The sequence below is a fragment of the Nonomuraea sp. NPDC050786 genome (genome assembly GCF_040654115.1).
Lineage (GTDB): Bacteria > Actinomycetota > Actinomycetes > Streptosporangiales > Streptosporangiaceae > Nonomuraea.
In genome coordinates this window covers 555,003-665,588 of sequence record NZ_JBFAHJ010000001.1, presented here as the reverse complement: position 1 = coordinate 665,588, position 110,586 = coordinate 555,003, and the positions used below count along the sequence as shown (strand labels likewise).

At 69.9% G+C, this 110,586-nt stretch carries 116 protein-coding genes and 2 pseudogenes (2 of these 118 running past the window's edge); 72 read left to right on the top strand and 46 right to left on the bottom strand.

Translation table 11 applies throughout. The features are described 5' to 3' along the window. Positions 1 to 114, top strand: the 3' end of a protein-coding gene (locus tag AB0H84_RS03475) for a WhiB family transcriptional regulator (protein ID WP_090771382.1). 183 nt of this gene lie to the left of the window's left edge; only the last 114 of its 297 coding nucleotides appear in the window; the start codon falls outside the window, past its left edge; its stop codon occupies positions 112 to 114. A gap of 51 nt (positions 115 to 165) precedes the next feature. Here the strand turns inward: AB0H84_RS03475 and AB0H84_RS03470 are convergent, their stop codons facing one another. After that, complete coding sequence (locus AB0H84_RS03470) at positions 166 to 1,293, bottom strand: ArsA family ATPase (protein WP_357597456.1); 1,128 nt, start codon at positions 1,291 to 1,293, stop codon at positions 166 to 168. Beyond that, on the bottom strand, positions 1,290 to 2,291 hold the full coding sequence (locus AB0H84_RS03465) for an ArsA-related P-loop ATPase (protein ID WP_357597453.1): 1,002 nt from the start codon (positions 2,289 to 2,291) through the stop codon (positions 1,290 to 1,292). Before AB0H84_RS03465 ends, AB0H84_RS03470 begins: the two co-directional genes overlap by 4 nt. A 77-nt stretch (positions 2,292 to 2,368) precedes the next feature. Between AB0H84_RS03465 and AB0H84_RS03460 the strand changes: the two genes are divergently transcribed. The 4 genes from AB0H84_RS03460 to AB0H84_RS03445 are packed head-to-tail and all read left to right on the top strand — an operon-like array spanning position 2,369 to position 4,586. Further along, the gene (locus AB0H84_RS03460; RefSeq protein ID WP_344998799.1) at positions 2,369 to 2,524 is read left to right on the top strand and encodes a hypothetical protein; all 156 of its coding nucleotides are present in this window, start codon (positions 2,369 to 2,371) and stop codon (positions 2,522 to 2,524) included. Next, positions 2,521 to 2,979, top strand: coding sequence for a RidA family protein (locus AB0H84_RS03455; RefSeq protein ID WP_357597450.1), 459 nt, complete (start codon positions 2,521 to 2,523; stop codon positions 2,977 to 2,979). Before AB0H84_RS03460 ends, AB0H84_RS03455 begins: the two co-directional genes overlap by 4 nt. Before the next feature lie 6 nt (positions 2,980 to 2,985). Then, positions 2,986 to 3,801, top strand: coding sequence for an NUDIX hydrolase (locus AB0H84_RS03450; RefSeq protein WP_357597447.1), 816 nt, complete (start codon positions 2,986 to 2,988; stop codon positions 3,799 to 3,801). Continuing rightward, the gene (locus tag AB0H84_RS03445; protein ID WP_357597446.1) at positions 3,798 to 4,586 is read left to right on the top strand and encodes an MBL fold metallo-hydrolase; all 789 of its coding nucleotides are present in this window, start codon (positions 3,798 to 3,800) and stop codon (positions 4,584 to 4,586) included. Before AB0H84_RS03450 ends, AB0H84_RS03445 begins: the two co-directional genes overlap by 4 nt. Here the strand turns inward: AB0H84_RS03445 and AB0H84_RS03440 are convergent. After that, positions 4,568 to 5,203: a Crp/Fnr family transcriptional regulator gene (locus AB0H84_RS03440; protein ID WP_225965682.1), complete on the bottom strand. Its 636-nt coding sequence runs from the start codon at positions 5,201 to 5,203 to the stop codon at positions 4,568 to 4,570. The genes AB0H84_RS03445 and AB0H84_RS03440 overlap by 19 nt on opposite strands. A gap of 213 nt (positions 5,204 to 5,416) precedes the next feature. Beyond that, a complete protein-coding gene (locus AB0H84_RS03435; protein WP_357597443.1) occupies positions 5,417 to 5,857 on the bottom strand; it encodes a hypothetical protein in 441 nt (146 codons plus the stop codon). 85 nt (positions 5,858 to 5,942) lie between these two features. Here AB0H84_RS03435 and nth point away from each other — a divergent pair, with 85 nt between their 5' ends. Both nth and AB0H84_RS03425 read left to right on the top strand, forming a co-directional pair. Further along, the gene (nth, locus tag AB0H84_RS03430; protein WP_357597440.1) at positions 5,943 to 6,665 is read left to right on the top strand and encodes an endonuclease III; all 723 of its coding nucleotides are present in this window, start codon (positions 5,943 to 5,945) and stop codon (positions 6,663 to 6,665) included. A 53-nt stretch (positions 6,666 to 6,718) separates the two neighbouring features. After that, positions 6,719 to 7,366, top strand: coding sequence for a CoA pyrophosphatase (locus AB0H84_RS03425; protein ID WP_357597437.1), 648 nt, complete (start codon positions 6,719 to 6,721; stop codon positions 7,364 to 7,366). Here the strand turns inward: AB0H84_RS03425 and AB0H84_RS03420 are convergent. Then, a complete protein-coding gene (locus AB0H84_RS03420; RefSeq protein ID WP_357597435.1) occupies positions 7,363 to 7,875 on the bottom strand; it encodes a HEAT repeat domain-containing protein in 513 nt (170 codons plus the stop codon). The genes AB0H84_RS03425 and AB0H84_RS03420 overlap by 4 nt on opposite strands. A gap of 81 nt (positions 7,876 to 7,956) precedes the next feature. Here AB0H84_RS03420 and AB0H84_RS03415 point away from each other — a divergent pair, with 81 nt between their 5' ends. Beyond that, positions 7,957 to 9,147, top strand: a complete 1,191-nt coding sequence (locus AB0H84_RS03415; RefSeq protein ID WP_357597432.1) for a MarP family serine protease — start codon at positions 7,957 to 7,959, stop codon at positions 9,145 to 9,147. Positions 9,148 to 9,166: 19 nt separating this feature from the next. On the opposite strand, the gene AB0H84_RS03410 is transcribed toward AB0H84_RS03415, so the two are convergent. The 7 genes and pseudogenes from AB0H84_RS03410 to acs form a co-directional block, all read right to left on the bottom strand. After that, complete coding sequence (locus AB0H84_RS03410; RefSeq protein WP_357597430.1) at positions 9,167 to 9,610, bottom strand: DUF309 domain-containing protein; 444 nt, start codon at positions 9,608 to 9,610, stop codon at positions 9,167 to 9,169. Continuing rightward, on the bottom strand, positions 9,607 to 10,527 hold the full coding sequence (locus AB0H84_RS03405; RefSeq protein ID WP_357597427.1) for an alpha/beta hydrolase: 921 nt from the start codon (positions 10,525 to 10,527) through the stop codon (positions 9,607 to 9,609). Before AB0H84_RS03405 ends, AB0H84_RS03410 begins: the two co-directional genes overlap by 4 nt. Continuing rightward, on the bottom strand, positions 10,517 to 10,957 hold the full coding sequence (locus AB0H84_RS03400; protein ID WP_357597424.1) for a phage holin family protein: 441 nt from the start codon (positions 10,955 to 10,957) through the stop codon (positions 10,517 to 10,519). The genes AB0H84_RS03405 and AB0H84_RS03400 overlap by 11 nt, the downstream gene beginning before the upstream one ends. 31 nt (positions 10,958 to 10,988) lie before the next feature. Then, complete coding sequence (locus tag AB0H84_RS03395) at positions 10,989 to 11,378, bottom strand: Na+/H+ antiporter NhaA (protein ID WP_357597421.1); 390 nt, start codon at positions 11,376 to 11,378, stop codon at positions 10,989 to 10,991. A gap of 85 nt (positions 11,379 to 11,463) precedes the next feature. Next, positions 11,464 to 11,790 (bottom strand): annotated as a pseudogene (locus AB0H84_RS03390) (Na+/H+ antiporter NhaA); the annotation flags it as partial. 14 nt (positions 11,791 to 11,804) lie between these two features. Next, positions 11,805 to 11,993 (bottom strand): hypothetical protein, encoded by a 189-nt coding sequence (locus AB0H84_RS03385; protein ID WP_357597418.1) that lies wholly within the window; start codon positions 11,991 to 11,993, stop codon positions 11,805 to 11,807. Positions 11,994 to 12,116: 123 nt separating this feature from the next. Beyond that, a complete protein-coding gene (gene acs / locus AB0H84_RS03380; RefSeq protein WP_357597416.1) occupies positions 12,117 to 14,090 on the bottom strand; it encodes an acetate--CoA ligase in 1,974 nt (657 codons plus the stop codon). Positions 14,091 to 14,359: 269 nt separating this feature from the next. Here acs and AB0H84_RS03375 point away from each other — a divergent pair, with 269 nt between their 5' ends. From AB0H84_RS03375 to AB0H84_RS03340, 8 genes are all read left to right on the top strand, one after another. Beyond that, entirely contained in the window at positions 14,360 to 15,142 is a 783-nt protein-coding gene (locus tag AB0H84_RS03375; protein WP_357597413.1) for an oxidoreductase, read from the top strand. An 844-nt stretch (positions 15,143 to 15,986) separates the two neighbouring features. After that, positions 15,987 to 17,027: a septum site-determining protein Ssd gene (gene ssd, locus AB0H84_RS03370; protein WP_357597410.1), complete on the top strand. Its 1,041-nt coding sequence runs from the start codon at positions 15,987 to 15,989 to the stop codon at positions 17,025 to 17,027. 40 nt (positions 17,028 to 17,067) lie between these two features. Continuing rightward, positions 17,068 to 18,219: a TadA family conjugal transfer-associated ATPase gene (locus tag AB0H84_RS03365; protein ID WP_357597407.1), complete on the top strand. Its 1,152-nt coding sequence runs from the start codon at positions 17,068 to 17,070 to the stop codon at positions 18,217 to 18,219. Positions 18,220 to 18,324: 105 nt separating this feature from the next. Further along, positions 18,325 to 19,056, top strand: a complete 732-nt coding sequence (locus tag AB0H84_RS03360; RefSeq protein ID WP_357597404.1) for a type II secretion system F family protein — start codon at positions 18,325 to 18,327, stop codon at positions 19,054 to 19,056. Between the two features lie 43 nt (positions 19,057 to 19,099). Further along, positions 19,100 to 19,885: a type II secretion system F family protein gene (locus AB0H84_RS03355; protein WP_357597401.1), complete on the top strand. Its 786-nt coding sequence runs from the start codon at positions 19,100 to 19,102 to the stop codon at positions 19,883 to 19,885. Between the two features lie 162 nt (positions 19,886 to 20,047). After that, positions 20,048 to 20,707, top strand: a complete 660-nt coding sequence (locus AB0H84_RS03350; RefSeq protein WP_357597398.1) for a DUF4244 domain-containing protein — start codon at positions 20,048 to 20,050, stop codon at positions 20,705 to 20,707. Next, positions 20,704 to 21,096, top strand: coding sequence for a TadE family type IV pilus minor pilin (locus AB0H84_RS03345; RefSeq protein WP_357597395.1), 393 nt, complete (start codon positions 20,704 to 20,706; stop codon positions 21,094 to 21,096). Before AB0H84_RS03350 ends, AB0H84_RS03345 begins: the two co-directional genes overlap by 4 nt. 26 nt (positions 21,097 to 21,122) lie before the next feature. Next, positions 21,123 to 21,527 (top strand): Rv3654c family TadE-like protein, encoded by a 405-nt coding sequence (locus tag AB0H84_RS03340; RefSeq protein WP_357597392.1) that lies wholly within the window; start codon positions 21,123 to 21,125, stop codon positions 21,525 to 21,527. A gap of 206 nt (positions 21,528 to 21,733) precedes the next feature. On the opposite strand, the gene AB0H84_RS03335 is transcribed toward AB0H84_RS03340, so the two are convergent. Then, the gene (locus AB0H84_RS03335) at positions 21,734 to 22,477 is read right to left on the bottom strand and encodes a class I SAM-dependent methyltransferase (RefSeq protein ID WP_357597389.1); all 744 of its coding nucleotides are present in this window, start codon (positions 22,475 to 22,477) and stop codon (positions 21,734 to 21,736) included. Positions 22,478 to 22,853: 376 nt separating this feature from the next. Here AB0H84_RS03335 and AB0H84_RS03330 point away from each other — a divergent pair, with 376 nt between their 5' ends. Continuing rightward, positions 22,854 to 24,542 (top strand): hypothetical protein, encoded by a 1,689-nt coding sequence (locus tag AB0H84_RS03330; protein WP_357597386.1) that lies wholly within the window; start codon positions 22,854 to 22,856, stop codon positions 24,540 to 24,542. A gap of 671 nt (positions 24,543 to 25,213) precedes the next feature. Next, the gene (locus AB0H84_RS03325) at positions 25,214 to 25,909 is read left to right on the top strand and encodes a transposase (protein ID WP_357597383.1); all 696 of its coding nucleotides are present in this window, start codon (positions 25,214 to 25,216) and stop codon (positions 25,907 to 25,909) included. Here the strand turns inward: AB0H84_RS03325 and AB0H84_RS03320 are convergent. Beyond that, positions 25,892 to 28,279 (bottom strand): DEAD/DEAH box helicase, encoded by a 2,388-nt coding sequence (locus AB0H84_RS03320; RefSeq protein ID WP_357597381.1) that lies wholly within the window; start codon positions 28,277 to 28,279, stop codon positions 25,892 to 25,894. The two genes, AB0H84_RS03325 and AB0H84_RS03320, sit on opposite strands and share 18 nt — an antisense overlap. 409 nt (positions 28,280 to 28,688) lie before the next feature. Between AB0H84_RS03320 and AB0H84_RS03315 the strand changes: the two genes are divergently transcribed. From AB0H84_RS03315 to AB0H84_RS03300, 4 genes are all read left to right on the top strand, one after another. After that, positions 28,689 to 29,039, top strand: coding sequence for an STAS domain-containing protein (locus AB0H84_RS03315; protein ID WP_043629845.1), 351 nt, complete (start codon positions 28,689 to 28,691; stop codon positions 29,037 to 29,039). Position 29,040: 1 nt separating this feature from the next. Beyond that, entirely contained in the window at positions 29,041 to 29,460 is a 420-nt protein-coding gene (locus AB0H84_RS03310; protein ID WP_357597378.1) for an ATP-binding protein, read from the top strand. Positions 29,461 to 30,189: 729 nt separating this feature from the next. After that, entirely contained in the window at positions 30,190 to 32,508 is a 2,319-nt protein-coding gene (locus AB0H84_RS03305) for a sodium-translocating pyrophosphatase (protein ID WP_357597375.1), read from the top strand. 238 nt (positions 32,509 to 32,746) lie between these two features. Further along, the gene (locus tag AB0H84_RS03300) at positions 32,747 to 33,214 is read left to right on the top strand and encodes a histidine phosphatase family protein (RefSeq protein ID WP_357597372.1); all 468 of its coding nucleotides are present in this window, start codon (positions 32,747 to 32,749) and stop codon (positions 33,212 to 33,214) included. A 7-nt stretch (positions 33,215 to 33,221) separates the two neighbouring features. On the opposite strand, the gene serB is transcribed toward AB0H84_RS03300, so the two are convergent. The 4 genes from serB to AB0H84_RS03280 all read right to left on the bottom strand — a co-directional run bounded on the left by serB (position 33,222) and on the right by AB0H84_RS03280 (position 36,903). Then, positions 33,222 to 34,439: a phosphoserine phosphatase SerB gene (gene serB, locus AB0H84_RS03295; protein WP_357597369.1), complete on the bottom strand. Its 1,218-nt coding sequence runs from the start codon at positions 34,437 to 34,439 to the stop codon at positions 33,222 to 33,224. 169 nt (positions 34,440 to 34,608) lie between these two features. Further along, a complete protein-coding gene (locus tag AB0H84_RS03290) occupies positions 34,609 to 35,139 on the bottom strand; it encodes a hypothetical protein (protein WP_357597366.1) in 531 nt (176 codons plus the stop codon). Between the two features lie 100 nt (positions 35,140 to 35,239). Continuing rightward, positions 35,240 to 36,250 (bottom strand): S-adenosylmethionine:tRNA ribosyltransferase-isomerase, encoded by a 1,011-nt coding sequence (locus AB0H84_RS03285; protein WP_357597363.1) that lies wholly within the window; start codon positions 36,248 to 36,250, stop codon positions 35,240 to 35,242. Continuing rightward, on the bottom strand, positions 36,247 to 36,903 hold the full coding sequence (locus AB0H84_RS03280) for an SDR family oxidoreductase (protein ID WP_357597360.1): 657 nt from the start codon (positions 36,901 to 36,903) through the stop codon (positions 36,247 to 36,249). The genes AB0H84_RS03285 and AB0H84_RS03280 overlap by 4 nt, the downstream gene beginning before the upstream one ends. A gap of 94 nt (positions 36,904 to 36,997) precedes the next feature. Here AB0H84_RS03280 and AB0H84_RS03275 point away from each other — a divergent pair, with 94 nt between their 5' ends. Both AB0H84_RS03275 and AB0H84_RS03270 read left to right on the top strand, forming a co-directional pair. Continuing rightward, a complete protein-coding gene (locus tag AB0H84_RS03275) occupies positions 36,998 to 38,113 on the top strand; it encodes a GAF domain-containing sensor histidine kinase (protein WP_357597357.1) in 1,116 nt (371 codons plus the stop codon). Further along, positions 38,110 to 38,724: a response regulator transcription factor gene (locus AB0H84_RS03270; RefSeq protein ID WP_357597354.1), complete on the top strand. Its 615-nt coding sequence runs from the start codon at positions 38,110 to 38,112 to the stop codon at positions 38,722 to 38,724. The genes AB0H84_RS03275 and AB0H84_RS03270 overlap by 4 nt, the downstream gene beginning before the upstream one ends. A gap of 22 nt (positions 38,725 to 38,746) precedes the next feature. Here the strand turns inward: AB0H84_RS03270 and AB0H84_RS03265 are convergent, their stop codons facing one another. Continuing rightward, positions 38,747 to 39,463: a hypothetical protein gene (locus AB0H84_RS03265; protein ID WP_357597351.1), complete on the bottom strand. Its 717-nt coding sequence runs from the start codon at positions 39,461 to 39,463 to the stop codon at positions 38,747 to 38,749. Positions 39,464 to 39,531: 68 nt separating this feature from the next. Between AB0H84_RS03265 and AB0H84_RS03260 the strand changes: the two genes are divergently transcribed. The 3 genes from AB0H84_RS03260 to AB0H84_RS03250 all read left to right on the top strand — a co-directional run bounded on the left by AB0H84_RS03260 (position 39,532) and on the right by AB0H84_RS03250 (position 41,628). Beyond that, complete coding sequence (locus tag AB0H84_RS03260; RefSeq protein WP_357597348.1) at positions 39,532 to 40,320, top strand: ABC transporter ATP-binding protein; 789 nt, start codon at positions 39,532 to 39,534, stop codon at positions 40,318 to 40,320. An 86-nt stretch (positions 40,321 to 40,406) separates the two neighbouring features. Next, positions 40,407 to 41,327 (top strand): SPFH domain-containing protein, encoded by a 921-nt coding sequence (locus tag AB0H84_RS03255; RefSeq protein WP_357597346.1) that lies wholly within the window; start codon positions 40,407 to 40,409, stop codon positions 41,325 to 41,327. Positions 41,328 to 41,421: 94 nt separating this feature from the next. Beyond that, on the top strand, positions 41,422 to 41,628 hold the full coding sequence (locus tag AB0H84_RS03250; RefSeq protein ID WP_357597343.1) for a hypothetical protein: 207 nt from the start codon (positions 41,422 to 41,424) through the stop codon (positions 41,626 to 41,628). On the opposite strand, the gene AB0H84_RS03245 is transcribed toward AB0H84_RS03250, so the two are convergent. The 6 genes from AB0H84_RS03245 to AB0H84_RS03220 form a co-directional block, all read right to left on the bottom strand. Beyond that, complete coding sequence (locus AB0H84_RS03245; protein ID WP_357597340.1) at positions 41,621 to 42,439, bottom strand: NAD(P)H-binding protein; 819 nt, start codon at positions 42,437 to 42,439, stop codon at positions 41,621 to 41,623. The genes AB0H84_RS03250 and AB0H84_RS03245 overlap by 8 nt on opposite strands. Positions 42,440 to 42,468: 29 nt before the next feature. Beyond that, positions 42,469 to 43,380: a Rieske 2Fe-2S domain-containing protein gene (locus tag AB0H84_RS03240; protein ID WP_357597337.1), complete on the bottom strand. Its 912-nt coding sequence runs from the start codon at positions 43,378 to 43,380 to the stop codon at positions 42,469 to 42,471. Between the two features lie 30 nt (positions 43,381 to 43,410). Continuing rightward, entirely contained in the window at positions 43,411 to 44,022 is a 612-nt protein-coding gene (locus tag AB0H84_RS03235; RefSeq protein ID WP_357597334.1) for an HD domain-containing protein, read from the bottom strand. Between the two features lies 1 nt (position 44,023). Beyond that, on the bottom strand, positions 44,024 to 46,204 hold the full coding sequence (locus tag AB0H84_RS03230) for a molybdopterin-dependent oxidoreductase (RefSeq protein ID WP_357597332.1): 2,181 nt from the start codon (positions 46,202 to 46,204) through the stop codon (positions 44,024 to 44,026). Between the two features lie 125 nt (positions 46,205 to 46,329). After that, entirely contained in the window at positions 46,330 to 46,977 is a 648-nt protein-coding gene (locus AB0H84_RS03225) for a hypothetical protein (protein ID WP_357597329.1), read from the bottom strand. Between the two features lies 1 nt (position 46,978). Beyond that, a complete protein-coding gene (locus AB0H84_RS03220) occupies positions 46,979 to 47,110 on the bottom strand; it encodes a hypothetical protein (RefSeq protein ID WP_357597326.1) in 132 nt (43 codons plus the stop codon). A gap of 735 nt (positions 47,111 to 47,845) precedes the next feature. Here AB0H84_RS03220 and AB0H84_RS03215 point away from each other — a divergent pair. The 3 genes from AB0H84_RS03215 to AB0H84_RS03205 all read left to right on the top strand — a co-directional run bounded on the left by AB0H84_RS03215 (position 47,846) and on the right by AB0H84_RS03205 (position 49,750). Next, positions 47,846 to 48,709: a helix-turn-helix transcriptional regulator gene (locus AB0H84_RS03215; protein WP_357597323.1), complete on the top strand. Its 864-nt coding sequence runs from the start codon at positions 47,846 to 47,848 to the stop codon at positions 48,707 to 48,709. A gap of 52 nt (positions 48,710 to 48,761) precedes the next feature. Next, complete coding sequence (locus AB0H84_RS03210; RefSeq protein ID WP_357597321.1) at positions 48,762 to 48,986, top strand: DUF397 domain-containing protein; 225 nt, start codon at positions 48,762 to 48,764, stop codon at positions 48,984 to 48,986. A 278-nt stretch (positions 48,987 to 49,264) separates the two neighbouring features. Continuing rightward, positions 49,265 to 49,750 carry a hypothetical protein gene (locus AB0H84_RS03205; RefSeq protein ID WP_357597319.1) on the top strand — a complete coding sequence of 162 codons (486 nt, stop codon included), beginning with the start codon at positions 49,265 to 49,267 and terminating at the stop codon, positions 49,748 to 49,750. Positions 49,751 to 49,801: 51 nt separating this feature from the next. Here the strand turns inward: AB0H84_RS03205 and AB0H84_RS03200 are convergent, their stop codons facing one another. Further along, positions 49,802 to 51,205: an MFS transporter gene (locus AB0H84_RS03200; protein ID WP_357597316.1), complete on the bottom strand. Its 1,404-nt coding sequence runs from the start codon at positions 51,203 to 51,205 to the stop codon at positions 49,802 to 49,804. A 133-nt stretch (positions 51,206 to 51,338) separates the two neighbouring features. Between AB0H84_RS03200 and AB0H84_RS03195 the strand changes: the two genes are divergently transcribed. From AB0H84_RS03195 to AB0H84_RS03180, 4 genes are all read left to right on the top strand, one after another. Beyond that, complete coding sequence (locus AB0H84_RS03195; RefSeq protein WP_357597313.1) at positions 51,339 to 52,157, top strand: helix-turn-helix transcriptional regulator; 819 nt, start codon at positions 51,339 to 51,341, stop codon at positions 52,155 to 52,157. 76 nt (positions 52,158 to 52,233) lie between these two features. After that, positions 52,234 to 53,307: a CapA family protein gene (locus tag AB0H84_RS03190; protein ID WP_357597310.1), complete on the top strand. Its 1,074-nt coding sequence runs from the start codon at positions 52,234 to 52,236 to the stop codon at positions 53,305 to 53,307. A gap of 52 nt (positions 53,308 to 53,359) precedes the next feature. After that, positions 53,360 to 54,196: an SDR family NAD(P)-dependent oxidoreductase gene (locus AB0H84_RS03185; protein ID WP_357597307.1), complete on the top strand. Its 837-nt coding sequence runs from the start codon at positions 53,360 to 53,362 to the stop codon at positions 54,194 to 54,196. A 44-nt stretch (positions 54,197 to 54,240) separates the two neighbouring features. Beyond that, entirely contained in the window at positions 54,241 to 54,909 is a 669-nt protein-coding gene (locus AB0H84_RS03180; protein ID WP_357597305.1) for a TetR family transcriptional regulator, read from the top strand. On the opposite strand, the gene AB0H84_RS03175 is transcribed toward AB0H84_RS03180, so the two are convergent. After that, positions 54,878 to 55,198: a hypothetical protein gene (locus AB0H84_RS03175; protein ID WP_357597302.1), complete on the bottom strand. Its 321-nt coding sequence runs from the start codon at positions 55,196 to 55,198 to the stop codon at positions 54,878 to 54,880. The genes AB0H84_RS03180 and AB0H84_RS03175 overlap by 32 nt on opposite strands. Before the next feature lie 172 nt (positions 55,199 to 55,370). On the opposite strand from AB0H84_RS03175, the gene AB0H84_RS03170 reads away from it, so the two are divergent. Further along, on the top strand, positions 55,371 to 55,901 hold the full coding sequence (locus AB0H84_RS03170) for a hypothetical protein (protein ID WP_357597299.1): 531 nt from the start codon (positions 55,371 to 55,373) through the stop codon (positions 55,899 to 55,901). A gap of 284 nt (positions 55,902 to 56,185) precedes the next feature. Here AB0H84_RS03170 and AB0H84_RS03165 read toward each other — a convergent pair whose 3' ends face one another. The 8 genes and pseudogenes from AB0H84_RS03165 to AB0H84_RS03130 all read right to left on the bottom strand — a co-directional run bounded on the left by AB0H84_RS03165 (position 56,186) and on the right by AB0H84_RS03130 (position 68,208). Beyond that, positions 56,186 to 56,851 carry a hypothetical protein gene (locus AB0H84_RS03165; protein ID WP_357597296.1) on the bottom strand — a complete coding sequence of 222 codons (666 nt, stop codon included), beginning with the start codon at positions 56,849 to 56,851 and terminating at the stop codon, positions 56,186 to 56,188. Positions 56,852 to 57,032: 181 nt separating this feature from the next. Further along, a complete protein-coding gene (clpB, locus tag AB0H84_RS03160) occupies positions 57,033 to 59,603 on the bottom strand; it encodes an ATP-dependent chaperone ClpB (protein WP_357597293.1) in 2,571 nt (856 codons plus the stop codon). Between the two features lie 74 nt (positions 59,604 to 59,677). After that, a pseudogene (locus AB0H84_RS03155) lies at positions 59,678 to 59,959 on the bottom strand (helix-turn-helix transcriptional regulator); the annotation flags it as partial. Positions 59,960 to 59,962: 3 nt separating this feature from the next. Next, positions 59,963 to 61,141, bottom strand: a complete 1,179-nt coding sequence (gene dnaJ / locus AB0H84_RS03150; RefSeq protein WP_357597290.1) for a molecular chaperone DnaJ — start codon at positions 61,139 to 61,141, stop codon at positions 59,963 to 59,965. Positions 61,142 to 61,162: 21 nt separating this feature from the next. Beyond that, on the bottom strand, positions 61,163 to 61,759 hold the full coding sequence (gene grpE / locus AB0H84_RS03145) for a nucleotide exchange factor GrpE (protein ID WP_357597287.1): 597 nt from the start codon (positions 61,757 to 61,759) through the stop codon (positions 61,163 to 61,165). Further along, on the bottom strand, positions 61,759 to 63,630 hold the full coding sequence (gene dnaK / locus AB0H84_RS03140; RefSeq protein ID WP_357597284.1) for a molecular chaperone DnaK: 1,872 nt from the start codon (positions 63,628 to 63,630) through the stop codon (positions 61,759 to 61,761). The genes grpE and dnaK overlap by 1 nt, the downstream gene beginning before the upstream one ends. A gap of 209 nt (positions 63,631 to 63,839) precedes the next feature. Next, entirely contained in the window at positions 63,840 to 67,649 is a 3,810-nt protein-coding gene (locus AB0H84_RS03135) for a LamG-like jellyroll fold domain-containing protein (RefSeq protein WP_357597281.1), read from the bottom strand. A gap of 115 nt (positions 67,650 to 67,764) precedes the next feature. Continuing rightward, positions 67,765 to 68,208 (bottom strand): hypothetical protein, encoded by a 444-nt coding sequence (locus tag AB0H84_RS03130; protein ID WP_357597278.1) that lies wholly within the window; start codon positions 68,206 to 68,208, stop codon positions 67,765 to 67,767. A gap of 68 nt (positions 68,209 to 68,276) precedes the next feature. Between AB0H84_RS03130 and AB0H84_RS03125 the strand changes: the two genes are divergently transcribed. The 5 genes from AB0H84_RS03125 to AB0H84_RS03105 are packed head-to-tail and all read left to right on the top strand — an operon-like array spanning position 68,277 to position 73,210. After that, positions 68,277 to 69,158 carry a proline dehydrogenase family protein gene (locus tag AB0H84_RS03125; RefSeq protein ID WP_357597276.1) on the top strand — a complete coding sequence of 294 codons (882 nt, stop codon included), beginning with the start codon at positions 68,277 to 68,279 and terminating at the stop codon, positions 69,156 to 69,158. A 9-nt stretch (positions 69,159 to 69,167) separates the two neighbouring features. Next, on the top strand, positions 69,168 to 69,962 hold the full coding sequence (gene proC / locus AB0H84_RS03120) for a pyrroline-5-carboxylate reductase (RefSeq protein ID WP_357597273.1): 795 nt from the start codon (positions 69,168 to 69,170) through the stop codon (positions 69,960 to 69,962). A 34-nt stretch (positions 69,963 to 69,996) separates the two neighbouring features. Next, on the top strand, positions 69,997 to 71,349 hold the full coding sequence (locus AB0H84_RS03115; protein ID WP_357597270.1) for an HlyD family efflux transporter periplasmic adaptor subunit: 1,353 nt from the start codon (positions 69,997 to 69,999) through the stop codon (positions 71,347 to 71,349). Further along, positions 71,346 to 72,029, top strand: coding sequence for an ABC transporter ATP-binding protein (locus tag AB0H84_RS03110; protein WP_357597267.1), 684 nt, complete (start codon positions 71,346 to 71,348; stop codon positions 72,027 to 72,029). Before AB0H84_RS03115 ends, AB0H84_RS03110 begins: the two co-directional genes overlap by 4 nt. After that, the gene (locus AB0H84_RS03105) at positions 72,026 to 73,210 is read left to right on the top strand and encodes an ABC transporter permease (RefSeq protein WP_357597264.1); all 1,185 of its coding nucleotides are present in this window, start codon (positions 72,026 to 72,028) and stop codon (positions 73,208 to 73,210) included. The genes AB0H84_RS03110 and AB0H84_RS03105 overlap by 4 nt, the downstream gene beginning before the upstream one ends. A 3-nt stretch (positions 73,211 to 73,213) precedes the next feature. Here the strand turns inward: AB0H84_RS03105 and AB0H84_RS03100 are convergent, their stop codons facing one another. The 4 genes from AB0H84_RS03100 to AB0H84_RS03085 form a co-directional block, all read right to left on the bottom strand. Then, on the bottom strand, positions 73,214 to 73,954 hold the full coding sequence (locus AB0H84_RS03100) for an ABC transporter permease subunit (protein WP_357597261.1): 741 nt from the start codon (positions 73,952 to 73,954) through the stop codon (positions 73,214 to 73,216). Further along, entirely contained in the window at positions 73,951 to 74,841 is an 891-nt protein-coding gene (locus AB0H84_RS03095; RefSeq protein WP_357597258.1) for an ATP-binding cassette domain-containing protein, read from the bottom strand. Before AB0H84_RS03095 ends, AB0H84_RS03100 begins: the two co-directional genes overlap by 4 nt. Before the next feature lie 80 nt (positions 74,842 to 74,921). Beyond that, a complete protein-coding gene (locus AB0H84_RS03090) occupies positions 74,922 to 75,575 on the bottom strand; it encodes a response regulator transcription factor (RefSeq protein WP_357597255.1) in 654 nt (217 codons plus the stop codon). Then, complete coding sequence (locus AB0H84_RS03085; RefSeq protein ID WP_357597252.1) at positions 75,572 to 76,693, bottom strand: histidine kinase; 1,122 nt, start codon at positions 76,691 to 76,693, stop codon at positions 75,572 to 75,574. Before AB0H84_RS03085 ends, AB0H84_RS03090 begins: the two co-directional genes overlap by 4 nt. A 102-nt stretch (positions 76,694 to 76,795) precedes the next feature. On the opposite strand from AB0H84_RS03085, the gene AB0H84_RS03080 reads away from it, so the two are divergent. The 9 genes from AB0H84_RS03080 to AB0H84_RS03040 all read left to right on the top strand — a co-directional run bounded on the left by AB0H84_RS03080 (position 76,796) and on the right by AB0H84_RS03040 (position 84,003). Beyond that, on the top strand, positions 76,796 to 77,959 hold the full coding sequence (locus AB0H84_RS03080; protein WP_357597249.1) for an acetoin utilization protein AcuC: 1,164 nt from the start codon (positions 76,796 to 76,798) through the stop codon (positions 77,957 to 77,959). 13 nt (positions 77,960 to 77,972) lie between these two features. Further along, a complete protein-coding gene (locus AB0H84_RS03075; RefSeq protein ID WP_357597246.1) occupies positions 77,973 to 78,755 on the top strand; it encodes a phosphatase in 783 nt (260 codons plus the stop codon). Positions 78,756 to 79,068: 313 nt separating this feature from the next. Then, a complete protein-coding gene (locus tag AB0H84_RS03070; protein WP_026214222.1) occupies positions 79,069 to 79,272 on the top strand; it encodes a helix-turn-helix domain-containing protein in 204 nt (67 codons plus the stop codon). Between the two features lie 175 nt (positions 79,273 to 79,447). Then, on the top strand, positions 79,448 to 79,546 hold the full coding sequence (locus AB0H84_RS03065; RefSeq protein ID WP_018654693.1) for an AURKAIP1/COX24 domain-containing protein: 99 nt from the start codon (positions 79,448 to 79,450) through the stop codon (positions 79,544 to 79,546). A 22-nt stretch (positions 79,547 to 79,568) separates the two neighbouring features. Further along, positions 79,569 to 80,564, top strand: coding sequence for an NAD-dependent epimerase/dehydratase family protein (locus AB0H84_RS03060; protein WP_357597243.1), 996 nt, complete (start codon positions 79,569 to 79,571; stop codon positions 80,562 to 80,564). 77 nt (positions 80,565 to 80,641) lie between these two features. Further along, on the top strand, positions 80,642 to 81,457 hold the full coding sequence (locus AB0H84_RS03055) for a lysophospholipid acyltransferase family protein (protein ID WP_357597909.1): 816 nt from the start codon (positions 80,642 to 80,644) through the stop codon (positions 81,455 to 81,457). A gap of 66 nt (positions 81,458 to 81,523) precedes the next feature. Next, positions 81,524 to 82,318 carry an oxidoreductase gene (locus AB0H84_RS03050; protein ID WP_357597240.1) on the top strand — a complete coding sequence of 265 codons (795 nt, stop codon included), beginning with the start codon at positions 81,524 to 81,526 and terminating at the stop codon, positions 82,316 to 82,318. A 114-nt stretch (positions 82,319 to 82,432) separates the two neighbouring features. After that, positions 82,433 to 82,969, top strand: coding sequence for an RNA polymerase sigma factor (locus tag AB0H84_RS03045; protein WP_357597237.1), 537 nt, complete (start codon positions 82,433 to 82,435; stop codon positions 82,967 to 82,969). Between the two features lie 2 nt (positions 82,970 to 82,971). Further along, positions 82,972 to 84,003, top strand: coding sequence for an LCP family protein (locus tag AB0H84_RS03040; protein WP_357597234.1), 1,032 nt, complete (start codon positions 82,972 to 82,974; stop codon positions 84,001 to 84,003). Positions 84,004 to 84,012: 9 nt separating this feature from the next. Here the strand turns inward: AB0H84_RS03040 and AB0H84_RS03035 are convergent, their stop codons facing one another. The 3 genes from AB0H84_RS03035 to AB0H84_RS03025 are packed head-to-tail and all read right to left on the bottom strand — an operon-like array spanning position 84,013 to position 86,240. Then, positions 84,013 to 84,885 carry an HAD-IB family hydrolase gene (locus tag AB0H84_RS03035; RefSeq protein ID WP_357597231.1) on the bottom strand — a complete coding sequence of 291 codons (873 nt, stop codon included), beginning with the start codon at positions 84,883 to 84,885 and terminating at the stop codon, positions 84,013 to 84,015. An 18-nt stretch (positions 84,886 to 84,903) separates the two neighbouring features. Then, positions 84,904 to 85,539 carry a DUF5667 domain-containing protein gene (locus tag AB0H84_RS03030; protein ID WP_357597228.1) on the bottom strand — a complete coding sequence of 212 codons (636 nt, stop codon included), beginning with the start codon at positions 85,537 to 85,539 and terminating at the stop codon, positions 84,904 to 84,906. Positions 85,540 to 85,598: 59 nt separating this feature from the next. Next, a complete protein-coding gene (locus AB0H84_RS03025) occupies positions 85,599 to 86,240 on the bottom strand; it encodes a sigma-70 family RNA polymerase sigma factor (RefSeq protein WP_357597225.1) in 642 nt (213 codons plus the stop codon). Between the two features lie 178 nt (positions 86,241 to 86,418). Between AB0H84_RS03025 and AB0H84_RS03020 the strand changes: the two genes are divergently transcribed. Continuing rightward, a complete protein-coding gene (locus tag AB0H84_RS03020) occupies positions 86,419 to 87,873 on the top strand; it encodes an antibiotic biosynthesis monooxygenase (RefSeq protein ID WP_357597222.1) in 1,455 nt (484 codons plus the stop codon). Here the strand turns inward: AB0H84_RS03020 and AB0H84_RS03015 are convergent. Beyond that, positions 87,863 to 88,099, bottom strand: a complete 237-nt coding sequence (locus tag AB0H84_RS03015; protein ID WP_357597219.1) for a glutaredoxin family protein — start codon at positions 88,097 to 88,099, stop codon at positions 87,863 to 87,865. The genes AB0H84_RS03020 and AB0H84_RS03015 overlap by 11 nt on opposite strands. Before the next feature lie 137 nt (positions 88,100 to 88,236). Between AB0H84_RS03015 and AB0H84_RS03010 the strand changes: the two genes are divergently transcribed. From AB0H84_RS03010 to ccsB, 13 genes are all read left to right on the top strand, one after another. Next, positions 88,237 to 88,914, top strand: a complete 678-nt coding sequence (locus AB0H84_RS03010; protein ID WP_357597216.1) for a redox-sensing transcriptional repressor Rex — start codon at positions 88,237 to 88,239, stop codon at positions 88,912 to 88,914. Next, entirely contained in the window at positions 88,911 to 90,167 is a 1,257-nt protein-coding gene (locus AB0H84_RS03005) for a glutamyl-tRNA reductase (RefSeq protein ID WP_357597213.1), read from the top strand. The genes AB0H84_RS03010 and AB0H84_RS03005 overlap by 4 nt, the downstream gene beginning before the upstream one ends. Positions 90,168 to 90,205: 38 nt before the next feature. Further along, complete coding sequence (gene hemC, locus AB0H84_RS03000; protein WP_357597906.1) at positions 90,206 to 91,078, top strand: hydroxymethylbilane synthase; 873 nt, start codon at positions 90,206 to 90,208, stop codon at positions 91,076 to 91,078. Positions 91,079 to 91,113: 35 nt separating this feature from the next. Beyond that, positions 91,114 to 92,634 carry a bifunctional uroporphyrinogen-III C-methyltransferase/uroporphyrinogen-III synthase gene (locus tag AB0H84_RS02995; protein WP_357597211.1) on the top strand — a complete coding sequence of 507 codons (1,521 nt, stop codon included), beginning with the start codon at positions 91,114 to 91,116 and terminating at the stop codon, positions 92,632 to 92,634. Further along, positions 92,631 to 93,614 carry a porphobilinogen synthase gene (gene hemB, locus AB0H84_RS02990; RefSeq protein WP_357597208.1) on the top strand — a complete coding sequence of 328 codons (984 nt, stop codon included), beginning with the start codon at positions 92,631 to 92,633 and terminating at the stop codon, positions 93,612 to 93,614. Before AB0H84_RS02995 ends, hemB begins: the two co-directional genes overlap by 4 nt. 133 nt (positions 93,615 to 93,747) lie before the next feature. Beyond that, positions 93,748 to 94,377, top strand: a complete 630-nt coding sequence (locus AB0H84_RS02985; protein WP_357597206.1) for a bifunctional DNA primase/polymerase — start codon at positions 93,748 to 93,750, stop codon at positions 94,375 to 94,377. A 346-nt stretch (positions 94,378 to 94,723) separates the two neighbouring features. Beyond that, positions 94,724 to 96,013 carry a glutamate-1-semialdehyde 2,1-aminomutase gene (hemL, locus tag AB0H84_RS02980; protein ID WP_357597203.1) on the top strand — a complete coding sequence of 430 codons (1,290 nt, stop codon included), beginning with the start codon at positions 94,724 to 94,726 and terminating at the stop codon, positions 96,011 to 96,013. A gap of 225 nt (positions 96,014 to 96,238) precedes the next feature. Then, on the top strand, positions 96,239 to 97,159 hold the full coding sequence (locus AB0H84_RS02975) for a LysR family transcriptional regulator (RefSeq protein WP_357597200.1): 921 nt from the start codon (positions 96,239 to 96,241) through the stop codon (positions 97,157 to 97,159). A 56-nt stretch (positions 97,160 to 97,215) separates the two neighbouring features. Next, positions 97,216 to 97,854, top strand: coding sequence for a histidine phosphatase family protein (locus tag AB0H84_RS02970; protein WP_357597198.1), 639 nt, complete (start codon positions 97,216 to 97,218; stop codon positions 97,852 to 97,854). A gap of 71 nt (positions 97,855 to 97,925) precedes the next feature. Next, the gene (locus AB0H84_RS02965; protein WP_357597195.1) at positions 97,926 to 98,492 is read left to right on the top strand and encodes a TlpA disulfide reductase family protein; all 567 of its coding nucleotides are present in this window, start codon (positions 97,926 to 97,928) and stop codon (positions 98,490 to 98,492) included. Continuing rightward, the gene (locus tag AB0H84_RS02960; RefSeq protein ID WP_357597192.1) at positions 98,485 to 99,207 is read left to right on the top strand and encodes a cytochrome c biogenesis protein CcdA; all 723 of its coding nucleotides are present in this window, start codon (positions 98,485 to 98,487) and stop codon (positions 99,205 to 99,207) included. Before AB0H84_RS02965 ends, AB0H84_RS02960 begins: the two co-directional genes overlap by 8 nt. Then, a complete protein-coding gene (locus AB0H84_RS02955; protein ID WP_357597189.1) occupies positions 99,207 to 100,766 on the top strand; it encodes a cytochrome c biogenesis protein ResB in 1,560 nt (519 codons plus the stop codon). The genes AB0H84_RS02960 and AB0H84_RS02955 overlap by 1 nt, the downstream gene beginning before the upstream one ends. Next, positions 100,756 to 101,724 (top strand): c-type cytochrome biogenesis protein CcsB, encoded by a 969-nt coding sequence (gene ccsB / locus AB0H84_RS02950; protein ID WP_357597187.1) that lies wholly within the window; start codon positions 100,756 to 100,758, stop codon positions 101,722 to 101,724. The genes AB0H84_RS02955 and ccsB overlap by 11 nt, the downstream gene beginning before the upstream one ends. Before the next feature lie 5 nt (positions 101,725 to 101,729). Here the strand turns inward: ccsB and AB0H84_RS02945 are convergent, their stop codons facing one another. After that, on the bottom strand, positions 101,730 to 102,020 hold the full coding sequence (locus AB0H84_RS02945) for a PLD nuclease N-terminal domain-containing protein (RefSeq protein ID WP_357597185.1): 291 nt from the start codon (positions 102,018 to 102,020) through the stop codon (positions 101,730 to 101,732). A gap of 136 nt (positions 102,021 to 102,156) precedes the next feature. Here AB0H84_RS02945 and AB0H84_RS02940 point away from each other — a divergent pair, with 136 nt between their 5' ends. After that, positions 102,157 to 103,152, top strand: a complete 996-nt coding sequence (locus AB0H84_RS02940) for a hypothetical protein (RefSeq protein ID WP_357597182.1) — start codon at positions 102,157 to 102,159, stop codon at positions 103,150 to 103,152. Positions 103,153 to 103,162: 10 nt separating this feature from the next. Next, positions 103,163 to 103,405: a hypothetical protein gene (locus AB0H84_RS02935; RefSeq protein ID WP_357597179.1), complete on the top strand. Its 243-nt coding sequence runs from the start codon at positions 103,163 to 103,165 to the stop codon at positions 103,403 to 103,405. A 141-nt stretch (positions 103,406 to 103,546) separates the two neighbouring features. Here AB0H84_RS02935 and AB0H84_RS02930 read toward each other — a convergent pair whose 3' ends face one another. Then, on the bottom strand, positions 103,547 to 103,768 hold the full coding sequence (locus AB0H84_RS02930; RefSeq protein WP_026214226.1) for a BldC family transcriptional regulator: 222 nt from the start codon (positions 103,766 to 103,768) through the stop codon (positions 103,547 to 103,549). Between the two features lie 257 nt (positions 103,769 to 104,025). On the opposite strand from AB0H84_RS02930, the gene AB0H84_RS02925 reads away from it, so the two are divergent. Continuing rightward, complete coding sequence (locus tag AB0H84_RS02925) at positions 104,026 to 104,244, top strand: DUF4229 domain-containing protein (RefSeq protein ID WP_349452567.1); 219 nt, start codon at positions 104,026 to 104,028, stop codon at positions 104,242 to 104,244. Here the strand turns inward: AB0H84_RS02925 and AB0H84_RS02920 are convergent. Continuing rightward, on the bottom strand, positions 104,241 to 105,446 hold the full coding sequence (locus tag AB0H84_RS02920; protein WP_357597176.1) for a hypothetical protein: 1,206 nt from the start codon (positions 105,444 to 105,446) through the stop codon (positions 104,241 to 104,243). The genes AB0H84_RS02925 and AB0H84_RS02920 overlap by 4 nt on opposite strands. Positions 105,447 to 105,544: 98 nt before the next feature. Here AB0H84_RS02920 and AB0H84_RS02915 point away from each other — a divergent pair, with 98 nt between their 5' ends. From AB0H84_RS02915 to AB0H84_RS02890, 6 genes are all read left to right on the top strand, one after another. Continuing rightward, complete coding sequence (locus AB0H84_RS02915; RefSeq protein ID WP_357597173.1) at positions 105,545 to 106,261, top strand: demethylmenaquinone methyltransferase; 717 nt, start codon at positions 105,545 to 105,547, stop codon at positions 106,259 to 106,261. Positions 106,262 to 106,423: 162 nt separating this feature from the next. Beyond that, complete coding sequence (locus tag AB0H84_RS02910; RefSeq protein WP_357597171.1) at positions 106,424 to 107,680, top strand: geranylgeranyl reductase family protein; 1,257 nt, start codon at positions 106,424 to 106,426, stop codon at positions 107,678 to 107,680. 64 nt (positions 107,681 to 107,744) lie between these two features. Beyond that, complete coding sequence (locus tag AB0H84_RS02905; protein WP_357597168.1) at positions 107,745 to 108,140, top strand: NADH-quinone oxidoreductase subunit A; 396 nt, start codon at positions 107,745 to 107,747, stop codon at positions 108,138 to 108,140. 2 nt (positions 108,141 to 108,142) lie between these two features. Beyond that, a complete protein-coding gene (locus AB0H84_RS02900; RefSeq protein WP_344998582.1) occupies positions 108,143 to 108,694 on the top strand; it encodes an NADH-quinone oxidoreductase subunit B family protein in 552 nt (183 codons plus the stop codon). An 86-nt stretch (positions 108,695 to 108,780) separates the two neighbouring features. Beyond that, on the top strand, positions 108,781 to 109,386 hold the full coding sequence (locus AB0H84_RS02895; protein ID WP_357597903.1) for an NADH-quinone oxidoreductase subunit C: 606 nt from the start codon (positions 108,781 to 108,783) through the stop codon (positions 109,384 to 109,386). Then, a protein-coding gene (locus tag AB0H84_RS02890; protein WP_357597165.1) for an NADH-quinone oxidoreductase subunit D crosses the window boundary here: on the top strand, positions 109,383 to 110,586 show its 5' portion. Its footprint extends 122 nt past the window's final position; the window shows 1,204 of its 1,326 coding nt (coding positions 1-1,204); it begins with the start codon at positions 109,383 to 109,385; its stop codon lies off the right edge, out of view. Before AB0H84_RS02895 ends, AB0H84_RS02890 begins: the two co-directional genes overlap by 4 nt.

Sequence of the window (110,586 nt, the reverse complement as noted above, 5' to 3'; positions counted from 1 at the left end):
GAACGCGAACGGCGTGCGCTGCTTCGACGGCGGCCCGACGTGGACTCGTGGCGCGACCTGCTCGAGTCGGCCAAGGAAGAGTACGAACGAACCAACGAGCTGATCGCGGGCTGAGTCAGGGCCCGGCGAGCCGAGTACGGCCGGCGCCGTCCGCCGGCCGTACTTTCATGCGCTCGCCAGCAGGTCCCCGATCTGCCGCAGACCCATGAGATCGTGGACATCCTCGGACATGGCGCGAACCTGCACCACGGGCACCGTGGGGTGGGCCGAGATGAAATGTTCCTGCTCACGGCCTTCGCGGGCCGCGAGCTGCATTCGACCGGCGTGCAGCCGCAGCACGGCGGCGGTCAGCTCGTGCTCGCCCTTCGACTCGAGATCTTCCGCGGCCGCGGCGCTACGGGCGGCCGAGAGGAGCGAGGCAGGCGACATGTGCACCCGGTTGACCACCAGGCCGGCCAGCGGCATGCGCTCCTCGGCGAGTCGTTCGACGAAGTAGGACGCCTCCCGCATGGCGTCCCGCTCGGGCGCGGCCACCACGAGGAAGGCCGTGCCGGGGGCCTGCAGCAGCTTGTACGTCATCTCGGCCCGCTGCCTGAACCCGCCGAAGACGGCGTCCAGGGCGGACACGAACGTCTGCAGATCCTTGATCACCTGTGCGCCGAGCAGCTTGGTCAGGACGCCTGCCATCAGCCCGAACCCGGCGTTGAGCAGCTTGAACGCACTGCGCCCTCCGGCCTTGGCGGGCGCCGTGAGCAGCCTGATGAACCGCCCGTCGAGGAAGCGGCCGAGCCGCTCGGGGGCGTCGAGGAAGTCGAGCGCGGAGCGCGACGGCGGCGTGTCCACGATGATCAGGTCCCACTCGTCCGAGCGGCGGAGCTGGCCCAGCTTCTCCATGGCCATGTACTCCTGCGTGCCGGAGAAGCTGGACGAGAGCGACTGGTAGAAGGGGTTCGACAGGATCTGGCGGGCCCGCTCCGGGTCGGCGTGCGCCTCGATGATCTCGTCGAACGTCCGCTTCATGTCGAGCATCATGGCGTAGAGCTGGCCGCCGCCCTCGGGAGAGGTGACCAGGCGCGGGGTGTTGTCCAGCTCGGTCAGCCCCATCGACTGGGCCAGGCGCCGCGCGGGGTCCACGGTGAGCACGACCGCGCACCTGCCACGCTCGGCCGCCCGCAGCCCGAGCGCCGCCGCGGTCGTGGTCTTGCCGACGCCGCCGGCGCCGCAGCAGACGATGATCCTGGTGTCCCGGTCGTCGAGAATCGCGTCGATGTCGAGCACTGCCCGCTTCTTCACGTCGCTCCTTGGGTGCGGATGCTCTCGGCCAGCTCGTACAGGCCGGCCAGGTCCACGCCGTCGGCCAGCAGCGGCAGCTCGTAGCTCTTCAGCCCCGCCTCGGCCAGCGATTCGCGCTCGGCGCGCTCCAGCTGCGTGCGGCGGGCGTGCTCGACGACCTCGTCCGCGAGCGCCTCGGCGAACCTCGTGGCCTCGGCGCCGTCGGCCACCCCGGCCGCCTTGAGCCCGAGCACGAGCTCCCCGATGTCGAAACGGCCCTTGACAGCCGTGTCAAGAGCGGCCTGTGGCAGCTGTGATTCCCGGACCATATTGACGAAAATTCCACCGGTGGGCAGCCCCGCCGATCGCAATTCGGAGATGCCGTCGAGTGTCTCCTGGACGGGCATCTCCTCCAGCAACGTCACGAAGTGCACGGCCGTCTCGGGAGATTTCACGACTCCGTGGACCAGATCGGAGTGGTTCTTGATCGGCCCGACCTTGGCCAGGCCGGCCACCTCCTGGGTGACGTTCAGGAAGCGCGTGATGCGGCCGGTCGGCGGCGCGTCGAGCACGACCGCGTCGTAGATCCTGCGGCCGTTCTTGCCCCGCCTGCGCACGGCCTCGGTCGTCTTGCCCGTGACGAGCACGTCGCGAAAGCCGGGGGCCACGGTGGTGGCGAAGTCGACGATGCCCATCTTGGTCAGCGCCTTGCCTGCCCTGCGCATCCCGTAGAACATCTCCATGTAGTCGAGCATGGCCTCTTCTGGATCGATGGCCAGCGCGTACACGTCGCCGCCCGACGGCGCGACGGCGATCTTGCGTTCCTCGTAGGGCAGCGGCGGCAGGTCGAAGATCTGCGCGATGCCCTGCCTGCCCTCGACCTCGACGAGCAGCACCTTGCGGCCGCCGGCGGCCAGGGCCAGCGCGAGCGCGGCGGCCACGGTCGTCTTGCCGGTGCCGCCCTTGCCGGTGACCACGTGCAGCCGCACGCCGGCCCAATCCGTGTCCGGAGACTCCACGACTCGAGGCTACCGAAGGGTCACTTGCGGAAAGCCGACGACCACCCTTTGAGATTGCTCACACTAATCTGGCCCTCATGAAGAAATGGGAGTACCTCACGGCCCCGGTGTTGATCCACAACACCAAGATGATCCTCGACAACTTCGGCTCCGACGGCTGGGAGCTCGTCCAGATCGTGCAGGGTTCCTCGCCCGAGCAGCTGGTGGCCTACTTCAAGAGGGAGAAGCAGTGACCCCGGAGCAGAAGATCGCGGAGCTCGGCTTGACCCTGCCCGAGGTTCCGGCGCCGGCGGGGGCCTACGTGCCGGCCGTGCGCACGGGCGACCTCGTCTACACCTCGGGCCAGCTGCCGTTCGTGGACGGCAAGCTGCAGCGGACCGGCAAGGTCGGCGCCGACCTGACCACCGAGGAGGCCGCGGAGCAGGCCCGCTTCTGCGCGCTCAACGCGCTGGCCGTGCTGAAGGCCGAGGTGGGCGATCTGCAGAAGGTCATGCGCATCGTCAAGGTCGTGGTGTTCGTGGCCAGCGATCCGGCCTTCACGGAGCAGCCCAAGGTCGGCAACGGCGCCAGCGAGCTGCTCGCCGAGGTGCTGGGCGAGCCGGGCAGGCACGCCCGGAGCGCGGTGGGCGTGGCCGCCCTCCCGCTGGACGCGCCCGTGGAAGTGGAGCTGATCGCCGAAGTAGCCTGAGGCCCTATGACCGATGTGACCGGATTGCCGCTTCCAGCCGAGCTCGCCGCGCGGGCGCGGGAGATCCTCGCGGGGCGGGCCGAGCCGGTCCCCACCCGGGACGCCGCCACGGTGGTGATCCTGCGAGGGGCGGCACCGGAGGTCTACCTGCTGCGCAGGAAGGCGACCATGGCCTTCGCGGCGGGCGCGTACGTCTTTCCCGGCGGCTCGGTGGACGCCCGCGACACCGACCAGGCCGTGGCCTGGGCCGGCCCGTCACCGGCCGCGTGGGGCGCGGTCTTCAACGCCGCCGAGGAGGTCGCGCGAGGGCTGGTGTGCGCGGCCGTGCGCGAGACGTTCGAGGAGTCGGGCGTGCTGCTGGCCGGTCCGGGCCCCGACTCCGTGGTCGCCGACACGACGGGGGACGACTGGGAGTCGGACCGGCTGGCGCTGATCGACAGGAGCCTGGCCTTCGCCGACTTCCTCGCCAGGCGCGGCCTGGTGCTCCGGTCTGACCTGCTCAAGCCGTGGGCCCACTGGATCACGCCGGAGATCGAGCACAGGCGCTTCGACACGCGCTTCTTCGTCGCCGTGCTGCCGGAGGGCCAGCGCACCCGCGACGTCGGCGGCGAGGCCGACCACGTGGCCTGGCAGCGCCCGGCGGAGGCGATCGAGCTGGCGCACCGGGGCGAGATCTTCCTGATGCCGCCCACGTACCATACGCTGACCGAGCTGTCGGCCCACGACAGCGTGGCAGGGGTCCTGGCCGAGCGCCGGGAGATCGTGCCGATCATGCCGCGGGCCGTGGAGATCGAGGGCGAGATGCGGCTGGTGACCAGATGAGCGGAGTGCACATCCCGATCGGCACCCCCGACGGCTCCCGTACCGAACACGCCGAGAACCTGCTCGCCCCCAACCCCTCCGCCATGACGCTCGACGGCACCAACACCTGGGTCATCGGCGAGCACGAGGTGGTCGTCGTCGATCCCGGGCCCGAGGACGAGTCACACCTGCGCCGCGTACGCGACCACCTCGGGGAGCGCCGCGTCACCGAGATCCTGCTCACCCACGGCCACTTCGACCACAGCGGCGGCGCCAGGCGCTTCGCCGAGATGGTGGGCGCCCCCGTACGCGCGCTCGACCCGCGGCACCGGCTCGGCGACGAGGGGCTCGCCGACGGCGACGTGATCACGGTGGACGGCCTGGAGATCCACGTGTACGGCACGCCGGGCCACTCGTTCGACTCGCTCTGCTTCTGGCTGCCGCAGGACCGCGCGATGCTGACCGGCGACACCGTGCTCGGCAGGGGCACCACGATCATCGCCCGCGACGGCGGCCTGGCCGACTACCTGCGCAGCCTCGACCGGCTGAGGGCGGCGGCGGAGAGCCTGGAGGCGCGGGCGCTGCTGCCCGGCCACGGCCCGGTGCTGCCCGACCCGATCGGCGCGCTCGACGGCTACATCGCCCACAGGCGCGAGCGGCTCGACCAGATCAGGGCGGCGCGCGAGCAGGGCGCGCGCACGCCACGCGAGATCGTCAAGGTCGTGTACGCGGACGTCGACCGCTCACTCTGGGCCGCCGCCGAGATGTCCGTCGTGGCGCAGCTCGACTACCTCGACCGGTTGTAGAGCCGGTCCATGTCGAGGATGACCACGGCCTTGGCCTCGATCCGCAGCCAGCCGCGCTGGGCGAAGTCGGCCAGCGCCTTGTTGACCGTCTCGCGCGAGGCGCCGACGAGCTGGGCCAGCTCCTCCTGGGTCAGGTCGTGATGGACCCGCAGACCGTCGTCGGTCTTGGTGCCGAACCGCTCGGCGAGGTCGAGCAGCTGCTTGGCCACCCGGCCGGGAACGTCGGTGAAGACCAGGTCGGCCAGCACGTCGTTGGTGCGGCGCAGCCGCTGGGCCAGCGCGCGCAGCAGGTGGAGCGCCACCTCGGGACGGCCGGTCAGCCAGGGCCGCAGGTCGTCGTGGCCGAGCCCGGCCAGCCGCACGTCGGTCAGCGCCGTCGCGGAGGCCGTGCGCGGCCTCGGGTCGAACAGCGACAGCTCGCCGAACATCTCGCTCGGGCCGAGCACGCTGAGCAGATTTTCCCGTCCGTCGGGTGAGGTGCGGGACAGCTTGATCTTGCCTTCCAGCACGACGTAGAGCCGGTCGCCGGTCTCGTTCTCGTGGAAGAGCGTCTGTCCCTTGGAGAGCTGGACCTCTGTGATGCTCGTACGCAGCGCCGCGGCGCTCTCGCGGTCCAGCGCGGCGAACAGGGGGGCCTTGCCCAGCACATCTTCGGTGTTCACTCTGCCTCCTCTGCTGCCATTGTGACTCACCCCACTCTGCGTGGCACTCACAGGTTATGGGAATGCTGGAGTGTTCTGCGCTTTTAGGACGAGTCGCATCCAGGGGAAAGTTACCGGATGCCCTCATTTCAGGGGGTTTCGGCCCCCTCGGGAGGCAGGCAGGTCCCCTCAGGAGGCCAGCAGGTCGTCCACCGAGGCCACGGCCGCCGCCACGGACTGGCCGAGCAGCACGCGGAGCACGTCGGCCGCCCGGGGGCGGGTGGTGGGGTCGGGCCGGCGGCACTGCCGTACCGCGAGGCGCAGGGCGGGAGGGAGGGCGGCGGTGTCGCCGTCCGTGCGGCCGGTGCCCGCGAAGACCACGAGGTCGGCCCAGGCCCGCATGTCCTCGGCGGCGGAGCCCGGCGTGATGCCGGGCTGCCAGCCGATCAGGACCTGCCCGTGGAGTCCGAGCGCGACGCTCTCATGGCTGAGCCCGAGCCCCACGTTGCCCCGTGCGTGCAGCTTGGCCACGGCGGAGGCGCAGGCCAGGGCCAGGTGATGCAGCGCCTGCCCGTAGAGCGGCCCCGACGTACGTACGAAGTCCGACAGCACCGCACCCTGACCGCTCATGGCCACCGCCTCCCAAGTCGCCAGGTTGTACGCGAGCAGGCCCGTCCTTGGTTCAACCGTTCGCGAGAGCTTCTAGTCTTGCGGCATGGCCACGAACGCGGCGGGGCGCAAGCCGGAGACCCAGCTCGCACTGGTACGGCGGGCGCGCAAGATGAATCGCATCCTCGCGGAGACCTACCCAGAGGCCCATTGCGAGCTCGACTTCGGCAACCCGTTAGAACTTCTGGTCGCGACCATCCTCTCCGCGCAGTGCACGGACAAGCGGGTCAACATGGTCACCCCCATCCTCTTCGCGAAATATCCGACAGTGGCCGACTATGCCGCCGCGGACCCGTCCGAGATGGAGGAGATCATCCGCTCGACCGGCTTCTTCCGCGCGAAGACCAACAGCATCATCGGCATGGCCACGGCGGTGTGCGAGCGGTACGGCGGAGAGGTGCCCGGCAAGCTGAAGGACCTCGTCACCCTGCCGGGCGTGGGCCGCAAGACCGCCAACGTGGTGCTGGGCAACGCGTTCGGCGTGCCGGGGCTCACCGTCGACACCCACTTCCAGCGGCTGGTACGCCGCTTCGGCTGGACCGAGGAGACCGATCCGGTCAAGATCGAGCACGTCGTGGCGGAGCTCCTGCCCAAGCGCGAGTGGACCATCTTCTCGCACCGGGTGATCTGGCACGGCCGCCGCATCTGCCACGCCCGCCGACCCGCGTGCGGCGTGTGCCCGCTGGCCGCGCTCTGCCCCTCGTACGGCACCGGCCCCACGGCGACGGCCGAGGCCGCGAAGCTCGTCAGGCCCGGCCCCTTCTCCTGATCAGGGATCTGATCAAGGGAAGTCATCGGAGCCCCGGCGTGTTGGAGGAATGCGTGACCGAAGTGCCCGACTGGCTCGACCGACTGGCGACGCAGGCTCAGCGGATCAGAGTGCCCCGATACCTGCGTCCGCCGGACGGAGCCGGGCGGGCCGCCGCGGTGCTGATGCTGTTCGGTGAGGGGCCGCTGGGCCCTGACGTCCTGCTCATCCAACGCAGCACGCGCGGGCGCAGGCACGCCGGCCAGCCCGCGTTCCCCGGCGGCGGCGTGGACCCCGATGACGGAGGACCCGTCGCGGCGGCCCTGCGCGAGGCCGAGGAGGAGACGGGCGTCGATCCCTCCGGCGTCCACGTGCTGTGCACGATGCCCGAGCTGTACCTCAACCACAGCGACAACCGGGTCACGCCCGTGATCGCCTGGTGGCGCGAGCCCTCCGCCGTGCACGCGGCCTCGCCCCACGAGGTCGACTCCGTGGAACGGGTGCCGGTGGCCGAGCTGGTCGATCCCGGCAACCGGATCATGCTGCGGCATCCCAGCGGGATGGCGGGGCCGGCGTTCCAGGTGCGGGGGATGCTCGTGTGGGGGTTCACGGCCATGGTCCTGGACACCGTGCTGCGCGAGGGCGGGCTCGAACGCCCGTGGGACCCCACGCGGGTGGAGGACCTGCCGCAGCACGTGATCGACCTGGCTTCGAGGGGTTAAGGGATCTCTCTGAGCGCCACGCCGAGCGAGGCCCAGCCGGCCACGTCCTTGTCGCTGTCGGCGGCCAACGCCCGCAGCGTCTCCAGGCCGGCCCGGTCAGGCGGGTCGCCGAGCACGTGCTGCAGCGCGTACGCGGCGCCGTACCGCACCCTGGCGTCGTCGTGCCCGGCCAGCTCGATCACCGACGGCAGCGACCGCGGGTCGGCCAGGTGGCCGAACGCGATCAGCACCGAGTAGAGGACCATGGCGTCGTGCTCGCTGGCGGCCAGGTAGCGCAGCACCGGCAGCGTACGGTCCACGAACGGCCGCAGCATCCCCATGATGTCCACGCCGAGCAGGCGTTCGGCCACGGTGTCCGCGGCGCACAGCCGGCGCGCCTCGATGAACGACTCCAGATCGCCGCGCTGGCGCAGCACGGAGATCACATGCCAGCGCAGCGGGCCGTCGGGGTCTGTGTCGCGCAGAGCTGCCTCGATGAGATCGCGCACTGTTCCCTCGGCCGGCGGCATACCGCCCAAGCTAGACATGCGGTAGCGCCGTCCTGGCCGAAGACGTGCACACTTGACCGTATCCCTGGTTACCTTTGAAACGTGCGCGGTGATCTGCTTGACCTCATCTTGATCGGCCTCGTGGTGGCCTTCGGCATCTCGGGTTACCGGCAGGGCTTCATCATCGGGGTCATGAGTTTCGTGGGGTTCGTGGGCGGCGCCGTGCTCGGCGTCTTCATCGCGCCGCCGATCTCCAAGGCGGTGGTGAGCGGCGACACGCCGCAGGCGCTGCTGGCCATCGTGATCGTCTTCCTCGCCGCCACCATCGGCCAGTTCGCCTCCTCGACCCTCGGCGCCGTCGTGCGCAGCCATGTGACCTGGGAGCCCGCCAAGGTGGCCGACGCGGTCGGGGGCACGTTCTCCAGCGCGCTGTCCGTGCTGGTCATCGCCTGGCTGATCGGCTCGCTGATCGTCTCGACGGCCTTCACCCCGCTCGTCGACCAGGTGAAGAACTCCGCGCTGCTGACCACGGTCGACGAGGCGATCCCGCAGGGCGCGCGCGACTGGCAGCAGCCGTTCAAAAAGTTCATCGACCGCTCGGAGTTCCCGCCCGTCTTCGACGCGATCGGCGCGGACCAGCTCATCGACGTGCCGCCGCCGGATCAGAGCGTGCTGCAGGGCTCCAAGCTGGAGCGGGCCAGGAAGGGCATCGTCAAGGTCCAGGGCAACGCCGAGAGCTGCAACAAGCACATCGAGGGCACCGGCTTCGTCTACGCCCCCGACCGGATCATGACCAACGCCCACGTGGTGGCGGGCGTCACCCGTGACCTGCAGGTCATCGACTCCACCAACACGCCGCACGCGGCCACCGTCGTGCGCTACAACCCGCGGCGCGACATCGCCGTCCTCTACGTGCCCGGCCTCGGCCTGCCGCAGCTCGCCTTCGACGGCGACGGCGGGCGGGGCGACAACGCGATCATCGCCGGGTTCCCCAAGAGCAAGGGCTTCACCGCCGAGCCGGCCAGGATCGGCCGCCAGCTCGACGCCGAGGGGCCCGACATCTACCGCGACGCCACGGTCAGGCGCAAGGTCTACGCGATCCGCGGCCGGGTGCTGCCGGGCAACTCGGGCGGGCCGCTGCTCACGGTGGACGGGCGCGTCTACGGCGTGATCTTCGCCGCGGCGACCAACGAGGCGGACACCGGCTACGTCCTGACGGCCGAGGAGGTCGCCCCCGACGCGGCCCAGGGCAGGAGCGACACCACGAAGGCCAGCACGCAGCAGTGCGACTGACCCCCATGGGCCGCGCCGGCTAGCTGGGGAGCCTGGCCAGGATCAGGGCGATGGCCTCGTCGGGGTCGCTGTCCTGGCTCAGGCCCGAGGCCGCCTTGCCGACCGCGTCGTACGCGCCGCCGTACCCCTGAGCCTTGGCGGCGCCCCGGCTGAAGAGGGTCATCGCGCCGCGCCCGTTGCCGCGCTGGAGGTGCGTCAGCCCGACGCAGATCTGCGCGAGACCCTGCCACAGCTCGCGCTCCTCCTCGGGCGCGCATTTCCAGCGGCCCTCGAACACCTCGTGCGCGTTGAACGGCAGGCCCTCGCTCAGGAAGCGGCGGCCGTCGGTCAGAGCCTGCTCCATGGTGGGCGCGTAGTCGTCGGGGACCCTGGGCACGCCGGGCTCGCCGTAGGGGAGGGGCCTGCCGTACGCGTCGCGCGGCCTGGCGCTGCGCGGCCTGCCCTCGGGATCGCGGTCTCTCATCGGTCGGGCTCCGGATCGGCCAGCCAGCCCAGCAGCTCGGTGTCGAACACGTCGGGGATCTCCTCGTGGGGGAAGTGGCCGGCTCCTTCGAACAGCCGCCACCGGTACGGAGCCGCCACGTAGCGGCTCGAACCCTGTGCCGTACGCGGCAGGAGGCGCGGGTCGAGCGCCCCGTGCAGGTGCAGCGTGGGGGCCTCGATCTCGGTCCGCATGGCCCTGGCGTAGCGGCGGCCGTCGGGGCGCAGCTGGGAGCGGCCGAACCACCGGTGGTACTCCAGCGCCGAGTGTGCCACGGCGGGGATGCGGAACGCCTCGCGGTAGACCCGCGCGGTCTCGGAGTCGGGCCACCCCGGGCGGGACCACTCGTCCAGCAGCCGGCCCACAAGGGCGGACTCGCGGCGCCTGAGGCGGTGCTCCGGCAGGAAGGGCAGCTGGTGGCCGAACGTCTGCACGCTGGCCTTGAGCTGGCCGAACGGGTCGGTCAGCAGCGCGCTGCGCAGCCGCAGCGGGTGCGCGGCGGACACGGCGACCAGCCGGCGCACGCACTTGGGCTCGAGCACGGCCATCGTCCAGGCCAGCAGCCCGCCCCAGTCATGCCCGACGACGATCGCCCCGGTCTCGCCCAGCGCCCTGATCAGCCCGGTCGCGTCCGCGGCCAGCGTGGGCAGGTCGTAGCCGCGCGGCGGCTTGTCGCTGCCGCCGTAGCCGCGCAGATCGGCCGCGACCGCCCGGTATCCGGCCTTCGGCAGCGAGACGAGCTGGTTGCGCCAGGTCCACCAGAACTGCGGGAACCCGTGCAGCAGCAGCACCAGCGGTCCTTCGCCCGCCTCGACGACGTGGAAGCGGGTGCCGCCCGCGTGGACCGCGCGATGCGTCCAGGGCCCTTCGATCTGTACGACCGACTCATCAGGTGCCATCGCGGGTCACCGGCTCCCGATCGGGACGGAGCGCGGGCAGCGTCTCGTCCTCGGGCGTGGCGATCTCCTTGAGCCCCTTGATCGACCTGGCGGTGCGCTTCATCCCGGCCAGCCCCTTGAGCCGCCTGATCCCGATGAACACCAGCAGACCCGCGACCAGCAGGTAGAACACGGTCACGATGAGGAAGGCCAGCCAGTTGGGCAGCCACTGCGCCAGCACGTACGCGATGGTGAACGAGGCGAGGATCAGGCACAGGTGCGCCGTGAAGGCGGCGGCGGCGAAGAGCCCACCGGCCATGCCGACCCGCTTGGCATCGAACCTGAACTCGGCCTTGGCCAGCTCGATCTCCGAGCGGACAAGGTCCGAGATCTGACTGGTCGCCTGGGCGACCAGCGAGCCCAGGGATTCTTCCTCGGGAGTCTGCGGCATGAACGTCTCCTATCGAGGCCTGGCGGCCGTGTCAAACATCATCCAGCGCAAAGCGATGCTTGCGCACCCTCACGTGCAGCAGCACCGCCGCCAGGATCGACGCGACGACGCTGGCCGCGAGGATCCCGGTGGTGACAGCTTCGGCCCGCTGCCGGTCGTCACCGTACGCCAGGTCGCCGATCAGCAGTGAAACCGTGAACCCGATCCCGGCCAGCAACGACACCGCCGCCATGTCCCGCCAATGCAGCTCTTCCGACAGTTTCGCCAGGCCGAGCCGCACCGACAGCCAGGCGCCGCCGAACACGCCGAGGAACTTCCCGAGTACGAGTCCCGCAATCACTCCCAGAACTACCCGATCGGAGAAGATAGCGCCCAGGCTTGATCCGTCCAGCTTCACCCCCGCCGACAGGAACGCGAACACGGGCCACGCCCAGCGGCACCAGCGTGTACTTCTGGTGCGGCAGCAGGGCGTACGCGGCCAGCAGAGCCGCTCCCAGGAGCAGCATGAGGACGTCGACGTGGCTCGTGTAGAAGACGGCGATGATCGTGATCGCGCCGAGGTCGTCCACGACCGCGCAGGTCAGCAGGAACGCGCGGAGCGCGGCCGGCATCGCGCTGGCCGTCACGGCGAGCACGGCGAGCGCGAAGGCGATGTCGGTGGCCGTCGGGATCGCCCAGCCGCGGGCGGCGTCGCGCTCGCCCCAGCTCACCAGCAGGTAGACGACGGCCGGTACGGCCATTCCGGCCAGGGACGCGATGATCGGGAGGGCGGCCTTGCGGACGTTGGCCAGCTCGCCGTGGACCAGTTCCGCCTTTACCTCGAGGCCCGCCACGAAGAAGAAGATCGTCAGCAGGCCGTTCTGCGCCCACTTGTCCAGCTCCAGAGGGGGCCGAGCCGGGTCCCGCGGAGCGCCTCGTAGCTGTCGGGGGAGAGGTTCGCCCAGGCCAGGGCGGCGATCGTGGCGGTGAGCATGATGACTCCGCCGATGGTCTCGGTGCGGAGGGCCTCGGCGATGGCACGAGTCTGGGTACGCATGGTAGTCCTCTGGTCGGAATGCCGCTTTTCATGCCGACCAGACTTCCCGGCACACCTGCGTACTAGCGTACACATAGAGGGCGCATATCCCCATACAGGGACATACGCCCTCTATGCGGCGCTTCAGTCCTCGGACTTCGCCGACGGGAGCTTCTCCGAGATCAGGTTCATCACCGTGCTGTCGGCCAGGGTGGTGACGTCGCCGATGCTGCGGTTCTCCGCCACGTCGCGCAGGAGGCGGCGCATGATCTTGCCGGAGCGGGTCTTGGGCAGCTCGGGCACGACCAGGATCTGGCGCGGCTTGGCGATCGGGCCGAGGGTCTTGGCCACGTGGTTCCGCAGGTCGGCGGCGATGTCGTCGCTCTCCTCCGCCGAGCCGCGCAGGATCACGAACGACACGATCGCCTGGCCCGTCACCGGGTCGGTCGCGCCGACCACTGCCGCCTCCGCGACCTTCGGGTGGCTGACCAGGGCGCTCTCCACCTCCGTGGTGGAGATGTTGTGGCCGGAGACGAGCATGACGTCGTCCACGCGGCCGAGCAGCCACAGGTCGCCGTCCTCGTCCCGCTTGGCGCCGTCGCCGGGGAAGTACATCCCCTCGAACCTGCTCCAGTAGGTGTCGATGTAGCGCTGGTCGTCGCCCCAGATCGTACGGAGCATCGACGGCCACGGCTCGCGCACCACGAGGAAGCCGCCGCCTCCGTTGGGGACGCTGTTGCCCTGGTCGTCGACCACGTCCGCGGAGATGCCCGGGAGCGGGCGCATCGCGGCGCCCGGCTTGCCGTCGGTGACGCCCGGGAGCGGGCTGATCATGATGGCGCCCGTCTCGGTCTGCCACCAGGTGTCGACGACGGGGCAGCGCTCGTGGCCGATGTTCTCGCGGTACCAGACGTACGCCTCCGGGTTGATCGGCTCGCCGACGGAGCCCAGGATGCGCAGGCTGGACATGTCGTACTTCGCGGGGATGTCGTCGCCCCACTTCATGAACGTCCTGATCGCCGTGGGGGCGGTGTAGAGGATCGTGATCTTGTACTTCTGCACGATCTCCCAGAACCGGCCGCGGTGCGGGGTGTCGGGGGTGCCCTCGTAGATGACGCTGGTGGCGCCGTTGGCCAGGGGGCCGTACACGATGTAGGAGTGGCCCGTCACCCAGCCGATGTCGGCCGTGCACCAGTAGATGTCGGTGTCGGGCTTGAGGTCGAAGACGGCGTGGTGGGTCCAGGCGGTCTGGGTCAGGTAGCCGCCCGTGGTGTGCAGGATGCCCTTCGGCTTACCCGTGGTGCCGCTGGTGTAGAGGATGTACAGCGGGTCCTCGGCGTCGTGGGGCTCGGCGGTGTGCTGGTCGCTCTGGCGGTCGACCAGGTCGTGCCACCACACGTCCTTGTCGCCGAACGCGACGTCCTGGCCGGTGCGCCGTACGACGAGGACGTTCTCGACCTGGGGGCACTCGGCGACGGCCTCGTCCACCGTGGGCTTGAGCGCCGACGGGTTGCCCCTGCGGTAGCCGCCGTCGGCGGTGATGACCAGCTTGGCGTCGGCGTCGTCGATCCGGCTCTTCAGCGCCGTGGCCGAGAAGCCGCCGAACACCACCGAGTGGATCGCTCCGATGCGGGCGCAGGCCAGCATCGCGATCGGCAGCTCGGGGATCATCGGCATGTAGATGGCCACGCGGTCGCCCTTGGCGACGCCGAGCTCCTGAAGGGCGTTCGCGGCCTTGCTGACCTCGCGCTTGAGGTCGTTGTAGGTGAGGGTGCGGGTGTCCCCCTCGGGCTCGCCCTCCCAGTAGTAGGCGACCTTGTCGCCGCGGCCCTCGTCGACGTGGCGGTCGACGCAGTTGTAGGCCACGTTGAGCTCGCCGCCGATGAACCACTTGGCGAAGGGGGGATTCCACTCGAGCGTCTTGTCCCACCGCTTGGCCCAGGTCAGCCGCTCGGCTGCGTGCTCCCAGAAAGCGAGACGGTCGGCGGCGGCCTCGCTATATGCGGCGGCGGTCACGTTCGCGGCCGCCGCCAGATCAGCCGGCGGTGCGAACCGGCGGTTCTCCTGCAGCAGGTTGGACAGCGCCTGGGTCTCGTTGCCAGGGGTCTCCGGGGCCACTTCGTGCTCCTTCTATGGCCAGATTGGATGGTCGTGTCCCACTTCACCAGCTCACGGGCTCCACACACAAGAGGTCTAGACAGGTACGTACCGACGAGCCCCTCGCTTATCAGGACGGCTGACAAACGCTATTGAAATGTTGTCATCCTGAAATCGGGAGGGGACCCATAAAGGGTCGCGGATATTCGATCGCCGGGTTTTCCGGCCTTGCCGCGGCTCTCGGGGACGCTGGTACGGTCGGGCCGTACCCGCCGGTAGGGTCGGTTCCCGTGAGTGACCCATTGGCTGTCATCGCGGAGTTCCCCGGCGTGGCCGAGGCCGTGGACTCGGCGCGGCAGGCCGTCGACAGGCTGTACCGCCACCGCGTCCTGCGCCGCGCCGGCCCGGCGGTGAGCGCGGAGTCGTCCCTGCGCGGCGCGCGGGCGTCGGCTTGCCTGGAGGGCGTGGAGGTGTCCCTCGACGCCCTGCGCCGGGACGAGATCCACGACCCGCTGGTGCAGGGGGCCCTTCGTGCTTCGGCGGAGATGGGCCGGATGGGCCCGACCTGGCGTACGGCGCCCCGGCAGGTGCTCGCGCGCCTGCACGCGGTGGCCGCGGCCGGCCTCGCGCCGCACTCCTCCCTGGGCCGCCCGCGGTCGGCGCCCTTGGAGGCGCCGGACCCGCTCGGCCTGGGACCCGCGCCAGGGGCCGCTGAGGCGGCGGCGCGCTTGGAAGGGCTGTTCGGCCTGCTGGAGGGGGCCACCAAGGCGCCCGCGATCGTGCTGGCCGCCGTGGTGCACGCCGAGCTCGCGGCGCTGCGGCCCTTCGGCACGGCCGACGGGATCGTGGCGCGTTCGGCCGAGCGGCTCACCCTGGTCGAGTACGGGCTGGACCCGAAGTCCCTGGTGGCCGTGGAGGTGGGGCACCTGGAGGGGGCCTATGCCGACGGGTTGCGGGCGTACCTGAGCGGGACGCCGGAGGGCGTCGCCCGCTGGGTACAACAGTGTGCCTCCGCGGTAACCCTCGGAGTGCGGGAGACGACCGCCATCTGCGAGGCCATGCAGCGGGGCTGAGCGCCCGGCGGGCGGGGGTGCTGACATAGCTGACGGCGTCTCAGTCAAGAGACGCCGTCTGCCGGTGCATCACGCCGGGTTACCAAGCGTGCACCTGTATTCGTCGGAGCGGGTCAAGCCCGTCACGACGCGCCTCCCGCGGCTGGTCGCGCGTGGGTACCCGGCTGATGCACCCGGACAAGGGGTCCGTGACTTCTTTCTACGTCGGATCCGCCCTGATGGGAACCCCTTGGAGCAAGACCTTTACCCGCCAATGGGGCCAGGCCGGGCATAGGCCTTCACGGGCACCTCGGGTCACCCGGTTACCGATCCGTGACGATCACGGAGAGTGATCTCCTTTATGTGATCGTTATGTCGCTGACAAAAAACTTGGCGCAAATGCGAGATTGCTCCTCGACGAAACTCGAGTCGATCGGGCAGCATACGTTGGTATCGCCCGAAACTTGAGCGACCGTGCAGGGGATAGCTTTGCCAGTCCCTTGCCAGGCTCAGGTGAAGTGATGAAAGCTTTCTTCTGAAACGGGACCGGCTCTACCCCCCCGGAGCCGGACCGCTCAGGCGACCCCCGCTCTCCCCCCCGGCGGGGGTCGCCCCTTTTCCACCTCCTCCGGCCTCTTCTCCGGGCATGGCGTGGTCCATCTCCTCCGGCCCCTTCTCGGGCATGGCGTGTTCCACCTCCTTCGGCCTCTCTCGTCCGGACATGGCGTGGTGCCTCGGACCGGCGTTTGTCCACAGCGGCGCCCCAGCGGTCACCCACCATCCCCAGAACCCCGTTCGCCTGCTCGCCGCCCCCGCCACCTCCAGCAACGTTGGCCTCCCAACCCCGCCCACCAGGGAGCCGGCAATGCACCGTCCGCTCGTCATCACCGAAGACCATGCCCTGCTCGACGACCTCGTCCGCATAGCGGCCGCGGCAGGCGCCCAGCTCGACGTGGCGCACACTCCAGCCCACGCCCGGCCGTTCTGGAACCTGGCGCCGCTGATCGCGGTGGGCGCCGACCAGGCGGACGCCGTGGCCGCGACCTCACCGCCCACCCGGGACCAGGTCCTCCTCGTCACCCGAGCCGCCGAAGACCCCGACACCTGGCGGAAATGCGTGGCGGTAGGCGCCCAGGCCGTCATGGCGCTTCCCGAGGACGAGCGCGACCTGGTGGAGCGGTTCGCGGACGCCATGGAGCCCGATCCCCGCTCGGGCTCGGTGATCTGCGTGATCGGCGGCCGTGGCGGGGCGGGCGCGAGTGTCCTGTCGGCCTGCCTGGCCCTGCGCGCCTCAGGCGACCACCTCCGCACCCTGCTGGTGGACGCCGACCCGCTGGGCGGAGGCATCGACGCGCTGCTGGGCCAGGAGGAGGCGTCGGGCGCCCGCTGGGGAGACCTGGTGGCCCGCGAGGGCCGGATCAGCTCCAGCGCGCTTCAGGCCGCCCTGCCGTCCTTCGGTGACCTGGCGGTCCTCTCGTTCCACAGGGGCGAGGTGGCGGCCATCCCGGCTGAGGCCATGCGCTCGGTCCTGGGAGCAGGCCAGCGAGGCTTCGATCTGATCGTCGTCGACCTCCCGCGTCGCCTGGACCCCGCCGCGATCGAGGCTCTGACCAGAGCGAAAACCACGTTGATGGTGGCCACGGCGGACGTTCGCGGCATCTTGTCGACCGTCCAGGTGCTGGGCGAAATCCGCAAACACACCTCCGACATCCGCGCGGTGCTCAGGCCGGGGATCGTGGACGAGGACACGGCCGCGAGCTCGCTCGGCATCCCGTCCGCCGGCGCGCTGCCGGACCAGCCACGGCTCACCGCCACCCTCAACCGCGGCGAGCTGCCCAAACTCGGCCCTCGCACCGTGCTGGGCGCCCTCTGCACCACCCTCCTGCAGGACCTTCTCCCGACATGACCACCCCTTCCTCATCCCAAGGAGCCGTCTCCCGGAGCTCGTGGAAGCGGTACGCGTACGCCTGGCCCGGGCGGGCGTGGAGCCCAGCGCCGCCCAGGTGGCCGTGGCCTTGCGAGCCGAGAAGTCCGTGTACGGCGACGCGGAGATCCTCGCGGTGGCCCGAGCCCTCTGCGCCGATCTGATCGGCGCGGGCCCGCTGGAGCCCTTGCTGGCCCGACCCGACGTGACGGACGTCCTGGTCAACGGCCCCCGCGAGGTGTGGATCGACGACGGTGGCGGCCTACGCCGCACCCAGGTCGCCTTCACGGACGACGGAGCCGTCCGCAGGCTGGCCCAGCGCCTCGCGGCCGCCGCAGGCCGGAGACTGGACGACGCCTCCCCGTACGTGGATGCCAGGCTCGCGGGAGGCGTCCGCCTGCACGCCGTCCTCCCACCGGTGGCGTCGGGCGGCACTTGTGTGTCGCTGCGCCTGCCGCCGCGCCGCACGTTCACCTTGGGAGACCTGGTGTCGGCGGGGACGGTCACCCCTTCCGCGATTCCGGTGCTGACCGCCATGGTGACAGCCAGGCTGGCGTTCCTGGTGACGGGCGGCACCGGCACCGGCAAGACCACGCTCCTGTCGGCGTTGCTGTCGCTGGCAGATCCGGCGGAGCGCCTCCTCCTGGTGGAGGACTCCGCCGAGCTGCGCCCTCTCCACCCCCACGTGGTCCGCCTGGAAACCCGCCCGGCGAACCTGGAGGGCGCGGGCGGGGTGGGCCTGCGCGACCTGGTGCGCCAGGCGCTCCGCATGCGCCCTGACCGCCTGGTGGTGGGAGAGGTGAGAGGCAGCGAGGTGGTCGACCTGCTGGCCGCGCTCAACACGGGCCACGAGGGCGGCTGCGGCACGCTCCATGCCAACACCGCTGCCGACGTACCACCTCGGCTGGAGGCGCTGGGCTGCGCGGCGGGCCTGACCAGGGAGGCCGTGCACAGCCAGTTGGCCGCGGCGCTCGACGCGGTCATCCACCTGACCCGCGGCCGCCCGGACGGCCGAAGGCGCGTAGCCGAGATCTGCCTGCTCTCCCGCACCTCGACCGGCTTCGTCGAGTCGATCCCCGCCCTCACCTTCGACACACAGGGAAACACCCGGCCCGGCCCCGCCTACGAAGCCCTGTCACAGAGAGCACAACCGCAAGGTCCTCCACACCCATGAAGGCCCACACACGCGAGCCGGACCGACGCGACTCGGCCGAACCAGACGCCGCCACGTCCTCACCAGAGGCAGCGCGATGACCGGCACCCGGAAAACGGGGACGTCATGCACGCCAGAGGCAGTGGAATGACCAGCGCCCTGATCGCCGCGTTGTCCACAGCCTGCGCCGTGTGGCTGTGGACAGCCCCTGATGCCTCCACAACGCGCCTCGCCAAGCTGACCGGGGGCGGTGGTCAGAAGGCCCGACGGAAGTCCTTGAGCAGGCTCCTCACCCGCCCGACCCCCGCACGCCGCGCAGAGTCCTGGCGTCGGGCGTCAATAGAGCTGTGCCAGGCACTGTCCGCGGAGCTCTCGGCCGGCCGTACCCCCGGAGAGGCTCTGACCAGGGCAATAGCGGCAGTGGACCTCCCGGCCCCGGACACCCTGCGCCCTGTCATCGCGGCAGCGAGGGACGGCGGCGACGTCTCCGCGGCCCTGATCTCGTCGGCCCCACCCCAAGGCGGCGAAGGCCTACGCCAACTGGCGGCCTGCTGGGAGGTGGGCGTGACGGTGGGCGCGGGTCTGGCCGTACTGGTCGAGCGGGTCGGCAGCACGTTACGCACAGCCCAAGCCCACCGCCAGGACGTCGCGGCCCAGTTGGCCGGCCCGCGCACCACCGCCAGACTCCTGGCCGTGCTCCCGGCCCTCGGCCTCCTGATGGCCGCGGCCCTGAACATGCACCCGCTGGACTTCCTGTTCGGCAGCCTGCCCGGCCTCATGTGCCTGATAGCGGGCATCGCACTGGACGCCTGCGGCCTGTGGTGGACCAACCGCATGGCGGCTCAAGCACAAGCCTGAACCCACAGCCGAGCCGTACACCGATCTTGATAGGACCTGGCCGATGCTCCAGCTGTTGTCCGCGTTGTTCGCCGGCATGGCCACCTGGCTGTGGTGCGCACCACGAACCCCGGCCGAACGTCTGTCCCGGCTACACCCGCCAAGAACACCTCATCCCGAGACCCAGCGAGCGCAGATCAAGAACGAGGAGCCGTCTCACCCGGCCTGGCTGAACTCCCGTCCACCTCGCATCACCCGAAAGACGATCATCACGGCCGCGGGCACCGGCCTGATCCTCGCCCTTCTGATCGGAGGCCTTGCTGGAATCCTCGCGGGCATCCTGATCACTCCACCAGTCGCGATATTCCTCCACAAGAAGCAACCGCAGCAGTCCCACCGCGAGCGCCGACAAATCGCGGCCGACCTCCCGTTCGCCGCCGATCTGATGACGGCATGCCTTCTCGCCGGCCGCCCGGTGAGCGCCGCCACCGACATAGCCGCCGACGCGATCGGCGGCCCACTCGGCCGGCGGTTGAAATGGGTCAGCACTCAGCTACGTCTCGGCGCCGACCCCGAACCCACCTGGGGCACCCTCGCGAAGGACCCGTCCACGGCCCAGCTCTCCCGAGCCATGAGCCGAGCGGCGCAGAGCGGCGCCCCGGTGGCGGACGTCCTGACCCGCCTGGCCGACGACGCCCGCGAGGCCGCCAGAGCCGCCTCCGTGGCCGCGGCCAGGAGCGTCGGGGTAAAGGCGGTGGCCCCTTTGGGCCTGTGCTTCCTGCCCGCATTCGTCCTGCTGGGCATCGTCCCGGTCATAGCCGGCCTGGCCGCCACGATCGTCCTCCCGTAGCACCGCAGCCGCCCCAGCCCTCGAAACTCATCCACAAGCGCCGACCGCCGCCCACCGCTTATCCACAGAACGCCGCTCGGTCCCCCGCCCACCACCCCGCTTCGGCCAACCTAGGGATCCCGCCGGACAAGACCCCGGCTCCGAGCACCACCTGGAGGCACGATGCACAGTCCCGCCACCACGCCAGACGACATCAGAGCCGCCACAAAACAGAGCCGCCACGCCACGCCAGACAGCGTCACAGCCGCCACGAAGCAGAGCTCCCACGCCACATCAGACAGCGTCACAGCCGCCACGAAGCAGAGCTCCCACGCCACATCAGACAGCGTCACAGCCGCCACGAAGCAGAGCCGCCACACCATGCCAGAGCGCATTACAGCCGCCACGAAGCAGAGCTCCCAGCCCACGTCAGGCAATCTCCCTCATAGCCGCAGCCACGCGCCCCGCACCCACTCGATAGCGCCACCAGACACTGCCGAAACCGCCGACACTGCCGAGACCGCAAGCTCAACCGCCGAAACCGCAAGCGCTGAGCGGCCAAGGGACACCCCCACGCCATCCACCGCACACAACGGGTCACCGCTGGCCGACCCAGCCGGGCCAGTCCAACGCGCGGATCTCCCCAACCCTCCGCGCGGAAACCGATGGCTCCACTACGCGGCCGTCAACCGGCAGCGAGGCATGTCCACGGCCGAATACGCGGTGGGCACCATCGCGGCCTGTGCATTCGCCGCGCTCCTGTTCAAGGTGGTGAGCAGCCCAGAGGTCCAGGAAATGCTGAGCTCACTCATCGACCGAGCACTCAACACCGCCAACGGATGACCGTCCGCCAAGCGCGGACCTCCATGGGCGAGACGCGGTCGGCATCGCGAGGGTCGGTCACGGCCGAGACCGCCGCGATGCTGCCCGCGCTCATGGTCGTCCTGGCAGCCGCATTGTGGGCCGTCCAAGCCGTGGGCGCCCAGTTCGAATGCGTGGACGCGGCCCGCGCGGCAGCGCGCGCAGCGGCCAGAGGCGAGCCGCTGGAGCAGGTGAGCGCCCGAGCCCGATCGGCCAGCCGGGCGGACGCGCAGGTGACGGTGTCCCGCGAAAAGGAGACCACAAGAATCGAGATCACGGTCGAGGTACGACCGCCCTGGGCCCAGTCCCTGCCGGCGGTCCGCATATCCGCCACAGCCACAGCTGACACCGAGCCCGGCAACATCCCCTGACCCAGCGAGAAAACGGGAGTCGGCAGATGAGTACGCCATACAGAGACCAGACCCTACGGAGAGGAGAGGCACCGATCAGCACCAGGGAAAGAGGCTCAGCCACACTCTGGGGCGTGGCCCTCATGGGCATCCTGATGACAGTGGCCGCCGGGTTCGCCACGGTGGGCTCGGCACGCGTGGCACTCCACCGCGCGAACAGCGCCGCCGACCTCAGCGCCCTGGCAGCAGCCAAACTGGCGATGACCGATCCAGCAGCCGCCTGCGCCAGAGCCGCCGCCCTCGCCGCGCAGAACGGCGTCGAGCTCACCCGCTGTCAGATCACCCAAGAGATCGCCGACGTCTGGACCTCCTTGCCGGTCTCACTACCGTTATTAGGCACACGCACGCTGACAGGCAGAGCCCGCGCCGGCCCAGCAGTCACACCACCATGATCGAGCAGTCGGGTACGACGTCGCCGCCCCCGAGGCGGCAAGAGCAATCACGAGTGCGGCGTGTCGGCCTCCAAGGCCCAAAGCAATCTCGGTGAGGTGTCGCGGCCTCCGAGGCCAAGAGCAATTTCGGGTACGGTGTCGCGGCCTCCGGCTCAACGCGGGAGTCCCTGAGGCCTGAGGCCTGAGGCCTGGCCGAGCATGTGGGCTCATCCGATACGCGTGCCGGCAAGCAACAGGAACAGCGGAACGCGACGCCGACGCTCCAGCTCAGCGACATCGCCGTTGAAGCGGTCCTCGCTGGGTGCGCACTCTCGCAGAGAAGCCAGGGAAAAACCGGTCTTCATCAGGGCGATCACATAATCCTCAACAGTCCGGTGAAACCACGTGACTGTGCCACCCATCCAACTCCTCTCCCGCGGCCCCTTGACGAAGTAGTCATCGACAACCCATGAGGTGCGTTTCCCCTGCGTCCCGGAGTCGTACGAGCTCAGAACGGGATGCACGACGGTGAAAACGATGCGTCCACCGGGTGAGAGGCAGGCATGGCAGGCGGCCAGCACGGACTGGAGATCATCGACATAGTGAAAGGCCAACCGTGAAACGATCACATCGAAAGACGACGCTGGAGCGGAGAAGTCCTCGATGTCGGCCATCTCCACCCGGCCTGAGGTTCCCCGCAGGGCCGCGTTGCCCGCCTCGACCATTGCCGCCGAGCCGTCCAACCCCAGGTAACTGCGGCAACCGGCGTTCAGCAGCGTTTGTCCGATGGCCGCGTCCCCGCAGCCGAGGTCCAGCACCCGGAGCCCCGCGACCGTGCCGAGCTCATCCAGGAGAGCCGGCTCCTCCATCACCTGGTTGGGGCTCGACACGCCACTGTGCCGATGATCGAGATACCGCTCGAAGATCTGAGGCACGTCATAGAAGGAACCACCGCGTCTGCTTCCAGTCACGGCCAGGAGTGTAGATGGACAAATAGGAAAAAGCTCTTGCCGTGCAATCCGGAACATGGTCTTACTCGCGACATGACTCGACTCCAATAGCTGGCGAAAAACGATGTGGCAGTCAAGTCCAGAGGGCTAGGTCGCAATCCAGTCTCGACTACTTAGACGCGGTGTCCAAGAGTTGTGTATGTCCCGTAAGGTTCCGCTTACCCTCGGTCCATGCCTTATGCGATAGGACGTCTGGGAGAGCTGGGACGAAGTCGCTAAGGTGCGGGTCCGGGGACGGTCGGTGACCGTATCGGCCGGGCGGACTGCACTTCCGGTCGTCGCGTGAACGCCCCCAAGGCGGTCAGGCGGCGCGAGGCTCTCGATGGAGGGAAGCGTCGTGACGGTAGTCGGCAGAGTGGTGGCCGCAGGAGTGATCGTGGCGGGATCCATCGCGCTCGGCGGATCCGCTCAGGCCGCCGCGGCGACGGTGCGGGCCGACGGGCAGATCACCTCGCCCTCCGACGGTCAGGTGATCTCCAACTCGGCTGTGACCGTTTCCGCGCATACGGGCGTGATGCAGTTGAAAGTGGGCCTGTACGTCGAAGGCCCCTCCACACCCGGTCAGAAGGTCGCCGGAGGTGGAGCGAACCAGTCGATCTCCGGCACGTTCGACGCCGGCGGCGCCCCCAACGGCACCTTCACGGTGACCCTCAAGGGAGAGATCACCGGCACTGCGTACGCCACCAGCACGTTCAAACTCCAGCGGCCGCCCGAGCTGCCGGGCAACGTGGACGCGACCAGGCAGGGCACGTCCAAGGTCCTCGTGACCTGGAGCAAGGGCTCGGAGCCCGACCTGCAGTCGTACGAGGTCTCCAACACCCAGTCCGGCATCGTGGGGAGGCTGCCCGTCGACAGCGCGTGCTCCGGCTCCTCGTGCCGAGCGGCACTGGCCGTGCCGACCAAGGCCGAAGGGCAGAAGGTGGGGTTCACGATCAAGGCGTTCAGGGGCGACGGTGACGGCGGCTCGATCGGCTCGGGCAGTTCGGCCCCCGCGTACGTCGCCTTCCCCGCGGCGCCCAAGCCCAAGAAGACCGCCGACGCCCGGACGCCCAAGACCAAGGAGACCAAGAACGTCGATCCACTGCCCACTCTCCCCGCCAAGAAGCAGACGCTGCCGACCAGCAAGCCGACGAGCAGGCCGACGACTCAGAAGCGGCCGACCGCCAAGCTGCCGGCCATACCTGACACCGACCCCAAGGGCAATCTCCCGATCCCTACCGCCGATGAGACGGGCGGTCTCGCCCCGACCGACACGAAGAACGGCACGCAGCCGGCTGCCGCCCAGCCCGTCGACGTGGAGGCGCAGTCGGGCGAGTCGCCGATCGGGAACGTCGGCCAGTACGGCGTCTACGTCGCGGCGGGCATCCTCCTGTTGCTCGTCGGCGCCCACGCCGGCGCCTGGGCCCGTCGGCGCGCGCTCGCCGCGGTGGCATCGGGCGGCCCCGCGTCCGGCACGACCGCCGCGGCAACGGCCATGCCGTCGGCTGGTGGGACGCAGGCGGCCAAGCCGGGGAGCGACAGCATTCCCGCGATCACTCCGCCACCGCGGCGACGGCCCGCTGTGATTCTGGCGGTCGCCAAGACTCGAGTACCCGATCGGTCACAGGCCCGGCAGCCGTTATCGGCTGAGCGTCCTGACGCGGCGGATCCCGCCCGCCCGCCATCGCCCACGCTCCACCAGAAGCGCCAGGAAGCGCCCGCCGTGCTGCCGCTCTCGACTGAGGGGGAGGAGGCGGAGGTGCGAGGCGTCGCGGAGACCCGTAAGGAGCCGGTTCGTATCGCCTTGCCCAGCTCCGCAGTCACGGACGTTCCCGACTCGGCTGCCTACCCCCTCCCGTCCGCCGTACGGATCGAGGATCGCTGGGACGACTACCTGCCGCCGTCGCCCAGGTCCATGGAGGACAGCGGGTTCTGGGAGCGCCCGCAGCCCGGGTCCGCCGATTTCTGGGCGGCCGACGAGGACAACAAGGAATCGGACGAGGAACGCGCTTATGCCGGCCGCCGACACACGGATGGCGAGAGCTAGAAGATTCGTCTGGGCTGTGGCGCGGAGACCCGGCCCTTCACTTCAGGGGCGAGAGGAAGCGCCAGCCCTCCTATCGAAAACAATATGGAAAACTTCGGTGGTGTGCGGTCAGTGATGCGCCAGTGATGGGAGGTGCGCGATGGCGATCCGCCGCTCGGCCGCCAAGCGGCACGGCCTGTCCTCGGTCGTGCAACTTCGGCTCGCCCCCATCCCGGCCCAGGTGACTGCCCTCGCCGTCGCCGTGCAGGTGTGTAACCAGGCAGCCACCTAAATCTCCCGCCTGGCCTGGCAGCAGCGCACCTTCGCCATCCTGGACCTGCACCGGCTCGCTTACCACCCCGCGCGTGCGGAGGTCGCCGGGCTGGGCGCGCAGGCGGCCGTGCGCGCCATCGCCCGGGTCGCCGGCGCCTATGCCAACCGCCGCGCCACCAAGAAGCGGGCTCATGTGTTCCGTCCGTCCGGGGCAGTCCCCTACGACGCGCGCCTGATGAGCTGGAACCGGGACGCCCGCATCGTGTCCCTGTGGACCCCCACCGGCCGCGTCCACGTCTCCTACACCGGCCGCGAGCAAGACCTCAAAGCCCTCGACACCCTGCCGATGGGGGAGGCAGACCTGATCTGCCGGCGCGGCGTGTGGCTGCTGCAGGTCACCCTCCCTGCCCAAACCAGCGGTGCGCGAGCCGGTCAACGGTTTCCTCGCTGTGGATCAGGGAGTGGCAAACCTGGCGGTCACGTCCGACAGTGTGGTGCTTCCCGGCTCCGCCCTGCCCGGCACCATCGACGGCAACGGGCATGTGCGAACGTTGCGGGAGCGGCGGCATCGGCAACGCCGCCGGTTGCAGAAGAAGGGCACGCCTGCGGCGCGGCGGGTGCTGCGCCGCCCGGCCGGGCGCGAGCACCGGATGATGACCAACGTCAACCACCAAATCCCCACATATGTGGTGCGCGAAGCCGAACGCACCGGCCGCGGCATCGCCCTGGAAGACCTCCAAGGCATCCGCTCCCGGGTAAGGGCTCACCGGCTCCAGCGGCGCACCCTGCACTCCTGGGCCTTCGCCCAGCAGATCGCGTTCACCCGCTACAAGGCCGCCCGAGCCGGGATCGCCTTCACCCTGGTCGACCCCGCCTACACCAGCCAGGCCTGCCCGCAATGCGGATGGACCAGCAGGGCGAACCGGCCGGCACGCGGCCGCTTCGCCTGCACCCGGTGCGGCCTCGCTGGGCACGCCGACCACATCGCGGCCCGCAACATCGCCCAACGCGGCGCTGCGGGCTGGGCTGCCGTCAACCAGCCACACGCTACCGGCCTCGCTTCAGCCAGACGGGACCGTGAGAGCAAACCACCGGCATCAGCCGGTAGTAGTTGACTGAGGGCTCAGTAGCGTGTCGAGGAGGCGGACGGCGCCTCGTTTGTGCAGGGGTTCGTTGCCGTTGCCGCATTTCGGGGACTGGATGCAGGACGGGCAGCCTCGTTCGCATTCGCAGGACGTTATGGCTTCACGTGTGGCGGTCAGCCAGTCCGCCGCGCGGGCGTAGCCGCGTTCGGCGAAGCCTGCGCCGCCCTCGTGGCCGTCGTACACGAAGACCGTGAGCAGGCCCGTGTCGGCGTGGAGCTCGGTGGAGACGCCGCCGATGTCCCAGCGGTCGCAGGTGGCGAAGAGGGGGAGCAGCCCGATGGAGGCGTGCTCGGCCGCGTGGGCGGCTCCGCCGAGGTCGATGCCGGCCTCCGCGAGCGGGGCCACGGCCGAGGCGGGGAGCGTCCACCAGACGGCGCGGGTGCGGAGGGTGCGCGGCGGCAGGTCGAGGGGCTCGTCTCCGAGCATTTCGCCTGATTGGAGGCGTCTCTTGAGGTAGGAGACCACTTGCCGGGTCACCTCCACCTCGCCGAAGTGCAGGGTGCCGGCCCCCAGCGGTTGCGAGCGTTGGGTGGCGAGGATGGAGATGTCGGTTATGTCGCGAGCGAACGTCGTGAAGTCCGGGTTGGCGCCGGAGACCAGGGCCACCCCGGCCTCCAGGTCGAGGAGCTCCACAAGGAAGGTCTCGCCCTGGTGGAGGTAGACCGCGCCTGTGTGCACCGTGGTGTGGGCGGACGGCTCGTCCACGCTGCCCAGGAGGCGGCCGGTGGACGACTCCACGACCTGGATGGGGGCGCCTCCGCCGCCCCGGATGTCGGCAAGGTCTGTGGCGCGCTCCCGCCTGGTCCAGAACCAGCCCGTGGGGCGCCTTCTGAGCAACCCCTGGGCGACCAGGTCATCGAGGACGGTTGAAGTGGTGTCGCCGAAGATGGGCAGATCGTCCTCGGTCAGCGGGATCTCGGCGGCCGCGGCGCAGAGGTGGGGGCCCAGCACGTACGGGTTGTCGGGATCGAGGACGATCGCCTCCACGGGCCGGCCGAACAGGGCCTGGGGGTGGTGTACGAGGTAGGTGTCCAAGGGGTCGTCCCGGGCGATCAGCACGGCGAGCGCGTCCTGGCCGTCGCGACCGGCCCGGCCCGCCTGCTGCCAGAGCGAGGCGCGGGTGCCCGGCCAGCCTGCGATCAGCACGGCGTCCAGACCTGAGACGTCCACGCCGAGCTCTAGGGCGTTCGTGGTGGCCAGGCCCATCAGCGTGCCCGCGCGGAGGGCCTTCTCCAGGAGCCTGCGGTCTTCCGCCAGGTAGCCGGCCCGGTAGGCGGCGATCTTGTTGGGGAGGTCGGACCAGTCAGGGTGAGGGGAGGGGTCCGGGAGAGCCCAGTTGAGAGAGCTCTCCGGAACCTGCCCGCTTGCTTCGCCGCCCTGACCGGTGGCATGCCCACCCTGACCGGTGGCGTGCCCATCCGGAACGGTGGCGTGCCCATCCAGACTTTTAGCATGCCGACCCGGGGTCGCGGCGGGCCCATCCAGACCCGTCGCGGGGCTGTCCTGGCTGGTGAGTGGTTCGTCTTGGGGGGTTCTGGGGGTGTCGTGGCCGGTGATGGGCTGTTCCGCTGCGCCGGGCGGGTGCGGGAAGCGGCCTGAGAGGGAGAAGGCCACGTCGGCGAGTTTGGCGCGGGCCGTCAGCGCGACCGTCTCGGCGCCCCGGCGGGAGCGGACGAAGGCGAGCGTCCGTACGTCCGCCAGGACGAGGTCCGCGAGCAGATCCGCCGCCTCCGCCGTGGCCGTACGCCGCACAGGTGCCCCTCCCTCGCCCCGTAGCTCCGTCAGAGGCGGCTCCCACAGCGCGATGGTGGTCGCACCCTTGGGCGAGGCGTCCACGGTCACCTCGTCCATCTCAAGCCCCGTCAGCCTCATCGCGAACGCCCCCGGCTCGCTGGCCGTCGCCGACGCGAGCAGGAATGTGGGGCGCGAGCCGTACCGGGCGCAGACGCGGCGCAGGCGGCGCAGGATCTGGGCGACGTGGGAGCCGAAGACGCCGCGGTAACCGTGGCACTCGTCCACGACGATCATGCGCAACCGGCGGAAGAACGACGACCATTGGGCGTGACGAGGCAGGATGCTCCGGTGCAGCATGTCCGGGTTCGTCAGGACGTAGTTGGCGTGCTGGCGCACCCACGTACGTTCCTCGAACGGCGTGTCGCCGTCGAAACAGGCGGCGCGCAGCTGGGTGATGCGCAGTTCGCGCAGGCTGCGCAGCTGGTCGGCGGCCAGGGCCTTGGTCGGCGTCAGGTACAGGATCGTGCCGCCGTCGAGGCAGGCGGCGACCGCCGGGGTCAGGTACGCCAGGGACTTGCCCGAGGCCGTGCCGGTTGAGATGATCACGTTTCGGCCACGGAATGCCAGGTCGGCGGCTTCGTACTGGTGGCGCCAGAGTCCGGTGATCCCGCGGTTCGCCAAGCGCGTAACAAGCACTTCTGGGGCCCATTTGGGCCATTCGGCTTGACCGGCCTGACGTGCTGGAACATGCTCCACATGGGTGACACGCTCATGACGTGCGGGAACACCAAGCAGGTGCCGGAGGAGTGGACCCGCCTGTTGTGGGGAGGATGCGGTGGAAGTCACTGTTTCCAGTCTTGCATCTGTGGGCAAAGTCGCCGGGAATCGTGATTTCGTATAGACACAAGCCAGACGCGTGGTTGAATGCCGCGCGTCAGGGTCGGACAGTCTGGGGCCACGCTCCAGATTGCCAGGCCCAAGAGAGTAGTTTCGCAGGCGAGGCGCTGGAGGATCTGTGGATCTGAAGTTGGATCACCGCACCGAAGACCGACTCACCATCGTGGAGGTCGAGGGTGAGATCGATGTCTACACGGCGCCGAGATTGCGTGAGCTCCTCATTGACCTGGTCAACAAGGGCAACTTCCACCTTCTCGTGAACATGGAGAAGGTGGACTTCCTCGACTCCACGGGCCTCGGTGTCCTGGTCGGGGGGCTCAAGCGGGTTCGTGCACACGACGGCTCGCTCGAGCTGGTGTGCACGCAGGAGCGCATCCTCAAGATCTTCCGGATCACCGGACTGACCAAGGTCTTCGGGATTTACGCTTCGGTCGACGAGGCCAAGGAAGCTCACGGCAAAGACAAGTAGCATGGCTACCGTCGAGCTGACGTTCAGCGCTCTCCCCGCGCACGTGCGGACCGCACGGCTGGTGGCGACGGCGATAGCCCGCCGCACCGGCGTGCAGGAGTCGCTGCTGGACGAGGTCAGGCTCGCTGTGGGTGAGGCGTGTTCCCGGGCAGTCGAGGCGCACCGCGTCCACTGTCCGGGCGAGCCCATCCGCATCGAGCTGCGTGACGATTCCGGGCGTTTCGAAGTCACGGTCAGCGATCAGGCCCCCAGCGATGAGATCAAGCAGGAGCAGCCCCTCGATCTGGGCATGCTCTCTGACTCGTTCATGTCAGGCTTTGGCATAGCGGTCATCGAGGGTCTGGCCGACGACGTCGAGGTCTTCCCCAGCCCGAAGGGCACGAACATCCGTATGAGCTGGCCCGCCGCCAACGTGACCTGAGCTCATACCTGCCTCGCTCGCCGCGCTGGGCGCCGCCGCTGCTTGTCGGCGTCCAGCCCTTCATCATGCGCGCGCTCGAGCTGCTGGTGCGGAAGAACGGCCCCGGGGCTGTCTGCTGCAGGTGGAGCTGAGGCCGGTCGGCCGCCGTCACCGGAGCTCGGGCGCCGTGCCTTCTGTTTCGGCTGCCCGGAAGACGCTTCCGTTCTGCTTGGCGGGGAAGCGGGGGCACCGGCAGGGCGCTGGTGGGTGACGGACGACCATGCTGATGAGGCTTCGGCGAACCCTTGTGACGGCGGTGCAAGAGCGTCACATGCCGGCGGGGTTCCAGGCAGGCGATGGGAAAGCGGGCGCCAGGCCGGCCGAGTGAGGCGTCCGGGGGCAGCCCTCGGTGCCGGCCTCGTGAGACGTCCTGGGGCAGCCCAAGGTGGTCGGTGTTTCGGTCTGGCCATAACGATAGGTTTTCATAACCTTAAACCCGGGGAAATTTCCCCTGTCAGGCCGCAAACCGGGTCGCTGTCAGGGGATTACTAGACGCGAGCACAAATAGCCGCCTCGAGAGCCTTCATATCCGTTGAGTGCCTGCGTAGACTCCCGGCACCGGCCAAGGTGATCCGGCGGAACGCGGATTCAACCGGAAGCGGCACCCACAACCCGGATGGTGCCGCAACACCCGCCGAGGAAAACTGCAGCACCGCCCGGGCAGGACGACCGGTCTTGCCGAGGAGAACGATGAGCAGGCACATGCTGGCAGCGGAGCCAGCGTCCAATCTGGCCCTGAGTGGAAACAATCTCACCATCGTGATCGTGGTCGCCGCGGTCGCACTGATCGCGCTGGCCGTCGCAGGCGGCCTGGTGCGTGAAGTGCTGTCCGCCGGCCAGGGCACTGAGCGCATGCAGAACATCGCGCGCGCCGTACAAGAAGGCGCCGCCGCCTACCTCGCACGTCAGTTCCGCACGTTGGCGATCTTCGTCGTCGTGATTCCCTTCCTGTTGCTCCTTCTACCTGCGGAAACGACGGAACTCCGCATAGGACGATCGATCTTCTTCGTGGTCGGGGCGGTGTTCTCCGCGCTGACCGGGTTCATGGGCATGTGGCTGGCCGTGCGCGGGAACGTCCGCGTCGCCGCCGCGGCCAGCGAAGCGGGCGAGAAGCGCGCCATGCGCATCGCGTTCCGTACCGGCGGTGTGGCCGGGATGTTCACCGTGGGCCTCGGCCTGCTCGGTGCGGCCGTGGTCGTGTTCATCTACCAGGGCAACGCGCCCGGCGTGCTCGAGGGCTTCGGGTTCGGGGCGGCGCTGCTGGCGATGTTCATGCGAGTCGGCGGCGGCATCTTCACCAAGGCCGCCGACGTCGGCGCCGACCTGGTCGGCAAGGTCGAGCAGGGCATCCCGGAGGACGACCCGCGTAACGCCGCGACCATCGCCGACAACGTGGGCGACAACGTCGGTGACTGCGCGGGCATGGCGGCCGACCTGTTCGAGTCGTACGCGGTCATGCTGGTCGCCAGCCTCATCCTGGGCAAGGTGGCCTTCGGCGAGCAGGGGCTGGTCTTCCCGCTGATCGTCCCGATGATCGGTGTGATCACGGCGATCATCGGCATCTTCGTCACGAGGGTGCGCGACAGCGACCGCAGCGGCATGGCGGCGATCAACCGCAGCTTCTTCATCTCGGCCGCGATCTCCGCGGTCCTCGTCGCGGGTGCCGCGTACCTCTACCTGCCCAGCAGCTTCGGCGGCCTGACCGGCGGCACTGTGCGCTCCGACGCCGACCCGCGGCTCATCGCCATCGGCGCGGTGCTCATCGGCCTGGTGCTGGCCAGCGCCATCCAGCTGCTGACCGGCTACTTCACCGAGACCAACCGCCGTCCCGTACGCGAGATCGGCGAGAGCTCGGCCACCGGCCCGGCCACCGTCATCCTGGCCGGCATCAGTGTCGGCCTGGAGTCGGCCGTCTACTCGGCCCTGGTCATCGGCGGCGCGGTCTACGGCGCGTTCCTGCTCGGGTTCGGGAACGTGACGATCGCGCTGTTCGCGGTGGCCCTGGCCGGCACCGGCCTGCTGACCACGGTCGGCGTCATCGTCTCCATGGACACCTTCGGCCCGGTCTCCGACAACGCCCAGGGCATCGCCGAGATGTCGGGTGACGTCGAGGGCGACGGCGCCCGCGTGCTCACCAGCCTGGACGCCGTCGGCAACACCACCAAGGCCATCACCAAGGGCATCGCCATCGCCACGGCCGTGCTGGCGGCGACCGCGCTGTTCGGCGCCTTCCGCACCGCGGTGGAGGGCGAGCTGGCCAAGGCGACCGCGGACATCAAGGCCGCGCTCGGCAGTTTCTCCACCTTCAGCCTCGGCGTCGACCAGCCGAACGTTCTGGTGGGCCTGATCATCGGTGCGGCTGTCGTGTTCCTCTTCGCGGGGCTCGCGATCATGGCGGTCGGACGGGCCGCGATGCGCGTGGTGTTCGAGGTACGCGACCAGTTCCGCAACAAGCCGGGCATCATGGACGGCTCGGAGAAGCCGGAGTACGGCCGCGTCGTGGACATCTGCACCCGCGACTCGCTCCGCGAGCTGGCCACGCCCGGCCTGCTGGCGGTCATGACGCCGATCGCGGTCGGGTTCGCGCTCGGGTACGCGCCGCTGGGCGCCTACCTCGCCGGCGCCATCGCGTGCGGCACGCTGATGGCCGTCTTCCTGGCGAACTCGGGCGGCGCCTGGGACAACGCCAAGAAGCTGGTGGAGGACGGCCACCACGGCGGCAAGGGCTCGGAGGCGCACGCCGCCACGGTCATCGGCGACACGGTCGGCGACCCGTTCAAGGACACGGCCGGTCCCGCCATCAACCCGCTGATCAAGGTGATGAACCTGGTGGCGCTCCTGGTCGCGCCGGCCGTGGTGCTGTACGCGGGCAACCCGGTCATCCGCGTCGTCGTCACGGTGGTGGCGGTGGCCGTGGTGGTCGGGGCCATCGTGGTGTCGAAGCGGCGCTCCGTGACCACGGAGCCGGCCAACAACGACAACCGGGAGCACGCCCCGGTCGCCTCATGACCCGATGACACCCTTCGGACGCCCGCCCCGCTGCGTAGGGGCGGGCGTCTCGCGTTCCCGGACGCCTTGGCCGAAGGCGGGAGTGGAAGCGAGGCTCCTCGGTGGGAAACTGGGCGCGTGAACGGTGAGAAGCCGCCCAGCGGCGGGAAGACCCTGGGCCTCATTCTGCTGGCGATGCTCGTCGTCCTGGCCGTGATAGTCGTGCTGGCCGTCTGGGCCTCGAAGACAGGGTGACGAGGTGCGGACCTTGATCGTGCTGCGGCACGCGAAAGCCGACCAGATCCTGGGCCTGGCCGATCGTGAGCGGCCGCTGACCGGGAGGGGCGAGCGGGACGCCAAGCGGGCGGGCGACGAGATCAGGGCGGCCGGGCTCGCCCCGGACGTCGTGCTCTGCTCGCCGGCGCTCAGGACCAGGCGCACCGCCGAGCTCGCCTTCCCCGAGGTGGAGATCAGCTACGAGCGGGACATCTACGAGGCGTACCCGGAGGACCTGCTCGAGGTGGTCCGGCGGACCGATCCCGAGCTGAGCACCGTGGTGCTGTGCGGGCACAACCCGGGCGTGCACGAGCTGGCCCTGGCGCTGGCCGGAGGCGACCACGTCTTCCGGCCGGGGGCGTTCGCGGTGATCGAGGTGGAGTCCGCCTGGGCGGACCTCTGGCCGGGCCAGGGCCGCCTGGTCACGCACTGGGACCCCAAGAAGGGCTGAGGGCAGGTCACCCCGTCAGTACGCCGTCCTCCGCGTCCGCCGCCTCGACCTCGTCCCGCGAGATCCCCAGCAGGTAGAGGATCGAGTCCAGGTACGGCGTGTTGACCGCCGTGTCGGCCGCCTGGCGCACGACGGGCTTGGCGTTGAAGGCCACCCCCAGCCCGGCGGCCGCGATCATGTCGAGGTCGTTGGCCCCGTCACCGATGGCCACCGTCTGCGAGATCGGCAGCCCGGCCTCGCGGGCGAACCTCTCCAGCGCCCGAGCCTTCCCGGGCCGGTCCACGATCTCGCCCACGACCTTGCCGGTCAGCCGCCCGTCGATGACCTCGAGGACGTTGGCCGCCGAGTAGTCGATGCCGAGCTCCTCCACCAGCCCGTCGGTGATCTGCGTGAATCCCCCGCTGACGATGGCGAAGCGGTAGTCGAGCCGCTTCAGCGTGCGCACCAGCGTACGGGCGCCGGGCGTGAGGACGACCGCCTTGCGCACGCTCTCGAACACCTCGGCGGGCAGCCCTTCGAGCAGCGCCACCCGGCGGCGCAGCGACTCGGCGAAGTCCAGCTCGCCGCGCATGGCCTGCTCCGTGACCCTGGCCACCTCGTCCAGGCACCCGGCGTGGGCGGCCAGCAGCTCGATGACCTCGCCCTGGATGAGCGTCGAGTCGACGTCCATGACGATCAGCCGCTTGGCCCGCCGCGACAGGCCGGTGCGCTGCACGGCCACGTCGACCTCCTGGATCGCCGCCTCGGCCGCCAGCTCGACCCGCAAGGAGTCGGGGTCGGCGCCGGAGACGGAGAGCTCGATGCAGGTGACGGGCCACTGGGCGAGGCGTTCGATGCGGTCGATGTTGGCGCCGGCGGCGGCGATGCGTCCGGCGATGCCCGCGATGGCGGCGGGCTGGAGCGTGGCGCCCAGCACGCTGACCGACAGACGGCCGCGCCGGCGCTGCTCCTTGGCCTGGGAGCCGGTGGAGAGCTCCACCTCCATGCCGAGGTCCTCGGCCACGCGCTCGACGGCGGTCCACATGGCGCCGAGGGTGGTGCCGGTGCCGGTCGAGGGGCCGCCCGCGTACGCGACGAGCACGCCCAGCGTGAGCCGGCCACGGATGACGACCTGCTCGATATCCGCCACGGTTACCGGAAAGGCGGACAGAACGGAGAAAAGTCGCGAAGTCACGCCTGGCCGGTCGGGGCCGTTCAGGGTGATGAGGAGGGTGCGCTGGTCCACATCGAGCCACGGTACTGCGCCCGGCCCGGTGCTCGCGAAGCAGGTCGGGCATTCGGGCGCAGGTGTGGCGGTGAACATTGGGTTAACGGCCGAAGCCGCGACGCCCCAGGTGAACGCCTGATGAACGCAGTGGACCGCGTACACGGACGCGGCCCGAAACGTTCCAGAGCTAGCGGACGACCTTGGTCTTGACCGTCTTCCCGTAGCCGTGCTCGGGCACGCCGAGCCGCTCCAGCTCTTCCTTGCTCATGTTGTCCATGCCGGTCTGGACGTCGTAGGAGATCACGCCGATGGTGGCCTCCTGCGTGCCCGTGGCGCCCTTCTTCAGCTTGGCCTCGAAGGTCATCTTGATGGAGTCGCCCTTCTCGAGGACGACCGGCAGGTCGCACCAGAACGCACGGCCTTCGAGGCCGCACTCGGTCTTCTTGACGCTCGTGGTGTACATGATCCGCTTGAGGTCGACACCCTTGGGGAACTGGCCGCCGACGAACCAGTAGTCGGCGTCGTAGGGCCCCTTGTTGGTGGCGACGATGCTGTAGTAGATCTTGCCGCCGGCCTTGACCGTCTTCGACGCCTTCACTTTGACGTCGAAGACCGAGAACGGCCGGTCGGCGACGGTCGTGGCAGAAGCGGGAACAGCCGGGACGAGCAGGGCGCCGGCCAGCAATGCCAGCGACGCAGCCTTGGTCAGGTTACGCATTAAACGTCTCCGATGAGGAAGTGGGCACGGGGACGCACACGCACAAAGCCCCCGTTAAATGCCCGCTGTTCCTATCATGACGGCAAAATCTGTGTAAAGACTATTTCTTCAGAATCAGGTGGGTGTCGCCGAACTCATGCCACAGATAACCCTTCCGTAGTGCCTCCTCGTATGCCCGGGCCAGTGGTTTCTCGCCCGCTATCGCGGTCAGCATGAGCAGGTGGCTGGATCGCGGCTCGTGCAGCCCGGTGATAAGTCCCGTGACGACCCGTACGCCCTTTTGCGGCGTGACGACGTGCCGGGTCCACCCGGCCGCGGGATGCACCCGCCCGTCCTCGCCCGCGGCCGTCTCCAGAGCCCGTACGGCGGTCGTCCCCGCGGCCACCACCCGGTTGCCGCTCTCGAGCGCCAGGTTGACCAGCCGCGCCGTGGCCGCCGGCACCTCGTACCGCTCGGCGTAGGGCGGCTCGTCCTTCTCCGGCGAGGCCACCCCCGTGTGCAGGGTGATCGGCGCGATCCCGACCCCGCGCGACACGAGCGCCGTCACCAGCTCCGTGGTGAACGGCCGCGCGGCGCTCGGCATCTCCGCGCTCCCCGGCACGGTCGCGAACACGGTCTGGTACGCCTCGATCGGCCAGTCCGCGCTCACGTACGAGTAGCGGATCGGCGCTCCGTGCGCCCGCAGGTACGACTCGACGTCCCGGTCGAGCGAGGCCCGCCACAGCCGCGGCGTCTCCCGCTCGATCAGCCGCAGCGTCGCCCGCCCCGGCAGCGGCAGCCATTCGCCCGGCTCGCCCCCGCCGTAGGGCTCCGAGGCCGTGGCGGTACGGCGGCGCAGTTCGACCAGCCAGGTGCCGTCCTCCCTGGAGGTGGAGAAGTGCACGGCCAGCCGGTCGAGCCGGACGGCGGCGGGCAGGGTCGCCGAGTTGTTCACCACGATCAGGTCCCCGGGGTCGAGCAGCCCCGGCAGGTCGCTGAAGTGGTGGTGCGAGGGGTCGAGACCGCCGCGCGAGAGCATGAGGCGTACCGCGTCCCTGGACATCCCCCTCGCCTCGGGAGGCTCGCCCGCCGACAGGCCGGGCGGCAGAGCGAAGTCGAGCGCGAGCGTCATTGCAGGCTCACTTTCCCGCTGGCCGGACGGGCCTTGACCAGGTCGTGCAGCGCCCCGGCCACCTTGGCCGGGTCGGTGGCGGCCGCCGCCTCCTCGGCGCCCACGGCGTCGGCGAGCATGCGGGTGTTCATCTCGCCCGGATCCACCCACCAGACCCGCACCTCGGGCTCCTCCGCCGACAGCACGTTGGAGAGCTGCTCCAGGGCGGCCTTGGTGGCGCCGTAGCCGCCCCAGCCCTCGTACGCGCCCGTGGCGGCGTCCGAGGTGATGTTGACGACGGCCCCGCGCGCCGCGCGCAGGGCGGGCAGCGTGGCCTGGATGAGGGCGAGCGGAGCGGTCACGTTGGTCTCCAGCAGCACTCTGAACGCCTCCAGCGGGTAGCCCGCCAGCGGCGGCAGCGGGGTGACCCCGAGGTCACTGGCGTTGTTCACCAGCAGGTCCAGCTCGGGCGCCGCCTGAGCCAGCCGCTGAACGTGCCCGGGCTCGGTCACGTCGCCGGGGATCGCGGTGGCGCCCAGCTCGGCCGCGGCCCGCTCGAGGTCGTCCGCGCCGCGGGCGGTGAGGACGAGGTTCCAGCCCGCGCCTGCCAGCGACCTTGCCAGTGCGAGGCCGAGGCCGCGGGAAGCGCCGGTGATGAGTGCGGTGTTCGTCATGGTGCCGACGCTAGGAAGGCGGCGGGCGGCGCACATCGGGCTGAGGACCCGCCGCCGCGTGGGCACATCGTCCTAGGACCATAAGCTGGGGACCGTGTCCCCCGACCGAGACGAGATCCTGCAGGCGGTGAGCTCCGCGGTGCTCGCCGTCACCCGCCACCTGTCGGTCCGCGAGGTGCTGCAGGTCATCGTACGCTCGGCGCAGCGGCTCATGGACGCCCGGTACGCCGCGCTCGGCGTGCCCGACGACGAAGGGACGTTCGCCGAGTTCGTCGCCGAGGGCATCACCGACAAGCAGTGGGACGCGATCGGGCCGCTGCCCCGACAGCACGGCATGCTCGGCGCGATGCTCCGCGACGGCACCCCCGTCAGGCTGCCCGACCTGCGCAAGGACCCGAGGTTCGAGTGGTGGCCGAAGGCGCATCCGGTCATGAAGGACTTCCTCGGGGTGCCGATCCGCGACGGCGAGCAGGTGCTCGGCATCATCTTCCTGGCCAACAAGCGCACGGCCGGCGGCTTCACGCAGGCGGACCAGGACCTGCTCACGCTCTTCGCCGCGCACGCCGCCATCGCGCTCACCAACGCCAGGCTCTACGAGCGCGGTCGCGAGCTGGCCATGCTGGAGGAGCGCAATCGGATGGCCCGCGAGCTGCACGACGCGGTGACGCAGAAGCTGTTCTCGCTCAGGCTCACCGCGCAGGCCGCCTCCGCGATGCTCGACACGGCCCCCGAGCGGGCGGCTGAGGAGCTCGAACGCGTCCAGCGCCTGGCCGGGGAGGCCCTGTCCGAGCTGCGGGCCGTGATCGTCGAGCTGCGGCCGGCCGAGCTCGACCGGCACGGCCTGGCGGAGACGCTCCGCAAGCACGTGCGCATGCTCGACCGGCTCCACCCGTCTTTCGTCACGTTCGAGTGCGAGGAGCTGCCGGAGGTCGACTCCGCGGTCGAGGTGGCGGTGCTGAGGGTGGCCCAGGAGGCGCTGCACAACGCGCTGAGGCACTCGGAGGCCGCGAGCGTGTCCGTGCACCTGGCGTACGAGGACGGCAGGCTGGCGTTGACCGTACGCGACGACGGCACGGGTTTCGAGCAGGCGGAGTCGCGCGGGCTCGGCCTGGTGTCGATGCGCGACAGGGCGGAGTCCGTGGGCGGGGTCATGACCGTCGAGTCGGCCCGCGGCAGCGGGACCACGGTACGCATGGAGGTGGGCGTTTGATCCGGGTGCTGATCGCCGATGATCATCCGGTGGTGCGCCAGGGGCTGCGTACGTTCCTCGACCTCCAGGACGACCTCACGGTCGTCGGGGAGGCGGGCGACGGCGCGCAGGCCGTCGAGCTGGTCGCGGAGCTGGCGCCCGACGTGCTGCTGCTGGATCTGAAGATGCCGGTGCTCGACGGGCTCGGCGCGCTCGAGCGGCTGGCCGGGTCGGCGACCAGGGTGATCGTGCTGACGTCGGTGAGCGACCGCTCCGACGTGGGCCCGGCGATGCGGGCGGGGGCGTCCGGTTTCCTCTACAAGGACGTCGATCCGACCGCGCTGGTCCAGGCGGTGCGCGCCGTACACGGCGGGCAGGTGCTGCTGGCGCCCGAGGCGGCCGAGGCGATGCTGTCGCCGCAGAACGACCCGCCGGGGCCCGTGCCGCTGACCGAGCGCGAGCGCGAGGTGCTCGCGCTCATCGCGGCCGGCCGGTCCAACAGGGAGATCGCCAGGAGCCTCGCGGTCGCCGAGAAGACGGTCAAGACCCACGTCTCCAACGTGCTGATGAAGCTGGGCGTACAGGACCGGACCCAGGCCGCGCTCTATGCGGTACGGCACGGCCTGGGGTAGCCGGGGCTCCGGCTGCGGAAGGTCAGTCCCTGATCGGCTCGAAGATCGCGTGATGGGCGGCCACGAGCGCACGGCGTACCGCGCGGTCCAGCTCGCGCAGGGCCGCGGCGCGGGCGGCGATCTGCCCCGACGTGAGACCGCGCTCGTCCGCCAGCCGCAGCGCCGTGGTCAGCCGGGCGGCGAGGGTGGCGACGCGGTGCGCCCGCGCGGGATAGCCCGGCGCCAGCTCCCCGCCCCGGCGCTCCACGGCCGAGGGGCGGGCCTGCATGGGGCCTTCGACGGAGGACAGCGCGTCGGTGGCCGATCGCATGGCCTCGGACAGCTCCCGCTCGGCCTCGGAGAGCGTCGGCAGATCATGGCGTACGGGGCCGGAGTCGTACGCCTCCAGGCGTACTCCGACATAGGACGACCCGCGAAGGTCGGGCGCGGGCACCAGGCCGAGGTTGCGGTCGTCGAGCACCGCGATGGCGGCCTGGCCGGCGTCCACCGCGGCCGAGTTGAGCGCCGCCGGGCCGGACAGCCCGAGTGGATCGCCGGGCGCGGGGAGGGCGAGCCGGAGCTCCCGCAGGCCGTCGGCACGCAGGTTTGCCAGGTATTTACGGAGCGGGACGTCGCCCGCGACGGCCGGGCCGCCGGCGGCTTCCACGTGGTCAGCCGCCTCGTCGAGGCCGACGTGACCGGCGAGCCACGCGTTGCCCCAGGCGACCAGGGAGGGACAGACAGTCGATTCAGGGCGCACCGATCCACGATAAGCGCTCGCCCTGCAATAGGTTTGTCCCGAGCGTGACTCCTAAGGAGGTATCGGGGATGGGTGGTCAGGTGCTGCGGCTACAGGACGTCGCCGTCAGGCGCGACGGAGCCGCCCTGCTGCGCGGCATCGACTGGACGGTCAACGCGGACGAACGATGGGTCGTCGTCGGGCCCAACGGCGCGGGCAAGACCACGCTGCTGCAGGTCGCGGGCACGTTGCTCTATCCGAGCGAAGGAGTGGTCGAGGTCCTCGGGGAGCGGCTGGGGCAGGCGGACGTGTTCGACCTGCGGCCGCGGATCGGGCTGGCGAGCGCCGCGCTGGCCGAGCGCATCCCGCCCGAGGAGAAGGTCATCGACCTGGTGCTGACGGCCTCGTACGGCATCATGGGCCGCTGGACGGAGGAGTACGACTCCAACGACGTGACCAGGGCCGTCGAGCTGATCGACATGATGGGCGCGGCCCACCTGATCAGGCGGCGGTTCGGGACGCTGTCGGAGGGGGAGCGCAAGCGGGTGCAGATCGCCCGCGCCCTCATGCCCGACCCCGAGATGCTCCTGCTCGACGAGCCCGCGGCCGGGCTCGACCTGGGCGGCCGCGAAGACCTGGTGCGCCGGCTGTCGGTGCTGGCCGGCGACTTCCGCTCGCCGACGCTCGTGCTGGTGACGCACCACGTCGAGGAGGTGCCGAGCGGATTCACGCACGGGCTGCTGCTGCGGCACGGCTCGGTGGTGGCCCAGGGGCCGCTCGAGCACGTGATGACGCCCGACAACCTGTCGCAGACGTTCGGGGTGCCGCTCACGCTGGAGCGCAGCGCCGAGGGGCGTTGGTACGCCCGGGCCTACTAGATCACCATTTATGCATATAAAAGCCGCCCCGGGCTGAAAGCAAATAGGATCCACGGAGTCGGTCCCCTCGGCTTCGGAGCGTCGCCATGTCCGTCGAGCAGCTCATCGTCGCCCTGGTCGTGGTCGCGGCGGTGGGCTTCGGGGTGGCCCGCACGGTCCGCATCATCCCGCAGGCCACGGCCGCCATCATCGAGCGGCTCGGCCGCTACCACAGGACGCTGACCCCGGGGCTCAACCTCGTGGTGCCGTTCATCGACCGCATCAAGGACATGATCGACCTGCGGGAGCAGGTGGTGTCCTTCCCGCCGCAGCCGGTCATCACCTCCGACAACCTCGTCGTGTCCATCGACACCGTCATCTACTTCCAGGTGACCAATCCGAAGGCGGCCACGTACGAGATCGCGAACTTCCTGGTCGGCGTCGAGCAGCTCACGGTCACGACGCTGCGCAACGTGGTCGGCGGCATGGACCTGGAGCGCACGCTGACCTCGCGCGAGGACATCAACACCGCGCTGCGCGGCGTGCTCGACGAGGCGACCGGCAAGTGGGGCATCCGCGTCAACCGGGTCGAGCTCAAGGCCATCGACCCGCCCGCCTCCATCCAGGACTCGATGGAGAAGCAGATGCGCGCCGACCGCGACAAGCGCGCCGCCGTGCTGACCGCCGAGGGCCAGCGCCAGGCGGCCATCCTGCAGGCGGAGGGCGAGAAGCAGGCGTCGGTGCTGCGGGCCCGCGGCGAGGCGGAGGCGGCCGTGCTCCGCGCGCAGGCGGAGGCCGAGGCGCAGGCCATGCGCGCCAAGGGGCAGGCGGACGCGATCGGCATGGTGTTCAGGGCCATCCACGAGGGGAAGCCGGACCAGCAGCTCCTCGCCTACCAGTACCTGCAGACCCTCCCCGAGATCGCCAAGGGCGACGCCAACAAGATCTGGATCGTCCCGTCGGAGATGGGCAAGGTCCTGGAGAACCTCGGCGGCCTCTTCGCACCCCCCAAGAGCCCGGAGCAATAGGGGCGGGGTTCGTGAGAATTGCGGCATTTTCGTACTGGTGTACGGATAATTCCAGACCCATATGGGTATGAATACGTACATGAAGGGTGATCGGGTGGAGATCGTCATTGATGCCGGGGGAACGCCGCGTACTTACGAGATCAGGGCCACCCGCGCCGGCCGGAGGGTCGAGGTGACCACCCGGCGGGGGCTCGTCGAGGTGAGCGAGGTCACCCGCGGCGGCACGGCGGTGCGCACGGCGCGGTTCATGTCCAACCGCATCCTCGCCCTCGTGGAGCACCCCGCGGGCGAGGTCAACTGAAGTCCGAGGCGTGGTCGCGGGCCCAGTCCCCGAGGGTCAGCGCCGGCCGGCCGAGCAGCCGCTCCACGGTGTCGGTGACCGGCTCCGGGGCCGTCACGAAGCCCGCCCACGCCTTCAGCGCGCTGTCGACGAAGCCAGGGTCGCCCCAGGCCGCCACGAGCTGCTCGCGGGCCACGTCCGCCGGCAGCTCCTCCCAGCGCGCCTCGCGCCCGACCGCCTCGCCGATCACGCGTACCTGCTCGGCCTGGGTCAGCTGCTCCGGGCCGGTGAGCACGTACGTGGCGCCGTTGTGGCCCGCCGAGGTGAGCACGTGCACGGCGACCGCCGCGATGTCCCTCTCGTGGATCAAGGACCTCGCGGCCTGCCCGTACGGCCAGCGCACCACGCCCTGCCTGATCTGGTCCGCCCAGCCCAGCGTGTTGGTCGCGAAGCCGCCCGGCCGCAGGAACGTCCAGCCCAGCCCCGAGTGCCGGATCAGCCGCTCGATCTCGTGGTAGTGCGTCGGCGGCCCGTCCGGCACGTTCGCCGACAGGTACACCACGCGCCGCGCGTGCTCCGCGACGGCCGCGACCACCTCCGACGCGTGGTCGGCCGTGAACGCCGGCCAGAGCAGGAACACGCTCTCCACGCCTTTCAGCGCCGGCTCAAGCGTCTCGGGCGCGGTCAGGTCGCCGCGTACCACCTCGACCCGTTCCGGCAACCGCGCGCGCCCGGGGTCCCTGACGAGCGCCCGCACCTCCAGTCCGGCCTCCGCGAGCTGGGACGTCACATGCCTGCCGACATTGCCGGTCGCGCCGGTCACAAGAATCATGGGTCCGACGGTAAGACCTCAAGCGAACTTCAGGTCAAGCCGGGCCGTACCTGGATCGTGCCGTCCCGCCGGATCCGCGTCTCGAACATGGGTGCCGGGGCGGTCGCGGGCCCGTGCCGCACGGAGCCGTCGTCCAGCCTGAACGTGCTGCCGTGCCACGGGCAGACCACGCACGCCTCCCCGTTCTCGATGACCAGCCTGCCCTGGTGCAGCGGGCCGGCCAGGTGCGGGCACCGGTCGGCGAGGACGGTCACGGCCTCGCCCTGGCGCAGCACGAAGAGCTGGATGTAACCGAGGCGCCGCGCCACGGGGCGGCCGTCGGGCAGGTCCCTGAGCAGGCACAGGTCGTGCCAGCCCAGCGGCACGAGGTGGGCGATCTGCGGGGCGTGGTTGGCGCCGGCCGCCTGCCGGTAGGCCATGTGGCCACCGAGATAGCCGCCGAGCGTGGCCATCCCGAGCCCGGCCATCGTCAGGGTGCGCCCCGCCCGCTCATGGCCGCGTACCCGAGCCAGCAGGGAGGCGGAGAAGAGGCCGAGCGCGGCCACGTTGGAGACCATGTGGACGAAGCCCACCCGCTGCTGCTCACGATGGAGAGAGGACCAGTCGGTCAGCCCGGCCGCCGCCGTCGGCAGCGCGTTGGCGATGCCGGTGGCGAGCAGCACGCGGGTGGCCTTCGGCTCGCCCCCGGCCAGGTCGAGCACGGCCGCGGAGAGCCAGCAGCCCAGGCTGACCGTCGCCAGCGGCGGGTGCAGCGGCTTGCCGAGGGGGACGCCGTGCAGCACGTCACGTATCAGGCCCGGGCGGATGCGCTGGCGTACCGCCTTGGCCAGCACCCTCACCGGCGTGTCGAAGACCTTGGATTTCTCGAGCTGATCGGCGAGGGCGACCGGCCCGGCGAGACCCCGCAGTTGCCGACGTTTAGCTCGCACTTCCTCTTTCACGACAAGTCCCCTACCCCACCCATGTGGGGATCACTCGGACAGGTGGCCCCTGGCCACGGAGAGTTCGACCAGCTCCAGAGCATACGCGCCGAGCGAGGGTGAGCCCTCCTCGATGATCCGCACCTTCTCCCTGACCTGGGCGGCCTTGACCTTGAACAGCGGCCACGTGCCGCCCTCGGTGTGGTGGTTGGCCAGGATCGGGGCGAACCGGTCGAGCGCCTTCGCGAACCTGGCCTCCGGCGTCTTCCTGGCCTCGAACTCGTCCCAGAGCTCACGCATCCAGCTGCCCTGGTCAGGAGGGAGCAGGCCGAAGATGCGGTCGGCGGCGATGCGCTCGGCGTCCGGCTGGGCGGCCACCTCCACCGGGTCGTAGATGAACGTGTCACCGGCGTCGATCTCGACCAGGTCGTGCACCAGCAACATGGCGACAACCCGCTGGAGGTCGGTCCCCGGCGGGGCATGCTCGCCGAGGACCATCGCCAGCGTGCCCACGTACCAGGAGTGCTCTGCGGTGTTCTCCCGCCGCGAGCCGTCTATCAGGTGGTTGCGGCGGATGATCCGCTTCAGCTTGTCGATCTCGATGGCGAAGGCGATCTGGGTGTTCAGGCGGTCCTCTTCTGGCGCGATAGTCACGCGCGACACCTTAATGTGCGATGATCACCCCAGTTGGTGAAATCGTGACCGGAACTCCGTTGAACACCGCGTTACCACTCAGAACGTCGATGGCGGATTCGTCCGTGAGCGTGTTGACACTGACACCGGCGTGCTCGGCGGCCACGCTCTGCGCACTGCCCTGGTGACCCCATCCGTGCGGCAGGCTGACCACGCCCGGCATGATCGTGTCGGTGGGTTCGAGCGGCACCGTGACCTCTCCGGTCGCTGAGCGGACCACCGCCGCGCCGTCCAGCCCGAGCCTGGCCACGTCGGCCGGGTTGATCTGCAGCGTGCAGGTGTTGCTGCCGCCGACCAGCGGGCCGACGTTGTGCAGCCAGCTGTTGTTGGAGCGCAGGTGCCGCCGCCCGATCAGGACGATCTCCGGCGGCTCCTCCTCCAGCTTGCCGCGCAGCCGCTCGACGTCCTCGACGATCTGCGGCGGCGCCAGCTCGACCAGCCCCGACCGGGTCTTCAGCACCTCGTCCAGCCGCGGCTCCAGCGGCCCCAGGTCCAGGCCGTGCGGGTTGTCGAGCAGCTTGCGCAGCGACAGGTCGCCCTTGCCGGCCCACTCGCCGTAGGGGCCGAGCCTGAGCATGAGGTCGAGCCGGCGCTCGCTGCCCGTCTCGCCGTCCAGCTCGGCGCGCAGCTCCGCCACGTCCCGCCCCTCGACGCCCGAGCCGGGCGTCTCGGTGGCCTTGCGCAGCGTCTCGCCGATGACGAACTCGTCCAGATCCCCTTCCAGCCCGGAGGCGATCATGGCCAGCCTGGCCAGGATCTCGGCCTCGGACGGCTGCCCGTCCAGCGGGAGCAGGGGCGGTGAGTATCGCGCGTAGTTCCGTACCGCGAATCCGAGCAGCGCGAAGTCGTAGTGGCCCGACTGCAGCATGCGCGGGGGCGGCAGGATGACGTTCGCGTGCCGGGTGGTCTCGTTGAGGTACGGGTCCACGCTCACCATGAAGTCGAGCCGGGCGAAGGCCGCGTCCAGCCGGTCCCCGTGGGGCGCCGACAGCACGGGGTTGCCCGCCACCGTGATGAGGAACGTGACCTGCCCCTCGCCGGGCGTCTCGATCTCGTCGGCCAGCGTGGCCACGGGCAGCTCGCCGTTGGTCTCGGGCAGCCCCCTGACGCGGCTCTTCCACCTTCCGACCTCGTACGGCCTGCGCCGGCCCCCGAACTCGGTGGCGGGCTTGGGGAACATGGCGCCGCCGGGCCGGTCGAGGTTGCCGGTGAGCACGTTCAGCACGTCCACGAGCCACTGGGCCAGCGTGCCGAACTCGGCCGTGCAGGTGCCGATCCTGGCGTAGACGGCGGCCGTACGCGCTCCCGCCAGCTCCCTGGCCAGCCGTACGATCACCTCGGCGGGCACCCCCGTGCGCCGGGAGACCGACTCGGGCGGGAAGTGCTTGGCCGCCTCGCGGACCTCGTCCAACCCGTTGACCTGGTGCGACAAGGCGACCAGGTCCTCGGCGAACAGCACGTGGACGATGCCGAACAGCAGGTACGCGTCCGTCCCGGGGCGGACGAAGACGTGCTCGTCGGCCAGCGCGGCGGTCCGGGTCCGGCGCGGGTCCACCACCACGAGCCGCCCGCCGCGCCGGCGCAGGGCCTTCAGCCGCCCGGGGAAGTCGGGCGCGGTGCACACCGAACCGTTGGACTCCACCGGGTTGGCCCCCAGCATCAGCAGGTAGTCGGTCCTGTCCAGGTCGGGGACCGCGATGGCCAGCGGATGCCCGAACATGAGCCCGCTCGCCACATGCTTGGGCATCTGGTCGGCGGTGCTGGCGGTGTAGACGTTGCGGGTGCCGAGCGACTTGATCAGCGGCGCGCTGTACAGGGCGCCCGCCATGGTGTGCGCGTTCGGGTTGCCGAGGTAGACCGCGACCGAACGGCGGTCGGAGACCTGCTCGAGGCCCGCCCGCACAGCGGCGAACGCCTCCTCCCAGCCGACCTCGCGCCAGAGGTCGCCCTCCCTGATCAGCGGCTTGCGCAGCCGGTCCGGGTCCTCGTCGAGCCGGCCGAGGCTGGCGCCCTTCGGGCAGATGAACCCCTTGCTGAACGGATCGTCCTGGTCACCGCGGACGCTGGTCACGTGCCCGCCCTCGTCGAGGGTGAGCGTCAGGCCGCAGACGGCCTCGCAGAGGGGACAGGTCCGGTGGACGGTCGACACCATCACGACTCCCTGAGTTCGCCAGATGAACTCATCTTGGCCTGTGCCCGGCGCATGGGGAAGCCCCGGAGCCCCCGCGGTCTCCGGGGCTTCCCGCCCAGGGGAATGTCCCGGATTCCCCTAGCTCTCTAGCCCGCCTGCGCCAGCGCGACCCTTCTCGGCAGATCAGGCGGCTCCTCGAGATCGGGTCTGACCGAGACCCAGGCCTGTCTGCCGTACAGCCGGTCCAGGCCGGGAGAGGCCGCCCCCGGGACCTCGTCGCGCCTGACGATCTCCACGATCACGAACTGGGCCCGCCGGCGGTGCCGGTAGACGTTCGCGCTCCTGGCCCAGCAGGCCGCCGCGATCTCCTCGCTGTACGCCTCGAACTCCTCGGCGCAGATGCCGGCCCTGGTCATGACCAGCGCCTTCTCGCCCGTGGTCGTCGGCGTGATCCAGAGCACCAGCGGGATCCGCCCCGCCCTGGTGTGCATCGTCGTCTCCAGGCATACCCGCTGCAGGCGATGCCTGGAGACCACGCACCAGAAGTGGGCCACCACCCAGTTGCGTCCCGTCCTGGTGGCGACCGGCACGGAGACGGCGCTGGTCAGCAGGACGAACGGCCACCACCTGCCCTCCTGTGTGGCGCCGTGCAGGGTCAGCGTGAGCAGCGCCAGCGCGGTGAGCAGCATCAACTCGGTACGGCTGCGCCAGAGCCTGGTGAGCGGTCCGCCGCGCCCGGCGGCGGGCAGGTCCTCGTTGGCCGGGTAGATCTGGTTGCGCGGGTTCCTCGGCACGTCAGGACACCTCCTCCGTCACGCGGTGCGGCACGCTGAGCTGGTCGAAACGTGGGTCGCGGTAGCGACGGGAGCCGAACCCCGTCCTGGTCACGGTCCAGCCGACGTGGTGCGCGAATTCATCCGGCTCCATGCAGATTTCGCGATCGGCCCATGCCATGAGTTCCCGGATCCGGGACTTGATTCGAGCGAGTCCCTTGGTACCTTGTGAGTACATGAGAAGACCCCTTTCGCGGCATTTTCAGAGGTGGCTTCTTCGCCGGGCCGACGGCTGATGACCGGTCTCGCCGCAGGGTGGCAGCCCGTATGCGGCGCACTGGTGATCAGTCGCGGTCCGGCTTTTTCCATGCTCGAATGAGCGGGGTTTCGCTGAGTTCTTCAGGCGATTCCGAGATCCTTCCGGCAAGTGGCCTCCCTGGCACAGAGTTTCGTTTCCGGGACGGCGACGTTGCCGGCGAGGCGGCCCGCACGGGGCCGCGCGATCTTCGACGGAAGGCCCGACGCGTACGGCCGTGTCGTCATGCGCGGCCTCCTCACGTCCGAGAGCCTTCCTGTTACCGATCGTCCCCCTGCGTGAGCGATGCTGCAATACGTGGAGCAAGGGAAGATTTAAGTTTCTTCGCATTTGCGGTGCAACTTGCACGACAAGTGTCGTGCCGGAGGGTCGACGGGAGAAGTTTCGCCCCAGCCCCGCCCCTACATGGAGTTCGTCTTGCCCCTAGGCTCCCCTCGTGAAAGCCTTCTGGCAAGGCTGTGCAACACGCCGCGTGCAACTTGCAGTGTAAGATTGAGCGCGAACGGCCCAGAAAGCCGGGCCCTAAACGACCCCTTCCCGCCACACCTTCATTCCCGACAAGGAGAGTGGACGGTGCCATCGCAGCAGGGCAGTCCGACAGTGCGCAGGCTCCGGCTGGGTCAGGAGCTGCGTCTTCTCCGGGAGCGACGAGCGCTCACCGGCGCCAGAGCGGCCAGGGAGCTCGGCTGGTCGGCGAGCAAGGTCAGCCGGATCGAGGCGGCCAAGACGATGCCGAGCGCCGACGACATCAAGGCCATGGCGGAGCTCTATCACCTCGACGGGCGGAAACTTGACGAACTCTTCGGCCTGTTGCGAGATGCGGAGCAGCGGGGGTGGTGGGAAGATTACGAAGACGCCCTGCCTGAGGAGTACACAAGATTCCTCGGGCTGGAGGCAGAGGCCACACACCAGCGCAACTGGGAACCCCAGGTCGTGCCCGGCCTTCTGCAGACCGAGGACTACGCCAGAGAAGTGATTCTGGCGACTCGCGGCATCTCGCGCATCACGCACAGCGGTGTCAGGAGCCGGGTCGAGGCCCGGCTCGACAGGCAGCAGCGTGTGCTCCACCGGGCCCACGCGTGCGTTCTCAACGTGGTGCTCGACGAGTCGGCGCTGATGCGCAGGTTCGGCGAACCCGCGGTGATGCGCGAGCAGATGGAGCATCTCCTGGAGGTCTCACTGCTGCCGCACGTCAGCGTCCAAGTCCTCACCCTGGACGCACTTCATCCGGTCAACACCGGTGCATTTATTCACCTGAAGTTCTCCGCATTTGATGATGTTGTGTACCTGGAACAGCTTTACACTGCCAACTTCGTCGAAGACCTCGAACGAGTAGCCGGCTACGAGACGGCTTTCGACAACATTCGGTCGGAGGCTCTGGACGAGGACGAATCACGCGTCCTTATACAGCGACAGGCCATGCTATGGCGACGTTAGCGACGAAACCTCAAAAGAGGCAATGGAGCCTCTTTGCGCATTTGGGGAGAAAATGTACGACCACACTACGACGGCGGCCTGGCGGAAGAGCACCTTCTGCAACGGCGCATCGACGTGCGTTGAGGTTGCCCCCCTGGCCGACGGCAACGTCGCGCTGAGGGACAGCAAGGTGCAGGACGGACCCGTCCTGGTCTTCACCCAGGCCGAGTGGGCCGCCTTCACCGCCGGGGTTCGGGAGGGCGAATTCGATCCGGACGCACTGGCTGTCAGCGCGTGATGAACGGCCCTGGTGTCCTTGTGCCAGCAAGTCGACCAGGGCCGTTACCGAAAAGGCGGCGGACGCGCCCCATCACTCACATCGCCTACCGTGGCAGGCGCAGAAACCTGCACATCATGGCAAGCCGAGCCAGGATGTGCAAGCTCGGCTCGCCTTTGATCAGGGCCGCACCGGATCCGCTTTCCGAGGAGTGCGGATCACCCACAGCTTGTCATGAACGCGCGTCCCCATGCCGTCATCTTTCTCTTATCACTCTCCGGTTCTGACCAGGAGATGGCATGGAAAAATGGACTCTCCCCGACCGTGGATCGCAAAATCGCGCCTTGCTCCGGATCGCGCGGTTCTTGAACACGGTGCCGGACACGTCGTATGACGTGGAAATCGAGATCGACGGCCCACGGGTTATTCCGTGCGCGAATCTGACCAGCGCTCTCGCGGACCCCCAGGCGCGAAACGTCGTGCTCATCTTAGGGCCGACGAACAATGGCCGGCCCGTTGGGGACTGGCAACTCCAGATCTGCGGAGTTCGTGACGCGCGGACGGCGGAGGTCGAGGTCTGCGCGTATCACCAGGTGCCGCAGGACCTGCGAGACGGGGTGGCGCAGGTGCTCCACCCCTACTGCGCGACGCCCAAGAAACGATTCCGGCGGCTCAGGCGCTTGGGAAGCCGGATCCACCCCCACGTGTGGACCAAGTTCGTGCTCCCGGTCATGGTCATCGTGGCAGCAACCGGGCTGATGGCGTGGATGGGCTGGAAGGGCTGACGATCAGGGTATGGCGCGTTGCCTTTTGGAGGTAGGACGCGCCACCCTGGTTCAGGAGACGCCCAGGTCCTGGGCGGCGTCCGGTACGCGGCGCCGTACGAGGAAGATCGAGCTCAGCCCCGCCAGCACGGCCAGGCCGGCCATGGCGATGGCGGACATCAGGGCGGCGGAGACCGTGCCGTGGCCCTGGCTCAGCGTGATGAACAGCGTTCCCACCGTGGAGACGCCGATGACCTGCCCGAGCTGCATCACGGTGAGCAGCGCGCCGCTGGCGTCCGCCGCGTACCGGCCGTCCACCTGCTCGGTCGCCATGTTGGTCACCGCGACCTGCACGCCGAGCCCGGCGCCGACGAGGGCGCTCATGACCGCGTACGGGACGCCGCCGCCGGCGGCGAGCCCGAGGCCCAGGTAGGCGGGGGCGGCCACCACGTAGCCGAAGGGCACGAGCGGGCGCTGCAGGCGCGCGGGCAGCTTCGGCCAGCCCAGCCCGACGAAGCCGAAGGCCAGCGCGCACGGCACCAGCATCATGCCCGAGGCCAGCGGCGTCAGGTGCAGCTCTCCCTGCAGGTGCAGGGCCGAGGTGAACAGGAACGCGCCCCACGTCGCCGGGCCGAACAGCAGGACCGCCAGCCCCGGCCGCATGCCGGGCGCGCGCAGCACCTGGGCGTTCACGAGGGGGCGGCCGCCGCTGGCGGTCACCCACCGCTCGATGCGGACGAACGCCACGAACGTCACCACGCTCAGCCCCATCGAGATCCAGCCCCACAGCGGCCACCCCAGCTCGCGGCCCAGCACCATCGGCACCACGAGCAGGAGCACGGCGGCCGACAGGGACACCAGGCCCCACGGGTCGAGGCCGGTCTTGCCGCCGCCGCGGTCGGCCGGCAGCACCTTCAGGCCGGCCGCGAGCAGCAGCGCGCCGATCGGGACCAGCACCAGGAACACGATGCGCCAGCCCGCGCCCATGCCCAGCAGGATGCCGCCGAGCGCCTGGCCGATCACGATGCCGCCGCTGACCGTCAGGGACCACAGACCGATCGCCCGGCCCCTGGCCGCGCCCTGGTAGTTACGCTGGATCAAGGTCAGGACCTGCGGCATCATCAGCGCCGCCCCGGAGCCCTGGAGCAGGCGGAAGGCGACCAGCCAGCCCGTTGAGGGCGCCAGGCCCGCGCCCAGCGTGGTGAGGGTGAACAGCGCGAGGCCGCCCAGGAAGGCGTTGCGGTAGCCGAACAGGTCGCCGACCCTGGCTCCGGTGATCAGTAAGACGGCGTAGACGATGGTGTATCCGGCGACGATCATCTGCAGCCCGGCGCCCGAGGAGTGCAGGTCGGACTCGATGGTCGGGGTGGCCACGTTGACGATGTTGACGTTCAGGATGGCCAGGAACTGCCCCACGAGGATGATCGCAAGAAGCAGGCCGCTGGCTCGGGTCTCTCCCTGCGGCTTTGTCTCCACGGGAGGGGTGATAGCGGCAGTTTGGGTCATGCAGATCAGTTTGCCGGGCATCCAGTACCAGTAACGAGAGCCCCTTTATACTGGTATTGGCGGTAACTGGCTAAGCTCCGGCACTTCGCTCCATAGTGGAGGTATGAGCGTGACAGAGGCAAGGCGTACAGATCTGTCGGCTTTCCTGCGGACCCGTCGGGAGCGGATCACCCCGGAGATGGTCGACCTGGCCCCGGGCCCGCGCAGGCGGACTCCCGGCCTGCGGCGGGAGGAGGTCGCCCAGCTCGCCGGCGTGGGCGTGACCTGGTACACGTGGCTGGAGCAGGGCCGCCCGATCAACGCCAGCACCCAGGTGCTGGACGCCATCGCCCGCACGCTCCGGCTCGACAGCGCCGAGCGCCTGCACCTCTACCGGCTGGCCGGGCACACGGAGCCGATCGCCCAGCCGGCGGGCCACGTGACGCCCGAGATGCAGCAGATCCTCGACCGGCTCGGCGACATGCCCGCCTGCGTGGCCAACAGCCGGTGCGACGCCCTGGCCTGGAACGCCGCGTACGCCACGCTCTGGCCCGAACTGGTCAACGCGCCCGAGGGCGAGCGGAACTCGCTCTGGCACACCTGCCTCAACCCCAACCCCACGACCATGCTGCTCAACCGCGACCAGGAGCTCTCGCGGGCCGTCGCGGTCTTCAGGGGCGCCTACAGCCGTCACGCGGACGACCCGTGCTGGCAGGACTTCGTCCGCCGGCTCGCCGCGGAAAGCCCCGAGTTCGCGCGGATGTGGGCCAGGCAGGACGTGGCCGAGCCGGGGCCGAGGGAGAAGGCGTTCAAGCACGCGGAGATGGGGGAGCTGCACTTCAGGACGACCAGTCTCACGGCCGTCCTCGAGATCCGGCTGATCGTCTACACGCCGATGGATGACCACACTCGTGATGCAATGCGTAGATTGATGGAGAAGTAACCGCCTGAGCGGTAATCCGCCCCTTCATGGGATGCTCGATCCCTGAATGACAGGATTCGAGCGGAAGTGGCGGTAGATGAGATTCCCCCGTGCCCTCCCGTTGTTCGCTGTCGCCGTGTCTCTGGTGGCCTGCTCCTCGGCCCCCGAGAAGGAGCCACAGAGCAAGAAGGTGGACGAGCAGGCGGCCGTGTCCCCGACGGCGAAGCCGACGCGGGAGCGGCGGCCGTACACGATCTCCTTCGGCGGGGACGTGCACTTCGAGGGAGGGCTGCGGGCGCGCCTCGCCAGTCCGGCCACGGCGCTCGGGCCGATCGCGAGCGTGCTGCGCAGGGCCGACTTAGCCATGGTGAACCTCGAGACGGCGATCACCACAGGGGGGACGCCCGCGCCGGGGAAGCAGTTCACGTTCAGGGCGCCGCCGACCGCGTTCGCCGCGCTGAAGGCGGCCGGGGTGGACGTCGCGTCCATGGCCAACAACCACGGCATGGACTACATGGAGACCGGGCTGGCGGACTCGCTGGCGGCCATCAAGGCCAGCAGGTTCCCCGTGGTGGGGATCGGGAAGGACGCGGCGCAGGCGTACAAGCCGTTCCGCAAGGTCGTGAACGGGAACCGCGTCGCGATCATCGGGGCCACTCAGGTGCTCGACGCGGAGTTCATCCAGTCGTGGACGGCCACCCCGGACAAGGGCGGGCTCGCCTCCGCCAAGGACGAGGTCAGCTTGCTGCGGGCCGTACGGCAGGCGCGCAAGAACTCCGACACCGTGATCGTCCACCTGCACTGGGGCACAGAGATGCAGAAGTGCCCGAACCCGGCGCAGCTCTCGCTGGCTCCCAAGCTGGTCCAGGCGGGCGCCGACGTGGTGGTCGGCGGACACGCGCACATCCTGCTCGGGTCCGGATATCTCGACAAGGCGTACGTCAACTACGGCATGGGCAACTTCGTCTTCTACAACTCCACCCCCGGCACGACCGGCAGGACCGGCGTGCTGACGCTGACCATCAACGGGCGCAAGGTGCTGAAGGACACGTGGACCCCGGCCACCATCCAAGGGGGCGTCCCCATTCCGATGACGGGGCCCGCCCGCACCCAGGCGATCACGGACTGGAAGGCGCTGCGTACCTGCGCCGGGCTGGCCGCGCGCCCTTGATCGATCTATGCTGCTGGACGAGGCGTCCAATAGGAGGTCGAAGATGCGGCGCGTGGAATCAGATGCGGTCTTCGAGGGGCGGCTGGTGGTCGTCACGGGGGCCGGGTCCGGGATAGGGCTGGCGACCGCGCGGGCGTTCGCGGCCCATGGGGCCGAGGTGGTGTGCGCGGACATCGACGCCGGCGCCGCGGCGCGGGCCGCCGACGCCGTCGTCAGGGAGTTCGGGGGTACGGGGCACGCCGCGCAGGTTGACGTCTCCGACGCCGCTCAAATGGAAGATTTTTCGCGAAATATCATCTCCCAATATGGCGTGCCGGACATTGTGGTGAACAATGCGGGGATCGCCGTCGCCGGGCCATTTCTGGATCATACGGTGGACGACTGGCGCAGGACCCTCGACGTCAATCTGTGGGGTGTCATCCACGGGTGCCGGCTGTTCGGCGCCGCCATGGTCGAGCGCGGCGAGGGCGGTCACATCGTCAACGTCGCCTCCTTGGCCGCTTTCGCGCCGTCGCGGCTGCTGCCCGCGTACTCGACCTCCAAGGCGGCCGTGAAGATGCTCAGCGACTGCCTCGGGGCCGAGCTGGCCGGGCACGGGATCGGGGTCAGCGCCGTCTGCCCGGGATTCGTCTCCACGCCGATCGCGCGCAACGCCACGTACGTGGGGCCTGACGTGCGGGAACAGGCCGTCAAGGACCTGGCGCGGCGCGGGTATCCGCCCGAGCGGGTGGCCGCCCACATTCTGCGGGCCGTACACAGGAATCAGGCCGTGGTGCCGGTCAACCTGGAAGGGAAAATCGGATATGCCCTATCCAGGGTTTCGCCGGCCGCGATGCGCGGGCTGGCGCGATGGAGCGGGATCATGAGAAATCGAGGAATTCGGCGGTAAGGATCGTTCCCAAGGGAGAAGATGAATCCGTGTCCTCGCCGCAAATGAATGATGATTGCGCCCAGCCCAAGGCACTCAGGCGGCAGCCGGCGCAGCGCCGCAGCGCCCGGCGCGTGGAGCGGATGCTCGACGCGTGCGCGCAACTGCTCGACGAGACCGGATACGACGCGCTGTCCACCACCCGCATAGCCGAGCGGGCCGGCGTGGCGATCGGGTCGATCTACCAGTTCTTCCCCGACAAGCGGGCCGTCACCCAGGAGCTCACCCGGCGCAACGTCGAGGAGTTCGTCCGCAGGGTGGACCGCAGGTTCCTGGCTGAGGAATATCGCGGCTGGTGGGAGGCCATCGACGCGATCATCGACGAGTACGTCGACATGCACAGGACCGTTCCAGGCTTCAAGAGCCTCCACTTCGGCGACGTCGTGGACCTCAATCTGCTCGACTCCGACTCCGACAACAACACGGTGATCGCGGGGCGGCTGCGCGGGCTGCTGCTCAAGGAGTTCGGGCTGGCCGACGGCCCCGAGCTCGACCTGGCCGTGCTGGTGGCGGTCGAGGCGGGCGACGCCGTGCTGAAGCTGGCCTTCCGCCGCGACCCCGACGGCTCGCCGGAGATCATCGAGGCGGCCAAGCAGCTGATCTGCGGCTTCCTGGCCCGGCAGCTGGAGTCCTGGTCCCCCGCTAGTCCCGCTCGTAGTGCCCGACTTCCCTGAGCAGCCCGGAGAGCCAGTCCGGCAGGCGCTTGCCGTACTCGCCGAGGGCGATCGCGGGCACCTGCTGGAAGCGCGGGGTGGCCGGCGTACGCAGGCACGGCCCGCCGGGGAACGAGACCGGGCGCGTGTCTCTCGCCTCGCGGACATGCAGCCTGGCCTCCAGGGCCTGGAGATTTCGCTCGGCTGCTTCGAGGGCGTCGAGGCGGGCCGACAGATAGCCCGCCACGCCGGGAAGAAGGGCCGACAACACGACGACACAGGCCAGGGTGAAGGTCGTCTGCTTGGACATGCCCATCACAGCCCCCTTGCTCGCGTAGCAGCAAAGCGACTCGTATATGCCCTGCCACCTGCATAGACACGCTCACTGTGAGCACTTATGGACGTGGGGTTACCGAATTTGTGTCCGACCGGCGATGTGCATTGACCGGGCAAAGGGCCGAGCGGCTCGGTAGTCTCGCGGTGTGGCGCATGTGACCCGTGAGCACCTTGATCGTCTGCTTGAGCAGGCCCTACTGGCCGACGACCACAGTTCCCTGGCCAGTCGGCTGTACGACGTCGCGCTGGGCTATTCGTCCGGCGACGTCTCCCGGGCATCCATCCTGGTCCTCGCCGCCGAGGAGTGGCGAGCGGCCGGCCAACCGGCGCGGGCTATGGAGTGTTTCCAGCTCGCGGTCGAGGACGGCGGCGAGGCGGGCTTCGACCCGCGTGCCGGCATCGCAGACACGCTCTTCGAGCTCGACCGACCCGACGAGGCCAGGGAGGTCATCGAGACAATACGCGCGGAGGGCGGCGTCTCCACGGCGACCGCTCACACGATCGCCGAGACGCTGGTCGCCTACGGGGACCTCCAGGGAGGGCTCGAATGGGCCACCCAGGCGGCCCTGGGATGCGACGACAACGATCCTGAGCAGGTGGCGGTCCTCCGTACCCGCTACCGCATCCGGGTCGATCTGGGGCTGCCTGAGGACGAGCTGGACGAACTCGTCCACTGACCCGGCCACTGACCCGTCCACCGGGTCGGCCGATGCCGGGACTCGGTGCCGTCGCGAGCCGTACCGCCTCCTGAGCGGGGGCCACGTCGCACGGCGGCCGGGCCCCGGGGCCGGCCTGTCCCGGATCGCACAGCCTCGGGGCGGCTTGACCGCTCATGCGGTGCTGTCCCATGGGCAAGGTGTGCGAGTGGCGTGCGAAGAGGCCGCGGCCGCTGGTGGCCGCGGCCTCTTCGGTTAGGGGATGCCGGGCGCGGCAGGCACGGTCCGCGCCCGGACAGGGTGGCTCAGCGGAGTCCCAGCTGCGGCGCCAGCCCGGAGAAGCCCGCCACCGCGGTCTGGCCGCCCGCGAGCACCGAGGTGTCCTGGAGGTTCTCCACCGTCTCGGGCAGCAGGACGTCGACCACCTCGGCCCTGACCTCCTCCACCGGCCTGTGCAGGCTCGCCGGCGGCCTGGTGCCGGAGCCCGCGTAGCGGTTGTGGGAGGGGCCGTTCCCGAGCGAGAGGTCGGGCACCTTGACCTCCAGCGGCTTCGACGGCACCTCGGGGAGGGCGGGCAGCGCGGGGACCCGCGCCATGGTGGCCAGATCCCGCATCTCCAGCGATTCGGGCACCTTGGGGAGCAGCGCGGGGGAGGGCATGCCCCAGGTCGCCGCCAGCCCGCCCATGTCGGCCGCGCCCAGCGCCTCACGCGCGGTCGCCAGCCCGGTCAGGCCGAGCTGCGCGGCCATCGCCCCGGCCGCCATGGCCAGCTTCTCGCTCTCGTCGGCGGCCGTGCCGCCGCCGAGGGCGCCGTCGGTCGCGGCGTACGTGCCGCAGTACGAGGCGGTCGTCCGGGCCGTCACCCCGGTGCCCTTGCAGGTGTCCGCCGTCGAGGGGGCCGCAGCCAGCCAGGTGACGCCCGCGGTCAGCGTGGCCACCGCGATGATGCTCCGGATCTTCTGAGATGACACTTCAGGTCCCCTGATCGAGTTCGGTGATCTGACGAACGCCGAACGTAGTCACACATCCGGCCGCAGGAGTGCGGCTTGTCCGAAGAGTGGGCCGGACCTTACCCGAAGACCAGCGGGGATGACCGAGCCATGACACGCGAGGAGCCCGAGACCGCGTGGGTCCCGGGCTCCCGCCGGGTGGTCAGGCGCGCTGGATGAGGAGCTCGTCGTCCCCCAGCTCCACCTTGACCTTGTCGCCGTCCACGACCTCCCCGGACAGCACCGCCTTGGCCAGCTTGTCGCCGATGGCCGACTGGACCAGGCGGCGCAGCGGGCGGGCGCCGTACAGCGGGTCGTAGCCCGTCAGCGCCAGCCACTCGCGGGCCGCGGGCGTGACCTCCAGCGTCAGCCGGCGCTCGGCCAGGCGCCGCGCCAGCCGCTCGACCTGCAGGTCGACGATCTGTGCCAGCTCCTCCGTGCCCAGGGCGTCGAAGAGGATCACGTCGTCGAGCCGGTTGAGGAACTCCGGCTTGAACGAGCTCCGCACCGCCGCCATGACAGCGTCCCGCTTGGCGCCGTTCTCCAGCTGGGGGTCGATGAGGAACTGCGACCCGATGTTGGAGGTGAGGATCAGGATCGTGTTGCGGAAGTCGACCGTGCGCCCCTGCCCGTCGGTCAGCCGCCCGTCGTCGAGCACCTGGAGGAGGATGTCGAAGACCTCGGGGTGGGCCTTCTCCACCTCGTCCAGCAGCACCACGGTGTACGGACGCCGCCTGACGGCCTCGGTGAGCTGGCCGCCCTCCTCGTAGCCGACGTAGCCGGGAGGCGCGCCGACGAGCCTGGCCACGCTGTGCTTCTCGGAGTATTCGCTCATGTCGATCCGGGTCATCGCCCGCTCGTCGTCGAACAGGAACTCCGCCAGCGCCTTGGCCAGCTCGGTCTTGCCCACACCGGTTGGCCCGAGGAAGAGGAACGAGCCCGTCGGCCGGTCGATGTCGGCGATGCCGGCCCGGCTCCGGCGTACGGCGTCGGAAACGGCCTGTACGGCCTGCTGCTGCCCGATCAGCCGCTTGCCCAGCTCATCCTCCATGCGCAGCAGTTTGGCCGTCTCAGCCTCCAGGAGGCGCCCGGCGGGGATGCCGGTCCACGACGAGATCACCTCGGCGATGTCGTCGGCGCCCACCTCCTCCTTGACCATGGCGTTGTCCAGCGGCGCGGCGTCGGAGGCGGCCTTCAGCGCCTGCTCCAGCTGAGGCACCTCGGCGTACATGAGCCTGGACGCGGTCTCGAAGTCGCCGTCGCGCTGCGCCCGCTCGGCGGCGCTCCGCGCCTCGTCGAGCTGCTTCTTCAGCTCGCCGACCTTGTTGAGCCCGGACTTCTCGTGCTCCCAGCGGCCGACGAGGGCGTTCAGCTCCTCCTGACGGTCGGCCAGCTCCTGGCGGAGGCGTTCGAGCCGTTGCACGGAGGCGTCGTCGGTCTCCTTGGACAGGGCCAGCTCCTCCATCTTCAGCCGGTCGACGCCGCGCTGGAGCTGGTCGATCTCCACGGGACGGGAGTCGATCTCCATGCGCAGCCGCGAGGCGGCCTCGTCGACCAGGTCGATGGCCTTGTCGGGGAGGAAGCGGCTGGTGATGTAGCGGTCGGACAGCGCGGCGGCGGCCACCAGCGCGCTGTCGGCGATCTGCACCTGGTGGTGGGCCTCGTAGCGGCTCTTCAGCCCGCGCAGGATCGCGATGGTGTCCTCGACCGTGGGCTCGCCCACGTAGACCTGCTGGAAGCGCCGCTCGAGCGCCGGGTCCTTCTCGATGCGCTCGCGGTACTCGTCGAGCGTGGTCGCGCCGATCATGCGCAGCTCGCCGCGGGCCAGCATCGGCTTGAGCATGTTGCCCGCGTCCATCGCGCCCTCGGCGGCGCCCGCGCCGACCACGGTGTGCAGCTCGTCGATGAACGTCACGATCTGCCCGTCGCTCTCCTTGATCTCGGAGAGCACGGCCTTGAGCCGCTCCTCGAACTCGCCGCGGTATTTCGCGCCGGCCACCATCGCGCCCAGGTCGAGCGAGATCAGCCGCTTGTTGCGCAGCGACTCGGGCACGTCGCCGGCCACGATGCGCTGGGCCAGGCCCTCGACCACCGCGGTCTTGCCGACGCCGGGCTCGCCGATGAGGACGGGGTTGTTCTTGGTGCGCCGGCTGAGCACCTGGACGACGCGGCGGATCTCGGAGTCGCGGCCGATGACCGGGTCGAGCTTGCCGGAGCGGGCCCGCTCGGTCAGGTCGACGCCGTACTTCTCCAGCGCCTGGTAGGTGTCCTCAGGGGTCTCGCTGGTGACGCGCGCGTGCCCGCGTACCTTCTCGAAGGCGTCGAGCAGCGCCTGCGGCGTCGCGCCCTGCGACTTGAGCAGCTCGGCTGCCTGGCCGCCGTCGGCGGCCAGACCGACCAGCAGGTGCTCAGTCGAGACGTAGAGGTCTTCGAGCTGGTTGGCGCGCTGGGCGGCGGTGTTGAGCACCGTGAGCAGCTGGCGCGAGCTCGACGGCGCCCCCACCGTCGCGCCCTGCGCCTTGGGGAGAGCCGTGAGGAGTTCCTCCGTGCGGGCCCGCAGCGTGCGCCAGTCGGCGCCGACGGCCTCGAGCAGCGGCACGGCGGTGCCGCCCGTCTGGGAGAGCAGGGTGGTCAGCAGGTGAACCGGGGCGATCTCGGGGTTGCCCTCCGCGGCGGCACGCCGCATGGCACCCGAGAGCGCTTCCTGGCTCTTCTGGGTGAGCTTGTAGTCCATTCTTCCTAGGCCCCCGGTGGCAGCTCGTAGCGGATCAGCGCTCTGACCATGCGCATCTCGGCGCGCAGGCGGTGAACCTCCTCACGCAGCCGCAGAGCTTCGTTCTCGAGCTCGAGGATCCGCTTGATGCCCGCGAGGTTGATGCCCTCCTCCTGGGAGAGCCGCTGCACCTCGCGGAGCTGGATGATGTCTCTTGTGGAGTAGAGGCGGCCGCGCCCCGCCGTGCGGCCTGGGCTGACCAGGCCGAGCCGGTCGTACTGGCGCAGGGTCTGCGGGTGCAGCCCCGACAGCTGCGCGGCCACCGAGATCACATAGACGGGTGTGTCGTCTGACAGGTCGAAGTAGTTGGCGTCCATCGGCTACTCGCTTCTGGCTCGCTGAATCAGCTCAGCGCGCGGGTCCTCACCCGCGGTCGCGGTGTTGAACTCGCTGAGGAGCTCGCGTGACTTGTCGTCGAGCGTCTTCGGTACCACGACCTCGACGGTGGCGAGCAGGTCGCCCTTGGTGCCGTCCTTGCGGGTGACACCCCTGCCGCGCACGCGGAACGTGCGCCCGTTGGGCGTGCCCGCGGGGATGCGCAGCGTGACCGGCAGGCCCTTGAGGATGGGCACCTTGATCTCCGCGCCGAGCGCGGCCTCGGTGAAGGTCACCGGCACGGTGATCGTCAGGTTCTCGCCCGACCTGCCGAAGACGGGGTGCGGCTTGACGTGCGTCAGGATGTAGAGGTCGCCTGCGGGACCGCCGTTCTCGCCCGGCGCCCCCTTGGCCTTGAGCTTGACCCGCTGACCGTCGGCGACGCCGGCGGGGATGCGGGCCTGGATGGTGCGGGTGCTCTTGGCCCGGCCGCTGCCCTCGCACACGGGGCAGGGGTCGTCCACGATCAGCCCGCGGCCCTTGCAGTCGCGGCAGGGCTCGGAGAAGGCGAAGTTGCCCAGGTTTCGGCTGGCCGCGCCGGTGCCCTCACAGGTGGGGCAGACCCTGGGGGTCGTGCCCGCCCTGGCGCCGGTGCCGGTGCACGCGGCGCAGGCGGCCGAACTGGTCAGCCTGAGCGACACGGTAGTGCCCTCGGCCGCTTCGGTGAACGTCAGCGTGACCTCGGACTCGACGTCCTGGCCGCGCCTCGGCCTGGTCGTGGTGGTGGTGCGGCCGGCGCCGGCGCCCCCCCGGTTGAACAGCCCGCCGAACAGGTCGCCGAGCCGCTCGCCCGCACCGCCGCCGGTGCCCTGCCCGGTGCCGCCGAACAGGTCGCCGAAGTCGAACGAGAAACCGCCACCGCCGGGACGCTGGCCGCCCACCCCGGATCCGAACAGCGTCCGCGCCTCGTCGTACTCCTTGCGGCGCTTGGTGTCGGACAGGACGTCGTACGCCTCGGAGACCTCCTTGAACTTGGCCTCTTTGGTCGGGTCGCCCTGGTTGCTGTCGGGGTGGTACTGCCTGGCCAGCTTCCGGTAAGCCTTCTTGATCTCTTCGGCGGTGGCGGTCTTGGGCACACCAAGGACGGCGTAGTAGTCCTTCTCCAGGTAGTCCTTGGTGCTCATCTACGGCCCTTCGTCCTCGTGTCAGTTTTCGTCGTCGTCATTGGACGCGGGAGTGGCGTCCCCGGGCTCAGCGACGGCCACCCGCGCCGGGCGCAGCACCCGGTCACCCAATCGGTATCCGGGCTGCAGCACCTCGATCGCGGTGGGCTCCGTCACGTCCGGCGAGTAGCTGTGCATCAGCGCCTCGTGGACGGTCGGGTCGAACGGCTCGCCCTTCTGCCCGAAGGAGCTGAGGCCCAGCTTGGTGAGCGCCGACTCCAGCGACTCCGCCACCTTCGCGAAGCCACCGGTCAGCTCGCCGTGGTCGCGGGCCCTGCCGATGTCATCGAGCACGGGCAGCAGATCCGCCAGCGCGCCCGCGACCGCCTGCTCCCTGACCGCGGCCCGGTCGCGCTCGACCCGCCTGCGGTAGTTCACGTATTCGGCCTGGAGTCGCTGCAGGTCGGCGGTCCGCTCGGCGAGCTGGGCCTCCAGCTCGCCGTTGGCGGGAGCCGCCGCGGGCGGCTGCTCTGCCGCCTGCTCGGCGGCGGAGGCCTCCCTGGCCTGCCCCGTCTCCGGGTCGATCTTGCGGTTGTCGCGGATCACCGGCTGCTCTTGCCCGTTTTCACGCGGCGGCATCACTGGTCCTTCTTCGGCTGGTCTTCGTCGACGATCTCGGCCTCGACCACGTCGTCATCGGCCTTCTGGCCCTGACCGGCCGCGGCGTCCTGCGGGGCGCCCTCGCCACCGGCCTGCTGGCCCTGGCTCGCGGCGTAGATCGCCGAACCCATCTTCTGGCTGACGGTGGCGAGCTTCTCGGCCGAGGTGCGGATGACGTCGGTGTCGGTGCCCTCCAGAGCCTTCTTCAGCTCGGACAGGGCGTCGTTGACCTCGGTCTTGATGTCGCCGGGGACCTTGTCGTCGTTCTCGCGGAGGAACTTCTCCGTCTGGTAGGCGAGCCCGTCCGCGTTGTTGCGGACCTCGGCCTCCTCGCGGCGCTTCTTGTCCTCCTCGGCGTACGACTCGGCCTCGCGCATCATGCGCTCGATGTCGTCCTTCGGCAGCGCGGAGCCGCCGGTGATCGTCATCGACTGCTCCTTGCCCGTGCCCAGGTCCTTGGCGGAGACGTTGACGATGCCGTTGGCGTCGATGTCGAAGGTGACCTCGATCTGCGGGATGCCGCGCGGGGCCGGCGCGATGCCGGTCAGCTCGAACGTCGCCAGCTTCTTGTTGTAGGAGGCGATCTCGCGCTCACCCTGGAAGACCTGGATCTGCACCGACGGCTGGTTGTCCTCGGCCGTGGTGAAGACCTCGGAGCGCTTGGTCGGGATCGTCGTGTTGCGCTCGATGATCTTGGTGAAGATGCCGCCCTTGGTCTCGATGCCCAGCGACAGCGGGGTCACGTCGAGCAGCAGGACGTCCTTGACCTCACCCTTGAGCACACCGGCCTGCAGGGCGGCGCCGATGGCGACGACCTCGTCCGGGTTGACGCCCTTGTTGGGCTCCTTGCCGCCGGTCAGCTCCCTGACCAGCTCGGTCACGGCGGGCATCCGGGTCGAGCCACCGACGAGCACCACGTGGGCGATGTCGGAGACCTTGATGCCGGCGTCCTTGATGACCTGGTGGAACGGGCCCTTGGTCCGCTCGAGCAGATCGGCCGTCAGCCGCTGGAACTCGGAGCGGGTCAGCTTCTCGTCGAGGTGCAGCGGGCCCTCGGACGAGGCCGTGATGTAGGGCAGGTTGATGTTGGTCTCGGACTGGCTGGACAGCTCGATCTTGGCCTTCTCGGCCGCCTCGCGCAGGCGCTGGAGCGCCATCTTGTCCTTGGACAGGTCGACGCCGTGCGCGTTCTGGAAGCGCTTGACGAGCTCGTCGACGATGCGCTGGTCCCAGTCGTCACCACCGAGGTGGTTGTCACCGGAGGTCGCCTTGACCTCGACGAAGCCGTGGCCGTCCTCCTGGCCGACGTCGAGCAGCGACACGTCGAAGGTGCCGCCACCGAGGTCGAAGACCAGGATGGTCTGGTCCTGCTCCTTGTCGAGCCCGTAGGCGAGGGCCGCCGCGGTCGGCTCGTTGATGATGCGGAGCACGTTGAGGCCCGCGATCGTGCCGGCCTCCTTGGTGGCCTGCCGCTGGGCGTCGTTGAAGTAGGCGGGGACGGTGATCACCGCGTCGGTGATCTTCTCGCCGAGGTAGGCCTCCGCGTCCTGCTTGAGCTTCTGCAGGACGAAGGCGCTGATCTGCTGGGGCGAGAACTTCTTGCCGTCGATCTCCTGGGACCAGTTGGTGCCCATCTCCCGCTTGACTGAGCGGATCGTCCGGTCCACATTGGTGACGGCCTGCCGCTTGGCGACCTCACCGACGAGGACCTCGCCGTTCTTCGCGAAGGCGACCACGGACGGCGTGGTCCGCGAGCCCTGCGCGTTGGCGATGACGGTGGGCTCACCGCCCTCGAGGATCGAGACGACAGAGTTGGTCGTCCCCAGGTCGATACCTACCGCACGTGCCATGAGTACGTCCTTGTAGTCAAAGTTGAGTCTGCTGGACTCAAGCTACGAATGCCAGTCGGCTTTGTCAAACGACTTGAGCCTACTCGACTCAACCCTAGTGAGCGCGCCGGCATTCCCTCCAACGGCTGCGACTTCCGGGAAGGTTCCTGGACAGGAGCGGACCCCGGCGCGGTGGGCGCGCGCCGGGGTCCACGTGGGTGGGCGGTCTCTCAGCTGACGGGCGCGTTCATGTCGTTCTGGATCTCGGTGGGGGTGAGTGCGCGGTTGTAGACGCGGACGTCGTCGATGAGGCCGTTGAAGTATTCGCCCCAGAGTGCGCTGCCGCCGATGCGCAGGGGTTGGGTGTCGCCGCGGATGGTGCCGGTGACGGCCTTCTGCGCCACTTGGGTGCCGTTGGTGTAGAGGCGCAGGGTGGCGCCGTCGTAGGTGGCGGTGAGATGGGTCCAGGTGTTCACGGGCAGGCTCGCGGTGCCGAGGAGTCCTTGGTCGGTGCCGGTGACGATCTCGGTGTAGGGCTGGTTGTTGTCGGCGTTGGCCCACAGCGCGTAGGCGTTGCCGCTGGCGTGCTGTTTGATCAGCGCGGTGCGGTAGCCGGTGGCGGTGGCGGGGTTGAGCCAGGCTTCGAGGGTCATGCCGGTGGTGAGGCGCAGGGTGGTGGAGTCGGGGATGTTGACGTAGGCGTTGGTGCCGTTGAAGGAGAGCGCCTTGCCGTACTTGCCGGAGTTGCTCCAGGTGGCGTTCGAGAGGGTGCCGGTGTTCGACTTGCCGGAGGAGTCGGCGACGGTGGTGCCGGTGCCCTCGTTCATCCCGTACGCCGCCACGAGACCCGTGTTCGGCGGCGGCGCGGTGACGGTGGCGGTGGCCTGGTTCGAGGCGGCGCTCGAGAGGTTGGCCGCGTCGAAGGCGATCACCTTGTAGTAGTACGTGCCCGCGGGCACGCCCGAGTCCGTGAACGAGGTGCCGGCGGTCGAGCCGACCTGGTTGGCGCCCGACGGGGTGAAGCCCGCCGTGGTGGAGCGGTGGACGTTGTAGCCGACGACGCCCACGTTGTCCGTCGAGGCGGTCCAGGAGAGCTGGGCGCTGCCCTGGCCGCCGGTCGCGGCGAGCGAGCCCGGCGCCGTCGGCGGCTGCGTGTCGGGCGGGCCGGCCGGGCCGATCGGGGTGTTCATGTCGTTCTGGATCTCGGTGGGGGTGAGTGCGCGGTTGTAGACGCGGACGTCGTCGATGAGGCCGTTGAAGTATTCGCCCCAGAGTGCGCTGCCGCCGATGCGCAGGGGTTGGGCGTCGCCGCGGATGGTGCCGGTGACGGCCTTCTGCGCGACCTGGGTGCCGTTGGTGTAGAGGCGCAGGGTCGTGCCGTCGTAGGTGGCCGTCACGTGGGTCCAGGTGTTGAGCGGCAGGCTCGCGGTGCCCGACAGGCCCTGGTCGGTGCCGGTGACGATCTCGGCATATGGCCGGTTGTTGTCGGCGTTGGCCCACAGCGCGTAGGCGTTGCCGCTGGCGTGCTGTTTGATCAGCGCGGTGCGGTAGCCGGTGGCGGTGGCGGGGTTGAGCCAGGCTTCGAGGGTCATGCCGGTGGTGAGGCGCAGGGTGGTGGAGTCGGGGATGTTGACGTAGGCGCTGGTGCCGTTGAAGGAGAGCGCCTTGCCGTACTTGCCGGAGTTGCTCCAGGTGGCGTTCGAGAGGGTGCCGGTGTTCGACTTGCCGGAGGAGTCGGCGACGGTGGTGCCCGTGCCCTCGTTCATCCCGTACGCCGCCACCAGGCCCGTGTCGGCCGGCGTCTGCGTGAAGGCCGCCGTGTACGTGGTCGCCGTCGCGGGCGCCACGACGTTGTGAACCGCCGCGCCCCCGTCCGACCAGGAGCCGAACGAGTAGCTCTGGCCCGACAGCGTCTGCGGCGACGGAGCCGAGATCGAGTTGCTCGACCCGACGATGACCGTACGCGTGAACGGCGTGGTCGTCTGCTCGCTGTTGAACCCCACCTGCAGACCCGGCGGCGACGACTGGAACGTCAGGTTCACCGTGCGCGGCTGCAGCAGCACGCTCTTGGTGTCCGTCAGCCCCTGGGCGTCGGTCACCGTCAGGCGGAGCTCCAGATGCGAGGGGTATTCGTGGTCAGGCGCCTGGAAGGAGCCGCTCGCGCCGGTGAACGTGGTGATCTCGTGCTCGTGGCACGTGCTCGGGCAGTGGTCCATGATCAGGGTCCACTTCATGCGCGTGCCCGGGATCGTCCCGTCCTGGGCGTCCGTGCCCGTGCCGGAGAAGTTGATCGTCTGACCCACGGCCCAGGTCGTGGCGGCGGCGGGGGTGTTGATCGTGGCCGTGGGCGGGGTGTTGTTCACGTTGACCGTGACCGAGGCGTCGCCCTGGCCGCCCCGGCCGTCGCCGACCCGCAGCCGCACGGCGTAGGAGCCCGGCTGCGTGTAGGTGAACGACGGGGTGGCGGAGGTGGAGTCGTCCAGCTCGCCGTCGCCGTCGAGGTCCCAGGCGTACGTGAGGGGGTCGCCGTCGGCGTCCGTGGAGGAGGCGCCCGAGAACGTCACAGCGAGCGGCGCGGTGCCGGACGTGCTGCTCGCGTTGATCACGGCCGTCGGCGGGGTGTTGGCGTAGATGTAGCGGACGATCGTGCCGTGGTCGTAGTCCACCGCGAACAGGTCGCCGCCCGGGCCGATCTCCAGCTCGGTCGTGGGCATGCCGGAGTCGAAGTTCTGGACGGTCGCGGGGTCGGGCAGGCCGTTCGCGCCCTTGGTCATCACCCACACGCACTGGCGGCTGTAGTCGGAGAAGAACAGCGCGCCGTCGTACGCGTCCGGGTACGCGCCGCCGCCGTAGAACGCCACGCCGCTGGCCGACGAGCCGCCCGACGGGCACGGGTCGTTAGGGGCCGGGCGGGAGTTGTGGTTCCACGAGAAGTACGGCTGGGCGTGTGCCGAGGCGCCCTCCGCGTAGAAGTTCTCGCACAGGGTCAGGTTGGTGTTGTCGTAGCCGCCCTGCCTGCTGGGACCCTCGTAGCAGGGCCAGCCGAAGTTCGAGACGCCCGAGGCCGGGGCGGTGACCCTGTTGATCTCCTCGTACGTGCTCCAGCCCACCTCGCCGAGCCAGAGCTCCTGCGTGCCGGGCCTGTTGGTGATGCGGAAGGGGTTGCGCAGGCCGTTCGCGACGATCCTGGCGACGTTGGGGTCGGAGCTGGCGGCGTTCGGGTTGCCGGCGGCGGCCGCCCCTGTATCCGGATTTATCCGGATCAATGTGCCGTCGAGCCCGGCCGGGTCGCCGCTGGTGCGCACGTCCTGCGCGCGCAGCGCGCCGCCCTCCGCGGCGGGCGGCGCCAGCGCGGTGCCGACCGGCGACGGCGGGTCGCCGCACGGGTTGTCCGGGGTCACGTCGGAGCTGGTCAGGTTGTCCTGGCCGTAGTCCACGAAGTTGAAGCTGGCGCCGTCGCCGGCGGTGGCGTACAGCATGCCGTCGGGGCCGAACTGGAGGTCGCCCACGGAGTGGCTGGGGTGCTGCTGGCACCAGTCGGTGATCAGCGGGGTCTCCGCGCCGGTCGGGGAGATCACCGACAGGCGTCCCGTGATGAGGCAGCCGTCGCCGGTCGCGCCGGGCGGCGTGGGGCAGGGGTCGTCGCTCGCCCCCGCCGTGCCCCAGCGGGGCGCCGTACCGCCGGGCACGGCGTCGTACGCGTACAGGACGTAGAGGCGCGGGTCGGCGGGGAAGTTCGGGTGCAGTGCCATCCCGAGCAGGCCGCGGTCCCAGAAGTTGTGCACCTGCGTCCGTAAATCCGCGTACGTGGCCGGCGTCGTGTCCGTGAGGGAGTCGAAGACCTTGATCAGCCCGCTCTTCTCCGCCACGAACACGCGCCCGTCCGAGGCGAACTCGACGTTCGTCGGGTGGTTCAGCCCGCTGAACACCGTCTGCCGCTGGAACGCCGCAGGCAGCGCTTGGGCGCTCGGGCCGGCCAGGGCGACCAGGCCGGCGCAGATGAGCAGGATCGAGGACAGGGCACGGCTCAGCCGTCTCAAGCGGACTCCCAGTGGTGCGCAGCGTCACCCTCGACGCCCCCGCGCCTTCGGTGCTTGATCGATGTATCGCTCCGAACCGATCATTTGTCACCAGGGGTGTCCGGTTTTGGACACGCTATTTTGCGCCGTCCACAATCTTCCTTTTGCCGATCGGGTTCTTGAGCTTGACCGTCGTGGTCTTCTCGATCGCGATCATGATGCACGACACGTTCCTGGCCTTCGGCGAGGCGCCCTCGTACAGGGTGATCGTGACGCGTTTGGCCGTCTCCTTCACCTTGACCCGGTCGAGGACCGTGCACGGGGCGACGCCGGACCACCAGGTGAGCTGGATCTGTCTGCCCTTGGCCACCGGCTTGGCCTTGGTCCATCGGACCTTGTGGACGTTGATCGCGTTGCCGGTCGGTTTGGCGACCTCCGGTCCCTTCGTGGGGGTGGTGGTGACCGGGTTCGCCACGACGGGTGGCTTCTGCGGAACGGTGGAGGCGGCTCGCTGGGCGGGCGGGGCCGCGCCGCAGCCCGCCGCGAGCACGAGACATCCGGCCAGTGCAGTCGCTGTCATTGCACGCATACCCATTCGACGGATGGGGCGTCGCCCAGGTTCATCCGGCGGAGATTAGTGTGGTTCGCGTGCTCCGTCAGGCTCTGCTCGCCGTCTCCAAGAGCGAACGCGCCGAGCGCGTCATCTCCACCTCCCGGCTGACCGCCGACGTGGTCAGGCGCTATGTCGCGGACGACGTAGGCGCCGTGATCGGCGAGCTGACCCGCAAGGGGCTGCTCGTCACCGTGGACCATCTGGGCGAGGAGGTGACGGATCAGGCGCAGGCCGAGGCGGCGGTCGCCGAATACCTGCGGCTGCTCGACCTGCTGCCCGCGGGCGCCGACGTGTCGGTCAAGCTCACCGCGCTCGGCCTGCGGCTGTCGGAGGGGCTCGCGCTCGACCACGCCGCCGCGATCTGCCGGGCCGCCGCGGCCAGGGACGTCACGGTGACGCTCGACGCCGAGGAGCACGACACGATCCCCGGGCTCCACTCCGTGCACGCCGCCCTGCGCGGGGACCATCCCGACGTGGGGGTGGTGGTGCAGGCGTACCTGCCGGAGGCGCTGGAGCGCTGCGAGCGGCTCGGCGGGGCCCGCGTGCGCCTGTGCAAGGGCGCGTACACCGCTCCGGGGGCCTACACCAGGCCCGCCGACATCGACCTGTCATTCGTACGGTGCCTGAGGATCCTGATGGCGGGCACCGCCTACCCCATGGTCGCCACCCACGACCCCAGGATGGTCCGCATCGCCTCCACGCTGGCCGTGCTCGAGGGCCGCGACGTGACCGGCTACGAGCACCAGATGCTCTACGGCGTGCGCCCCGACGAGCAGCTCCGCCTCGCGGGCCAGGGCGCGAGGATGCGCGTCTACGTCCCCTACGGCTCCGACTGGTACGCCTACCTCATGCGCCGCCTGGCCGAGCGCCCCCGCAACCTGGCCTTCTTCCTCAGGTCACTCGTGTCGCGACGATAGGCTGCTGGCGTGATTGCGATTCTGGGCACGGGAAAGATGGGCGAGGCCCTGCTGTCCGGGCTGCTGCGCGCCGGGTTCAAGCCTGACGACATCATGGCGACCACCCGCAGGCCCGAGCGGGCGCAGGCGCTGCGCGAGACGTACGGCGTGCGCACCGTCTCCAACTCCGAGGCCGCCAAGGTCGCGGACACGCTCATCCTGGCCGTCAAGCCGCAGGACATGGCCACACTGCTGGCCGAGATCGCCCCCTACGTGCCCGCCGACCGCCTGGTGATCACGGCCGCGGCCGGCATCACGACGTCGTTCGTGGAGCAGCGGCTCGGCGTCGAGGTGCCCGTGGTGCGGGTGATGTCCAACACGCCGATCAGGTTCGACGAGGCGATGAGCGTGATCTCGGCGGGCGCCCACGCGGGCGAGGAGCACCTCGAGCTCACCGAGGGTCTGCTCAGCCCGGTCGGCAAGGTGCTGCGCATCCCCGAGTCCCAGCAGGACGCCGCCACCGCGCTCTCCGGCAGCGGCCCCGCCTACTTCTTCTACCTGGTCGAGGCCATGGTCGACGCGGGCATCCTGCTCGGCATGCCGCGGGCCGCCGCGCTCGACATGGTCATCCAGTCCATCGTCGGGGCCGCCGTGATGCTGCGCGACTCGGGCGAGCACCCGGTGATCCTGCGCGAGGCCGTCACCTCGCCGGGCGGCACGACGATCGCCGCCATCGCCGAGCTCGAACGGCACAGCGTGCGGGCCGCGTTCCTGGCCGCCATCGAGGCCGCCCGCGACCGGGGGCGCCAGCTCGCCTCCGGCTGAGAGGCCGGACGGCCCCGCTCCTACGATGGGTCGGGTGACGTTACGTCGCGGCATCGCGCCGCTGCTCGTCCTTTTCGCACTGACCGGCTGCACCTCGGAGCAACCGCCGAACGTCCAGGTCGGCGAGGTCAGGCGGGGCCCGGTCACCGAGGTCGTCGAGGCCCCCGCCACCATCGGCGCGCGTGCCTCCGCGACCCTGCGCTCGCCCGCCCAGGGCACGATCGCCAAGCTGTACGTCCGCGAGGGCGACCACGTGCGCAAGGGCGAGATCCTGGCCAGGATCAGTTCGCCCGAGGCCCGGAGCCGGCTCAAGCAGGCCCGCCAGGCGTCCAAGGCGGCCACGCCCGTGGGCTTCGCCACCCCCGCCGTGCGGCTGCCGTCGTTCGACACCGGGTCGTTCGACCGCAAGGTGGCCGCCCACTTCGCGAAGGCCCGCAAGGAGGCCAGGAAGGTCCCGGACGCCGGGGTGCGCAGGCAGCTCCTGAACGCCATCGACCTGGCGCAGGCCCAGCACAAGGCGCAGACCAGGGCCCTGGCCTCGATCACCGCGCAGCTCAACCGCTCTATCAGCGGGATGCTGTCCGGCGTGACCAGCGGCCTGGCCGGCTCGATGGCCTCGCTGCAGGCCGCCTCGACGTCGCAGGCCAAGGCCGCGCTCAAGGCGGCGGAGAGCGCGGTCAAGTCGCTCACGATCAAGGCGCCGTTCGCCGGCGTCGTCACGCTCGGCCGCGCCTCGGGCGGGGGCGCGCTGCCGAGCGGCGTGGAAGGGCTGCTCAGCCAGCTCCCCGGCGGCGGCCAACAGCTGCCGGCCGTGCCCTCGACGGGCTCGGCCTCCGGCAGCCCGGTCGCGACGGGCGTCCCCGTCTCGGCGGGCGACTCGATCGTCACCGTCACCGACGTCTCCAGGCTCACCCTGGACGCCGACGTGGACGAGACGGACGTCCTGCTGGTCAAGAAGGGGGTGCGGGCCGCCGTGGAGCTGGACGCGGTGCCCGGCGCCACGTACACGGCCGTGGTGACCGGCATCGGCGTCACCCCCATGGAGGGCACCACGGGCGGGGTCAGCTACCCGGTGCGGCTCACGCTCGGCCCCGGCGCCTTCGACGACGGCTCCAAGGCGCCCACGCCCAAGCCGGGGATGAGCGCCGTCACGCGGCTGACCGTGCGCGAGTCGCCGTCCGCCGTCTCGGCGCCCGCGTCGGCCATCGTCTCCAGCGGGCGCGAGAGCGTCGTCTGGGCGATCAGGAACGGCGTGGCCGAGCGGCGCGTGGTCAAGCTCGGGGCCCAGGGCGACGCCGTGGTGGAGGTGCTGAGCGGGCTGTCCGTGGGCGACCGGATCGTGGTCAAGGGGGCGGACTCCGTACGGCAAGGGCAGCGGCTGCCATGACGCCCGCTATCGAGGCCGTGGACCTCACCCGGCGGTACCAGCTCGACGGCGTCGCCGTGGAGGCGCTGCGGGGCGTGTCGCTCCGGATCGACCAGGGCGAGTTCGCCGCCATCGTCGGCCCGTCGGGGTCCGGCAAGTCGACGCTCATGCACCTGCTCGGCTGCCTCGACCGGCCCAGCTCGGGCGTGCTCAGGGTCAACGGCGTGGAGATCTCCCGATTGTCCGACACCGAGCTGGCCGAGCTGCGCAACCGGACGATCGGCTTCGTCTTCCAGTCGTTCCACCTGCTGGCCAGGACCTCGGCGCTGGACAACGTGGCGCTGCCGCTGGTCTACCGGGGCGTCGGCCGGGCCGAGCGGCGCTCCAGGGCCCGCGCGGCGCTGGAGGCGGTCGGGCTCGGCCACCGCCTGGAGCACCGGCCGTCCCAGATGTCCGGCGGGGAGCAGCAGCGCGTGGCCATCGCCAGGGCGCTGGTCGGCGAACCCAAGGTGCTGCTGGCCGACGAGCCCACGGGCAACCTCGACACCGCCAACGGGACCGAGGTCATGGCCATACTCGACCGGCTCAACGGCGAGGGCGGCGTGGCCGTGGTGCTCGTGACGCACGAGCCCGAGATCGCCGCCCACGCGCGGCGCCAGATCCACGTACGGGACGGGCTGATCGAGATGGACACCGCGTGAAATCCAGCGAGTCTTTCGTGATGGCGCTGGAGGCGCTGCGCGTGAACCGGCTGCGGAGCGCGTTGACCATGCTCGGCGTGATCATCGGGGTGCTCGCCGTGGTGATCCTGGTGGCCATCGGCACCGGCGCGAAGGACGAGATCGAGAAGCAGATCTCGGGTCTCGGCACGAACATCATCCTCGTCGTCCCGGGCCGCATCAGCCTGGGCGCGGCCCCCACGCAGAGCAAGCTCGGCCTGGCCGACGTCGCCTACGTCCGGCGGGTGGTGGGCGACCCGTCGAAGGTGACGGTCTCCCTGCAGTCGGGCGAGACCGTACGCGTCGGCAGGGTCGAGGCGTTCGTCACGGTGATCGGCACCGACCAGAACCTCGTCAACATCTTCGACCGTCCCCTGGACAAGGGGCGCCCGCTGAGCGAGACCGACGTGGACACCCGGCGCAGGGTGGCGGTGCTGGGGTCGCAGGTGGCGGACCGGCTCTTCGGCGACCTGGACCCGATCGGGCGTCAGGTGACGGTGGCCGGGGCCAGGTTCCGGGTGGTGGGCGTGTACGCCGAGGTGGGGCAGACCTTCGGGCTCTCGCGCGACCAGGAGATCCACATCCCGGTGACGACGGCCCAGCGGCTGCTCGGGATCGAGCGGATCAACGGGCTCGCGGTCGGCGCGTCCGGGCCCGACGAGATCGACCCGCTCTCGGAGAGGGTGACGGCGGCGCTGCGGGCGAGGTATCCGGGCGAGCAGTTCTCGGCGGTCACGCAGACCGCGCTGCTCGGCACGATCGGCAGCGTGCTCGGCATGCTCACCGGCGTGCTGGCCGCCATCGCGGGCATCTCGCTGCTGGTGGGCGGCGTCGGGGTGTCGAACATCATGCTGGTCAGCGTGCGCGAGCGCACCCGCGAGATCGGGCTGCGCAAGGCTCTCGGGGCCAGGCAGCGCGACATCCTCGCCCAGTTCCTCATCGAGGCGGTGCTGCTGACCACGATCGGCGGGTTCATCGGGATCGCGCTCGGGGTGGGCGGGTCGGTGGCCATCGCGGCGTTCACGGAGGTGCCCGCGTCGATCACGTGGTGGTCGATCGCGCTCGCGTTCGGGGTGTCGGCGGCCGTCGGGGTGTTCTTCGGCGTGGCCCCGGCGCGGAGGGCGGGCAGACTGGACCCCGTCATCGCCCTCCGCGCCGAGTGACCTTCACGCATCCCGCCTCTGCATCAGGACGGCCCCCGCGATCATGGCGACCGCGATCCAGGCGAGGTAGACCGCGAACCCGCTCCACGGGCCCAGGGAGCCGTTGCTCTCGCCGGACACCACCAGCATGCCCGCGTTGGTGGTGAAGTGCTCGGCCACGGTCTTGCCCCACTGCCCCGGCAGTTGGTTCGCCACCATGGGCAGGACCAGTATCAGCGCGATGGCCGACACGATCGCGCCCGGCGTGTGCCTGACGAGTGTGCCGAGCCCGAGCCCGAACACGCCGCACGCGGTCAGGTAGAAGGCGACTCCGAGCACGGACCGCGCCACCTGGCCCATCTCCACCGAAGGCGGCGCGCAGATGGCCAGTGCGAGGCCGACCGTGGCGGCCGACGCGACCGCGCAGACGACCAGCGAGGTCGCCGTGAACACCGCGATCTTGCCCGTCAGCAGGCTCATGCGCCTGGGCACGGCCATGAGCGAGGTGCGGATGCCGCCGGTGCGGTACTCGCTGGAGATCACCAGCACGCCGAGCGTGGCCATGGCCAGCTGCGCGAACAGCGCTCCGCCGAGGCTCATCCTGATCGCGTCGTCGGCGGGGATCGGCCCCTCGGCCGCGCCTCTGGCGGAGGCGCTGATGAGCGCGCCGAAGCCGATCATCATCACGACCGTGGCGGCAAGCGTCCACACCGTGGAGCGGACAGAGCGGATCTTGGTCCATTCGGACCTGAGAATGTCGATCATGACGAGAACTCCAGGCTGTCCTTGGTCAGCTCCATGTAGGCCGCTTCGAGCGACGGCTGCACGAACGTCAGCTCCTCCAGCGGGATCCCGGCGCGAGCGGTGAGCGTGCCGATCTCGAGCGTGCTCATCGCGGTCACGCGCAGGTGGTCGGGGTGGAGCTCGCCCACCTTGACCAGCTCCGCCACCTCGGCCAGCCGGGGCGAGCGGACCCGTACGTACCCCTGGGAGCTGCGCCCGATGAACTCCCGCACGCTCGTGTCGGCGATGAGCCGCCCCTTGCCGATCACGATCAGGTGGTCGGCGGTCTGCGCCATCTCGCTCATCAGGTGGCTGGAGACGAACACCGTGCGGCCCTCGGCCGCCAGCTTCCGCATGAACGTGCGGATCCACAGGATGCCGTCGGGGTCGAGCCCGTTGACGGGCTCGTCGAAGATCAAGATCTCGGGGTCACCCAGCAGCGCGGCGGCGATGCCCAGCCGCTGCGACATACCCAGTGAGAAGCCGCCGACCCGCCGCCTGCGCACCTCGCGCAGGCCCACGGTCTCCAGCACCTCGTCCACCCGGGTCGCGGGGATGCCGTTGCTCTGCGCGATGGCCAGCAGGTGGTTGTACGCGCTGCGTCCGCCGTGCACGGCCTTGGCGTCCAGCAGCGCGCCGACCTTGCGCAGGGGATGCGGCAACTCCGCGTACGGCCGCCCGTCCACGAGCACGGAGCCGCCGGACGGCCGGTCGAGGCCGAGGATCATGCGCATGGTCGTGGATTTGCCGGCTCCGTTCGGGCCCAGGAAGCCGGTCACCTGACCGGGCTTGACGTCGAACGACAGGTCCGACACTGCGGCGGTGGCGCCGTAGCGTTTGCTCAGGTTCGTTGCGCGGATCGCGGTCATGATCTGAGCGTGCCGTCGGCCGTGCCCGGTTTCATCCTGCGCGGGGACCGTTTCCGGCCAGGCGATCTAGGAGCCTGGTCCTACTCTCCTGGACGGATCAGCCCGGCCTCGTAGGCCGCGATCACCGCCTGCGCCCGGTCCCTGGCGTCGATCTTGGCGAACAGGCTGGTCACGTGGTTCTTGACGGTCGAGGGGGAGACGGACAGCTCCGCGGCGATCTCGGTGTTCGACCGGCCGCGGGCGATGAGCACGAGGATCTCCCGCTCGCGCTCGGTCAGCCCGGCCAGCTCGGCGGGCACGGGTCTGGCGCGGGAGGCCCGTACGAACGTGCCGATCAGCCGGCTCAGCAGGCGCGGCGCGACGGCCGACTCGCCCCGGTGGACCACGCGCACGCCCTCGATCAGCTCCTCGGGGGAGACGTCCTTGGGCAGGAACCCGCCGGCGCCCGCCCTGAGCGCCGCGACCACGTTCTCGTCCAGGTCGAACGTGCTCAGCGCCAGCACCCGCACCTCCGGCAGCTCCGCGGTGATCAGCTCGGTCGCCCGCACGCCGTCGAGGCCCGGCATGTGCAGGTCCATCAGCACCACGTCGGGCCGGAGCGCCCTGCTCAGCTCCACCGCCTCCGCGCCGTCGGCGGCCTCGCCGACCACTCCGAGGTCGGGCTGCGCGTCGAGCATCAGCTTGAATCCCTTGCGGACCAGCTCATGATCGTCCACCAGTAGAACCTTGATCACGTCGTCTCCAGAGGGATGCGGGCGTGCACGCGGAAACCGCCTTCTGGGCGTGGCCCGGTCGAGAGCCGGCCGCCGCATAATGCCACCCGTTCGGCCATGCCGCCCAGCCCGAACCCCGGCGCGACGCCCCCCGCCGCCGACCCGTCGTCCACCACCTCGACCTCCACGGCCGAGGGCTCGTACGTCAGCCGCACGCTCGCCCTGGCGCTGAGCGCGTGCTTGCGGGTGTTCGTCAGCGCCTCCTGCACGATCCGGTAGACGGCGTGGTCCACGGTCGCGGGCAGCTCGACGGGCTCTCCCGCCACGGTCAGGCTGGCCGGCAGCCCCGCCGACCTCGCCTCCTGGATCAGCGAGGGCAGCCGGTCGGCGCCCACCCCGGTCGCGGCGTCGGCGCCCTCGCCGCCGTCGGCCCTGAGCACGTCGAGCAGGTGGCGCATCTCGGACATGGCCTGGCGGGCGGTCTGCTCGGCGCCCTCCAGCGCGTCCCTGGTGACCTCCTGCCCGGGCGGCAGCGTGGCGCGCGCGCCCCCGACCAGGGCGTTGATGACGGTGATGTGGTGGGCGACCACGTCGTGCAGCTCCCTGGCGATGCGCCGCCGCTCGGCCCGCACGGCGGCGTCGGCGACCTCGCGCCTGCTCCGCTCGGTCAGCTCGGCCTTCAGCCGGACGATCAGCCCGGTTCCCACGGGCACGGAGACGGCGAACACCGCCCCCAGCCAGCCGCCCTGCCCCCGCCAGAACAGCTCCATGGTCGTCGCGTAGACGGCGTAGGCTCCCGCCGAGGTGATCAGGGTCGTCCGGCCGGCGGTGTACCGGCCCACGCTGTAGAGCGCGATGGCTGAGGACGGGGAGACGAACGTCACGAGCTGCGTCGCGATGCTCACGGCGTCCACCGCCGCCACCAGCGCGGCAGTCAGAAGGGGCCGCCGGCGCCGCATGAGCAGGAGTGCCATGCCCGCCAGGTAGCTCCCCATGGTCAGCACGCCCCTCACCTCGCCACCGGCGATCATGAAGGGCAGCGCGAGCACGGCTGGGAGGGTGAACACGATCACCAACGTCGTGTCGAAGACCCGGGGGCGACTGAAGAAGCGCACGATCTTGAGGAAGGTTCGCCGCACGCCCAAGACACTAAGCCACGAAATTTGCGGATCACCGCCTACAGCGGGGGGTCTGCGCTGCGGTAACGTCGGCGCAAGGCGAGGGCACACGGAGGAGCTGGGATGAGCAGGTCGGCACGGGTGATCTGGGACGACGCTCTCACCTCCTACAACTTCGGCCCGAGCCATCCGCTCGCCCCCGTGCGGGTGGAGCTGACCATGGCGCTCGCCCGCGCGCTCGGCGTGCTCGACAAGGTCGAGGTGGCCGCCTGCGTGCCCGCGACCGACGCCGAGCTGTCCATGGTCCACCGGCCCGGCTACATCGAGGCCGTCAAACGCGTGTCCGCCTCCGGGCAGCCCGACCTCGGCGCCGGGCTGGGCACCGCGGACAACCCCGCGTTCAAGGGCGTGCACGAGGCCTCGGCGCTGATCGCCGGCGCGTCGCTGGCCGCCGCCCGCTCCGTCTGGGAGGGGACGGCCGAGCACGCGGTCAACGTGGCGGGCGGCCTGCACCACGCGATGGCCGCCACGGCCAGCGGCTTCTGCGTCTACAACGATCCCGCGCTGGCCATCGCATGGCTGCTGAGGCAGGGGGCGGGCCGCATCGCGTACGTGGACGTGGACGTCCACCACGGCGACGGCGTGCAGGCGGCCTTCTTCGACGACCCCAGGGTCCTGACGATCAGCCTGCATGAGAGCCCCCGCACGCTCTTCCCCGGCACCGGCTTCCCCGAGGAGACCGGCGCGGAGGGCACGGCCGTCAACGTCGCGCTACCGGCGGGGACCGGCGACGCGGGGTGGCTGCGGGCCTTCCACGCGGTCGTGCCGCCGCTGCTGCGCGAGTTCAGGCCGGAGATCCTGGTCACCCAGCACGGCTGTGACAGCCACGCGCTCGACCCCCTGGCCAACCTGATGCTCAGCGTCGACGGCCAGCGGGCCGCGTACGCCGCCCTGCACCGCCTGGCCCACGAGACGGCCGGCGGCCGGTGGATCGCCACCGGCGGCGGCGGTTACGAGCTGGTGCAGGTGGTGCCGCGGGCGTGGACCCATCTCATCGCCGAGCTGGCGGGCCACCCGATCGACCCGGACACCCCCACGAGCCAGAGCTGGCGCCAGTTCGTCAGGGAACGTACGGGCGAGACTCCGCCGCTGACGATGACCGACGGTCGCAATCCGGAATTTCGTGACCTGTCTGGTGGTTATGACCCAGCGGACCCCATTGACCGTGCGATCATGGCGACCCGACATGCGGTCTTCCCCCTGCACGGCCTCGATCCAATGCCCTGACGAGGAAGAAGCTGTGCTGAGCCGCGACCAACTTAGAGAGCATCTTGTCCACACGCGGATAGCCGGCGACGTCGCGACTCCCCGCGAGAACAACCTCGACCACTACAGCTCGCTCGCCAACGGCGACCCGTACTACAAGCTGGGCCTGACCTTCGACCAGCCGTGGTCGTACCGCGACATCCTGGCGCTCATGGCCAAGTCCGCGGGGGTGGTCTCCGATCCGGACCACCGCTGGGGCCAGGACACCATCGACCCCGACCTGACGATCGACGCGCTCGACGACATGGCCGAGGCCATCGCCGCCGTGCTGTCGCGGGAGCACCCGCGCGTCCTGTTCGCCACCGGCCACCCGACCGGGCTGCTCGCCGTGCACCTGCCGCTGGCGCGCCTGTGCGCCGAGCGCGGGGCCGAGCTGCTCACGCCCGCCGAGGGATGGACCTACTCCGGATCCAATTTCGGACGCCGGCGCAAGATCCGTTACCTGCAGGACGTCGCCATGCTCGACGACAGGGGCGCGTTCGTGCACACCCACGACGCCGTCCCCATGCGCCGCATGATCGAGGAGCTCGGCGGGGAGCTTCCCGACCTCGTGATCGCCGACCACGGCTGGGCGGGAGCGGCGGGGGAGGCGGGTGCGCACACGGTGGCGTTCGCCGACTGCAACGACCCCGGTCTCTTCCTCGGCGAGGCGGAGGGCAAGATTGACGTGGTCGTGCCGCTTGATGACAATGTGCTACCACGCTTTTACGCTCCGCTGACAGAGCGGCTCGTCACTCAGGTCTCACGAGCCCTTTGAGTCGAATTCGGCCCTCCCGATACGGTCTTTTCGCGCCCGCATTCCAAGAGGCTCGCTGTCCCTTTGCCAACTTTTGATGGCGCTCCGGCGACTCTTATGTGTGGCAACTTGGACAGTTCCAACATCCAAGTGAGGTGCTCGGCCCGGCTGCTGGCCAGCGATTTCGCTGGTTCCGCTGACAGGTGGCTCCGGCGACTGAGAAACTAGGGGGTTTGCGCACCCGGAGTCCCGATTTACGCTGACGGCAGTACACGTGCGTGAGCAATGGCACCAGTGGGGATAACCCGGAAACCACGTGCGGAAGAGGCGTCCGATGGGTGCAGGCGAAAGACCTCTCAGTGAGGTGAAGTTCCTGACCGTGGCGGAAGTCGCGACGGTCATGAGGGTGTCCAAGATGACGGTGTACCGGCTCGTCCACTCTGGCGAGTTGCCGGCCATCCGTGTCGGCCGGTCGTTCAGAGTGCCTGAGCAGGCGGTACACGACTATCTGCGGGAGGCCTACATCGAGGCAGGTTGAAGTAGCGACGTGACCCGTCATGTCGTGAATGCTGTCGCGGGCGAGGCCCGGCCGTCGTAAGACGCGACCGGGCTCTCACCCCCCGGTGGGGCGATCTACCGCCCATCGCCGGTAGTCTGTGAGCCGGTGTGCGCTCGCACTCCGTGAAGACTTGCTACCAGCACCTGGGGGTCCCGTGGGCTCTGTGATCAAGAAGCGCCGCAAGCGGATGGCTAAGAAGAAGCACCGCAAGCTGTTGAAGAAGACGCGCATCCAGCGGCGTAACAAGAAGTAACTTACGCAGCTGCGAGGCGCTGATGACCCACACCGTGCTTGTCACCGGGGTCTCGCGCCACATAGGCGCCCGGGTGGCGAGCGTTCTGGCTTCCGACCCGGACATCAGCCGCGTCATAGGAGTTGACACCGTGCCGCCCCCCTCGCTGACGCGGGACGGCGGCATCTCTCTCGGCCGGACTGAGTTCGTCCGGGTGGATCTGCGCAGCCCTGACATCGCTCAGGTGATCGCGGCTGCGGACATCGACACCGTTGTGCACATGAGCCTGGTCAGTGCTCCGTCGAGGAGCAGTGGCAGGGCCGCCATGAAAGAGCACAACGTCATCGGCACCATGCAGTTGCTCGGTGCCTGCCAGCGGTCGGCGACCGTGCGGCGCGTGGTGGTGCGCTCCACCACCGCCGTCTACGGCTCGTCGCCCCGCGACCCCGCGGTGTTCACCGAGGACCTGGAGCCGCCCGACGGCCCCAGCCACGGCTACGCCAAGGACGCGGCCGAGGTTGAGGGCTACGTACGGGGCTTCGCGCGGCGGCGGCCCGACGTGACGGTGTCGATGCTGCGCTTCGCCAACTTCATGGGGCCCGGCGTCGACTCGCCGTTGACGCGTTACTTCACCCAGCCGGTGCTGCCGACCGTGTTCGGCTTCGACCCGCGGCTGCAGTTCGTCCACGAGGACGACGCGGTCGAGGTGCTGCGCCGGATGGCGACCGAAGACCACCCCGGCACGTTCAACGTGGCCGGGGCAGGCGTGTTGCTGCTGTCGCAGTGCGCCAGGCGGGCGGGGCGGTTCTCCTTGCCGCTGTTCTCGCCCGCTTTCAAGGCGCTGGGCGACACCGCACGCAGGATGGGGCTGGTCGAATACTCGCCCGAGCAGGTCAGGCTGCTGTGCCATGGCCGCGCGGTCGACACCTCCGCGCTGGAGGCGGAGCTCGGCTGGAAGCCCAAGTTCACGACCGGGGCGGCGTTCGACGACTTCCTGCGCTCGCGCGGCCTCCATCCGTTCGGAGGTGTGCGCAGTTGAGCGTTGCGCATGAGGGCGCCCGCGTGATCCCGATCAGCGCGGCGCCGTCGTTCGAGAAGCCGGATCGCGTGGCCAGGATGCTGGCCTTCCTGCGCCGGCGCGTCGAGGGCGACTACGAGGTCGACGAGTTCGGCTACGACGCCGAGCTGACCGACAAGGTGATCCTCGAGCTGATCAGGCCGCTCTACAACGAATGGTTCAGGGTGGAGACGGTCGGGCTGAAGAACGTGCCCGACGAGAGCGGGGCGCTGGTCGTCGCCAACCACTCCGGCACGCTGCCGCTCGACGCGCTGATGCTGCAGGTGGCCATGCACGACGAGGCCGGCAGGCCGCTGCGGCTGCTCGGCGCGGACCTGGTCTACCAGCTCCCGGTGCTCAGCCACCTGGCCCGCAAGACCGGCCACACGCTGGCCTGCCCCGAGGACGCCGACCGGCTGATGCGCAAGGGCGAGCTGGTCGGGGTCTTCCCCGAGGGGTTCAAGGGCGTGGGCAAGCCGTTCTCCGAGCGCTACAAGCTGCAGCGGTTCGGCCGCGGCGGCTTCGTGGCCTCGGCCATCCGCGCCGGGGTGCCGATCGTGCCCACCGCGATCGTGGGGGCCGAGGAGATCTATCCCAAGATCGGCGATCTGAAGTCCCTGGCCAGGCTGCTCGGGCTGCCCTACCTGCCGATCACGCCGTTCTTCCCGCTGCTGGGGCCGCTCGGGCTGGTGCCGCTGCCGTCCAAGTGGATGATCGAGTTCGGCGAGCCGATCCGCACCGACGAGTACGAGCCGTCGGCGGCCGACGACCCCATGCTGGTGTTCAACCTCACCGACCACGTACGCGAGGTCATCCAGCAGATGCTGAACGAGCTGCGGCTGCGAAGAGGGCACGCTTTTCCGCCGCTGCTGTGAAACCGGCACGGGCCTTTCGGTGTTCAAAGGGGCGATTCGCTCTGCTGACCACTGAAAGGAACCCCCATGAATCTCCAACTCTCCGGCCGCGTCGCCGTCGTCACCGGCGCGTCCAAGGGCATCGGCCTGGCTGTCGCACGCACCCTGGCCGAGGAGGGCGCGCACGTCGTGGCCGTCTCGCGGACCCGTACGGACGAATGGCCCGACAAGGTCGTGCACGTGGCCGCCGACCTGATGGACCCCGAGGCGCCCGCGCGGGTCGTGGCACGGGCCGTGGAGGAGTTCGGCGGGGTCGACATCCTGGTCAACAACGCCGGCGGCCCGCCGCCCGGGGCGACGCTGCCGCGGGTGGGCTTCATGACCCCGAGCGACGACGACTGGCGCGCGATGTTCGAGTTCAACCTGTTCTCGGCCGTACGCATGATCCGCGCCGCCGTGCCCCTCATGGTCGAGCGGGGCGGCGGCTCGATCGTCAACATCTCCTCCACCATGGGCAGGCAGCCCGGCGCCATGAACGTCGACTACGCCGCCGCGAAGGTGGCACTGAGCCACGTCGGCAAGGCCGTCTCCGAGGAGTACGGCCCCCAGGGCGTCAGGGTCAACACGGTCACGCCCGGCGCGGTGCTCACCGACTGGTGGACCAAGGAGGGCGGCGCGGCCGAGGTCTTCGCGGGCCTGGTGGGCTCCGACAAGGAGAGCGTGATCTCCGAGGTCGCCCCCGCCATGATGAAGCTCGCCACCGGGCGGCTCATCTACCCGCAGGAGATCGCCGATGCGGTCGCGCTGCTCGTGTCGCCCCGCTCGGGCAGCACGACCGGCGCCGAGTTCGTGATCGACGGAGGCCAGCTCAAGGAGCTCTGATGTCTCCCGCGTGAACCCTCCTGGCGGGTTGCGGCAAGACATCCGTGACCGATCACCCACAGAAGGGCGGAGATGATCACGCAACCCGCCATCAGGGGTGCGGACTCTGAGCTCGTGAGCGCCTCGTGGACAGAACCCGAGGCGTTCGCCGAGCTCTTCGACCGCTACTCCGCCATGCTCTACAGGTACGTCTCCAAACGCCTCGGCCCTGAGCCCGCCGAGGACCTCGTCGGGGAGACGTTCCTGATCGCGTTCTCGCGCAGGAAGAGCTACGACCTGGCTTACCCGGACGCCCGGCCGTGGCTCTTCGGCATTCTCACCAAGCTCATCTCCCGGCACCACCGCAAGGAGGCCGCGCGCTACCGCGCCCTCCTGCGCGCCCCTGTGGACTCCGACGTCGAGTCGCCCGCCGACCGGGTGGCGGCCGGCGTCACCGCGCAGGCCGTCCGCGCGGAGCTGGCCGGGGCCCTCGCGGCGCTGCCCGCCAAGGACCGTGACGTGCTGCTGCTGATCGCCTGGGGCGATCTCACGTACGAGGAGGCCGGGCGGGCGCTCGGCATCCCCGTCGGAACCGTGCGCTCCCGCCTCAACAGGGGCAGGCGGAAGGTGCGGGCCGCGCTCGGCGACACCAATCCCATGGAGGAGGAGTGACGATGGACGACCTGAAGCTGCTCCGGGACCTCGGAGGGGAGCTGGGGCACGAGCCGCCCGCGACGCTCGTTCGCCAGCGCGAGCGCCTGCTGCACGCCCGCCCGCAGCGCCTCTCGACGGGCCGCTGGACGGGCCGCTGGACGGGCTGGTGGACGGCCGGGCTCGTGGCCGCCGCCACGGCCGCCGCCGTCGCCGTGCCCACCGTCCTGATCGCCGACCGCCACACGGCCGCGCCGCCCGCCGGGTCGCAGGTCGTGGACATGAGCGGCGCGCGGAACATCCTGGTGATCGGCTCCGACACCAGGGAGGGGGAGGGGAACGCCAAGTACGGGCCCATGCTGGCCAGGCAGGGCTTGGGCCAGCGCTCCGACACCATCATGATCGTCCACATCCCCGCCGACCGCGGGCAGGCCACGGCGGTCAGCGTCCCGCGCGACTCCATGGTCGAGATCCCGGCGTGCGGCTCGTCGCCCGCCAGACACGGCATGATCAATTCGGCGTACAACACCGACGGGGCCGACTGCCTCAAGCGAACCTTGGAGTCCCTGACCGGGCTGCGGATCCAGCACTCGGTAGAGGTCGACTTCGCCGGCTTCAAGGGCATGGTCGACGCGCTCGGGGGCGTGGAGGTCACGCTTCCCAGGGCGGTGGACGACATGAAGTCCAAACTCAAGCTGCCCGCGGGGAAGAGCATGCTGAACGGGGAGGCCGCGCTCGGGTACGTGCGGCTGCGGCAGTACGGCGACAGGTCCGACGTTCAGCGGATCAAGCGGCAGCAGGGGCTCGTGATGGCGATGTTCAAGAAGGCCCGATCGGGGCTCTCCTCACCCGACCGGCTCAAGTCCTTCCTGGGCGCGATGCGCAAGTCCGTCAAGACCGACTTGAGCCTGGAGTCCATGTACGAGCTGGCTACCCAGCTCTCCCGGACCAAGCTCTCCTTGGTGACGGTGCCGTGGAAGCCGGACCCGCAGGACCCGAACCGGCTGCAGTGGAAGCAGCGGGAGGCCGAGCAGCTGTTCAAGCAGCTCCGCTGACGACCGGGGTCACGACTGGCCGCGATAGTGGCGGCGCAGGGCGATGCCGGCCGCGACGCCCCCCGCGACCGCCCCCACTCCGGCGGCGATGGGCAGGGCCGTGAGGGTGGCCTTGCGGCCGGTGCGGAAGTCCTTGATCGGCCAGTCATGCTTCCTGGCGTGCTCCCGCAGCTCGCTGTCGGGATTGATGGCCACGGCCTGCCCCACCAGCGAGAGCATGGGCAGGTCGTTGGCCGAGTCGCTGTAGGCCGTGCAGCGGGTCAGGTCGAGGCCCTCGCGGCGGGCCAGCGCGCGCACCGCCTCGGCCTTGGCCGGCCCGTGCAGCAGATCGCCCACCAGGCGCCCCGTGTAGACCCCGTCGCTGGTCTCCGCGACCGTCCCGAGCGCGCCGGTCAGGCCGAGCCGCTGCGCGATGACCCGGGCCAGCTCCACGGGCGTGGCGGTCACGAGCCAGACGCGCTGGCCGGTGTCCAGGTGGCTCTGGGCGAGCGCCCTGGTGCCGCCCCAGATGCGGTCGGACATGACCTCGTCGTAGATCTCCTCGCCGAGGCGTACGACGTCATCGACCTTGGCCCCCGCGACGAACGCCAGCGCCGTCTCCCTGGCCACCGCGATGTGCTCGGGGTTCTCGTTGCCGCGCAGCCGGAAGACGGCCTGCCCGACGGCGAACTTCAGCAGGTCGGACGTCGTGAACATGCCACGGGTGGCCAGCCCGCGGGCGAAGTGGTAGATCGAGGCTCCGCGCATCATCGTGTTGTCGACGTCGAAGAAGGCCGCCGCCTGGAGGTCCGGCTCGGCAGGGGGGACCGTGACCGCCGCCCGAGCCGCGGCCTCGCCGGCGGCCTCTGGCTCCACCTGGTGTCGTCGAAATAGCCGCCACATGGGCCTCAGCTTACTTTCCTAGTGCGGGGCGGCCAGACCGTCGATGTAGTCAAGGTATCCCTCAGCTTGGGCCAGCTGAGAGTCGTCGAGCTGCTTGAGCATGGGCCCGACCACCTTCTTCTGGTCCCGCGCGAAATTCTTGATCTTGGACGAGCGCGGCTCCGCCCGCTCGAGGCGGCTGATGCCCGAGCGCGTGGACGCCTCCATGTCCTTCAGCGTCTTGCCGACCAGCGGGCCGCCCTCGGACGAGCCGAGCAGGGTGGCGACCTCCCTGGCCCGGGTCTTGGCGGAGTCGAGCTCGCGCTCGCCGCGTTCGGCGTCGTCGCTGCTGAGGCGTACGAGCGTGGTCTCCGCGGCGCGCTTGAGCGGGTAGAGGGAGTCTCCCGGCACCGACTGGTACGTGGCGAACGCGGAGACCATCATGGCCGCCGCCAGCCCCACCGTGGCCAGCTGCGACAGCAGCGGCCGGCGGCGGGCCGCGCGGCGACGCGGCTGCCCGGCCGCCTCCGGCTCCTCCGCCGGGAGCTCGCCGGAGAGCAGCCGCGCCCGCAGGCGCTCGCGGAAGGCGGGCTCGGGGGCGCCGCCGAGAGGCAGGCCGCGCAGCTCCGTGAGGTGCTCGAGCACGCGCTCCCGCCGAATGCGCGCCCTACCCATGACAGCTCCCTGACGGATCCGGTAGTGACATCTGCCTAACGAGGTGCGAATGGAGGAGGTTACGCCAGGTCGTGCTTGAGAGCCCTGGCCAGTGCCCGAACGGCGCGGAACTGCAGCGCTTTGATCGCTCCACTCTTCTTCCCCATGATCAGCGCGGTTTCCGCGAGCGAGAGTCCGTGCAGGAAGCGCAGGACCACGCATTCCTGCTGTTCGGGATTGAGATCTCGTACGGCACGCAGCACACGGTCGTTGATGATGGCGTTGACCACGGCGTTCTCCGGAATGTGCGAGCCGTCGAGCGGGACGTCGATGATCTCGCCCGTCGGGATCTCCAGCCGGTAGCGCCCCGACTTGAAGTGGTCGGCGACCAGGTTTCTCGCGATGGTCACGAGCCAGGCGCCGAAATCGCGCCCCTGCCAGGTGAAGTCGCTGATCCTGCGTAACGCGCGCAGAAAGGTCTCGCTGGTGAGGTCCTCGGCTAATTGGTGCGACCCCACCCGGAAGTAGATGTAGCGATAGACGAGGTCCACGTACCGGTCGTAGAGCGTGCCAAAGGAATCCGTGCATCCGCTCTTGGCATCCAGCACCAGCGTACGGATGTCGTCGTCGGGCACTTCTTCGCGCACGGCGGGCTCGCCCGTCCGGGCAGGCGCAGCGACCGCTGGCGCAAGCAGCCCGGCGAACGGTGACGAGTCAGGCATCCGGTATCCCTACGGGTAAGGGGTGCGGCGTGCTCGAACACTCTAGAAATCAACCGGAAATTCCACAATCCACAGCGTGCTGGCATGACTAGCCGTAATCGCCGGATACGGTGTCATCCGGCCCCTTCCCTCATCGGCTACCGGCTTGGAGGCATAGTCCGGCAGCATTGGAGTCACCATGGAGATCCTCGTTGCTGTCATAGCTTTCGCCGGTGCGCTCATGGCCGCGGTCGCCGCCGGCGCCCTGATCCAACGGCTTCGCGACGAGTCCGAGGGGTGGTTGATCGCCTGGACCGTTGCAGTCGCGTCGCTCTGCGTTTCACTGGGCGTGATCGGCGTCGGCTACATCTTCGGGTTCGGCGAGGTGACGTTCCGCCTCTACCAGGTGACCGGGTCGATGCTGGTGCCGCTCTGGCTGGCGGTCGGGCTGATCCAGCTGCTGGTGGAGCAGGTGCCGCCGAGATTCCTGGCGTGGCTGTTCGGCATCGCGCTGACCGTCGTCTCCGGCACGATCATGATCTTCGACCCGCTCAAGGCCGAGCTGGCGGGCAAGGTGCTGCCCGCGGGCTCGAGCTTCTGGGGGATCTTCCCGAGCTACCTGCTGATCGGCGTGCACGCCATCGCCGGGCTGATCATGCTGGCCATGCTCGTGGTGGCCGGGCTCAAGTGGCGCCACGGCGACGAGTACGACACCGACAACCTGCACGCGGTCGCGGTCATCGTCCCCTCGGGGCTGGCGCTCGTGGGCGCGATGAGGTTCGCGGTGGCCCCGCTCTTCACCACCGTGCTGCTCGTCGTCGCCGCCGCGGCCGTCTGGTACACCGTGCTGCGGCCCCTGGCGCCGTACGAGGACGACGACGAGGACGACTTCGACTCCGACCACACCCAGAGGCCCTCGCGCCGTGACGATCGCTCTCAGCGCCGCGAGGAGCGTGCGCAGCACCGCGAGGAGCGGCCCGCGCAGCCCCAGCCAAGCCACATGGGCATGGCCGAGCCGGTGCCAGGCGGCCCTGGAGGCCAGGGTGCTCCTGGGCTGCCTCCCTCGCCGCCGCGCAGGGCGACCGGGCTCGGCGACCTGGTGGCCGAGTATCGCGCGGGCGACAAGGAGGTCGACTACGCCGCGCGCATGACGCCGCCGCCCGAATCGGGCCCCGCGACCGGCTACATCATGAACGGCGGCGCGCCCGCCGGACCGGCGCCGGCCCCCCAGCGCCCCGACTACGCCATGCCGGCGACCGGGGCGGTCTATCCGGGCGCCGAGATGTTCTCGCCCGCGCAGCAGCAGCCGGGCTCCGGCAAGCCGTCGCCGAACATCTACGGCCTGCTCACCGTCTTCACGATCATGGACGGCGCCGGGGAGGCGTTCGACCGGCTGGCCGAGGCGACCGTCGAGGCCGTGCGCCGCGGCGAGCCCGACACCCTCGTGTACGCCTGCCATTCCGTCAAGTCGGCCCCCCTGCAGCGCATCGTCTACGAGCTCTACCGCGACGAGGTCGCCTACCGCGACCACCAGCGCCAGCCGCACGTCGAGAGGTTCGTCAACGAGCGGCAGTCGATGGTGCTGGCCACCAACGTCATCGAGCTGAACGTCAACGCCGCCAAGGTGGTGCCGCTGCCGACGGCTATGTACTGAGGGCCTCCCTCAGCCGGGCCTCGTCCACCCGCCAGAAGTCGTGCTGCACCCCGTCGATCAGCGTGACCGGGATCATCTCCCAGTACTTCTCCTGGAGCTCCTCGGAGGACTCGATGCTGACCTCCTCCCAGGGCACGCCGAGCTCGCCCGCCACCCTGGCGATGACCTCACGCGCGTCCTCACACAGGTGACAGCCGGGCTTGCCGAGCAAGGTGATGCGATGCATACCGCACAAGGTACCCCTGCACAGGTCCACGGGACCCCTATGACTTTGTGCATCGGTTCACAAAGGGATTAACCTGAAAGACGGTTCGATTCCGTTCACGCGGCCCCCACGCCGCCCGTCCCCTGGAGCTCCGGCCCGTGAAGAGCCCGTCCCAATCCCGTGACCGCGGCATCCCCGAGGCGACGGTCGCCAGGCTTCCGTTGTACCTCCGGGCGCTGCACGGGATGGCCGAGCGGGGCATCGCGACCGTCAGCTCCGAGGATCTCGCCGTGGCGGCGGGGGTCAATTCCGCCAAATTGCGCAAAGACCTCTCACACCTGGGCTCTTACGGCACTCGGGGCGTAGGCTATGACGTCGAGTACCTCGTGTACCAGATCTCCCGTGAGCTGGGCCTGACACAGGACTGGGCGGTCGCGATCGTCGGAGTCGGTAACCTCGGCCGCGCGCTGGCCAACTACGGCGGTTTCGTCTCCCGAGGCTTCCGGGTGGCAGCGCTTGTGGACGCCGACCCCGAAGTCGTGGGCGACACCATCGCGGGGTTGAATGTTGAACACATCGACGAACTTGAAGCCGTCATCAAGCGGCGCGGAGTCTCGATCGTGGTTCTGGCGACACCGGCGGCAGCGGCGCAGGAAGTATGTGATCGCGTGATCTCCGTGGGCGTGACCAGCATCCTGAACTTCGCCCCGGTTGTACTTTCTGTGCCGGAAAGCGTCGATGTCCGTAAGGTCGACCTATCTATAGAACTGCAGATTCTCGCGTTCCACGAGCAACGCAAGGCTGGGGGGCCACTCATGGCGATGGACAGTCAATGAGTGTTCTGGCTGTCGGACTCAGCCACCGGACCGCTCCGGTGGCCCTGCTGGAGCGCGTCTCGGTGTCGGGCGACGCGCTCGTCAAGCTCCTCCACGACGTGCAGCAGGATTCCTGCGTCGCGGAGGCCATGGTGGTCTCGACCTGCAACAGGGTCGAGGTCTACGTCACGGTCGACCGCTTTCACGCCGCGGTCACCGCCGTCACCGGCCTACTGGGCGTCCACTCGGGCGTCCCGGTCGAGGAGCTGACGCCGCACCTTTACGTGCACTACGAGGAGCGGGCCGTCGAGCACCTGTTCTCCATGGTGTGCGGGCTCGACGCCATGGTCGTGGGCGAGGGCCAGATCCTCGGCCAGGTCCGCCAGGCGCTCAAGCTGGCGCAGCGCCACGGCACCGTCGGCACCACCCTCAACGAGCTGGTCCAGCAGGCGCTGCGGATCGGCAAGCGGGCGCACCACGAGACCGGCATCGACAAGGCCGGCCCCTCCCTCGTCTCCGCCGGCCTGGCCCTGGCGGGCGACCTGCCCGGCCGGCGGGCGCTGGTGGTCGGGGCGGGCTCCATGAGCTCGCTGGCCGCCGTCACGCTGGCGCGCGCCGGGGTCACCGACATCGTGGTGGCCAACCGTACGTTCGAGCGCGGCGCCCGGCTCGCCGAGTCCGTCGGCGGCAGGGCCGTGCCCTTCTCCGCGATGGCCGACGAGCTCCCCGGCGCCGACATCGTCATCACCTGCACCGGCGCCGGCCGCCACATCGTCACCCCTGACATGCTGGACGGGCCCACGTTCCTCCTGGACCTGGCGCTGCCCCACGACATCGACCCGGCGGTGCGCGCCGTGCCGGGCGTCACGCTGGTGGACCTGGAGACGATCAAGGAGTCCGGCATCGGGTCCCGCGAGGGCGACTCGGTGGCCTCCGTACGCGGGCTCGTCGCCGAGGAGCTGCGCGCGTACCTCGACGCCGAGCGGGCCGCCAAGGTCACCCCGACCGTGGTGGCGCTGCGCAGCAAGGCGGCGAGCGTGGTCGAGTCCGAGCTCGGGCGCCTGCTCATGCGCGTGCCGAGCCTCGACGAGCGGGCCAGGGACGAGGTCGCGATGACCGTGCAGCGGATCGTTGACAAACTGCTCCACGAGCCCACTGTGCGTGTCAAGCAGCTGGCCGCCTCCCCAGGAGGCGATCATTATGCGGAAGCCCTGCGTGAGCTGTTCAATCTCGATCCCAAGATGCCCGAGGCCGTGAGGGAGGTGGAGCTGTGACGTCCGGGGCACTGCGGCTGGGAACGCGCCGCAGTCTGATGGCGACCACGCAGTCGCAGATGGTGGCCGACGCCTACACCCGCCTGACCGGCCGCGCGGTCGAGCTGGTCGGCATCACGACGTTCGGCGACGTCACCAAGGCCCACCTCGCGCAGCTCGGCGGCACGGGCGTGTTCGTCACCGCGCTGCGCGACAAGCTCGCCGAGGGCGAGGTCGACTTCGCCGTCCACTCGCTGAAGGACCTGCCGACCACGCAGGACCCCCGGTTCACGCTGGCCGCCATCCCCGCCCGTCACGACCACCGCGACGCGCTGGTCGGCCCGCACAAGTTCGCCGACCTCGCGCCGGGGGCCAGGGTGGGCACCGGCTCGCCGCGCAGGGTCGCCATGCTCAGCGCGCTACGCCCCGACCTGGAGTACGTCCCGATCCGCGGCAACGCCGACACCCGTATCGGCAAGGTAACCTCAGGTGAGCTCGACGCGGTCGTGCTGGCCTCGGCCGGCCTGACCAGGATCGGCCGCGAGGCCGACATCGCACAGATCTTCGAGGTGGAGGAGCTGCTGCCTGCTCCCGGTCAGGGGGCGCTGGCCGTGGAGTGTCGGTCCGACCGGACCGATCTCATCGAGTTCCTGAGCGTGCTCGACGACCCGCGCACGCGCTCCGCGGTCACCGCCGAGCGAGCCGTGCTGTCGGCTCTCGAGGCCGGTTGCTCCGCTCCGGTGGGTGCTTTCGCGGTCGATGACGGGCACACTCTGAACCTGACCGCCGTGGTCGTCTCCATCGACGGCCGCGAGGCGGTCCGCAAGTCCGCCGCCGGCTCTCCTTCGGAGGCTGTCAGCCTGGGCCGCCACCTCGCGGCCGAGATGATCGCCGAAGGGGCCGACAGATTGATGGGGGAGCAATCCCATTGAGCTCCGATAGTCCAACCTCCGGTTTCGTCGCGTTCGTGGGCGCGGGACCCGGCGATCCCAACCTGCTCACCCTTCGTGCCGCCGAGCTGCTCTCCAAGGCCGACGCCGTGGTGCTCGGCGACGAAACGCACCGCCCGCTGCTGCGCCACTGCCGTGCAGGCGTCGAGGTCATCGAGGACGACGCCGTCAAGGACGGGCTGGTGAAGCGCGCCAAGCGCGGGCAGCTCGTGGTGCGCCTGTGCGAGGGCGACCCCATGCTGTTCTCCTCGATCACCGAGGAGGTCGCGGCCTGCGCCGCGGCGGAGGTGGACTTCGAGATCGTGCCCGGCGTGCCGCCCGCGACCGCCGTGCTCACGTACGCGGGCATCCCTCCGGCGACCTCCGTGCCCGAGTTCCGCATCGTGGACGCCGCGCAGGAGCAGGACTGGGCCGTCCACGCCGGCTGCCGGGGCACGCTAGTGATCTACAACGGCCTCTCCGACGCCGTGGCCATCGGCAAGGCCCTCATCGCGGGCGGCAAGCCCGACAGCACGCCCGTCGCGGTCAGCAGCGGCGGCACCACCACCGAGCAGTACACCGTGGTGTCCTCGCTCGGCCGGCTGCAGGCCGACCTCAAGCACGCCGGGTTCACCGAGCCGGCGCTCATCGTCGTCGGCGAGGCCGTGGGGCTGCGCGACAAGCTGTCGTGGTTCGAGACCAAGCCGCTGTTCGGGTGGCGGGTGCTGGTGCCCCGTACCAAGGAGCAGTCGCAGAGCCTGTCCGAGCAGCTCGTCGCGTACGGCGCGGTGCCGGAGGAGGTGCCGACCATCTCAGTCGAGCCGCCCCGCACGCCGCAGCAGATGGACCGCGCCATCAAGGGGCTCGTCACGGGCCGCTACGAGTGGGTGGCCTTCACCAGCGCCAACGCGGTCAAGGCCGTGCGCGAGAAGTTCGAGGAGTACGGGCTCGACGCGCGGGCCTTCGCCGGGCTCAAGGTGGCGGCCGTGGGCGACGCGACCGCGCGGGCCCTGGTGGAGTTCGGGGTCAAGCCCGACCTGCTGCCGTCGGGGGAGCAGTCCTCCGAGGGGCTGGTGGCCGAGTGGCCGCCGTACGACTCGATGCTCGACCCGATCAACCGCGTGCTGCTGCCGCGGGCCGACATCTCCACGGACACGCTGGTGGCCGGGCTCACCGAGCTGGGCTGGGAGTGCGACGACGTCACCGCGTACCGCACCGTGCGGGCCGCGCCGCCGCCCGCCCCCATCCGCGAGGCGATCAAGGGCGGCGGCTTCGACGCCGTGCTCTTCACCTCCTCCTCCACCGTGCGCAACCTGGTGGGCATCGCCGGCAAGCCGCACAACGTCACGGTGATCGCGGTCATCGGGCCGCAGACGGCCAAGACGGCCGAGGAGTTCGGGCTCCGCGTGGACGTGATGGCCGACAAGCCCTCGGCGTCCGCGCTGGCGGCCGCGGTGGCCGAGTACGGAGCCAAGCAGCGGCAGGCGGCCCTGGCCGCGGGCGACACCCCGCGCAAGCCCTCACAGAACCGCAGAGGCGCCAGAAGGAGAGGCAAATGAGCGCCGAATTCCCCATCGCGCGGCCGCGGCGGCTGCGGCGCAGCCCCGCCCTGCGACGGATGGTGGCGGGCACCAGGCTGCACGCCGCCGACCTGATCCTGCCCCTGTTCATCAAGGAAGGCATCACCGAGCCGCAGCCCGTGGCCTCGATGCCGGGCGTGCTCCAGCACACCCGCGACTCGCTGCGCAAGGCCGCCCGCGAGGCGGCGGAGGCGGGCGTGGGCGGTCTCATCCTGTTCGGCATCCCCGCGGTGAAGGACGCCAGGGGCTCGGCCGCCGACGATCCCGACGGGATCCTGCAGGTGGCGCTCCGTGACGTGAACGCCGAGGTCGGCGACGCGACCGTGGTCATGGCCGACACGTGCCTCGACGAGTTCACCGACCACGGGCACTGCGGGATCCTCACGCCGTCCGGCGACGTGGACAACGACGCCACGCTGGAGCGGTACGCCTCGATCGCGGTGGCCCAGGCGGCCGCCGGGTCGCAGATGGTGGCGCCGAGCGGGATGATGGACGGCCAGGTCGGGGCGATCCGGGCGGCTCTGGACGGGGCCGGCTACGGAAATATCCCGATTTTGTCCTATTCGGTGAAGTACGCGTCCGCCTTCTTCGGGCCCTTCCGCGACGCCGCCGAGTGCGCGCCGCAGTTCGGCGACCGCAGCACCCACCAGCAGGACCCGGCGGGGCCGCTGAACGAGGCGCTGCGCGAGGTCCGGCTCGACCTCGCCGAGGGCGCCGACGCCGTCATGGTCAAGCCCGCGCTGGCCTACCTCGACATCATCACGCGCGTCCGTGACGAGGTGGACGTGCCGGTGGCGGCGTACCAGGTGAGCGGTGAGTACGCCATGGTCGAGGCGGCCGCGGCCAACGGCTGGATCGACCGGGATCGGACGATCATGGAATCGCTGGTCGCGATCAAGCGCGCCGGTGCCGATCTGATCCTCACGTACTGGGCAACGGAAGTGGCACGACGTCTCTAACCTTGGGGTTTCCCGTCGACTCGTGAGGCGTGTGCGTTAGAGTGCGATAACAAGTGCTGGTGTGTCCCGCGTGGTGCGTACTGCTGCCCCGGAGCCGGGAACTCCTCAGGCGCTGGACTCGACGGGAGACACCATGGTGGGGGTACCACTGGCTCGGCGTACCAGAAAACGGGCGCGGCCGACACGCATCGGCGCCGTGCTCGAATACGCCGCCATGGGCTGGCCCGTCGTGCCGGGCGCCTACCCGCTGCGCCACGGACCGCGCGCCTGCTCCTGTGACCGCCTCGGCTGTCCCGACCCTGGCGCCCATCCGCTCTCGCCCGCCTGGCACATGCAGGCCACGACGGACACCGCCCAGCTGACGCGCTGGTGGCGGGCCGAGCCCGAGGCCAACGTGATCCTGCCCACCGGACGTGTGTTCGACGTCTTCGACGTACCGCTCGCCCTCGGCCTGTCGGCCCTCACCCGGATCGACAACGCCGGAGCGGACCCCGGCCCGGTCGCCGCCAACGGCGACCGGGTCTTGTTTTACGTGGCCACCCGCGGCAATCCCGAGGACGAGGACGAGTGGTGGTCGTGCCACCTCGACTGCGACCCGGGAACGATCGAGGAGACGCCCGGGCTGCGGTGGCACTGCCGCGACAGCTACGTCCTCGCGCCGCCCTCGACCCTGCCCACCGGGCAGCCCGTCTCCTGGCTCCGGCCGCCGAACGGCCGGCCTCTGCCCGACCCGCTGCGCATCCTGGAGTGGCTGGCCGACTGACGGCGCCCGTCTTTCTTGGCGGACCCCGTCTCGCCGTTGCGGCGCCTTAAGGGAGTTCGGGGGGTCGTGCGGTATGCGAGCGCTGGTAACGGCGCCTGCCGTCACAGGGCCTGCGTAACGGCGCGTCTGCCGTGATGGTGCCCCCGTGATGGTGCCCCCGTGATGGCGCCCCCGTGATGGCGCCCCCGTGATGGCGCCCCCGTGATGGCGCCCCCGTGATGGGGAGGTGCCGCGCTCGGCAGGGTGCTGTGCCTCCGGGGAGGTGCCGTGCCTCTGGGGGGTCGTGCCGCGGGGGAGGGATGCCCGTGTGGTGGGGGCAGGTGGGGGCGAAGCTAACCTGGGTCGGGTGAGCCGTACACAGAACTCCGAGGACCTGTTCGCCCGCGCCCGCCAGATCGTGCCCGGAGGCGTCAACTCTCCGGTGCGCGCGTTCGGCGCGGTCGGCGGGACGCCGCGCTTCATGGTCTCCGGCCAGGGGCCCTACATCACCGACGCGGACGGCAACCGGTACGTCGACCTGGTGTGCTCCTGGGGGCCCATGATCCTCGGGCATCGCCACCCCGCGGTCGTCGAGGCCGTGTCGGGGGCGCTCGCCGACGGGTTCTCCTACGGCACCGCCACGCCGGGCGAGGTGGAGCTGGCGGAGGAGATCGTCGCCAGGGTGGCGCCGGTCGAGAAGGTGCGGCTGGTCAGCTCGGGCACCGAGGCGACGATGAGCGCCGTCCGGCTGGCCAGGGGGTTCACCGGGCGGTCCAAGGTGATCAAGTTCGCGGGCTGCTACCACGGGCACGTGGACGCGCTGCTGGCCTCGGCCGGGTCCGGGGTAGCGACGTTCGGGCTGCCCGACACGCCGGGGGTGACGGGGGCGTCGGCGGCGGACACGATCGTGCTGCCGTACAACTCCATCGAGGCCGTCGAGGCGGCGTTCGCGGAGGCCGAGGTCGCGTGCGTGATCACCGAGGCCTGCCCCGCCAACATGGGGATCGTCCCGCCGCGTGACGGGTTCAACGCGCGGCTGCGCGAGCTCTGCACGGCCAACGGCGCGCTGCTCATCCTCGACGAGGTGCTGACGGGCTTCCGCGTCTCGTCCGCGGGCTGGTACGGCCTGGACCCGGTGGCGGCCGACCTGATGACGTTCGGGAAGGTCATGGGCGGCGGCCTGCCCGCCGCGGCCTTCGGCGGACGGGCCGACGTGATGGCGCAGCTCGCGCCCGAAGGGCCGGTCTACCAGGCGGGGACGCTCTCCGGTAATCCGCTGGCCTGCGCCGCCGGGCTGGCCACGCTGCGTGCGCTTGACGCGCAGGCCTATGAGCGCGTGGACGCCGCCGCGCTTGCCGTCGGCGATGCCGCATCCGAGGCGCTCTCGGCGGCGGGGGTGCCGCACCGGCTGCAGCGGGCGGGCAACCTGTTCTCGATCTTCTTCACGGACGCCGAGGTGACGAACTTCGGCGAGGCCAAGGCGCAGAACACGGCCGCGTTCACCGCCTTCTTCCACGCCATGCTGGACCAGGGCGTCTACCTGCCGCCTTCGGCGTACGAGGCCTGGTTCCTGTCGTCCGCCCACGACGACGAGGCGCTCAGCCGCGTCGCCGACGCGCTTCCGGCTGCCGCGAAGGCGGCCGCCGCCGTTCTCTGACGCGAAGGGGCGGCGGCTAGCGCGTAGCGGGGTTCAGCGGCTCAGCGAGCGGGCTTCTGGTAACGGATGCGCTGCTCGCGGGCCTGCTCGGCGAGCACCTTGAGGTACGACACGGAGCCGGACTGCTGCTTCTTCGTCTTAAGGATTCTCATGCATCTATTTTCAGACGCTACAGATTGAAGGACAAGCGAGACTTTCTACGCTAAACCGTTTAGGCTGGCTTACATGTTGGACTTGAACCGGCTCAAGGCCCTTCACGCAGTTCACGTCTATGGGTCGGTCGGAGCGGCGGCCGACGCCCTCATGGTCACCCCGTCGGCGGTCTCCCAGCAGATCGCCAAGCTGGAGCGCGAGACCGGGGCCAGGCTCATGGAGCGCAACGGCCGCGGCGTGCGGCTGACGGACGCGGCCGGTCTACTCGCCGAGCACGCCGAACGCATCCTCGCCCTGGTCGAGACCGCCGAGGCGGACTTCGAGGCGCTGCGCGGCGAGGTCGTCGGCCGCCTGAACATCGGCGCGTTCCCCACCGCCGTACGCGGCCTCATGCCCACCGCTCTCACCTTGCTCAGGGACCGCCATCCCGACCTGTGGATCCAGCTCAACGAGCGCGAGCCCGAGCGGGTGGTACGCGAGGTGGCCAGGGGCGAGCTCGACCTCGGCGTGATCCAGGACTGGCTCAACCGGCCCATGGCCCTGTCCGACGGACTGTCCAGGGCCACGCTGCTCGACGACGTGGCGGACATCGCGGTGCCCGCCGGCCACCCGCTGGCGGAGAGCAAGGAGCTGGAGCTGGAGCAGTTGCGCGGCGAGCGGTGGATCAGCGGGACCCCCGGCACCGTCTGCTACGACTGGCTGGTCTTCACGCTGCGCAACGCCTCGGTGGAGCCCGTGATCGCGTGCATGGCCGACGAGTACCCCACCCAGCTCGCGCTGGTGGGCGGCGGGCTGGGCTGCGCGATCGTGCCGCGCCTCGGCCGGGACTGCGTGCCGAGCGGCGTGCGTCTCGTGCCGACCAGGCCGCGCCAGACGCGCCGCATCTACGCGGTGTGGCGTACGGACGCCGCCCGCCGCCCCGCGATCAGGGCCATGGTGGAGGCGCTGGCCGAGTCGAGCAGGACCCAGGAGAACTCCTGGGCCGTCAGCTGAGGAGCCCGCGGGGCCCCAGCCGGTTGGTGAGGCCGAGCGGATAGGCTGTGCCCACCATGGCTGAAACCACCGTCGTCCACCTGCTGCGCCACGGAGAGGTGCACAACCCCGCAGGCGTCCTGTACGGCCGGCTGCCCGGCTACCACCTGTCCGAGACGGGCCGGCTCATGGCCGAGACGGTCGCCAAGGCCGTGGGCGGCCGTGACATCGTCGCCCTCTACAGCTCGCCCCTGGAGCGCGCCCTGGAGACCGCGGCCCCGCTCGCCGACAAGCTCGGCCTCGGCATCGTCCAGGACGAGCGCCTGATCGAGGCGGGCAACATGCTTCAGGGCCGCCCGGTCGGCCAGGGCCTGGCGATCCTGCGAAACCCGCGCAACTACCGCTATTTCTGGAATCCGCTCCGCCCGTCCTGGGGCGAGCCGTACCCGTCCATCGTCCGGCGCATGAAGTCGATGATCGACGACGCCAGGGCCGAGGCACGCGGGCACGAGGCGGTGCTCGTCAGCCACCAGCTCCCCATCTGGACGATCAGGTCGGCCGCCGAGGGGCGCAGGCTCTGGCACGACCCGCGGCGCAGGCAGTGCGCGCTGGCCAGCATCACCACGTTCACCTTCGACGGCGACCGCCTGGTCAGCGTCGGCTACAGCGAGCCCGCGGGATCGCTCGAGACGGGCCCGTCCGTCCCTGGGGCCTGATGTCGGGAGCGCGCGGCCTCACCGGTAGAGTTGCAAGCTCTACCGGTTGTAGTACAAGGAGATCTTCCTCCGTGCGCGCCAAGTCCATCTTCCTCATTCTCCTGGGCCTGCTGGTCGCGGGCTGCGCCGGCAACCAGGGCGGCCAGCCGCAGGCGGGCGACACCCGGTTCGTCGCGGGCGACGGGAAGATGCAGGTGTTCGGCGCGAGCGAGCGCAAGCCGGCCCCGGCCGTCCAGGGGCCGACCCTCGACGGGGCCACCGCCTCGCTCGCCGCGCACAAGGGCAAGGTCGTGGTGCTCAACTTCTGGGCGTCGTGGTGCGGCCCGTGCCGCGCGGAGGCGCCGGTGCTCAAGGAGGTCGCGGCCCAGACCAAGAGCAGCGGCGTGCAGTTCATCGGCGTCGACTTCAAGGACCGCCAGGCCGACGCGCTGGCGTTCGAGCGCACCGAGAAGACCGGCTACCCGCACATCTTCGACCAGCCGGGCAAGGTGGCGCTGGCCTTCCAGGGCACGGTGCCGCCCGCGGCCATCCCGTCCACGCTGATCATCGACAAGCAGGGCAGGGTCGCCGCCAGGGCGCTCGGCGCGGTCAAATACACCGACCTGCTCAACACCGTGACCAAGGTGCGCGATGAGTGACGTCATCGCCTCGGGCTCGCTGCTGCTCGCCGTGCCGATCGCGGTGCTGGCCGGGGTGGTGTCGTTCCTGTCGCCGTGCGTGCTGCCGCTGGTGCCGGGCTACCTGTCGTACGTGACCGGCATGAGCACCGACGCCGGGCGGGGGCGGCTGGTGCTGGGCACGGTGCTGTTCGTGAGCGGGTTCGGGCTGGTGTTCGTGCTCAGCGGGGCGCTGTTCGGCGGCCTCGGCTCGGTCATGCTGGGCCACGCCGAGCTCATCACGCGGGTGCTCGGCGTGCTGACCATCCTGCTGGGGCTGGCGTTCCTGGGCGTCATCCCCGGGCTGATGCGTGACGTGCGCATCCACCGGGTGCCCTCCGCGGGCCTGGCGGGCGCGCCGCTGCTCGGGGTGGTGTTCGGGCTGGGGTGGACGCCGTGCATCGGGCCCACGCTCGCCGTCGTGCTGGCGCTCGGGCTCAACGAGGGCAGCGCCGCGCGGGGCGCCCTCCTGGCCGTCGCGTACGCCCTGGGCCTCGGGCTGCCGTTCGTGGGCGCGGCGCTCGCGTACAGCAAGGCCCTGCGCACGTTCCGGGCCATCCGCAAGCACTCGCGCCTGATCACCAGGATCGGCGGCGGCATGATGGTGGCCGTCGGAGTGCTCCTCGTGACGGGGCTGTGGGGACAGATGATCGCTGCCATGCAGGGTCTGATCGGCACCTTCGAGCCGGTGATCTGATGAGCGTCCAGGAGCTGCAGAAGGAGCAGGCGCCCAAGCAGGCCGGGTTCGGGCCGGTCGCCTGGCTGAGGTGGTGCTGGCGCACGCTCACCTCGATGAAGACGGCGCTGATCCTGCTGTTCCTGCTCGCGCTCGCCGCGGTGCCCGGCTCGCTCGTCCCGCAGCGCGGTGTCGACCCCGACAAGGTGGCCCGGCTCTATCAGCAGAGCCCCACGCTGGCCGAGTGGTACGACAGGTTCCAGCTCTTCGAGGTGTTCACCTCGGTCTGGTTCGCGGCGATCTACCTGCTGCTGTTCACCTCGCTGATCGGCTGCGTCGTCCCGCGCGCCGCGACATACGCGCGCGAGCTGCGCCGCAGGCCGCCGGACGCGCCCAGGCTCCTGTCGCGCCTGCCCCAGTCCGCCTCCTTCGAGGCCGACCTGGACGTCGAGGAGGCCGCGCGGCGGCTGCGCAGGCTGCGCTTCCGCGTCGTGACGGGCGACGGCTGGGTCTCCGCCGAGAAGGGCTACCTGCGCGAGACCGGCAACCTGCTCTTCCACGTCGCCCTGCTGGGCATCCTGCTCGCGGTCGGCTTCGGCTCCCTGTACGGCTACCGCGGCAACGTGCTGGTCGTGGAGGGCGACGGGTTCGCCAACACGGTGGCCGCCTACGACCGGTTCATCCCCGGCAGCCAGGTCTCGGCCGAGTCGCTGCAGCCGTTCTCCTTCCAGCTCACCGACTTCAAGGTCTCCTACCAGGTCACGGGCGACAAGAAGGGCCAGGCGCTCGACTACACCGCCCACCTGAAGGTCAACGACACGCCGGGCTCGCCCACCCGCGACTACGCCCTCAAGGTCAACGACCCGCTGGAGATCGACGGCACGCAGACCTACCTGATCGGCAACGGCTACGCCCCCGTCTTCAAGGTCACCGACGGCAAGGGGCAGGTGGCCTTCGAGGGGCCCGTGCCGTGCCTGATCGAGTCCAAGGCCACCATGACCTCGGGGTGCGTGGTCAAGGTGCCCGACGCGCAGCCGTCGCAGCTGGGGTTCCTGCTCCAGTTCCTGCCCACCAGCGTGCCGCTGACCAACGGCTCGTACGCCTCAGCCTTCCCCGGCGACCTCAATCCCGAGGTGCAGCTCATCGGGGCCTTCACCGGTGACCTCGGCCTGCGCTCCGGCCGCCCGCAGTCGGTCTACGAGCTGGCGCCGCCCGAGGTCCTGAAGAAGCTCACCCCGCTGGTCATGGGCAAGAACGTGCCCAAGCCGCTGGCGGTCGGGCAGTCGATCGACCTGCCGAAGGGCGCGGGCAAGCTGGAGTTCACCGGGGTCAAGCACTGGATCACGATCCAGACCGCCTACGACCCCGGCCGGGTGCCCGCGCTGATTGCCGCCGGCGCGGCGATCCTCGGCATCGCGCTGTCGTTGCAGATCCGCCGCCGCCGGGTGTTCGTACGGACCGGCAAGGGCGTGGTCGAGGTGGGCGGCCTGACCCGCACAGAGGGCTCCGCGGCGGGCTTCGCCGAGGAGTTCGCCGACATCGTCAAGGTTCTAGCAGCAGGAGAAAAGGATGTCCGCTGAGCAACTCGCCGGGCTGAGCGACCTTTTCGTCGTCGCCGCCGTCCTCCTCTACGTCTTCGCCATGGTCGCCTTCGCGATCGAGCTCGCCTTCGGGAAGGGCGTCGCCGACAAGTCGGCCGCCGCCGAGCGGGCTGAAGCCAAGCAGGCCGTGGCGGTCGGCGCCGGCGCCGGCGGCACGGTCGGGACGCTTCCCGGCGAAGGCGCCGCAGAAGCGGCAGCGCCCGCCGTCAAGGGTCCAGGGGCCGCCAGGGCCGGGATGGTGGCTCTCGTGCTCGCCTGGGTGGGCTGGGCGGCCCACCTCACCGCCATCGCCACCCGCGGCCTGGCCGTGGACCGGTGGCCGTGGGGCAACATGTACGAGTTCGTGGTGGCGATCTGCTTCGCCGCCGTGACGGCGTTCCTCGGCAGCCAGCTCCGCTACAACGTGCGCTTCCTCGGCGCCTTCGTGATGGTCGCGGCCGCCCTCGGCCTCGGCCTGGCGGTCAAGGTCTTCTACACGGCCGCGGGGCCCGTGGTGCCCGCGCTGAACTCGTACTGGATCGCCATCCACGTCACCGCCGCGATCATCGCGAGCGGACTCTTCACGATGGCCGGCGTCTCAGGCATCCTCTACCTGGTGCGCGGTGACGGGGTGTCCCGCCTGCCGTCCCGCGCCGACCTGGAGCGGGTGGCGCACCGGGCGATCGTGCTCGCGTTCCCGGTGTGGACGTTCGCGGTGATCGCGGGCGCGCTCTGGGCGGACCGGGCGTGGGGCCGCTACTGGGGCTGGGACCCCAAGGAGGTCTGGTCGTTCATCACCTGGGTGGCCTACGCCGCCTACCTGCACGCGAAGGTGACGGCCGGATGGCGGGGCAGGGCCGCGACGATCGTGCAGCTCGTGGCGTTCGCCTGCCTGCTGTTCAACCTGGTCGGCGTCAACATCTTCATCAGCGGCCTGCACAGCTACGCCGACGTCTGATCGGCTCAGGAGTCGTCGCCGCGCATGCGGCGGTCGAGGTCGCGCAGGAAGTCGGGGTCGTCGTCCGGCCCCTTCGGCACGCCCGGACCCGGGGGCACGGGGTGCGCGGCGCGCGGGGCCCGCGGCCGGCCGCGGGCCATCCAGACCAGGCCACCGAGGAGCGGGATCAGGACCACGATCAGGATCCACAGTGCTTTTGGTACGTTCCGGACCTCATCCTCCGGTGTGGTGACCACGTCGAACAGCGAGAAGAGCCAGAAGGCCAGCAGCGCCAGGCCGATCAGTACACCTGCCATTCCCGAACTGTAAGCCATCCGCGACGTGATCGTGCTTCCCGTTGTCCCCATTTCGGATGACTAGCGGAAGATCGGCGTCGTACCGTGGAAGCCGATGCGGCGGTCTCGCCGGACTTCACGGGCGTTGAGAGGTGCGATGGCCTTCATTAACGACAAGGGCCGGCACCGGCGCGGTCGTTGGTGGCGGCGCGGGTCATACCTCTTCTCGCGCAGGGGAGAGGCGCCGCCCGACGCCGAGCGCTCCTTCTGGTCCAACACCCGTGAGAAGCCCCAGGAGGCCCGCGCGGAGGCCAAGCCGCGCAAGGGCCGCGGGGCGGGCTCCGACGCGCCCAGCAGGCAGCCTGAGCGGATGGCGTGGCCCGGAGGGCCGGAGGGCCGCACGCCGGAGTCCGTCTGGGACGGGTTCGCGTTACGCGAACGCCGCGAGCGGCTGCCCGCCGCCGTGGTCGAGCGCCCCCGCTACACCTGGTACGACTTCGAGCTCGACGATCAGCCCAGGGCCCAGCCCAACCGGCCCGGCGCGCCGTCCATGGGCGACGGCCTGCGCCACTGCGGCAAGCTGGAGAGCATCCTGCACCGCCAGTGGGACGCGAGGCTGGGGCCGCCCTCCGCCGACCTCGTACGCGCCGTGGAGAGCCTCGCCAGGCTCCCCGACCGCCTCAAGGAGAAGCTCGCGGCCGGCCTGGAGGGCATTTACGTCGGCCGCGGCGGCGTCCCCGACCTCGACGACATGGGCTACTTACGCGGCGCCCCGCTCCCGTCGGGCCGCGCCACGTGGGACATCTGCGCCGGCGCGTACGGCGACCGCAAGATCGTCGTGGGCGACCGCCCCTCGCCCACCCCCGACGTGATGATGCACGAGGTCGGCCACGCCATCGACGACATCGACTCGCCCCACGGCGACTGGGTCTCCGACTCGCCGGAGTTCGTCCGCCTCTATGACGCGGCACTGCCGCTGCTGGCCTCCACCTTCCACCGCCAGGGAGGCGGGCTGGGCCGCAAGGAGTTCTTCGCCGACGCCTTCGCCGCCATCGCCTCCCGCCAGCGTCCGGCCCTCGTGGACATGCTCGGGGGAGACACGCGGATGGCGCTCGACATCATGCTCTTCTTCAACCGGCGCTACGGAATCTAGGTGATCGGACATGTACGTCATCCGGCTCGCGGACGGGACCCTGCGCGTGCCGCAGAGCCTGACCAGCGAAGACGGGCGTCTGATCGGGAACGCGTACGTGGAGGTGCAGCCTGACGACCCGGACTACGAGCAGTGGCTGCCCGAGGCGCTGACGGAGGAGGAGGCGGCCGAGCGCCGCAAGCGCTGGGAGGCGGAGAACGACGACCTCGAGCGGGAGTTCCTGGCGTTCAAGGCGGCGCAGGAAGAGACCTGATCGGGAAACCGGACAGGCGCCATCCACGATCGGCGGTTGGCGCCGCCCCATGCTTGCCCTGCGGAAGTGCAGCCGGGAAGCACTCGAACAGTGGGTTGCGCCGGCGGTGATCCTGCCCTCGCAGGACCACCGTCTGCACGGTCAGACGCGCGGGGACTCACCTGCCGGCCTGTCGGCCGTCAGAACGTCCTCGCCTCGGAGAAGGGCGTGCACTTCCGACTCGCGGAAGCGCCGGTGCCCTCCGGGGGTGCGGATACTGCTGATGCGGCCTGCCGCAGCCCAGCGTGTAACCGTCTTTGGGTCTACCCGGAAGAGGGCGGCAACCTCTCCTGGGGTCAGCAGACGCTCGCTGCTACTCTCCACCAATCTCTCCCCCTCGCATCCCGCTTCCTGCCAGCGGGCGGACAGGTAACCAGTGTGTCGAGCGAAGCCTGATTTATCCGTGGTTTTCTACAAAGATCACGGGTTGTTATCAGCTGACTGCCCGATTGTTATATGATAGAGCCTCTTTGGGGCTCTCGTGGGTGTTTCTTTACGAAACTCCCTGACTGGGAACAGTAGCAGCGCTCGCGTCCGATGCGAAGAGCGACCGGTCCACGGGTCCGAGTAACCTCGAACCTGTGCGTCCCGTTCTCGTTTACACCTTGTCGCGGATCGGCCTGTTTGCGGTGACCCTCGTGGTGCTCTTGCTGCTCGGCCTGCAAAACCCGCTGGTGCTGATCGTCGTGTCTTTCTTGATCAGCGGCATAGCCAGCTACGTCCTGCTCAGCAAGCAGCGCGACGCCATGAGCGAACGTATCAGCAACAAGATCGACCGGCCGAAGCCAGAGGACGACTAGGGCTGAGGGAACATGCCAATCCGGGCATGGTACTCCCGTCCGAGTCGGGTTGTGTCGCTACCGACAAGTAGTCCGCTGGGATGCGCGTAAAACGCCTTCACGCCGATGCCGCGCTCCCGCGTCGGATTCCAACTCAGGGCCTTACCCGTAGTCGGATGAATGGCTCCAATCCCGGGGCGTGACACCGCCCCGGGGCCGGCCGAGTCCCGGCCCTGCGGATTGTCCAGCCAGCGCTGATGCCCGCCGACGTAGACCGCCGCGCCCGTCACGCAAACCGCGTAGAGCGAGTCGCCTCCCGTGGCGTTGACCCAGGTGGGCTTGATGCGGGTGCCCGTCGCGTACGTCTCGAATCTAGCGGTCGTGTCGCACATGCCGCCCTTGGGGCCGCCCGTGGTGACGACCGCGAAATAGTGTCCGTCGGGCGAGAAATCCAGGCCGCGGACGTACGAGGGGAATGCCGCCATGCAGCGGGCCGCGTACGCGTCGGTCCGCCAGGGGGCGACCTTGGCCGTGGGGCCGCTGATGTCGATCAGCCCGAGCTGCGGCCTGGAGTGGCCGTCGAGCGTGGTGAACGAGCCGTCCACGGCGAGCCGGTAGCGGGTGGCGGCGATCGCGTAGACCTTGACGCTGTCGGCCAGCGGCCCGCCGGGCGTGATGCCGAACGCCGGGTCGGCCGCGCCCGTGGTCGCGTCGAGCTTGGCCAGCGCCGTGCGCGGGCTGATGAAGTCGCCGCCGACATAGAGCTTCGAGCCCTGCCTGACCACGGCGTTCACCATGCCCCCGGCGATGCGGGGCGCGAAGCCGGTCACCAGCGCGCCGTCGGAGAGTCTGAGCCTGGCCAGCGACGTGGCACCCGTGTCGTTGACGCCGGTGAACTCGCCGCCGACGTAGACAGTGCCGCCGTCGCCGGCGGCCAGGCCGTACACGGGGCCGGGGACGACCGGCGCGAAGTCCTGCAGGACGCGGCCGGTGGTCAGGTCGTAGGCGAAGAGGTTGGCGCGTGGGTAGGTGGTGGTGCGGGCGGCGTCGCTCACTTCGCTGAACGAGCCGCCGACCACGACGGTCCGGCCGACGACGGTGATGGCGTTGACGATGCCGTCGAGTACGTGCGGGGTGCTGTCGACCGGATCGGCGGAGACCACGCGTACGTGCGGCGTGGGGGCCGAGGCGAGGATCGCCGCAAGGGCGACACGGGCAAGCATTTGCCAATTGTTAGCACACGATGCGTAGTGCGGCGGATACTTTCTGTTGTATCGGTGCTCCATCGCTGGTGGACAAGGCCTCCCAATAGGCTTGGCCTATGACGCGCGCTCAATTGGACAAACAGCCGGGCGAGGTCGCCGCGATGTTCGATCGCACCGCCCGGCGCTACGACCTGGTCAACGACGTGATCTCCCTCGGGCAGGTCAGGCTCTGGCGCAAGGCGGTGGCCGCGGCCGTCGACGCGGGGCCGGGTGAGCTCGTGCTCGACCTGGGGGCGGGCACCGGCACGTCCACCGACGCGTTCACCACGCTCGGCGCGCGGGCCATCGCGTCCGACTTCTCGCTGGGCATGCTCCGCACCGGCGTGCGGCGCCACGGCGGCAACGCGCTGTCGGGCGACGGGGTGCCGTTCATCGCGGGCGACGCGCTGCGGCTGCCCTTCGCCGACGACGCCTTCGACGCCGTGACGATCTCGGTGGCGCTGCGCAACGTGCACGACACCTCGCAGGCGCTGCGCGAGATGCTCCGCGTGACCAGGCCCGGCGGTCGCCTGGTGGTGCTGGAGTTCTCGCACGTCGTCTTCGCGCCGTTCGATCTCGTCTATCGCGAATATCTGATGAGGCTGCTGCCAAAAGTGGCCAAGGTGTTCGGGTCCAATGACGATTCCTACGAATATCTGGCTGAGTCCATCCGGGATTGGCCCGACCAGCGCACGCTCGCCCGCACCATTCAGCGGGCCGGCTGGGAGCGGGTGGCGTGGCGCAATCTCACGATGGGGATCGTGGCACTGCACAGAGGGTTCAAGCCGGCGTGAGACCACACGCGACACGCCGTTCCACTTGGATCACGGAACGGCACCCCGACTGCCACTATGTACGGGAAAAGCAGTAGACTGCAGGCCGACAAGTTTGTGAAGGGGTTCACAAAGGAACGAAGGCGGCACACCCCCGAGGCCTTCGAAGGACAGGACAGTCCAGTGACGGTGCCAACAACCAGGCAGGCAGACGACGCCGACGTCATCGTCGTCGGCGCCGGTCCCGCAGGTTCCGCGACCGCCTTTTACCTCGCTCGATCCGGGCTCGACGTGCTGCTCCTGGAGAAGACCAGGTTCCCCCGCGAGAAGGTCTGCGGCGACGGGCTCACGCCGCGCGCGGTCAAGCAGCTGCTCAACATGGGCGTCGACATCGACGCTCCCGGCTGGGTGCGGAACAAGGGCCTGCGTGTCGTCGGCGGCGGCCAGCGCTTCGACCTCGACTGGCCCCAGCTCGAGCGCTTCCCCGACTTCGGCCTCGTACGCACCCGCCAGGACTTCGACCAGATCCTGGCCGCCAACGCGGTCAAGAACGGCGTGCGGATGATGGAGGGCGTCACCGTCACGGGGCCCGTCCTCGACGACCGCAGCGGCCACATCGTCGGCGTGACGACCAAGGACGGGCGCGAATACCGCAGCCGCCTGGTGGTCGCCGCCGACGGCAACAGCACGCGGCTGGCCGTGGGCATGGGGCTGCACAAGCGGGAAGACCGCCCGATGGGCGTGGCCGTGCGGACGTACTTCGAGAGCCCGCGTCACGACGACGACTACCTCGAGATCTGGCTCGAGCTGTGGGCCGAGGACAAGCTGCTGCCCGGCTACGGCTGGATCTTCGGCGTCGGCGACGGCACCGCCAACGTGGGGCTCGGGCTGCTCAACACGAGCGCGCAGTTCAAGAACATCGACTACCGCGACCTGCTGCGGACCTGGTGCAAGGCCATGCCCCCTGAGTGGGGGTTCACCGAGGAGAACATGACGGCCCCCATCCGCGGCGCCGCGCTCCCGATGGCCTTCAACCGGCAGCCGCACTACACGCGCGGCCTGGTGCTCGTGGGCGACTCCGGCGGGTCGATCAACCCGTTCAACGGTGAGGGCATCGCGTACGCGATGGAGACCGGCGAGATCGCCGCCGAGGTCATCGTGAAGGCACTCAAGGCCCCCACCCCCGCGCAGCGCGAACGGACCCTGCGCACCTATTCTCAGGTGTTGAAGGACGCCTACGGCGGATATTTCACGCTCGGCAGGTTGTTCGTCGAGGCAATTGGGAAGCCGGGTGTGATGAGCTTCGGCACCAGGCATGGGCTCCCTCACCCGAGGCTGATGCGCTTCGCCATCAAGCTCCTTGGTAATCTCACCGACCGGCGAGGCGATGCGTCCGACATGATCATTAACGCACTCTCAAAGGTCGCCCCACCAGCATGAACCTCAGAACTAACAGATCCGGCTGCGCGCCCGCGCGCGCGGCGACTCCAGAGGAGGCGTAGCGATGGACCTTTACGTGCCCATCCTGGTGCTCGCCGTTCTCGCGGGGGGCTTCGCGATCTTCTCGGTCGCCATCGCTCCCTTCACCGGTCCCAAGCGCTGGAACCGCGCCAAGCTCGACGCCTATGAATGCGGTATCGAGCCGACGCCCCAGCCTGTCGGTGGTGGACGGTTCCCGCTCAAATACATGATCACCGCGATGCTCTTCATCGTGTTCGACATCGAGATCATCTTCCTTTACCCGTGGGCGGTCTCGTTCGCGCCGCAGACGAACGACGCGGGCCAGGTGCTCACCTCGGGTCTGGGGCTGTTCGCGCTCGTGGAGATGCTGCTGTTCATCGTCACCGTGCTCGTGGCCTACGCGTACGTGTGGCGCCGCAAGGGTCTGGACTGGGACTGAAAATGGGACTTGAAGAGAAACTCCCCAGCGGGTTCATCCTCAGCACGGTCGAGGCGGCCGCCGGATGGGCGCGCAAGAACTCCGTGTGGCCGGCCACGTTCGGTCTCGCCTGTTGCGCCATCGAGCTGATGGCCACCGGTGGCCCCCACTACGACCTCGCGCGCTTCGGCATGGAGCGCGCTTCGGCGTCTCCCCGGCAGGCCGACCTGATGATCGTCGCCGGGCGCGTTTCGCAGAAGATGGCCCCCGTGCTGCGGCAGATCTACGACCAGATGGCCGAGCCGAAGTGGGTCATCTCCATGGGCGTGTGCGCCTCCAGCGGCGGCATGTTCAACAACTACGCGATCGTGCAGGGCGTCGACCACGTCGTGCCCGTCGACATCTACCTGCCGGGCTGCCCGCCGCGGCCCGAGATGCTGATCGACGCGATCGTGAAGCTGCATGACAAGATCCAGAACATGAAGTTCGGCGCGCACCGGGCCAAGCAGATCGAGGAGCTCGAGCTCCAGGCGCTGCGCCCGCTGCCGCTGATCGACCAGGGGGCAGTGAAGTGACCTCGCCCGACAACCTCCCCGAGGTCCCGGACGCGCAGGTGCCGGAGGCGCCGAAGGCGCAGGAGCCGCCGATCGCCCGGCGCGGCATGTTCGGCGCGCACGACTCCGGCGACACCTCCGGCTACGGCGGCCTCGTCGTCCGCCGGGCGCCGCAGATCTCGACGCCCCGCCCGTACGGGAGCTACTTCGACGAGATCGTCGACACCCTGGCGCTCGACGACGCGATCGAGCGCGTGGTCGTGGACCGCGGCGAGCTGACCCTGCACGTCAAGCGCGAGCGGCTGGTCGAGGTCTGCCAGAAGCTGCGCGACGACCCGGCGCTCCGCTTCGAGCTCTCGCTCGGCGTGTCCGGGGTGCACTACCCGCACCTGGCGGGCGAGGAGCTGCACGCGGTCATCCACCTGTGCTCGATCACCCACAACCGGCGCGTGCGCGTCGAGGCGAGCGCACCCGACGCCGACCCGCACATTCCATCGACTGTCAGCGTTTACCCTGGTCACGACTGGCATGAGCGCGAGACGTACGACTTCTTCGGGATCATCTTCGACGGTCACCCCGCGCTCACCCGGATCATGATGCCGGACGACTGGGAGGGACACCCCCAGCGGAAGGACTACCCGCTCGGCGGCATCCCGGTCGAATACCGGGGCGCCACCATCCCCTCGCCGGACCAGAGGAGGTCTTACTCGTGAGCACCGCTTATGACGAGGCGACCGAGGGCAAGGTCTACTCGGTCAACGGCGGCGACTGGGACGAGGTCGTCACCGGGGCGCGCGACACCGAAGAAGAGCGCCTGGTCGTCAACATGGGCCCGCAGCACCCGTCCACGCACGGCGTGCTCCGCCTGGTCCTGACGCTCGACGGTGAGACGGTGACCGAGGCGCGCGGCGTCATCGGCTACCTCCACACCGGCATCGAGAAGAACATGGAGTACCGGACGTGGACCCAGGGGACCACGTTCGTGACGCGCATGGACTACCTCTCGCCGATCTTCAACGAGACGGCGTACTGCCTGGGCGTGGAGAAGCTGCTCGGCATTGAGGACCGCATCCCGGACCGGGCGCAGGCCATCCGCGTGATGATGATGGAGCTCAACCGCATCTCCTCGCACCTGGTCGCGATGGGCACGTTCGGCATGGAGCTGGGCGCGACCACGCCGTTCCTCTTCGGGTACCGTGACCGCGAGATGATCATGGACCTGTTCGAGTACATCACGGGTCTGCGCATGAACCACGCCTACATCCGGCCGGGCGGCGTGAGCGTCGACCTGCCCGCGGGCGCGGTCGACAAGGTCGGCGAGTTCCTCAAGGAGATGCCCAAGCGGATCAAGGACATCCGCAAGCTCCTCGACGAGAACCCGGTCTACGTGCGCCGCACCAAGGACGTGGCCTACCTCGACCTGACCGGCTGCATGGCCCTGGGCATCACCGGGCCGATCCTGCGCGCCGCCGGTCTGCCGTGGGACCTGCGCAAGTCGCAGCCGTACTGCGGCTACGAGACGTACGAGTTCGACGTCGCCACCGAGCGTGGCAGTGACGTCTACTCGCGCTACCTCGTGCGCATGAAGGAGATGGAAGAGTCCCTCAAGATCGTCGAGCAGGCCCTCGACCGCATCGCCGGTCCGCTCAAGGGCGACCCGGTGATGATCGAGGACAAGAAGATCGGCTGGCCCGCGCAGCTCGCGCTGGGCCCTGACGGGTTCGGCAACTCGCCCGACCACATCGCCCACATCATGGGCACCTCGATGGAGGCGCTCATCCACCACTTCAAGCTGGTGACCGAGGGCTTCCGGGTCCCGGCCGGGCAGGCGTACGCCAGCATCGAGTCGCCCAAGGGCGAGCTCGGCGCCCACGTGGTCAGCGACGGCGGCACCCGCCCCTACCGCGTGCACT

What these genes read in the sequence shown, in the direction of transcription:
- AB0H84_RS03460 (WP_344998799.1), top strand. Translation starts at nt 2,369, where the DNA reads ATGAAGAAATGGGAGTACCTCACGGCCCCGGTGTTGATCCACAACACC.
- AB0H84_RS03450 (WP_357597447.1), top strand. Translation starts at nt 2,986, where the DNA reads ATGACCGATGTGACCGGATTGCCGCTTCCAGCCGAGCTCGCCGCGCGG.
- AB0H84_RS03445 (WP_357597446.1), top strand. Translation starts at nt 3,798, where the DNA reads ATGAGCGGAGTGCACATCCCGATCGGCACCCCCGACGGCTCCCGTACC.
- AB0H84_RS03435 (WP_357597443.1), bottom strand. Translation starts at nt 5,857, where the DNA reads ATGAGCGGTCAGGGTGCGGTGCTGTCGGACTTCGTACGTACGTCGGGG.
- nth (WP_357597440.1), top strand. Translation starts at nt 5,943, where the DNA reads ATGGCCACGAACGCGGCGGGGCGCAAGCCGGAGACCCAGCTCGCACTG.
- AB0H84_RS03420 (WP_357597435.1), bottom strand. Translation starts at nt 7,875, where the DNA reads ATGCCGCCGGCCGAGGGAACAGTGCGCGATCTCATCGAGGCAGCTCTG.
- AB0H84_RS03410 (WP_357597430.1), bottom strand. Translation starts at nt 9,610, where the DNA reads ATGAGAGACCGCGATCCCGAGGGCAGGCCGCGCAGCGCCAGGCCGCGC.
- AB0H84_RS03405 (WP_357597427.1), bottom strand. Translation starts at nt 10,527, where the DNA reads ATGGCACCTGATGAGTCGGTCGTACAGATCGAAGGGCCCTGGACGCAT.
- AB0H84_RS03400 (WP_357597424.1), bottom strand. Translation starts at nt 10,957, where the DNA reads ATGCCGCAGACTCCCGAGGAAGAATCCCTGGGCTCGCTGGTCGCCCAG.
- AB0H84_RS03385 (WP_357597418.1), bottom strand. Translation starts at nt 11,993, where the DNA reads ATGCGTACCCAGACTCGTGCCATCGCCGAGGCCCTCCGCACCGAGACC.
- ssd (WP_357597410.1), top strand. Translation starts at nt 15,987, where the DNA reads ATGCACCGTCCGCTCGTCATCACCGAAGACCATGCCCTGCTCGACGAC.
- AB0H84_RS03360 (WP_357597404.1), top strand. Translation starts at nt 18,325, where the DNA reads ATGCACGCCAGAGGCAGTGGAATGACCAGCGCCCTGATCGCCGCGTTG.
- AB0H84_RS03355 (WP_357597401.1), top strand. Translation starts at nt 19,100, where the DNA reads ATGCTCCAGCTGTTGTCCGCGTTGTTCGCCGGCATGGCCACCTGGCTG.
- AB0H84_RS03350 (WP_357597398.1), top strand. Translation starts at nt 20,048, where the DNA reads ATGCACAGTCCCGCCACCACGCCAGACGACATCAGAGCCGCCACAAAA.
- AB0H84_RS03345 (WP_357597395.1), top strand. Translation starts at nt 20,704, where the DNA reads ATGACCGTCCGCCAAGCGCGGACCTCCATGGGCGAGACGCGGTCGGCA.
- AB0H84_RS03340 (WP_357597392.1), top strand. Translation starts at nt 21,123, where the DNA reads ATGAGTACGCCATACAGAGACCAGACCCTACGGAGAGGAGAGGCACCG.
- AB0H84_RS03310 (WP_357597378.1), top strand. Translation starts at nt 29,041, where the DNA reads ATGGCTACCGTCGAGCTGACGTTCAGCGCTCTCCCCGCGCACGTGCGG.
- AB0H84_RS03305 (WP_357597375.1), top strand. Translation starts at nt 30,190, where the DNA reads ATGAGCAGGCACATGCTGGCAGCGGAGCCAGCGTCCAATCTGGCCCTG.
- AB0H84_RS03290 (WP_357597366.1), bottom strand. Translation starts at nt 35,139, where the DNA reads ATGCGTAACCTGACCAAGGCTGCGTCGCTGGCATTGCTGGCCGGCGCC.
- AB0H84_RS03285 (WP_357597363.1), bottom strand. Translation starts at nt 36,250, where the DNA reads ATGACGCTCGCGCTCGACTTCGCTCTGCCGCCCGGCCTGTCGGCGGGC.
- AB0H84_RS03280 (WP_357597360.1), bottom strand. Translation starts at nt 36,903, where the DNA reads ATGACGAACACCGCACTCATCACCGGCGCTTCCCGCGGCCTCGGCCTC.
- AB0H84_RS03260 (WP_357597348.1), top strand. Translation starts at nt 39,532, where the DNA reads ATGGGTGGTCAGGTGCTGCGGCTACAGGACGTCGCCGTCAGGCGCGAC.
- AB0H84_RS03255 (WP_357597346.1), top strand. Translation starts at nt 40,407, where the DNA reads ATGTCCGTCGAGCAGCTCATCGTCGCCCTGGTCGTGGTCGCGGCGGTG.
- AB0H84_RS03245 (WP_357597340.1), bottom strand. Translation starts at nt 42,439, where the DNA reads ATGATTCTTGTGACCGGCGCGACCGGCAATGTCGGCAGGCATGTGACG.
- AB0H84_RS03230 (WP_357597332.1), bottom strand. Translation starts at nt 46,204, where the DNA reads ATGGTGTCGACCGTCCACCGGACCTGTCCCCTCTGCGAGGCCGTCTGC.
- AB0H84_RS03220 (WP_357597326.1), bottom strand. Translation starts at nt 47,110, where the DNA reads ATGGAGCCGGATGAATTCGCGCACCACGTCGGCTGGACCGTGACCAGG.
- AB0H84_RS03210 (WP_357597321.1), top strand. Translation starts at nt 48,762, where the DNA reads ATGTACGACCACACTACGACGGCGGCCTGGCGGAAGAGCACCTTCTGC.
- AB0H84_RS03205 (WP_357597319.1), top strand. Translation starts at nt 49,265, where the DNA reads ATGGAAAAATGGACTCTCCCCGACCGTGGATCGCAAAATCGCGCCTTG.
- AB0H84_RS03195 (WP_357597313.1), top strand. Translation starts at nt 51,339, where the DNA reads ATGAGCGTGACAGAGGCAAGGCGTACAGATCTGTCGGCTTTCCTGCGG.
- AB0H84_RS03190 (WP_357597310.1), top strand. Translation starts at nt 52,234, where the DNA reads ATGAGATTCCCCCGTGCCCTCCCGTTGTTCGCTGTCGCCGTGTCTCTG.
- AB0H84_RS03180 (WP_357597305.1), top strand. Translation starts at nt 54,241, where the DNA reads ATGAATGATGATTGCGCCCAGCCCAAGGCACTCAGGCGGCAGCCGGCG.
- AB0H84_RS03175 (WP_357597302.1), bottom strand. Translation starts at nt 55,198, where the DNA reads ATGTCCAAGCAGACGACCTTCACCCTGGCCTGTGTCGTCGTGTTGTCG.
- clpB (WP_357597293.1), bottom strand. Translation starts at nt 59,603, where the DNA reads ATGGACTACAAGCTCACCCAGAAGAGCCAGGAAGCGCTCTCGGGTGCC.
- dnaJ (WP_357597290.1), bottom strand. Translation starts at nt 61,141, where the DNA reads ATGAGCACCAAGGACTACCTGGAGAAGGACTACTACGCCGTCCTTGGT.
- grpE (WP_357597287.1), bottom strand. Translation starts at nt 61,759, where the DNA reads ATGCCGCCGCGTGAAAACGGGCAAGAGCAGCCGGTGATCCGCGACAAC.
- dnaK (WP_357597284.1), bottom strand. Translation starts at nt 63,630, where the DNA reads ATGGCACGTGCGGTAGGTATCGACCTGGGGACGACCAACTCTGTCGTC.
- AB0H84_RS03130 (WP_357597278.1), bottom strand. Translation starts at nt 68,208, where the DNA reads ATGACAGCGACTGCACTGGCCGGATGTCTCGTGCTCGCGGCGGGCTGC.
- AB0H84_RS03110 (WP_357597267.1), top strand. Translation starts at nt 71,346, where the DNA reads ATGACGCCCGCTATCGAGGCCGTGGACCTCACCCGGCGGTACCAGCTC.
- AB0H84_RS03100 (WP_357597261.1), bottom strand. Translation starts at nt 73,954, where the DNA reads ATGATCGACATTCTCAGGTCCGAATGGACCAAGATCCGCTCTGTCCGC.
- AB0H84_RS03095 (WP_357597258.1), bottom strand. Translation starts at nt 74,841, where the DNA reads ATGACCGCGATCCGCGCAACGAACCTGAGCAAACGCTACGGCGCCACC.
- AB0H84_RS03080 (WP_357597249.1), top strand. Translation starts at nt 76,796, where the DNA reads ATGAGCAGGTCGGCACGGGTGATCTGGGACGACGCTCTCACCTCCTAC.
- AB0H84_RS03070 (WP_026214222.1), top strand. Translation starts at nt 79,069, where the DNA reads ATGGGTGCAGGCGAAAGACCTCTCAGTGAGGTGAAGTTCCTGACCGTG.
- AB0H84_RS03060 (WP_357597243.1), top strand. Translation starts at nt 79,569, where the DNA reads ATGACCCACACCGTGCTTGTCACCGGGGTCTCGCGCCACATAGGCGCC.
- AB0H84_RS03055 (WP_357597909.1), top strand. Translation starts at nt 80,642, where the DNA reads ATGCTGGCCTTCCTGCGCCGGCGCGTCGAGGGCGACTACGAGGTCGAC.
- AB0H84_RS03050 (WP_357597240.1), top strand. Translation starts at nt 81,524, where the DNA reads ATGAATCTCCAACTCTCCGGCCGCGTCGCCGTCGTCACCGGCGCGTCC.
- AB0H84_RS03040 (WP_357597234.1), top strand. Translation starts at nt 82,972, where the DNA reads ATGGACGACCTGAAGCTGCTCCGGGACCTCGGAGGGGAGCTGGGGCAC.
- AB0H84_RS03035 (WP_357597231.1), bottom strand. Translation starts at nt 84,885, where the DNA reads ATGTGGCGGCTATTTCGACGACACCAGGTGGAGCCAGAGGCCGCCGGC.
- AB0H84_RS03030 (WP_357597228.1), bottom strand. Translation starts at nt 85,539, where the DNA reads ATGGGTAGGGCGCGCATTCGGCGGGAGCGCGTGCTCGAGCACCTCACG.
- AB0H84_RS03025 (WP_357597225.1), bottom strand. Translation starts at nt 86,240, where the DNA reads ATGCCTGACTCGTCACCGTTCGCCGGGCTGCTTGCGCCAGCGGTCGCT.
- AB0H84_RS03020 (WP_357597222.1), top strand. Translation starts at nt 86,419, where the DNA reads ATGGAGATCCTCGTTGCTGTCATAGCTTTCGCCGGTGCGCTCATGGCC.
- AB0H84_RS03015 (WP_357597219.1), bottom strand. Translation starts at nt 88,099, where the DNA reads ATGCATCGCATCACCTTGCTCGGCAAGCCCGGCTGTCACCTGTGTGAG.
- AB0H84_RS03005 (WP_357597213.1), top strand. Translation starts at nt 88,911, where the DNA reads ATGAGTGTTCTGGCTGTCGGACTCAGCCACCGGACCGCTCCGGTGGCC.
- hemC (WP_357597906.1), top strand. Translation starts at nt 90,206, where the DNA reads ATGGCGACCACGCAGTCGCAGATGGTGGCCGACGCCTACACCCGCCTG.
- hemB (WP_357597208.1), top strand. Translation starts at nt 92,631, where the DNA reads ATGAGCGCCGAATTCCCCATCGCGCGGCCGCGGCGGCTGCGGCGCAGC.
- AB0H84_RS02985 (WP_357597206.1), top strand. Translation starts at nt 93,748, where the DNA reads ATGGTGGGGGTACCACTGGCTCGGCGTACCAGAAAACGGGCGCGGCCG.
- AB0H84_RS02975 (WP_357597200.1), top strand. Translation starts at nt 96,239, where the DNA reads ATGTTGGACTTGAACCGGCTCAAGGCCCTTCACGCAGTTCACGTCTAT.
- AB0H84_RS02970 (WP_357597198.1), top strand. Translation starts at nt 97,216, where the DNA reads ATGGCTGAAACCACCGTCGTCCACCTGCTGCGCCACGGAGAGGTGCAC.
- AB0H84_RS02960 (WP_357597192.1), top strand. Translation starts at nt 98,485, where the DNA reads ATGAGTGACGTCATCGCCTCGGGCTCGCTGCTGCTCGCCGTGCCGATC.
- AB0H84_RS02955 (WP_357597189.1), top strand. Translation starts at nt 99,207, where the DNA reads ATGAGCGTCCAGGAGCTGCAGAAGGAGCAGGCGCCCAAGCAGGCCGGG.
- ccsB (WP_357597187.1), top strand. Translation starts at nt 100,756, where the DNA reads ATGTCCGCTGAGCAACTCGCCGGGCTGAGCGACCTTTTCGTCGTCGCC.
- AB0H84_RS02945 (WP_357597185.1), bottom strand. Translation starts at nt 102,020, where the DNA reads ATGGCAGGTGTACTGATCGGCCTGGCGCTGCTGGCCTTCTGGCTCTTC.
- AB0H84_RS02940 (WP_357597182.1), top strand. Translation starts at nt 102,157, where the DNA reads ATGGCCTTCATTAACGACAAGGGCCGGCACCGGCGCGGTCGTTGGTGG.
- AB0H84_RS02935 (WP_357597179.1), top strand. Translation starts at nt 103,163, where the DNA reads ATGTACGTCATCCGGCTCGCGGACGGGACCCTGCGCGTGCCGCAGAGC.
- AB0H84_RS02920 (WP_357597176.1), bottom strand. Translation starts at nt 105,446, where the DNA reads ATGCTTGCCCGTGTCGCCCTTGCGGCGATCCTCGCCTCGGCCCCCACG.
- AB0H84_RS02915 (WP_357597173.1), top strand. Translation starts at nt 105,545, where the DNA reads ATGACGCGCGCTCAATTGGACAAACAGCCGGGCGAGGTCGCCGCGATG.
- AB0H84_RS02905 (WP_357597168.1), top strand. Translation starts at nt 107,745, where the DNA reads ATGGACCTTTACGTGCCCATCCTGGTGCTCGCCGTTCTCGCGGGGGGC.
- AB0H84_RS02900 (WP_344998582.1), top strand. Translation starts at nt 108,143, where the DNA reads ATGGGACTTGAAGAGAAACTCCCCAGCGGGTTCATCCTCAGCACGGTC.
- AB0H84_RS02895 (WP_357597903.1), top strand. Translation starts at nt 108,781, where the DNA reads ATGTTCGGCGCGCACGACTCCGGCGACACCTCCGGCTACGGCGGCCTC.